This is a genomic window from Marinomonas lutimaris (assembly GCF_019426345.1).
Classification (GTDB): Bacteria; Pseudomonadota; Gammaproteobacteria; order Pseudomonadales; family Marinomonadaceae; genus Marinomonas; species Marinomonas lutimaris.
Genome location: NZ_JAHLLW010000001.1, coordinates 346,029 through 461,371 on the forward strand (window position 1 = coordinate 346,029; position 115,343 = coordinate 461,371).

Genomic DNA, 115,343 nt, shown 5'->3' on the forward strand with positions numbered 1-115,343 from the left:
TGGAAGAAACCATCTTGTTGGAGATATTCCTAACAATAGGGCTTTGTGAGTGAATAAATAGACTGATCAATACGTTACCGCGAAGCTTCCTTGTTGATGACGGGGAAACTGCAGTCTTTACGGATTGTTCTTGCTCGCAAAAAAGTAATGGCCACAAAGAAGGGAGCGAAGAGAAAAAAGAAGAAAAGACGAACGATTAGACTCGCCTTTTCTTCTGATCGGTTAGAAAGTTATTCTTTGACTAACAGTGTCAGTCCTGTGTCGTCGTATAGGACTGATGCTTTAAAGCCTTCGGTGATGACTTTGTCAAAGGTTCCTTCAAATTGATCTGCTGAAATCAGCTTGATGCGATCTCCAGCAACGGGCTTGCTATGTTGCGGTTTAACGACAATATCGCCGCCAGTAATGACTGCTTTGCTGTTTACCTTTAGTTGCTCTTGCTTAGTTTGTGAAAGTGACAAGGTAAGCACACCGTCTTGCTGAGTGTAATTATTCACCGTAAGCCCAGTATTAACGAGCAACGAGCCGCCTTCTACAAGCACATTACCAGAACCAAAAGCTTTGCTTGATTGAGCCTCTAACGTGCCTTCTTTCAGAATTGTGCCACCTTCATAGGAATTATTCCCCGTTAAGGTTAGCCAGCCCGAGCCTTGCTTGGTTAATAAGCCGTTGCCACTAATATCGTTGCGCCACCAATCATGAGCATTGAAGCGGCCTTTTGATGCGTCCATGGTGACAGTCACATCGCCTAGAAACGCGCCATAACCATCGGAAGCTGTCACGTAGTCTAAGCGGCCCCAGCCATTTGATTCATCTAGTACTGGGTAACCAGAATCAATGGATGTGGTATAAAGCACCGCGCGACGTTGTTCTGCAGTCAGATAAGGTTGGCGAGTTTCTAAAATAACTTCAGCACCTTTTGGCACAATAGGCGCTTGACCAACGTTGCTCTTGTCTTGAGTAAAACCATAAGTCATGCGAAAGCGGTATAGCGCTTTGTTGTGATCATGGTCTGCCCAGCGATCATTGTTGTCCGCTTGGTGAGCCAGTTCGTAAAGCGATTGGCTGCCAGAGAGTTTTGAGAAATAGTCTGCTGAGTTCTCATAAGCTGCTTGTTTGAGTTCAGAGTTTTGGCTATTGGCCAGTGCTGCTGCGGCAACGACTTGAGATTGAATACGGCCGCCGATGACATCGAAGGGGGAATGCATGCCTGCCACGATACGACTCTCACCAAGTTCAGAGCCACGAGTGACCATCTCTGCGAATCGTTCTGGGAAAGCGTATGCGTAGGCCCAGGACGCTAGGTATCCTGCGTTGGTGTGACCGCTTGGGAAAGCGCCATCTTTGCGTCGGCCATCTTGGGCTTTGCGTCGTTGATATTTAAGTGAAGGAACAATAGCGACGTTGGTATCGTAAAGCTCGAATGTTTTATCACCCAGAGTTTCTGTATCTGCCACGCCATCTTTATTAGCATCCAAGGGGATGACTTGTCCTTTGTTATTCATGCGCCACGGGCGAGGTGAAGAGAATACATACTTTGATGGTGAGGTTGACGCTGAACTTTCCCGTAGCAAATGTACTAAATCAACGACTTTGCCTAGCTCAGAAGATGATAAGCCTTTTGCCTTGTCATCGTCACCGCCTTCGGAATAATCTAGGGTTGCGTTGGCGTCAAAATAAGCTGGATCGGACGATGCTCTAGTGACATCGCTAATTGTATGAAGAGGTAAATTCGAACTTGCTTGAGCGCCTTTTATATAGGCATTAGCAAGCGGGCCAAAACCATCGATAACACTGAAGTTCTTATCGCGACGATCATCTAAATAAGCATCCAGCGTTTGCTGATAAGTTCGATGATTAGTCACTTTCACCACATAAGCGATGTTTTCTTGCCAAGCCGTTTTATTGAGGATTTTTTCCTGACTAAAATCCGCGGGACCTTTGCTGTTTGCGCCACCTTTTGCCCATTGTTCATCGCCTTGAGTCCATACCTGATTAAATCCAGAAAGCAGTACAAGAATCGGATTATAGGCTGGATTGTATTTATGCTCGTTGCCGTTGTTTGCAATATTGTCTACGGCGGGTAGAGGAAGGGAAACGCTTGGCTCTGGCACGCTTTGCTCATAACCCAGACCTGTTGGCATATTTGTGGGTGAAGCGCTTGTTGATTGCATGCTTTGTTGGCTTGCACAGGCGCTAAGTAGCGCTATGGTGCTCATGGCTAAAGCCATAGGTTTTAGGACCGTGTTAACGTTTAAGTGCCTTGTTTTCATAAGCTAGAGTCTCCATTTTTCTATTTATTAATACATCTCACTTACAGGTTACATTAGGGTTATTAACGTTTTATGAGAGGAGATAACTCATCATGAGTCATCTCCTTCGAAAAGCTTAGATAGTCTCTTTCGGGGTAATCAGTTTTGCAGCTTTGGTTTTGCGAATGCGGCGAATAGAATCCACAATTAGCATGGCAAGCGCTGACCAGATCAGTACAAAGGTGGTGAATTTTTCAGGGCTGAGTGGCTCGTCGTACAGAAATACTGCTAGGAAAAACATGCCAGTTGGCCCTATATACTGGAAGAAGCCAAGCGTCACCATACTCACTCGATTCGCAGCGGCTGCGAAGCACATTAGTGGCACCATGGTAATTGGCCCTGAGGCGAATAACAGCCAATTTACAGTGCTGCTGTTTTCAAACATATTGGCACTTGGTGAGTCGCTGAGCATTAAATAGGCGAGAGCGAAAGGCAATAAAATAGCGGTCTCAATAGCCATCCCTGTGAAACTATCGACGGCTACTTTTTTACGCACAAGACCATAAAAGCCAAAGGTAATAGCCAGAGCCAAAGCGATCCAAGGCAAAGAGCCAAATTGAATCACCTCAAAAACAACCGCGCAGAAGCATAAAATCACCGCGGCCTTACGAACTATATCTAACTTTTCTTTGAAGAAAATCACGCCTAATAAAATACTAATGAGTGGGTTGATGTAATAACCCAAGCTAGCACTGAGCATCTTGTTATTTTGTACTGCCCAAATAAAAGTACCCCAGTTAAAAGCAATAAGCACGGTCGAAACCAGCATAGCTAATAAAGTCTTGGGCGAACTTAGTACGGTTTTTAATGCCTTGGTGTAACGCAGCAGAATAATTAACACAAGAACCAGTAGGCATGACCAAATAACACGATGTGCGAGAATTTCTTGGGCAGGGACAAACGACATTTCTTTAAAATAGATTGGCGCGATGGCCCATAAAATAAACGCCGTTAACGCGTAGAAAATGCCACTTTTGGAAGAAGTTTGCATTGAAGCCGTCCTGTTCAATGATTATTTTTTTAGGAAAGAGAGTGTATATCAATACTGGTTAAATGGTCAGATTTTTGTTTGAGCCTTTGCTCGCAATATACTACAAAGCAATTTAGTACAAAGGCCTCACTAGGTTTTATATTTGACTTTTATTAGTGTGAACGCCGAACTCATTGCCTAAGCAGGATGATGGGTTTAAAGTTAGACAGTAAATTTTTACATTAATCGAACTTCGGGGCGGGGCGAAATTCCCCACCGGCGGTGATTTGATGAGATTGAGAAATCTATCAACAGCCCGCGAGCGCCTTGTTTCTTACTTTAAGAAAAGCATCTTAAGAAATGCCTTTTAAGGAGCAAGGGTCAGCAGATCTGGTGAGACTCCAGAGCCGACGGTCATAGTCCGGATGATAGAAGTCGACCAAGCTTTTGTTACGCCTAATGGTTGGTTAGGTGTATCTGAACTGTGCATTTTCGTGTGCAGATCTTGGTACTATTCGTTCTCATCACCCCTGTGCATCTTATTTTATTTGGAGAAACCAAAGATGGCAGGCACTTTCTTTATCATGATCGCGTGTTTCACGTGGGCACTTGATACCTTAATTCGTTACCCCTTGCTGGGTGCGGGTTATTCCACTCTGCAAATTGTTTTAATCGAACACCTTACCTTAGTGCTGTTTGTCAGTCCTATGCTATGGCGCTACCGCCATGTTTATCGTCATATGTCGATAGGCGGCTTTTCGTGCTTGTTTTTTATTGGCGGCATTGGTTCTGCAATGGGTACCTTGGCGTTTACCGAAGCCTTTCATTACTTGAATCCAACTGTGGTGATCTTGCTGCAAAAATTACAGCCAATCGTGGCAATTTTGTTGGCTTATTGGTTGCTAAAAGAACGCATTGAAGGGCACTTTGTGCAATGGGCAGCGGTCATCTTATTAGGCAGCTTCGTGATGATGTGGCCAGACTTACGTCAACTGGGTGACGCACAATGGCATTATTCAAGCGACACCACGAGCATTTTAAAAGGTTATGGTTACACGCTCATTGCGGTCATCGCATGGGGGGCGGCAACGGTCTGTGGCAAGTATTTGTCTTATCAACACATGCCAGCCAACGCGATCATGTCAGGCCGTTTTGTGGCTGGATTATTGGTGTTATTACCAATGGCGTTAGCACAGTCTGATACCTTGGTCGCGATGAAATCGATTGATCTTAGTCTTGCCGTTGCCATGGCGTTGCTCAGTGGTTTTATCGGCATGTGGTTCTATTACCAAGGGCTGAAAACGGTTCCCGCGCAACTTGCTACCTTGGCTGAACTGTCTTTCCCTGTATTCGCCGCTGCCATCAACTGGCTTTTCCTTGATATGGGCTTAACGGCTTATCAAATCATCGGCGGCTTGATGTTAATTCTTGGCAACATCGGCTTGCGCATGAAAGAACTGAGAAAAGCGGAACTAGCGACAGCGGTTTAGTAGTTTTTATTACTTATTTTTAAATGGTCTGGGAGATTATCTGTCAGACCATTTGTCATGTCCTTTTTGACCCTACGGTCTGTCCTCGTTTAGATTAAGTTGCGATTTTATAATGCTTCTATCAAATTTAATGGTGGAACGTATTATGACGTTTAAAGACAGTATCTTGGCTCTGGTGATTATCCTCGCTTGGGGGTTAAACTTTGTGGTGATTTCTTTTGGCCTTGGTGAAGTGCCGCCATTGTTGTTGGGTGGGTTGCGTTTCTTAGCAGTGGCGGCGATTGGTTGTCTGTTGGTTAAACGGCCAAATATTCCGCTCAGATGGTGGTGTATTTATGCGCTGCCAATGGGGTTTATGCAGTTTGCCTTTTTGTTTATGGCGATGGCGAATGGTATGCCCGCGGGACTGGCGTCTTTGGTATTGCAGTCTCAGGCGTTGTTTACCATGATATTCGCCTTGGTCTTTTTGAAAGAAGGTGTGCGGTTCCATCAAGTGCTGGCGATTGTTTTAGCGGGCAGTGGTTTGCTGATGATTGCGCTAGTGTCTGGCGTGGGCGATATGACGTTGTTTGGCTTTATCCTGACCTTGTTCGCCGCGGCGAGTTGGGCGATGGGCAATATTAGTGCTCGTACAATGAGTCAGAAAGGCTACTCGGTAAATGTGAATTTGGTTATTTGGAGTGCTTGGGTTCCGCCCTTGCCTTTTTTTGTCTGCTCTTGGTTTATGGAAGGGCCTGAGTTGATGCAATCGGCTTTACTTAGTATGAGTTGGGTGTCTATTGGCGCTTTGGTTTATCTTGCTTTGGTAGCGACTATTTTAGGCTACTCTTTATGGGGATATTTAATGAGCCGTTATCCTGCCAGTCAGGTTGCGCCTTTGACCTTGGGTGTGCCTGTCGTGGGTTTGAGTTTTGCGTCGATAATATTGGATGAAAGTCTATTACCACTACAATGGATTGGTGTGTGTTTGGTATTGATCGGTCTGTTGGTGAATACTTTTGGAGCTCGGCTTTTCTTTCAGATAAAAACAATTTTCAAAGAGGCATAAGGTGTCGGCGATAGCTAAGATTCATGTCTATTTTATCATGCTACCAAACAGTGTTTTGTTGGATACGATTGGTCCTGCGGAGGCCTTTCAATATGCGAATCGGTTTGCAGTAGGAGCTGAATGTGAGAGGTTGAAACAATTCGAGCTGCATTTTATTGGCCCTGAAGCAAAGATTGAAAATACCTTGGGTTTGACTATTCAAGTGGCGCCATTACCCGATGTTATAGAGGCTAATAGCTGGGTTGTAAGTACCGGTTTGGCGGGTGAATTCATTGATTTGGATTCGTCTTGCATGGAAGCAACTGTGAACTGGTTAGGTCAGCAGAAACATTGTATTGGCCGCTATATTAGTATTTGTGCGGGGACTTTATTGTTTGCTAAGGCTGGTCTTTTAGACGGACGAGTCTGTACGACTCACCATATGCATATAGACGAACTGCAAGAGGCAGCGCCTAGCGCTAAGGTGCTTGCTAATCGATTGTTTACTGTAGATGGTGATTTTTATAGCAGTGCTGGTGTGACGGCAGGTATTGATTTAGCTCTGTATCTAATACAACAGGAATTTGGCTTTAACTGTGCGAGTCAGGTAGCGCGTCATATGGTGCTGTTTTCTCGTCGTGGCCCCAATGATCCGAGTCAATCTCCGTGGTTAGAAAACCGCAATCATTTTCACCAAAGTGTGCATCGGGTACAAGATGCCATTCAGGTTGATCCTGCTCGGAATTGGTCACTGGAAAGCTTGGCCGACATTGCTCAATGCAGTCCGCGTCATCTCGTGCGCTTGTTTAAAGAAAGTGCTGGCCTGACAACACGTGAATATATTCATAAACTTCGTCTGACTTTAGCGATGCAATTTTTACAAAGTTCTTCTCTGCCTATAGAAGATGTCGCAGAACGTTGCGGCTTCGACGATCCAAGGCAGTTTCGTCGACTTTGGGCGAGACATCACTCACTTCCTCCTTCTCACTATCGAGAAAAGCAATAATCATTTTTCTCTATCTATTAGAAATACCTGCCCATCTTTGGTGCTTTTTGCTTTAGAATAGCGCCCATAAATTGTCCATTAGGTCAGCTTTTTGTATCTCTTCATGTGCATATGGCTTGATTAATATTGTTAAAAGGAAAATCAATGTCCAGCTCTTCCTCTACTTCTAATAACTTCTCAATCACTGAGCCTAAAACCCAGTGGCTGGAAGTCATTTTACTTTGGATCGCGGGTATTTCTGCGGCGATGCAGTTTGCCAAGTTCTCTGTTTCGTTTGATGGTTTGCTTGAGCATTATCAAATGGGTGCGACGTCAACAGGAGCGGCGCTTTCCGCAGTGGGGATTGCTGGTTTGGTGTTCGGCGTGTCGGCGGGCATGATCGCCAGTCGAGTCGGTTATTTGAAGGTATTGGTGGGCGCTTTACTGCTAGGCGGTTGCTTGTCTTTGATTCAATCCACTCTGCCGCCTTTTAATCTGTTATTTGTGACACGCATGTTGGAAGGCTTTTCTCAGTTAGGTGTGGTTGTCGCGGCACCAACTTTGATTGCCAAGTTAAGTGCGCCACAACACAAGTCTTTGACCATGGGGATTTGGGGCACCTTCTTTGGCGTTGCTTTTGCGTTATGTGGCTGGGCTGGGAAGAATATTTTAGATCAATATGGTTTGCAGACTTTATTTTTAAGCCATGGCGTTTTTATCACCACAATCGGTGTGGTGTTGTTCTTCAAGCTAAGAAAAAATCCGGTTTTGGATTTGGTACCAGTGACAGAAATGCAGGATGGCTTCTTGAGACAGATGATAAAAATTTATCGCAATCCTCGCGCTTTATTGCCTAGCTGTGTGTTCTTGTTTTATACCTGCACACTTGTATCTGTGTTGACTTACGTGCCTGGTTTGATTGGCGATTCGACACTACAGAAGTTGATGATGGTTGTGTTGCCACTCATTAGTACTAGCGGTACTTTTTTGGCGGGCGCCATTGCGCAATATCTGATGCGTCCGCAAAGAGTCGCATTGATGGCGTATTTTGGCGTTGCCAGCAGTGCGGTAGTTTTGTCATTAATCAGTGGCTCGGCTGAACTCTTCTGTGTTGTGGTTGGTGTGATGGTGTTGTTTCTAGGAATGGTACCTGGCTCTGCGTTGGCGATGATTCCAACGCTTGCTCGTAACCCAAGTGAACAAGCGCAAGGTTATGGCTTACTCGCTCAGTTTGGTAATATTGGTGCGACGGTTGGGCCACCGACGTTCGCAACGGCAATCGCGGTTTATGGTCTTTCTGGCTTGGTCATATTAATTTTGTGTATTTGCTGTTTTGGTGTGTTATTTAGCCTTTGGGCTGGCCGTATTAAAGCCGTTTTATAAGCCGCGATTTTTCTGTTTGCCGCGTTTGAATCTGTCAGACGCGGCTTCATTTTCTGCTCTTAGTGTATTATTGAAAAAATAATCCTTCTTGCTGTAATAATTCCAGTCTGTATTCTGTCTAACTACCATTAACGAATTGATTAATTGTATTTTCCCCGAGTCGCAAGGCTCTTTCGGAGTTTGACGAATGAAAAAAATTGGATTGCTGGTATTGATTGCCGCATTGTTCACGGGCTTTTTCTATTTCGATTTACACCAGCTATTAACGTTAGAAGGCTTGAAATCGGGCTTGGTGCGATTTGAAGAGTGGCGTGCAGTCAGTCCGTTCTTGGTGGGGGGAGGGTTCTTACTCTTATACGTCATTGTGACGGCGTTGTCTTTGCCTGGTGCGGCGATCATGACATTGGCGGCTGGTGCTTTGTTTGGTTTGGCTTGGGGCACGCTGATCGTGTCTTTTGCCAGTTCCATTGGTGCAACACTGGCGTTTCTGGTTTCTCGCTATCTACTTCAAGACACAGTGCAAAAACGCTTTGGTGATCGTTTAAAAGCCTTTAACGAAGGCATTGCGAGAGACGGCGCCTTTTATTTATTCACCCTTCGTCTTGTGCCTATCTTTCCTTTTTTCTTGATTAACTTGCTGATGGGTTTGACGACCATCCGTGCTTTTACTTTTTACTGGGTCAGCCAAGTGGGTATGTTCGCGGGCACCTTGGTGTACGTCAATGCCGGAACTCAGCTTGGCCAATTGGAGAGTTTGTCGGGCATTTTGTCACCGTCTTTACTGTTGTCTTTTGTCTTGTTGGGTGTGTTTCCGCTTATTGCGAAAAAAATCGTCGATGTGGTGAAAGCGCGCCGTGTGTATGCTGGATTTAGCAAACCAAAATCCTTTGATCGTAATTTGATTGTCATTGGTGCGGGTGCTGGTGGCTTAGTAAGTGCTTACATAGCGGCGACAGTAAAAGCCAAAGTCACCTTGGTCGAAGCCCATAAAATGGGCGGTGATTGCTTAAATTATGGTTGTATTCCGAGTAAGGCATTGATCAAAAGTGCGAAGGTCGCACATCAAATGCGCCATGCTGAAAACTATGGTTTGAACAGCAGCGAGCCGACCTTTTCGTTCAAAAAAGTCATGCAACGAATCCACGATGTGATCGCAAAAATCGAACCTCACGACAGCGTTGAGCGTTACAGCAAAATGGGTGTCGATGTGGTGCAAGGTTATGCCAAGCTGATCGATCCTTGGACAGTAGAAATTCAACGAAATGACGGCGACACGCAACGTTTGACGGCGCGCAGTATTGTGTTAGCAACTGGCGCTCGTCCTTTTGTGCCAGATTTGCCCGGTTTAGAAGAGGTGGGTTATTACACCAGCGATACCATGTGGGAAGCCTTTGCTAAATTCGATGAGCCGCCGAAGCGCCTTGTTATATTAGGCGGCGGCCCGATTGGTTGTGAATTGGCGCAGAGTTTTGCCCGTTTGGGATCGACGGTGACTCAAGTCGAACGTTCGTCTCGCATTATGGGGCGAGAAGACGAAGAAGTTTCTGCTCTGGCACAAGAAAGCTTAATCCAAGATGGCGTGAACATACTGACGTCACACAATGCGCTGCGCTGTGAGAAAGAAGGCGAAGTTAAGCGTCTGATTGTTGAACACGATGGTCAAGAGTCGGTGGTGGAGTTTGATGCGCTGATTTGTGCGGTTGGTCGTGAAGCGCGCCTTGAAGGGTACGGTTTGGAAAATCTGGGGATTGAAACCAAAGGCACCATTGTCACTAACGATTATCTGGAAACCCTTTATCCCAATATTTTTGCCGCAGGTGATGTGGCGGGGCCTTATCAATTTACCCATGTGGCCGCTCATCAAGCTTGGTACGCGGCGGTGAATGCTTTATTTGGTACCTTTAAAAAATTCCGTGTGGATTATCGAGTGATTCCTTGGACCACCTTTGTTGATCCTGAAGTGGCGCGAGTGGGCTTGAGCGAGCAAGACGCGAAAGACAAAGGCATTGCTTATGAAATGGTGCGTTATGAACTGGATGATCTGGATCGTGCCATTGCAGACAGCGCCGCAAAAGGCTTTGTGAAAGTGTTGACGGTACCCGGCAAGGATAAGATCTTGGGCGTGACCATTGTTGGCGAGCACGCTGGGGATTTGTTGGCCGAGTTTGTATTAGCAATGAAACATGGTCTGGGTCTGAATAAAGTCCTCGGCACGATTCACACTTACCCAACATGGGCAGAAGCCAACAAATACGCCGCTGGTGAATGGAAGCGTGCTCATGCTCCTCAGCGTATTTTGAATTGGCTGGAAAAATACCATACTTGGCGTCGAGGTTAAGTTCATGAAAAAGCTTCGAGTACTGGTTGTTACGACGCTGCTTAGTGTCACTTTATCTGCGTTGTTTAGCGCACAGGTGAGCGCACAGGTGAGCGCAAAAGGGTTTGATCATCAAGTATGGGATACCTTGCTAAAACAGCATGTGGTGGAGCTCAAGGGCGGTCAGGCAAGCCAGGTGGATTACCAAGGTTTTGCCGATAATAAGGCCGAACTGGATCGCTACTTAGCGGATTTATCTAAGGTGAAAAGCGGTGAGTTTGATGCTTGGCCGAAAGACGAGCAATTGGCGTTTTTGATTAATGCTTATAATGCGTGGACTGTAGAATTGATCCTGACAGAGTGGCCTGAATTGGATTCGATTAAAGACCTAGGCGGCTTTTTTAGCTCGCCGTGGAGCAAGTCATTTATTCCGTTATTGGGTGAAACGCGCTCTTTGGATGATATCGAACATACCTTGATTCGCGGCTCTGATCGTTATCGAGATCCGCGTATTCATTTCGCGGTGAATTGCGCCAGTATCGGTTGCCCTGCGCTACGAAATGAAGCTTATACGGGCAAGCATTTAGATACTCAGTTAGAAGAACAAACGCGACTTTTCCTGCAAGATCGTAGCCGAAATCGGGCCGAAGCGGACAACTTGTTGCTGTCTTCGATTTTTAAATGGTATCGAGGAGACTTCGAAAAAGGCTGGCAAGGCTATGCGTCGTTGGAGCAGTTTTTAGTCGATCACGCCACCGATTTGTCTTTAACCTCTGAAGAGATTCAGAAGTTGAAAGACAAGGATATGAGCATTCGTTTCTTAGATTACGAGTGGTCGTTGAATCGTACTTTATAAATCGCTTCCCGTGCTGTTAGCGAAGCTCTTCATCATTTCCCAGAATACGTTCGCTTGCGAACTTTGGGTTTGATGGCGTAAGCGAATCATAAAAATAGGCAGCTGATTCTGTGAAGTGAAATTTTCCACTTCAATCGGCACTAGTTGTCCGTTATCCAATTCTGCCTGAATGCAATGCTTCGGCATGCGTGCCCAACCAAGTCCGTGCACCAACAAGGTTTTCTTCGCTTGAAAGTCGTTTACGTACCAGCGTTTGCCTGTCGGTAAAACGTACCTGTGGCCATTTTCTGAGGCATTGGCCGTGGTGTCGTTGACCAAAATTTGGGGAATGGCGTACAGGGATTGTTGCTTGATCTTGGTGTCGCTGGTGTTAAGCGTAGCGAGCAATTCTGGGCTGATCACGGCCATCATGGTGATTTTGTTGAGTTCGATAAAAGCATGTCGGTCATCGAGTCCGTATCTTGGGCCAATGGCGATTTCACATTTGTTCTTGGCGAGCTTTTCTTGCACGCCATAAAGGTGATCTGTGGTGATGTCTAAGGCGATATTAGCGTGCTGGTACTGAAAGGCTTTAATGCGTGACATGCAGTCATCGTCTAACGCCATTTGACTTAAACAGAGTTGCAGTGGCGCTTCTGTGCCTTGGGCTAGGTCATGGCCTAGGTTTTCCAGTTGTAGAACTTGTGACATGAGCTTTTTGCTTTGTTGGAAAAAAGCATGTCCTTCGCTGGTCAGTGTGGGTCGATAACTGTTTCGGTCAAATAGCAAAATGCCATATTGCTCTTCTAAGGCTTTTACGGCCGCGCTAATGCCTGGTTGAGTTTTGTGAATGGCGTCTGCGGCGGATCGAAAACTGCCCGTTTCGACCACGGCAATAAAGGCTCTTAATTGATCCAGTTTCATGATGGTCTCAAGATGATTATTAATTTGGATCGTTTTGATAATAAAACGAGATTATTTATTGTTCATTATTTGCCGTATTATTGCACGCATAAAACGAGTTATGTCGTGAGATATTTGAAGGAGTGGAACGTGGACATTACGGTTATTGTGTTATTTCTAGCGGGTTTAATTACCGGCTTTTCTAAATTTTCTGTTGGCGGCATGGGATTATTGGTCCTGCCTATTGTGATGATTGCTGTCCCAGGGCCCGAGGCGTTAGCTATTTTATTACCTCTGTATATTATTACCGATATTATGGCGGTGTTTAGCTATAGGTCTAAAATCGCTTGGTCTGTTTTAGCGCGCTTTTTGCCTTTGGCTTTTCTCGGGGTGTTTGTCGCCAGCCATTTCCTCGCAAACATTAACGCGGAGCAGTTTGTGAGCTTTCTAGGTGTGATGATTATTGCCATGATTGCGCTGGGCCTTTATCTAGATTACCGCCCAACGTCTTTTATGCAGAAGCCGCTGGCGGCTTATTCCATGGGGTTTATTGGTGGCATTGTGACCATGATGGCCAACGCTGCAGGGCCGATATTTAGCCTGTTCCTATTGGAACAAAAGCTCGATAAAGAAACTTATGTCAGCACCCGCGCGTGGGCATTTTTCATTATTAACGTGGTAAAACTGCCATTTTATATCAGCCTTGGCTTGCTTTCAGTCGAGAGCACAAAAACCAGCTTATACGCGGTGCCTGGATTGGTTATAGGTTCTTTCATCGGCTACTACGTATTAAAAAAAGTGAACCCAATCCAATTCAAATGGTTAATTCGTATTATGTCGACCATTGCCGCCGTGAAATTGTTTCTTTTTTAGCGGCTTAAGGTGCGTACAAAAAAGCAAGCACAAAGTTCTGTTCTGAGATTATTATGCGTTCGTTTGTTCCGTATTTATGGGGTAGTCGGCAAGTTTAGTAGCTTTCGGGTTTAAACTCGTTTTTCCTTATGAATTCTGTCAAAATTACCGACCTTGTAAGCCACTTAGTAACAGAGTATATGAGCCAAAAGAGTCAAGTTAATGACGTGAAAAACTATCTTGGTGCTTACAGTGCTCAGGTTCAGCAACAGGCTCAAGATCTTCTTGAATCCGAAAAATCCGGTCCTTGGTTGTTAAAAAAATACCCTGACGTTCATGGGCTTAACGGAACTCGTGCTTTGTATGAATACGCAATGGATCTCAAAAATGAGTTTATGCGTAGCTCCCCGCCAATCAGCAAAGTCATTTATGACGATAAGATACACATCATCAATAATGCCCTTGGGTTGCATACTTTCGTGTCTAGAATGCAGGGCAATAAGCTAAAGGCGAAAAATGAAATTCGTATCTCGTCTTTATTTCGTCGGATTCCTGAACCTTTATTAAAGATGATTTTGGTGCATGAACTCGCACACCTCAAAGAAAAGGGCCACAACAAAGCCTTTTACAAGCTTTGTTGTTATATGGAGCCCGATTATCATCAGCTAGAATTCGATCTGCGTTTATATTTAAGTCATCGTGACCGATTTGGTGATCTTTGGTCTTAATAGTCTATTTGGTCTTAATAGTTTAAACATACAAGCTTCTTCCTTTTCTGCTATTCAATACTCATTTCTCATACACTGCCCTCGCGATAGAGAGCATTTCTTGACACTAATTTACGCTTTCTTAATTTTTACACTTTTGTTGTAAGGCCCTATTTTTCTGGCTTTTGGGCTGAATAAATCCTCATTTTTAAAACATTGTTTTATTATTTTTACCTTTACATTACAAAAATACTTCCAAAAATAAAAATATAGAGTTAAATTAAAATCTCAACCCTATAAAAATAAAACGGTGTTTTGATATGAAGATGAAAATTGTATCTGCGGCAGTCCTCATTGGACTCACTAGTGTTGCAGCGCATGCAACAACGATTAATATTCGCCATGAATATGTACCTGAATACGATGGGCAAGATGCAAAACATGCTGATCGTATTGAAGTCAGTCATCGATTTGCCAATGGAATCGGTTTTGGCGTGGAAGCAAAATGGAAAAGTCAAAATGAAGATGCGTTTGGTGAGCAGACTGGTAATGGTCAGCAAAGTAACATTAGCTACCGATATAAAGTGTCGGATACGATCACTCTAACGCCACAGTATAAGTGGGAATCTGGTTCTGATAAAACGGGTCACCAGTTCAATTTAAGCCTAGGCTATAAAGTTAATGACGATTGGTCAGTTGGTTTCCGTCACCGCTATCATTACGAGAATGTCGTTGGAAAAGATAACTCTCATTATAACCGTTGGACTTTTTCTGCTGGGTATAAAGGTATTGAAGATTGGGCGTTTGGCGCAGACCTTGATTATACCTTTAATGAAGAAAGTTCTGGCCCAAGATGGAAGGATGATAAGTCCGCTATCTCTGAAGTTAACTTCAAAGGTGAGTATAAAGGCTTAAAAAATGGCTGGAGCCCTTTTGCTGAGCTAGGTTTTGTGCCTTATAAGTCTGGCGATACTTACAACTTCAATGGCGAATCAGTAACAGCTAATGACAAATGGCGCCCACGTTACAGAATAGGCGCTAAGTATACCTATTAAGCGTATCAATATTTAATTAATGCACTGTAAAGGCCTATTTTTTCCTCCCTTTTAGATAGGCCTTTATCTACGCAGTGTTTTTTAACCTTCCTGCTAATCCCCTAAATTAACTTAGTCTTATGCATTTGCCAAAGTAAAGTCTGGTTTAATTGAGGTGATTTTCTTGGTCAGATAATTCAACAGTACGCCGTATATTGGGATAAACAAACCAAGGCTAATGATGAGCTTAAAGCCAAAATCCGCTAATGCAATTGCTTGCCAATGTTGGGCCATAAATGGGTCTGGGCTTTGGTAAAAAGCGATGCCGAAGAACGCCAAAGTATCTAAACCATTCCCAAATAACGTTGATGCTGCTGGAGCAACCCACCATTGTTTAAGCTGACGTAGGCGATTAAAGACTTGAATATCAAGTACTTGACCAAGCAGATATGCCATCAAGCTGGCAATAGCTATTCTTCCGACAAATGTATTTATCGACGATAAAGCCTCAAACCCTTGAAACTCTCCTTGAGCAAATAGAACTGACAATACGTAAGAAACGATTAGCGATGGAATCATCACTAAGAAGATGATTTTTCGTGCCAATGCCGCGCCGAAGATTCTTACGGTGAGATCTGTTGCTAAAAAGATAAAAGGAAAAGTGAACGCACCCCAAGTGGTGTGGAACCCAGAAACCGTGAAGGGAATCTGAACTAGATAATTGCTAGAAGCAATGATTAGCAGGTGAAACATCGCAAGGTAGCACAGTGCCTTGCCTTTTTGTTCTGAGGTAAAAGTACTCATATTTGTGGCCTTTTTCGTTTGATTGGGGTGAGGGAACCCAAATTTAAAATTTTATAACGCTCTTTGCATAGACATTTGACCATAAGGTCAAATGCGGAGCGGAATTATACATGAATCATTTGGTTAAAAAAGCATCAAATGTAAGAAATCGTGCTTGATGAGCTGAAAGTGTGTATAAAAAAGCAGTCATCATGTTTTTTAGTGCATTAATTCTTTTTGTGGCTTCATTTTTTGGATTTTAGCGGGTAGCCAATACGTGAGATCCAGTTGTGGTAACACCAGCCGAATAGAATAATGAGCAAGCATCCAGATAGAACTGGAGAGAGTAAAAATCCCCACGAAACTTGCAATGATAATACCAGAAGAGGGTTTGCTCCTGCCGGAGGATGCAGCGTATTGGTTAACATCATCAAGGAAACGCCGACTCCAACACTTATTGCCATGGTTAATGGGGTTACATCCCAGAATTGTAATGCGATTAATCCTATTGTGGTTGTTAATAAATAACCGCCTAGAATATTTTTGGGTTGAGCTAAAGGGCTTTTAGGTAAGGCAAACAGTATAACCATGGTTGCGCCAAATGGCGCCATGATACCAAGATACTCTGGTGCAAGCTGGGCACCTTGAGCAATCATAAAAATACACAGTGTTGCTCCGATCCCTGCTAAGCAAATAGTAAAAAATTTAGACTGATGAAATGAAGTGAAAAAATTGGATAGCATAAATGGATTCCTCTTGAGTGCTGGCTATCATCGGTAAATAAAGGTAGACCGATCTGTCTCTGCAATGGTAGACAAGTCTGTTCACTCGTGTCAATATTCTTTTTTAATGAGGGAGAAGTAAAGTGACTAAGCCTGACTTATTAATACACGCGGCGTTTAAACTTTTTTATCAACATGGCATTCATGCTGTGGGGATTAATCTCATTTTGTCTGAAACTGGAGTAGCCAAAAAAACGCTTTATCATCACTTTAGTAGTAAAGATGCTTTGGTTGAGGCTGTGTTAATTTATCGGGATCAAATTTTTATGGATTGGCTAACATCAAGAATGATGGCGGCTGGGGAAGGAAAAACCGCTGTTTTGGCCTTGTTTGATGCGCTTGATGATTGGTTTCATGACAATATTGAGGTGTTATCGCCATTTAAAGGCTGCTTTTTCGTGAAAGCCAATGGGGAGTTTTCTGATCATGTGGTTAATGAAATATGTCAGCGCCATAAGCAAAATATTACGTCTTTTATTCAAGCGAACCTTGTAGGTTGTTCTGCTAAATTGGCTCCGGCTGATTTAGCACAAAGTATCAGTGTGCTAAAAGAAGGGGCTATTGCACAAGCCTATGTATCGGGCGATTTAGATGCCGCTAAGAGAGCAAAAGCGATGGCTGTTGCTCTCTTAGGATAACCTGAAAAACTGTACCTAATATTAGTCTTCGTCGTCTGTGCTATTGATGCGAGCTAAGCGTTCTTGTTCTTCTTCGAAGGCTTCTTTAATTTCTTGTAGAACGGAGTCGACATCCGCTTCTTCTGTTGGTTCTTCAAATAAACCGGTCAGTTCGGTATGTGGTGTTAATTTACCAGCTTCAAATAGCGCCCAGATTTCTTTGGCGTATTTGGTCTCAAGAAGTTCTGGCGCGAACATGCCGTAATAATTACGCATGTTGTTTACGTCGCGCTCTAACATCCATTCGGCATTATTGTTTGCAGCTGCATCAACGGCTTGAGGAAGGTCTATAATCACAGGGCCGTGAGAATCAACCAACACGTTAAATTCAGATAAATCACCGTGGATCAAACCAGCACACAACATGCGGACAATATCTTTGATGATAGTATCGTGATCTCGTTTGGCTTGCTCTTCAGTTAATACCACATCATTTAGACGTGGTGCTACTTCACCGCTATCATCAGTAACCAGTTCCATTAACAAAACGCCGTCAAAGCAACCGTAGGGTGTAGGCGCGCGAACGCCAGCGGCTGCTAGTCGATACAGGGCATCGACTTCAGCATTTTGCCAAAGGTTCTCTTGTTCGTCTCTGCCAAACTTAGAGCCTTTTTCCATCGCTCTAGAGCGACGGCTATTACGGACTTTTCTGCCTTCTCGATATTGTACTGCCTGTTTAAAGCTGCGTTTCCCCGCTTCTTTATACACTTTTGCGCAACGGATCTCTGATCCGCAGCGTACTACGTAGACAGTCGCTTCTTTTCCGCTCATTAATTGTCGAAGAACTTCGTCTACTAAGCCATCTTCGATGAGTGGTTGTATTCTTTTAGGGATTTTCATGCGGCTCGTTATACAGTGATTAGATGACAAATGAAACTACCAGAAATAGAAAATAGACTTTATCGCTGGTGCAGCGGAATTATTTCTACCTTGCAATTAACAAGGTTATTCGTTGGAATCACGCTTTTTATATTCATTCCTTACTAAATACTCAACCATCTCGTTGATTTTCATGTTTTTTTCTTCAGCCAGTGCATTTAGCTTTTGCTTGGTGTTTAGCGTCATGCTAATGCTGTAAGGCTTTTTACCACTCGATTTCTCACGAAATTTTTTCTGGCTCCAAGCTTTTTTCATTTTATCAATGATCAAAGCTTTACGGTCTACGTTATCAGATAAATCAATAGTAGCAATAACCACCGCTTTTTTTTCTATCGCATTGGCTGGTATCCAAGCTTGTTCTAAGGGTCTTTGGGTAATGTTTTGCAGATAAGACCAAGCCCAAGTCCATTGTGAAGGATTATTTTCTTCTAGCCAATTTACTATTGTTTCATTAAAGCGGATTTCTTGCCATTTTGCTTTGAGTTCTTCGAGTAGATCTTGCTGTTGCTGTGTATCAGCCTCGCCATTATAAAAAGCATCTAAAATATCTATGTGCCTATCGGCTGCGTTATCCCTGTCAGTACTGAAGGTCTTTTCCGCAAGTAAGAAGAAACTGCTTTCTTTGGACGTTTCTTGTTCTAGACCAGCCTCAGTCTTTTTAGTCTTACTTTTTAAATAGCACCATACCCAGTTACACAAGCGCTCGTTTTTTTTATCAATCCATCGAAAATAATTGGAAGCCAACTGTGTTGCTTTAAACGCGGTGCGCATTTGAGAGGCGAAATTTTGTGGGGCGCGTTTTTTGTTTATTAAATTTTCTAACTCTTCATTTAGCTTTTTCACACGTTCGAATTGTGAGCTTCCGCGTAAATTTTTTAAAGAGGTACTTCGAATAGTTCGTAGCAAATAATCAGTATAAAAAGAGAGTTCCCTTTCAGATGCCGGTTCAAGAAATTCAGCACTGCTTTTAATCATACCTATCATTCCTTTTTTAATATTTATTATTCAAAGAGTCTAAAAATTACTGTGTAGATGTTCCGTAAATCTTACGTGTATTTCCGTAACCTTACAATAATTTTACAGTATATTTATTGATCTAATTAATGTTCTAATTTTATTTTCATGTATTAAAAAGCGTATTTTCAAACTGGTTTATATCTTTTTTGCTTTTAAGGTTGAGAAAAGTCAGATTGTTACTTTTTGACCATTAATTAAGTTGTTGTTTTATCTAGAGATAATTTCTAGCGTTGTTAGGATTGAAGGAGAGGTCTTTTGCTTTTCGAAAGAATGAGAAGAGAGGGTAATAACAGGTTATATAAGTGCTAAAGGCTGCTATTACTCATTTTATTGGGTGAGAGCATTGCATAGAGCAATAAAAAACATTGTGGACTGTGCCGGAGCGAGTCTATGGTTTTTGACAAGATTGAGTGTGATCTGCTGTATTGGAAAACTAGTAGTTAAAAATTGTCTGCACGAATCGTGTTGCGCCCTGAATTCTTGGCTGTATAAAGATGATCATCAGCAATTTTGAAGACGGCCTCTTTTGAGGTTGCTTCATAGGAGTACCCAATACCAATGCTGATAGTAATGTTTGATATATCGTCGACAACAAGGTTGCTAACGGCTGTTCTTAGTTTTTCGGCTAGCGCCATGACTTGCTGCGGTGTCCTATTTAAAGTGAGAATGATAAATTCTTCTCCACCCCAGCGGCCGAGTATGTCATTTGGATGAATGGTCCTACTTAGTTTGCCTGCGATTCTGTTAAGAACTTTGTCTCCGACAAGATGGCCATTTAGGTCATTGACCTGTTTGAAATGATCTATGTCGATGATGAGTATTGCGTAATTCTTCTGTTGTTCCGTTGAATCTAGGTTAAGTTCGTTAAATACTTTTTCAATACCACGTCGGTTTAGCACTCGAGTGAGTAAATCGACGTAGGCGTAATTTTCAAGGGTGTTTGCTCGTGCAGCGATTTGGTCCGATGTCACTCTTAATTTAATAACCGTCCACAATAAGAAAATATAGATAACATGGGCGATGGCCATATTTAATGTGACAGCAAATGCTGCGTTGACTGTGTGGTTTTGTATGAGTGCAATGTAATGACCTACGATAGTTGCCACAAAAACAATCGCGGTTGCGGGAGCGGCCTTTTTGACATCAAGAAAAAGATAGACGATGACGTAATTTAGCCCTAGCCACTGTGCTGAGTTAGAAAATAGACCATTATCCGGTAAATGATGCCAAATGCTGCAGCTTATTAAGTAGCCAGCCACAACGAGGTAGGCAAGATAGTGCAAGCTCTGCTGGTTGAGGCGTGAAAAACTGAGTATGTAAATCAGAATAAATGCGCCAATGCATAATGGATACGAAAAGGCGTCAAATACTGCAATAATCCCGCTGTAAGCATCGATTCCCCAGATCGAGCTAAACCCTAGGATGGCAACAATCAGCAACTGACGGAATAAGGCCGGAGAAATCTGAGCTGCGCTTAAAGGTTTCTCGGTGCTTATGTTAGGTTGAGGTTTCATCATGGGGTTTCTAAAGATAGATGGGTTTTAGGAGATGCCATTCACGCTTAGAATAGGCATACAAAAATTATACCAGAGAACATAAATATATTTTTAACGGCGTCTTCTCTTCGGTTTTTTGTCTTTTGAAGACGGGTTCAGACCAAGCGCTTTTGCGCGTAATTCTTTTTTAGATGGCTCACGTTTTTTTGGGGTATTAATAACCTTGTTAAGGTCGGGTTCAAAACCGGGTAGCCACTGAGGAATGAATTGCTCACCCACTAGTTTTTCTATATCGGTTAATAAATAACGTTCTTTTTCTGACACTAAGGTGACAGCAAGGCCGGCTGTTCCTGCGCGACCAGTTCGGCCAATGCGATGGATGTAATCTTCTGCGTTGTAAGGTAATTCGTGATTCACAACATATTGCAATTGGTCTATGTCGATCCCTCTTGCGGCAACATCGGTCGCGACCAGTGCGCGTACTTTACCTGCTTTAAAGTCTGCCAACACGCGATCACGCGCGCCTTGTGATTTATCACCATGAATAGATTGAGTGGCGATACCATCTTTTTGCATTTCTTTTGCTAAATCATCAGCTCCTTGTTTGGTGCGAGTAAAGATAAGCACTTGTTGCCAATTTTTAGACCCAATTAAAAATGATAACAGCGCACTTTTTCGGTCTTGGTCAACCGCGTAAATCGTTTGTGCGACCTGAGTCGCTGTGGTGTTGCGGCTGTCTACTTCGATTAATTGCGGGTCTTTTAATAAGGTTTTGCTTAGGGCGAAAATGTCATCATTAAAGGTCGCTGAGAAGAATAAGGTCTGTCGTGACTCAGGCAACTTCTTCAATATTCTTTGAATATCAATAATAAAGCCCATATCTAGCATGCGGTCTGCTTCATCTAATACCAGCGTTTTTAGGTTGTTTAAATCAATCAGGTTTTTCATGATTAATTCAAGCAAGCGACCGGGTGTGGCAACCAATACATCGCAACCTTGTTTCAACGCATCGAGCTGAACATTGATGCTTGCACCGCCATAAGCGACAACCGATTGAATTGGCAATGTTGCACTGTATTTAACAAAACTAGCATGAACTTGTTGGGCCAATTCGCGAGTAGGTGTTAGCACCAATACTTGAATGCCTTCGACATTATTTAAGTTTTTAGTGTGTAGAATCTGGTGTAAAAGTGGCAACGCAAAAGCGGCTGTTTTTCCTGTTCCTGTTTGTGCTCCGGCCATAAGGTCTTTTTTCGCTAAGACAGCTGGGATAGCGGCAAGTTGAATGGGCGTTGGTGTTATATATCCCAGCTCTGTTACTTGCTGAATAATGTCTTGATGAAGCCCTAAAGACGCAAAGGTCATGGATGTCTCGCTAATGATGAAGGATGCAATGATAGAGGGCGCTAGTATAGCATTCTAGAGCTGTTTTGGGATTATCGAAAGATCATCTTTAGAAGACAAAAAAGCAGAGTTGCATCAGCACTCTGCTTTTTTATTGACTTGAATATTAGGTGGTTACTTAGCTGTGCTGTAATCCATGACTAACTCGTCGTTTTTCTTCCATCTTGCTTGCTCTTCAGCTGTTGCTTTTGGAGAGAAGAATCCTAGCTGTGCGTAGATTAGACCTAATACAGGAGATACCCAACATGCGAAGGCCAGTGGGATATAAAGTAGGTTTTCGAAATTGCCATCGCCAATGCTTAGGCCTAATGCGCCGATAACGAAAGCGCCGCCAGCATTCCAAGGCACAAGAGGAGAAACCAAGGTGCCGCCTTCTTCGATTGCACGAGAAAGGTTAAGCGTTGAATACTTCATTCCACGATATACTGGCGCATACATACGACCAGGTAGAGCGATCGATAGGTAAGGGTCGCCTGCGACAAGGTTGGTTGCTACTGACGTCAATGTTGCAGATGTCTGAACGCCTTTGAAGGTTGTTACTTTAGTCATGATGGCACTGATAATGGCTTCTAGACAGCCTGTTCTTTCAAGTGCGCCACCAAAACCAAGTGCGATCAAAATCAAGGAGATAGTCCACATCATAGATTGGATGCCGCCACGATTTAGGAGGCTGTTAATCGCATCAGAGCTTGTGGTGATGGAGTAACCGCTGTTCGCATAAGTTAAAATGTCATGGATGCCTGCGCCTTGTGTAAACACTGCAACGATGGCACCAGCAATAACCCCTGCAAATAGAGATGGAATGGGTGGCATGCGTTTAACAGCCAATACGATAACGACTAAAGCTGGAGCTAGCAACCAAGCAGAGATTTCAAAGTTTCTTTGTAGAGAGGATGTGATCGCCGTGATACGTTCAAAAGAACCGTTGTCATTGTCGATCAAAGTAAAACCTGCGATTAAATAGATAACCAAGGCAATCAACATCGCTGGAATAGTAGTTGGCATCATGTTTTTGATGTGAGAGAACACATCTGTGCCAGTTACCGCAGGTGCTAAGTTAGTAGTATCTGAAAGAGGCGATACTTTATCACCGAAGAACGCACCTGATACAACGGCGCCCGCAGTCCAGTACATTGGAATTTCGAAACCAGCACCAATACCCATTAGAGCTAGACCGACGGTACCGACTGTTCCCCAAGATGTTCCCAAAGACAGAGAGACAACAGAACAAAGAATCATCGCCGCGGCTAAGAATATTTGTGGCGACAGTAACGTCAGGCCGTAATAAATCAAAGTAGGAACGGTACCACTGGCAATCCATACCCCGACCAGCATCCCGACCAGAATCAATACCGATACGGAAGGCATGGATACATGGATTACATGAAAAATGCCTTCTTCAATTTGTTTCCATTTTAAGCCCTGCTTAATACCAACTAATGCCGTAAGGGCTAAGCCAATCGCAAGAGGTATGTGTGGAGTGAAATCACCAAAATAGAAGATTTGTACGCCAAGTAAAGCAAGAGTGAGTATGACGGGGACAAGAGCAAGCGTAAGGCTTGGCTTCTGCTCATCTGATAGTTGTGTGCTGACAGCCATAGGTTGTTCCTTTGTTTTCTTTTTTATGGGAGATAAGCGAAATTGGCATAGTGAAATGCCCTATTTCATTTTTCTTAATTAATGTTGTAACAGGAAGAAAGTATTAATTCACAAACAAGTCGTAATACTTTGTATAAACAATGTGAAATAGAAAGTTGCATCAACGCGTCTGTTAATGCGCTATTTGATGGGGAAATATTAAGAGAGAGTACAGTTTTTTAATCAATTGATGACAAAAAATAGAATAGGCGAATCCGATTCGGTAAGAGCATTGAGTAAGATTTTGATATTTTTCGCTCCATTGTTGTGCGTATTCAGTCGATTGATTAAAGCTAAATATGATTAAGAAAATCTCAATGGGGGCTTATTGACCGAGGGGTAAAAGAAAATGCACCAATGTCGAGCGTATCTGAATGTTGAGCTGCGTTTTGTCGCCTTCGCAAGGAAAAGTATGTCAGCGTTTCTTTGCTTTGCGGTCGCTTTCCTTATGATATGATTTTATTTAACAATAGGGGTGAACAAAACAACAACAGGCATTTACATTTATATAATAGGTTTACATTCTGTTGATGTTTTTTTCCTAATATTACTCTCTTATCTTTTCTTAGCTTAATTGTTATAGTTCATTGAGCTGATATGGAATGGCTTCTTCAATATTAAAAATAACGATAATAAAATGATCATTAGACACTTGATTCCACTTTTACCTTTTGTAGTACTTAGCTATGTTAATGTCAGACATTAAAATTCTCGTTGTTGATGACTCTAGCGTAATCAGAGAAACACTCGAAAGCTACTTTGCAGAAGAAGGCTATACCGTTTCAGGTGCAGACACTGCTGAAGCCGCTGAACAATTATTAAGTGAGCAAGAATTCGATCTGATTCTGCTCGACATTCGTTTGCCTGGTAAAGATGGATTAACTCTGACCCGCGAGTTGCGGAGCCGTTCAGAAGTCGGAATTATTTTAGTAACAGGTAAACAGGATGATATAGACCGCATCATAGGGCTAGAGTGTGGAGCGGATGAATACGTTTGCAAACCTTTCAATGCACGAGAAGTATTGGCTCGTGGAAAAAATCTAATTCGCCGAGTGCGGAATCAGAGAGAGCTTGCTAAAAATCCAGTAGAAGAGCCTGTTCTTCGAACGATTGGGACATGGCAATTAGATACTTCGCGCCGTGTTTTGGTTAAGTCTGACCGCAGTGTGAGCCAACTAACTGAAGGTGAGTTTCAGCTTTTGTTAGCGCTTAAAGCAAATGAGGGCATCGCCCTGACACGCGATCAACTTATGGATCGAATCAAAAACCGCACTTGGAACGCTACGGATCGTACGATTGATGTCTTAATCGGCAGAATTCGTCGTAAGTTAGGCGAAGACCCAGATTGTCCACAAATGATAATTACCGTTCATGGTGTTGGCTACCTCCTTAGTAATAATCCTCAAGACGATTTGTAATGTGGGCGGTGATAAGGCGATTGTTTGTGGTGAATGTTAGAAAAGAAGCCGTTCATCACAGCCCTCTCTTTCATAGGTTTACAGTTTACGGTTGGGCATTTCGGTTATGTTCTCTTTGGCTGAGTATCTTGTTTTCTTGGAATGTGTTGGCACAAGACCGCGCTTTTGCAGAAAACGCCCCGTCTCTGGATGACTTATCTGGATTCACAGTAAGAGTTTGCGGGACCAGTGCTTATCCACCTGTTTCGTGGGTTAATGCGGATGAAAAAGTCGATGGTGTCAATGTCGCAGTGATTAGAATGTTACTGGAACCACTTGGTGTGACAGTAGATGTTCGTCAAAATAGCAATTGGCGGCGTTGCCTTAAAGAAGTCGAATTAGGGAATGTTGATATGTTGTCGGGGTTCAAAACCACGAAACGTCAGCAATTTCTGACTTATTTAGACGCTCCAGTCATTCGAGAGACGATCTACCTTTATTACCCTATTAAGCATCCGCTAGTCTTCAAGGATTGGAAAAGTTTAGCTGGCTTGCGAGTTGGTCTATTAATGGGCGACAGCTTTGGTAATGAAGTGGATGCGGCCTTTCATGAATATCCAAATTTAGAGCTTGTCTCAACTCAAGATCAAAATCTATTAAAGCTGGCTGATAATCGTTTAGACGTTGTACCAATGGGGAAATTGTCAGGTCAATTAGATGTTCATCGACTAGGTCTAGAAGGAAAAATAGGCCATACAAAAACGGATGTTAGCGATTTTTGGTACCTTGCCATTTCTCAAAAATCCCCTTTGGTTAATTGGCTACCTTCATTAAATAAGCGCTTAAATACCTTATTGAAAGACCCAGATATGGTGCCCGAATTGGTGGAACGCTATCGCCAAATTTATAATGCTGATCTTGGTTTGAACGGGGAGTTCGACTACTAGTTATGCGTCCACTAATAAAATTTTCTATCATCCCCAACCTATTACGCTATAAGCAAATGCATCCGCTGGCATACCGTATTTTTATCAAACTTTTGTCATTGAGTTTGCTGCTGGCCCTTATTTCGACGAGCGTTCAAGTGTTCAATGAATATCGTCGGGAGCGTGCTTCGATGCAACAGCAAACTGATTACATTACTTCATCGCACATTGAGGGGGTTCGTAAAGGTTTGTGGGATCTGGATAGTGAGCAATTAGAGCTGCAGCTAAAAGGTATTATGAACTTTTCCAATGTGAATGCGGTTACCTTGCATTCTGCGGATTGGCAAGATGACATCATAGTTGGAGACAGAGACTCAATTGCCAGTAATAAGAATGGCACCACTTTACCTATCTATTACATCGACCGAGATGGCAAGCAGACACAGCGCATGCTTGGTGAGTTAACGGTATATCACGATATGGCGGCTATTCAGTCAAAACTGCTACGATCTGCCATCGAAATTGCGCTTTTTCAAAGTCTCTTGGTGTTAATCAATGGCGTGCTGTTACTGCTTATTGTGCATTTTATGGTAACGAGACATCTGGAATATATGGCCAGTTATACTCGTTCTATTGGCGCTGGAAACCTTAAGAAAAAACTGGTTCTTCCTCATAAAACACCGCGCCCAGAAAGTGATGAAATAGATTCTGTGGTGAATGCGATGAATGACATGCGAGAAGCAATTTTAGCGGATATCAAGCAAAAAGATGTGATCGAAGCGGAATTGCGTTATCACCGAGATCAGCTGCAAGAGCAAGTGAGCCGTCGGACCCGACGATTACAAGATGCTAAAGAAACCGCTGAAAAAGCGAACTTAGCCAAGAGCCAGTTTTTGGCGACCATGAGTCATGAAATCAAAACGCCGTTGAATGGTATTCTGGGTATGGTGGAGTTACTACAGAGCCAGCCTCAATCCAATCAAAGTCAGGAAAAATTGTCCGCAATTTATCAGTCAGGCGAGGCCTTATTAGAAATACTGAATGGCTTATTAGATTACGCTCGTCTAGAAGAAGGCATGTATAGTCCGGAGATTCTGCCGTTTTCAATTAGTGAGCTAGTAAATTCCACGAGTTTGTTGTTTTTAGCCCAAGCCCAACAACAAAACACTCTATTGAATGTGCAAATCAGTGATCAGTTGCCAGATCGTTATCAAGGGGCAGCGGGTGCGTTACGGCAAATCTTATCGAATCTTGTGTCTAACGCCATTAAGTTCACTCGTGATGGCTCGGTAACTATTTCCGTGATGCCGGCTAATGAGAACCCTGAGCAATCTAACGGTGTGCTTATTGAAGTGGAAGACACGGGGATGGGCATTCCTGAAAGTTATCTTTCGCATATATTTGAACGCTTTAGCCAAGCGGATGAAAGTGTCACTCGTCGGTTTGGTGGGACAGGATTGGGATTGGCCATTACAGCTCAACTAGTGCGATTGCTTGAAGGTGAAATGGGCGTAGAAAGTGAGGAAGGTCGTGGTAGTGTATTTTGGTTTTATGTACCTTTGATGGCGATAGATGAAACCACGATAGCGCCGCTTAAAGCCATAGAGTCGCCTCGAAAACTAGCGGCTATGTCGATTTTATTGGTTGAAGATACGCCAATTAACCAAGCGGTTACCACGGAGCTATTAGAACAAGATGGGCATCAGGTGACGCTCGCAGTGGATGGTCAAGAAGCGCTTCATAAAGCAAATTATAGGCAGTTTGATTTGATCCTGATGGATATTCATTTGCCTTCATTAAGTGGGTTAGATGTGGCTGATCAAATACGCAATGGTGGTCAAGTAAATGCTCAAACGCCTATTGTAGCGCTCACTGCCAATGTGCTACCAAGCAATGTGAAACAATGCCATGACATTGGTATCCGAGCCGTCATTCCTAAGCCTTTTAAGCGCGAACTTCTGTATCAAATCATGGGAGAGCAGCTTAATCTCAATAGTCAAATAGCATTAGATCAACAGGCGAGTAATGGCTTGTTAAACATCAGCCTTATTTACTCTCATCTAACAGCGTTGGGTCAGCAGCGTTTACAAAAATTGGTGTCGCTGTTTTCGTCGTCGATTGAGCGAGGTTTGGATGAGCTGACAGAAATGAATGCGCAAAAAGATTTGTACGAACTAGCAGATATCGCTCACCGTTTAGCGGGTGATTCAGATGCTGTCGGTGCACAAAACTTAGCAGCGGCTTTCCGCGAATTAGAAAACCACTGTAACGACAGTTCTAAAGCAGATTTTAGTTCTGAAATAAATGCATTGAGACCGCTTTATGAAGAGACCTTAGACTTATTATTAAACGCTGTTCAGGGGCATTAAAATCGGTCGACTCGCAGAGCCTCTATTGGGATTCGCGTTGGACGCATTTCTATTTTTTCTAGTAACAGCTCTGCGCTAATTGCTGCCTGTGTAATCCCCAAATGCTGATGACCAAACGCAAAAGATAAACGAGAATAAAGAGGGTGCTGGTCAATTACTGGTAAGGAGTCTGGTAACGAAGGTCGATGTCCCATCCATTCGCTTGATTGTAGATTAGGATTGTCGAATAGTTTAGGTAACAAGCCTTTAGTGTGTTCGCGTAAAACCTGATAACGCTTTTTGATTGGTGGTAAATCCAACCCTCCTATTTCGCTCATACCTACCGCGCGTAGCCCCGCCCCTAAAGGCGACAAAACTAACTTACGATCCGCCGATAAAATAGTGTGATTAATGCGTGTTTTGTCATTAGGGAAGGTCACGTGATAACCGCGCTCTGCTTCCAGTGGTATATGGATTCCGACCTGTTCCAATAAAGTTTTACTCCAAGCACCAGCGCAAATGGAAACGTGCTCAAAAGTCTCTGTTTGCCGTGTTGTTTCTAGCCTAATGTTGTCTTTATTAGCTTGAATTGAGTTTACTTTAGCATTTATAAATCGTCCGCCACGTTTTATAAATGCATCGAATAATGCTTTGCAAACCTCATAAGGGTCCGATAATCGATGAATTTCTGGGAAGAAAACGGCATGACTGAGCGTTTGGGATAGTTCAGGCTCCAGCAAGGCTAAGTTGTGCCCATCGACTAATTCGCAGGGAATGTCGTAGCGGCGCATTTTTTCAATTAGTTTTGAGGCATCATCACGGTTATTGGGATTTTCCCAAACCACTAAATGCCCACCTTTGATGAGAAGAGCTTCCGCGCCAATGTCGATTAAAGTGCGTTTCCAAGCGTCAACAGATTCTCTGTTTAGCTGGTGTATCGTCTCTGTTCCGCGTTGCGCCTGATCTGGTCGGGCCGCTTTAATGAAACGCCAATACCAAGGTGCAGCTTTTGCTACATAGCGTATTGGCGTGCAGATCGGTCCTTTTGGATTTAGCCAAAGCTTGAGCGCAGACCTAAGCACTTCTGGCGTTCCCAGTGGGTCGATGATCTCCGTAGCTAAGTAACCAGCATTGCCAGAAGAGGTTGATGTCCCTGGTGCCTTATTGTCAATCAGGGTGACTTGATGGCCACGTCTTTGAGCCTCTAGTGCTGCGCACAATCCGACGACACCCGCACCCACGACAGCAAATCTGCTGATGGCTTCTGATTTTTCATTATTCAGCGAAGGCGTTAGGGTGTTGTTTTTCATTAGTTTTCTCTCGAAAAAGCTCGTACTTGAGGTTAGTAAGTTAATTGATGTTCAACAAAGACTGTTATGAACTCTGATAGGCCAAAATTGCCGCAGCTAAATCTTCACGAGAATCGCCGACAGATTTGAATAAGGTGATGGCTTTATCTGGTTGATTAAGAGATGGTCTGCCTTGATGAGTGTTGCCACAAAGCTCGGCTAACTCCGCGTGAACGTCGTTAGCCGAGATAGCTCCTTCTCTAATTGGTATGATCAAATCACCTGTTTCGGATAGGGCGCCAGCTCGAGTATCGACAAATATTTCTGCTTTTTGCATAGCAAGATTATCGACTTCGCGCATGGTTGGAGTGAAGCTACCGACTAAATCCAAATGCACGCCAAGTTTGAGCCATTCACCTGCAATGATTGGCTTGTTGGCGAGTGTGGCACAGCTGATGATATCGACGTTGCCAGCGATTTCTGGAAGTTGCTCGGTTTCACAGACGCGAGCATCAATACCTTGAGTTTGTAGTTCAGCGACAAACTCTGCTGCTGTCGATATAGTTCGGTCCCAAATCCAAACCGTTTCAATAGGACGAACGCTGCAGTGTGCCGGAACAAGGTGATGTCCCATACGACCAGCGCCAACCATCAACATAGAACGAGAATTTGGACGAGACAGAAAGCTAGAAGCCAAGGCGGATGCCGCTGCCGTACGTATGGCTGTGATCACATTGCCATCCATTTGCGCCAAGGTTTGCCCTGTGTTGCCGCAACTTAAGGTGTAAAGGCTGGTTAATCCTGGGAGTCCTTTGGCATTATTGCCTGGAAATACGCTGACTTGTTTTACCCCCAAATATTTGCCTTCAATCCATGCAGGCATCAGTAGCAAGGTAGCTTGGGCTTCATCTGGTACATCTATAAAATGGTGGTGACGAACAGGAGACTGAACGTTATCGACAAAAATAGCTCGCAGGGCGTCGATCATTTTTGGCCATGTTAAGCGTTCGCGTAAGGTTTCGGCTGAAATTTGCATGTTACGACTCCTATCAATTGAGTGATGTGTCATCCTAGCAAGTTGGTTTGTCCTTTAGTTGCCCCAGACTATGGTGATTGATACCAAAGCTATGCAGTGACATAGGGAGCTGCTATAAAGAATAGTCGTTACGATATTTAAGGTAGGCTTTTGTGTTATGAAGAGTGAAATTCGTCACAATTTGATTTCGACACAGCAAGGTGAGCATTTGCATGATTTTTCTCAAATTCTGATCGGATGGAAAGGAAAAATGACATGTGAATTGCCTCAGTCTTCTGGAGCGTTAGGTCGTGGGAATTTTGCCTTGGCACCAAATGATATTCCGCACTTATTTTCGGGACAGACGAAGGACTGCGAACTGCTGGTGGTAGATATTCATCAGCAAGATCCTTTAATGACTTACATTGCAGAAAGTTCAGGTTCTTCTCTGGATATTTTATTGTCTTCAGCGCCATTCTTTTCCCAGTTACCTGTTGAATTAATTGGTTGTCTTGAGTTCGCTGCTAAGCAATTACGGTATGCATCTGAACAAGTAAGGCGTCGTGTTAGCACACAGATGTTGCCAATGGTGCTGCTACAAGTGACTGATATTGTCAGCGAACAAGACAGTGTATGGCGAAGTGTTGCTCATCAACGATTAGACTTAGCAGTTTTCAATGGTTTGATTGATAGTCAGCTTGATCAGACTTTTAGTAATGAATGGCTTGCGCATTATTTCAATATGAGTGAAAGCCATTTTTATGTAGTGTGTCAAAAGCAGTTTGGGATGAGCCCTCAAAAATATATTTTGACGCGTAAGCTGCAGCAAGCACATCAATTTATTGCTACATCGTCGATTTCCATTGCCATGATTGCAGATAAATACGGGTTTTCGAACGCGTCTTCGTTTTCACGAGCCTACCGCAAGGTTATGGGATTTTCTCCCAGGCAAAGCAAATAGCTTGTGTATCAGTCTGTAATGAGGCTATTTCTTTTGTCATCTTCTGTTACAAAAGTGTTCTTAATTTTTGTCGAATAATAGTGTCTCATTTACTGGCTGACTTTAATGTTCTGGCTTATTTTTTGCTGGTGTAGTGAGTGTTTTGTGAGCTTTTGTTTTAATCATATGGAATGTTGTGAAAATGGCTATTAAGTCGCGCTTTTTAATATCGACTGCTCTGATTTTATTACTTACAGGATTTTTTTCCTGGCTTTCGATGAGAGTGTTGGCCGAAGATATTATTGTTAGCTGGGTTGAGCGTTATGCCGAGAAGCAGATTCAATATGATAAGGTGCGAACGCTGTTGCCATTGATTCAAGAGGTAAACCGATCTAAAGAGTTTGCCGAGCTTGAATCATTAAAAGCATGGGCTAAACATCCATTTAATGAGGCTTTAAAACAGCAGGCTCTTGAAGATACAGAAGCATTTCGTCATCGCTTTTCGGATAAATCCTACTTCATCGCCTTAAAAGGGAATGAACACTATTATTATAGTGATGGTAAGGAATCACCTAACTCTGACCTATACCGCTATACGCTCCACGAATCTAACCCTGATAATGCATGGTTTTACCAGATCATGGCGAAAAAACTCGATCTACATTTGAATGTAAATCCAGATGTAGAATTAGGGGTTATTAAGCTTTGGAGCGATGTCTTAATTCGTGATGGTGATGACATATTAGGCGTAGTGGGAACGGGTTTAGACCTTTCTGGGTTCTTGCGTCAAATGGTTGAAAAACAAGATATTTATTCAGCTATTGTATTTACTAATAATGAAGGCTCTATCCAGCTTTATCAGAGAGAAGAATTAATCGATTATTCTTCTTTAACGAAACAATCCCCAAATAAAAGTCAGGTTTTTCAGCTGCTAGACGATGAGCAATCGCGTACGCAGTTAAAGCAAACCTTGGCATTGGCGAAAGAGTCACCTAGTCATGTCAAAACCTCTTCTGTGAACAAAGACGGCGTTCGTCAGCTTGCCAGTATTGTTTACATCCCTGAAATTGATTGGTTTCAGGTGAACTTTATTGATATCAACGGCTTTCTTCCTCTGACTGAGTTTTCTAGCTTGTTAGTCGTGTTTTTCATTAGTCTAGTGTGCGCTTTAATTGTGTTCTATCTATTGCTCACATTGATTGTTACAAAGCCATTAGCTGAGTTGGATCTTTCTATTGGATCATTGGATAAAAAACAATATAGAGCGCCAAAATTAGGCCGTTTTGCCGGTTTAGAAATCAAAAAACTGGTTTCCCATTATCAAAAAATGTCGACATCCCTTTTGGAGTACCAGCTTGAGCTTGAGAACAAGGTTGCTGAACGTACAGAGGCATTGAGTCGTCTTGCTAAGCTTGATCCTTTGACTGAGCTTTATAACCGCCGCGGCTTTGAAGTGCATATGACGGAATATATGCAGCGCTGGCAGAAAAATCATCATTCATTCGGTCTAATTAATGTCGATGTGAATCGTTTTAAATCAGTAAATGACTTATATGGACATGCAGCCGGTGACCGAGTATTGCAGGAAATTGCAAACTACTTACTAGAAACGGTAGGAGATAGGGGGGAAGTCGCTCGTTGGGGTGGTGATGAATTCTTGATTCTAGTTAAGCAGGATAGAGCCCAAGATTTGGCTAGCATATCTGAGAAACTCCAAGACGATCGTGAATCGCTGGTTATCAAAATGGACGAGCAAAGTGTCACCATTCAATTTAGTGTGGGTAGTGCATTGGTGGAAGGCAATGACACATTAGAAAGCTTATTGCACAGAGCGGATAGTGCAATGTATGCGGCTAAGTTTGATAGTCGATAATATTTTTTTGAAATCTGATTAAGTTTAAATGGTAGATCCCAGCTCAGAGCTGGGATTTTTTTGTGAAAAATAATGCGCTAGTAAAAATTTTGCATCTAGAGTTAGGGGGGGGGTTAGCAGTGATTGTGGCCGTTTTGAAAATATCATAATCGTGTAATTAAAATACGTAACATCCTACTATTCAGTATTTTTTGTGTATTTCTTACTTAATTTTGCTGTTTATTGTTTTTTTACATTGCTATTTTTTCATTTTAATTTCTTATATATCAATAGTTTATTTTTATGTTTTAAATCTTTAAAAAATTAAGTAAAAAATAAGAACTATTATCGTTGTTGTTTTGTTGTAATAAAGTTACTGAAATGTATCATTGGTTATGAAAACACACGTTTTTGTCAAAGCTCTATTTATTATAAAAACAACATACATTTAGGTCTGAAAATCATGAAAAAAACTATCCTAACAACTGCGATTTTGAGCAGTATCTTGTCTATTAGTGCTGCTAATGCCGCTCCAGTATTTGATGCAAACTTCGAGTTAAACAATGACGCTACTGATACTGAGACTGGCGACACCACTTATGACCAAAATGGTCGTGTCGAATTGAATGCTTACAGTAAACATACAGCAGGTGATAACTTCTTTGCTGGTAAAGGTACGCTGTTATTGACGACCGATGGTGACGCAAATATTGATGACGCTTTTATCCAATTTGGTAATAGCACGTGGGATTTTCAACTTGGTCGTTTTGAAGCAATCAACTTATTTCCATTAGCGAAAGATACTTTGATAGTTCATGCTAATGAGGATTATGTCTATCAAGCTAATAAAGTTCGCGGACGTATTGGTGACGGTGGTGGTCAAATTGCTTTTCATTACAGTGCTAGTGAAAGACTAAAATTCGAAGTTGATACCTTGTATGGTGATGGTGATTCAGATCAAGGTGATGGCTCACTTTATGGAGATAATACAACCGCTATTTCGGGGGTTCGCCCATCTGTGACCTTTATTACCGACGCGGCAACCATTTCGGTTGGTTATGAAAGTGTTAAATATGATACAACGGATGGCGCAACCTCTCCTACCACGGGTAAAGTGGATCTAACAGGTTATGCTGTGACTGCCAATTTTGATGTTGCAGAGGCTAATATCAACCTTGCTGCGGCTTTCAGTAAAGATGACATTACTGATCGAGAAGTCGCCTCGTTTATTGCTAACATGGTTTATGGCAACTTTGGTTTAGGTGTGATTGGCTCAAATGTAGATAACCAGACGGGTAATGATCCATCTATGTTGACCACTTATATTGCTTACACTGTGCCATTATTGGATATCGAGAATGCAAGCGTAACATTTGCTGGCTCGTACTCTACTATTGATGATGCTGCTGCAAATGAAAATGACAAAACAACCGCAGCTCGAGTTCGATTTAACTATGACTTCTAATGTTTAGTTAAAGGTAAGAGCAATATTGTTGGTTACTCCCTTTTCTGGTGATATTGCTCTTCATCCAACGTTTTTTTCTCCTGTCTTGGTTTCTTCGTGTAGAAGCTCAAATTTCCTACCTTACGCACATTTACCTGTTTGAAAAATTAGAGACTAGCATCACCGTTGGTAGAAAGGGCATGGCATATTGGTGCTGTTTGGTGAAAGGCGTTTGTTTAAGGGGTACTCATTCTAGTCCGTTTGATTATTCTCACTGTATCGCTTGGTGTTAATTATTATTGGCACCATAGTTCAACAAAGTGAACCTATGATGCCAATGAATAAATTCTACTTAAAAATCCGCTTGGAACTCGATTTGTGTTGAGTTTGCACCATTAGATACAAAGACATGGCCTCCCCATACCCGTATTTGAGGAGTAATAAAGTACTGAACTAATGGAATAAACTTATCATTAAATTCATCATGGGAAGCTGTTACACCCGGTGCCCAGCCTGTAAAACCATCAGGGAGATATTGGTAACTAACAGATACTGATAAGCCTAAGCCACCTTCCGTATAGCCTCTTTCTCTGATCACATCTTTAGATACATCGTCTTCACGATCTGAATAAGCAACAACCGCCCCAGCTCTACCTTTGACGCCAAACTGTTTGTAGCCACTTAAGGAGTAAGTTAATAAGTCATCACTGTGTCTGTTGTAGTCAGTATCTGATTTTGTCTTTGAATCAGTATCAACATTACCAATAATAGAGCTGTTAAAACCACTGTTTAAAAAAGGCTGTCCATTATGTACAGAAAAATAAACCCCATAAGAATCTGCTCTAAAAGGATAAATATTATCTGTTTGGTAGCCGAGATCTAAGCCGATGATTTTAGAATTGAGGTCATAGCTTGTATGGATAAATAGATTATTATCAAAATGATTTTTGTAGATTATTTTTCCTGCATTTTTGCCGCCAGCTTCACCTTGAATATTATTAGCGCCGTGCATGCCAATGTCTGTTGCAAATACAGACCAGTTTGCCGTGTGTTTAGCATAAACTAAAGCGCCGTATTTATTAGATTCAACACCAACAATAAAGTTTTCCCAAGTGGCATCTTCGTCTAAGTCATCGTAGTCGTTGACGGTTTCTCCATCCATTTTGTTGTAGTTCTCTTGGGCCTTTATCCAGAAATCCCCTGTAAAGCCAAGATCATCTGTAAACATGGTTTTACCGCGAAGTCGTAGGCTGGCTTCTAGCTGATTTGAATTATCATCCGTAGATGAGCCAACCGCAGAGAGTGCATGAAGTCTTAGGTTATAATACCAGCGACTATTATTTTCATAATCAGTAAATTGAGATAATTCACTACCATTATTTTTATCTAAATAGTTTTCGATCCAATTGCCATCGTTTTTATTTTTGGCCAACGCGTTAATACTCATGCTTGAAGATAGAGCAACAACTAACATTAGATTTTTATTCATTTTACTTCCCTTTTTTATATTTTTTATAAGCACAAATATTTATTTTTTAAATTGTTTTTTTAGATGCCTCGGCCTTCATTCTTTCTAGCATTTGGTCGGTGAGTTTGTAGTTGTACAAGAAAATGACCAAGCCTATCGTAGCGCCAATCGCGTTACCTAAATTTAGAGCGTCCCACATTCCTTGAATGACCTGTGGAGGTTGCTGTACGACAGATCCACCAGTGGATTGAACAAAGCCCACCATAGCGAGATATCCCATAGCAATTGATCCGCCAACGGCTGTTGTGGCTTTATTAGCGAAAGTTTGGGTGGCAAAGGTGACTGCTTCTAAGCGTTGACCTGAACGTATGTGACCATATTCGATACAATCGGCAATAAAGATACTAGGCATCACCAGTGTTACACCAAGGGCAATGGCTTTAATCATGGTTAAAGCAATAAACAGTTCGACATGTTCGTAACCCATTAACCAAGTAATGATCGATAAGACGGTGAGTGCGGCAGAAGCCCAAGCAAAGGTGGCGATTTTGCCAACTTTACGAATGCCAATTGGTACTAAGGGTGAAGCCAGCATGGCTGGGCCAATCATGGCAAACAACAATATACCTGATAGCGATGGATCGTTAAAAACATCGCGGGCGATATAAGGCATTAAGGTAAAGGCAACGTTTGACCCGCCAATAAAGATAAAAGCGAGGAGGAACATCAACAAATACTTATTGCCGGTTACTGTGCCTAATATTTGTTTAAGGGTGGGCACCTCTTGTTCTACTACGTGGCGTTCTTTCACTGTGCGGATGGTTAACATCAGAAGCATGGCTGCGATGCACATAATGACGGCTGCCAGCGTCCATTTTCCACCGAGCTTTTCGACGAGCCAAGGTGCGCTAATCATGGCGATGACCATACCCACAAAGCCGCCAAAACGCACAAAAGAATAGATAACATTTCGCTCATCTTTGTTTTGTGTCATTACTGAGCCTATAGCGTAGGCAGGCGCATCGGAGACGGTATATAACATCCCCCAGCCCACATAAGTGACGAAGGCGTAAGTAATACGCAGCCACATCGGTTGTTCCGCAAGATAATCGCCGAAGGCAAATATCAATACGGTAGCAAGAGGGACAGCCCAAGCAATTGCGTTCACCCAAGGCTTGAATTTACCGCCTTTGAAACGGCTTCGTTCAACTAGAATAGAAAGAATAGGGTCATTAACCGCATCCCATACCCTGGCTAAAAGAAAGATAATCCCCACAGTACCGGCAGATAAGCCCAGTACAGAGGTGTAGTAAATACTGATGAAAATAGTCACAAACATAAAAATAATGTTTTGACCGGTGAAAAACGTGTAATAGCTTAATCGTTCATGACGACTAGTTTCATAGCTTGTATTGGACATGATTGCCTCTTTATTTTTATTGTTTATCAACTATAAGACCGTTATTACGCATCGACGATGAGCGTAATAACGGTGTTGTGACAGAGCCTAAAAGGTGCTTTTTAGAGAGTTGCTTCCTTGTTATTTAACGAGGCAATAAGTTGCAAAATCTGATCTTCAGAATATTGCTGGCTGTTGAATACCGGCAGATTACGTAAAGGCATATCTGCCACCATAGCTTCGGCCATCAGACGGTCCGCTTCGGCTGCTGAGTCGTTTTTATCTCCTCCCATCATTTGGGTGAACATGGATAACATGCTTTCGAAAAGCGGCTTGCCCAGTGGTTCATTAGCAATGTCGCCCAAGGTTGAATTCACTGTGTAAGGTGTGATGGGTGTTGGTGTTGGAATGTCGTAACCTAATAGAGCGCCAAAAGCTGCATCATTAAAGTCGCGTTTAGCTGGAGTAAAGTACGTGGCCAAAGCGGAATTTGGTTGCTCTGCTGTGATTCCTGTATCTAGGGCAATAGACGCAGTGTCTCGAATATCTTCCACAGAAGAACCAATGTGAATCTGATATTCACCGCTTTCTGCAACCCAAGTGGCTTTCTCTTTGTGCCAATAAGCGAACGCTCGATAATCCAGTTCAAAAACGATTTCTTTGCTTTCACCTGGTTCTAAGAAGACTTTCTCGAACGCTTTTAATTCTTTGGCTGGGCGAGGTTGGGAAGGTGATTTTTGGCCCACGTAACACTGTACAACTTCGGCGCCTGCTCTGTTTCCTGTATTGGTGACGGTGATTTGCAGTTTAATGGAAGCGCTTTCATTAAATGGCGTTTTATCACCACTTAGCAATGTTAGATGGTAGTAAGTGAAATCGGTGTAAGACAAGCCATGACCAAATGGGAAAAGCGTTTTCGTATTAGTGGTATCAAAATAGCGATACCCAACCCAAATAGCCTCGCGGTATTGCACTTGCTTAGTGGTACCTGGGAAATAAGGCTGGCTTGGCACATCGTCTAAATTTGCAGGGAAGGTTTCTGCTAATTTTCCGCTTGGGTTTACTTCACCAGAAAGTACTTTGGCAATCGCGGAAGCTCCAGCTTGTCCACCTAGGTAAGCTTCCAAAACAGCGGGAACTTTTTCTACAAACGGAAGAACGACTGGTGCGCCATTTTGTAAAACAACCACGGTCTTAGCTAGCTGATCACCAAGCGCATGAATGAGATCAAGCTGAACTTGTGGCAAGTTTAAGTGCTGACGATCAAAGCCTTCGGATTCATATTTTGGTGTCAGACCAGCAAACAAAAAGACCACGTCAGCTTGTTTTGCTAGCTCAACTGCATTGGCGATTTCTGCACTATCTTCCGTATCATTTAGGTGATAACCCTCAGTGTAAGTAACGTTATCTGCACCAAATTGTTTTTTGATTTCGTCGAGAGGCTGTTCCAATTTGAATGGATTAATTTTAGAACTGCCTGCGCCTTGGTAGCGAGTGTTGTTAGCTAATGCGCCAATAACAGCGATTTTCTTTCCTGCGGCCACTGGCAATAAACCATCATTTTTTAACAGCACACAGGTTTCTTCCGCGACTCGCGCTGCGAGTTCATGGTGAGCATTTAAGTCGGCTTTTACTTTATCGCTTTCTAAGGAAGCTTGTGATTTTAAAATCAGTTCCAATACGCGAGCGACAGATTTGTCTAACGCTTCCATCGTTAGCTGACCGTTTTCCACTGCGGCAATGATTTTTTTGGTATTCATGTCGCCAGAGCTTGGCATTTCTAAATGCTGGCCATTCTTGACGCCTTCAACACGGTCGTTATTGGCGCCCCAATCGGTAACAATAATGCCTTCAAAGCCCCATTCTTTAACAAGAATATCGTCGAGCAATTGTTTGTGCTCTGCCGCGTAGGTGCCGTTTACCTTGTTATAAGAGCACATGACTGTCCAAGGTTGCGTCTGCTTAACAGCTCTTTCAAAGGCAGGTAGATAGATCTCGCGTAGGGTTCTTTGGTCAACAACGGCATCGACCGTCATACGACAATGTTCATGATTGTTCACTGCGTAATGTTTTAAGCTAGTGCCCACGCCTTGGCTTTGTACGCCTTTGATCCAAGCTGCAGACATGTCGCCAGCCAGTAATGGGTCTTCGGAAAAATATTCGAAGTTACGACCACCCAATGGGTTACGTTTAATGTTAGTGCCAGGGCCGAGCAAGACCGACACATCTTCAGCGCGGCATTCTTTGCCAAGCGCGACGCCCATTTCTTCAATTAACTTGGTATTCCAAGATGCGGCAAGTCCTGATGCAGTTGGAAAGCAGGTAGCTTTTACTGCTGCGTTTAAACCAACGTGATCGCCTTCGCCGGCTTGTTTGCGTAAGCCATGAGGGCCATCCGTTACCATGATGGAGGGCAAGTCTAAGCGCTCAATACCATGGAGGTTCCAAAAATCCTTGCCGGTACAGAGCATGGCTTTTTCTTCTAGGGTTAGTTCGGTTAAGAGTTGTTTTATTTTTGTATCACTCATCGCTTTCATCCTTTTTAAGGTTGTCGAGATGGTTTCATACCATCGAGTAGTAATTGAATTAACACAGGGGTGAGTTGCGGAATGGCCTCTTGTTCAATTTCCATTAAGGCATCTTTGCGTAGCAACATTCGGCGGAAAAAAGTTGGGACCGCATTGAATAGGGTTACCGCTAAATAAGCGGCTGGAATATCGGTTCGAATACTGCCTTCGGCTTGTCCTAGGGCAACAATGTCAGAGAGAGATTGGCTGACCGTTTCTGGTAATAATTGTGTCAGTTTTTCACGGAATTCGGTTGGTATACGTGATCCAGCATAGTAGCCATCAAACTCGGCAATAAAACGGTCATCGTCTTCGTATTGAGGATCAGAATAGGCTTGCATTAACACGCCAAGACCCTCGCGAATGTTGGAATAATGGCGAGCTTTGATTTTTTCTATGATGCTTTCATAAATATCGATCTTACGAGTCAGCACCACCACAAGAATGGCGAAGCCCAAATCGTATTTGTCTTGGTAATAGCGATACAAGGTATTACGACTCATGCCAGTGGCCGCCGCAATGTCTTTCATTTGAGTATCAGCAAAGCCATTTTCGATAAAAAGGGTTTCAGCAATGTTGATGATTTTGTCCCGAGTTGCCTCGGTTTGGTGAACCATTCTAGCAATCATAATAATGTTACACGTGTTATATTTTTTGAGGTAATTTAAGAGCTGATGAGTTTATAGTCAATGACTAATTGCACGATCAGAGGTGAAAAATGAGTAAATGGAATTGCAGCGAGAGAATTTAGAATAAAAAAAGCCTTTGCCTCCATTGTGGAGAAAAAGGCTTAAATTTTTATAAATCAATAGTTTAAATCATTATTCAATGACGCGTAGGGTCATCAAATCACTGTCTTTGGTGATGACCAAACTTGGATCAACGCGCAAACAACTGCCAGCGTAATGTCCCGCTACCGAGAAAGTACAGACTTGTGAGCGATATCCTTCAATGTCTGGTAGCTTCCATAGCGCTTGGAAGATTTGATCTTGATGAGCAAAGCGCCCAGTCGTCTCTTCCATTAAGTCGTCTTCACCGTCGTACAAGCTGATGTTAAAGCCACAGCGCCCCGCAATCGGTTTGCTCACATAACCGTTGGTTTTTAACGCATCGCTTAATTCAAAGGACGATTCCAATAAATAGGGATGATCGGGAAAAAGCATCCATAAAACCGGTAAAATCGCTTTATTGCTTGGAATAAGCGTCCAAAGAGGTTCGTATACCATCACGTCTTTACGCAATAATACATCGACTAAACGTGGTGCTTCGCTGCGTGGTACATCGGTTTTATAGTCGCGTAGACGTTGTTCATCGTCATCACATTCGGCACGGATTTGATCCAACGCGGTTTCCCATGCCCATGTCTTCCATACCCAACGGATTTTGACACCGTCAGCATCGACCACATCACCGTCTTCGTCCCAACGTAAGCTACTGACACCCTTGATGACTTTGCAATCGAGCCCCGCTTTTTCCATGGTACGTTTCATGAAAAGAGCGTGATAGTTCTCTTCTAGATCCGTATCTTGCATGATGTGAATTACACCTTTTACATCACTGTTTTTCCACGCTTCGATTAGTTCGTCGACCAATTCAGTTGCTGAACCTTCGCCTTCATTTGCGCCATAATGCTTGGCCCATTTTTCCTGAATGATGCCAGCTTCCATGTAGCAAGAGGCCGAGTCGCAGTTGTATTCGTAGACCTTGATGCCTTGAGCAGAAAGACTGAAATCAAAGCGCCCAGTGATCATCTGGTTGCGACGGTTGTCCCAAGATTGATGAATTTTAGGCCATAAAGCAGATGGAATATTAAAGCTAGATAATAGATCTTCGTTTTGCAGAACGTAGTCTGTGGCGTGCATAAACAAGGCGTGTAATTCATTGGTAGCGCGCTTTAGTTCTCGCTCTGCGGTTTCTGTCATCACCATGTATTTGTAGTCGTCTTCCGGTCGACTGGCGAGTTTGTGTCCGCCCATCATGTCGACAAAAGCTTCTTCCGCTGGATTCGCGACATTTAACCAAGCACGAGAAGCTTGGCCTTTGTTAGGCACATGACGTATTTGCAAATTGAATAATGCGGGATCTTCAGGTTCAATATTCTCGGCATGCAAATCATCGTCTGTTTGTATTACCCAGCCCATAACAGAAGCATCACCATAAGAACAACGCAGCCAGTAGCCGCCGTCTTCACTAATGCGCGCATCAAGCACGCGAGAGTAATCTTGGCCTTCTTCCCACACTTGATGGCCGACATTTTGCTCGACCAAGTACAAACGATCTGGCAAGACTTTGGTGACAATCGCCACATGGCCGGTGACTTCAAATTCACCACCTTCGTTCCAAATCAACAGCGCACCTACTTCAGGATGACGTAACGAGCCATTGCGAAAGGATTTCAGTGGCAAGCGGCTCTCATCGGCAATGAGCCGAGCTGACGTCAGGCGAAAAATATCATAGGCCATGGCGACGTCATCAAAGATGTAGCCTTTGTTGAGATACAGCCAGCGACGAGCAAATTCAACACATTGCCACTTATAACCCATGAAAATTCCATCCACATAACTGCGATAAGCATGGCGGTTAGGCAGCTCATTATCATCAGCAGAATCATAATCGGAAGAGTAAACGGGCACATTGCCCGGCGCTACGCCTAACAAGGTGCCAAAAGGAGCCATTGGCCTGCTGGAATCGGATGTCATTAGCTTGAATTCCCTCACACGGAACGTGTTTAAACGGGTAAAAGAAAGGCGACACAACTGCCGTCTGATGCTCGCAATATAGACCTTGAAAAGATGACCTGCAAGCACTCACACCGCTTATTTTTTGAACTATTATTTAGTGAAATTGGATCGACTATTCAGGAAAGAAAGTGCACGAGATTGTTTTTTAAAATAACTGCCATATGTAGTGTCTATCCTTTCTATAAAGATTGAAATTTACTCTGGAGTTCATAATGACAAGCACCGCAAAGAATCTTTTCAGCCCAGTAAAAATCGGCGATCTAGAATTACCTAATCGTTTTATCATGGCGCCTTTAACTCGTACACGTGCTCCGGGCCATCTGCCAAATGCCTTGATGGCAGAATATTACTCTCAACGTGCTAGTACTGGTTTGTTGATTACAGAATGTACTATGGTGACGGAAGGTACGTCATCTTTTGGTGATGACCCAGGTATTTATTCACAAGAACAAATTGAAGGTTGGAAACTAACAACCGACGCAGTGCATAAAGCTGGCGGCCGTATTTTTATACAAATTTGGCATGGAGGGCGTGCTGCACACCCATTGTTGAATGGTGGTAAAGAGGCTGTTTCTGCTAGTGCCATTGCTATTGAGGGTGAAACCCACACGCCAGAAGGCAAAAAACCATACACAGTGCCTCGAGCATTAACCGTTGCTGAAATCAAAGAGATTGTAGGTGATTTCCGTCAAGCCGCGATCAATGCCAAAGAAGCAGGTTTTGATGGCGTAGAGATTCACGGTGCGAATGGTTACTTAATTGATCAGTTCTTACGTGAAAGTTCTAACCAGCGCACAGATGAATACGGTGGTTCATTAGAAAACCGTGCACGTTTTTTAACCGAAGTCATTGAAGCGGTAACGGAAGTTATGGGCAGTGGTCGAGTGGGCTTACGTCTTTCACCTCTTAACAGCTTCCAAAGCATGAAAGAAAATGATCCTATTGCTTGGACACGCTTCTTGAGCGAACACCTTAATCGCTTTAACTTAGCTTATGTACATTTAATGCGCGCAGATTTCTTTGGTTTACAGCAAGCAGATGTTGTCAGCGTAGCGCGTGACGCTTACAAGGGGCATTTGATGGTCAATATGGGCTACTCGCCAGAAGAAGCCAATCAAGTGCTAGCAGATAATCAAGCGGACAGTGTTGCGTTTGGTAAAGGTATTCTTGCCAACCCTGACTTTGTTGAACGTGTTCAGGCGGGCGCTGAACTAAACGAGCCCAATCCAAATACTTTCTACACACCAGGTGCGGAAGGCTACACAGATTACCCGTTCATGACGGCGTAATATGTAAACTTGATGTAACCAACAAAAACGCCAAGGCTTATGCCTTGGCGTTTTTGTTTCTTAGCTATTCTTGTATTGTGTTTTTGTCACCGATACGATTACTGATTAAAGATGATTGACGTCTTATGGCGAAGTCTTTTAACTTAGCTGAATTTCTTTTCTTCTAAGGCCTGATCATCGTGACCATCGCTTCAACACTTATTTCCAAACTGCCGTCAGTCGGCACCACTATTTTTACCAAGATGTCGGCGTTGGCCGTTGAAAAAGGTGCGATTAATTTATCGCAAGGTTTTCCTGATTTTTCACCTGATGCGGGATTATTAGAACGCGCGTCACAGGCGATTTTAACCGGTAATAATCAATATTCGCCTATGACTGGCTTGCCAATATTACGAGACGCAATTGCCAGCTTAATCGAGCGTCATTATGACCGAAAAGTTAGCGCACTGGATGAGATTACGGTGACGAGTGGTGCGTCCGAAGCCATTTTTGATGCGATAGCAGCCTTAGTGCATAACGGTGATGAAGTTATCTTGTTTGATCCCGCTTATGACTTGTATGAACCAGCGGTGACCTTAGCGGGTGGTATTTGTAAGCGAGTAACGTTAACGGCACCGGATTTTCGTCCTAACTGGCAGGCATTTTCTGAATTGCTTACTGACAAGACGCGTTTGGTCTTAATCAACACGCCACACAATCCAACGGGAAGTTGCTGGTTGGCTGAAGATTTAGAATCCTTATGGCAAGCTATTGCGAGTCGTGACATTTATGTATTGTCCGATGAAGTGTATGAGTTTATTCATTTTGGTGAATCCGCAGTGAGTGTTCACCAACATGCCGAGCTAGCGAAGCGTAGCTTAGTGGTTTCTTCTTTTGGCAAAAGCTTTCATTTAACAGGTTGGAAAGTTGGCTACATTGTGGCACCAGCGGAATTAACCGTGGAACTGCGCAAGGTGCATCAGTTTGTTTCTTTTTGTACTGCAACGCCTTTGCAGCAAGCTTTGGCTGAGCATTTAATTGCGTTACCTGAAGCCAGTGCTAGCTTGGCGGCATTTTATCAGCAAAAACGCGATGTACTGAGAAATGCACTGGCTGACAGCCGTTTTGCGTTACTGCCATGCGAAGGCACATATTTTCAACTATTGGATTACAGCGCGATCAGTGATTTAGATGACGTGGCGTTTTGTGAATGGATAATTGACAAAGTCGGTGTAGCCGCGATTCCGGTTAGCGTGTTTTATCAGCAACCGCCCAAAGATCAGCGCATTATCCGTCTGTGTTTTGCCAAGGAAGAAAGTACCTTGCTTGAGGCTGCTCGTCGTTTAAGTGAGCTTTAATCAATAGGGTAAGTAGCGCAAAGAAAAGTCATAAAAAAGCCAACGTTGGTGTTTTCTTATCCGTTGGCTTTTTTGCAATGGCTTATTTTAATCATTAGTTATTTAACTTGGCATCGCTTCGAACGCTGGAACATCACCTAAGTGATCGTCCCAATTGCCTTTGCTGTCCATAAAGATATGCGCTTGTGGTGTTATATCGACATCTGTATCTAAACAACCGGCAGGAACGACAACTAAGCCGCGTGCTTTCGCATCGGTAGGCACATTGGAGCCACACACAGAGCAAAAAGTACGGGCAAAGTTTGTGTCTTCTAATCGATAAAAGCTGAGTTTACCTTCGCCGCTCAACCAAGTAAGCGTAGCACCCGGCGCAAATAAATTGGCACAATGGGCGGTGCCAGAGGTTTTTCTGCATCGGCTGCAATGACAAAGGAAGAACTTTTTAAACTCGCCTTCCAATTCGAATTTAACCGCACCACATAGACAAGATCCAGTGTGAAGATGACTCATAACTGCTCTCTCCAAAAAAAGAGTTTTAAAATTAAACACCAACCGAAAACATGCCTTCCAAATCATGTTTCGAATACGCTTGAAACGCCAGCATGGTTTCTGTTTTCAAAATGTAATCGATTTGAGCAAGGTGTTTTGTCACCAATTCAGATAGTTGGTCATTAGTCTGCACACGGGCGATAGCGGCGATATCGTATGAACCACTGACGGAATAAACTTCAGATAACCCTTCAATGGAAGCCAATTTTTCAGCGACTTGGTTGATGTGCTTTTTCTCAACAGAAAGCATGATGATAGCGGTAACCATGGGTGTTTCCTCTTTGCATTATTAGTGTGTGCTGATGTTCGAATAAAACAGATTTCGAATAGTAAGTGTCAGCGAATAGTGGAGGGAATTAAAGCACCTTAAGCGGTGATTTACAAAGGAACAAAGAGACCACTATATGGATGGATTGGAAAAAATGAGTCGTTGGGAGGATTGCTAAGAAGCATCGAAAAACGGCATGGAAAGCCATGCCGTTTGAAAAGCCAAAATAGTGCTTAATTAATTGAAGCGGCTTACGATGTGCGCAACGCGTTCGCCGTAAATGCGTGCTGTTTCCAAGTCGCCTTCAGGAATAGCATCGTCGCCAGCATCTGATGGAGACTGGACCAAAACACCCACAGAACCACCTAGGTTATTTACGTCGTCACGTGTCGCTGCAAGCGCATTGGCAGGTGGTAACCCTAAACTTACCCAAATACCACCATGCTGAGATGCTAATGTTTGTAGGTAAATAAGAGTGACTTGTTTGTCACCGTTTAAACTTGCGCTGTTGGTAAAACCACCAAACACTTTGTCTTTCCAAGCTTGAGTAAACCACGCTTTAGAGGTGGCATCAGCGAACTTTTTAAATTGCCAAGGTGCGCCGCCCATGTAAGTTGGAGCACCAAAAATGATGGCGTCAGCTGCGTTCAATGTATCCCAATCCGCGTCTGTAATGTCACCATTATCATCAATTTGAATGCTTTCTGCATTAGCGCCTTTTGCAACATACTCTGCAACGCGTTTGGTATGTCCGTATCCAGAGAAGAAAACCACTACTGTTTTTTTCATTGCTCACTCCAATAAATTTAGATTGATTAATGCGAGGCAAGATCTCACGAGGTAAAGCCCCGTTTTTTCGAACAATATTGATAGTATGTTTTAGAAACTCGCTATACAAGGAATAACTTTGAAGCAATTAAGTTACATAAAAGCGACTATCACAAGCCAGCATACAAGCCTTCTTTATTTTGAGATTGAGGCTAGAGTTGTTCCTTGTATTGTTTACTTAAAGATTCATTTTTTTACGCAATGACATTAATAAAAAACGTTAGACTCATATGGTTACGTAATGACGTCGAAAAAATACGGTAAGAGGTTTAGCGCCTTTGATATGCTTTATCTACGTCTTGAGGCGAGTGTCGTTATGCTTCATATATTAATAAGCTTGTCAGAGGTCGAGAATGCACGGAGCAACTATGTTGAAAACAAATAATAGCGTCGATTTAATGACTGCTATTTTGGGAGCGCAGAATCAAGGTAGGATAGATGAGGAGCTTTTAGCTAGCTCACTGAACCATGATTTAGAGCACCTAGTGCAAACTATTCGACAGCATTTAGGAATGGATGTCGCGTTTTTGTCGCGTTTTCATGATGGTAATCGTGAAATGTTGCATGTAGATAAAAGTGACAGTTGTGGTGTCTTTCTTAATGAAGGCCATAAGGACAGAAGTGAAGTCACTTATTGCCAGTTAATTGCAGAAGAAAAGCTGCCTCAAATTATTCCCGATACATCGAAAAACGACATTACGAAAGCATTAGCAGTAACAAAAGTTTTAAATATAGGCAGTTATATTGGTGTGCCTATTTATCTCTCGGACGACTCTATTTATGGCACGCTATGTTGTTTCAGCGAGAAAGCTGATGAGTCACTGTCGGCTAAAGACTTATCTATTTTAACACTCTTCGCGAAATTTGCCGCTCGCAATATAGAGAAAGAACTTACTGCATCAAGATTGCACAAGCTCGCTCGCAACGATATTTTCGATATCATTAATAACAAACAACTTTCCATCGTATTTCAGCCAATTTATAATTTTAAAACAAACTCGATTAAAGGTTTTGAGTGTTTGTCGCGCTTTCAAACCAAGCCCTATCATTCCCCTGATTATTGGTTCAATAAAGCCAATGCGTCAGGTGTTGGCGAAGTACTAGAGCTATTTGCTATTGAAGAAGCGCTCAATTTATTGCCAGCTATCCCTGAGCAATATTACATAACGTTAAATGTTTCTCCCAAACACCTTACATCGTCTTGTCTGCAAGCCATGTTAGACAAAGCTCCTTTGCATCGTGTTGTGTTGGAGGTGACTGAGCGTGAATCTATCCCAGACTACAAAATATTTCGGAATTCCATTCAGTCTTTTCGGGAACGAGGTATGCGTCTTGCTGTAGATGACGCAGGAGCAGGTTTTGCAAGCTTCCAACACATATTGGAGTTACAAGCGGACATTATAAAATTAGATAGAAGCTTGATCGCTAATATCAATTCAGATCATCGAAAAAGAGCTTTGGTCGCAGCTTTGATCGGCTTTGCAAAAGAAACCAAAAGCAAGGTGCTTGGTGAGGGTGTGGAAACCTTGGCGGAGTTGGAAGTGTTGCAAGAGTTGGGTGCTCAAAAAATACAGGGATATTTTTTCTGCCATCCATTACCACTTAAAGATGCGTTAGCTTTTTGTGAGGCAAAAAATTCAAATATTTAATCTGTTTTCCTCCGTACTTTTATTAGGATATAAAAGTGCGGCAGTAGACATCTTTTTATTTAAATCATTTTAATAACAATGATTTAAGAATTATTCTAGACATCCCTTATTGTGTTTTTATTTTTCTGAAAACATTAAAAACGGCACATTCTTTACCTTTCCTATTCTTGAAAATGACACTGTCTTTTCCCTTCATCGCGAAGAAAATAGTTTTTATGCACTATAATGGCATGTAATATGCGTGACTTTTATTTTAGGGTCGTCATCATTTAGCGGCCTAAACCATTAGAACTAATGGCATGAGAGAGACTGTTATGAATACAACATTTAAAGTGTTACTTGGAATGCTGCTCGGCATCGTGGTTGGTTTGGTCCTAAACTTAACAGGGTTAAACGCAGACGGAACATGGGCGAACAGTTATTTAACGGATGGCTTGTTTAAAGTCGTTGGTACAATGTTCGTTAACGCACTGAAAATGCTTGTTGTTCCGCTGGTTTTCTTCTCTTTAGTGTGTGGTGTATGTGGTATAGGTGACATAAAGCTGCTGGGAAGGATTGGGTCTAAATCTTTCATTCTATATTTAGTGACCACCGCCATTGCCATTGCCGCAGCACTGACTATTGCCACTGCTTTTGGTATTGGTGAAGGTATGAATGCTGAGTCTTCTGTGACCTTTACAGGGAAAGACTCTCCGCCATTATCGACTGTTTTGATTAATATTGTTCCTTCAAATCCTATTAGCGCTATGGCGCAAGGTGACATGCTACCAGTGATTTTTTTCTCGATCATGTTTGGTGTAAGCATCTTAATGGTAGGGCAAAAAGCTAAGGTTGTTAGCGATTTTATTGAGTCATTGAATGACATAATGATGAAGATGGTCACCATTATTATGGAAGTGGCGCCTTATGCCGTGTTCTGTCTTATCGCCAGAGCCATTGCGGATTTGGGGATGGATTTGCTCGCTCAGTTGTTGGGTTATGTATTGGTGCTGATTGGCGTCTTGTTCTTCCACTTATTTGTGACTTTGCAAGTGATCCTGAAAGTCTTGTCTGGTTTGAACCCTGTGACTTTCATGAAAAAAATGCGTAACACGCAAGTGTTTGCTTTTAGTACATCCAGCTCAAACGCGACGATTCCTGTCACTTTACGTGCGGTGACAAAACGTCTTGGCGTGAAAAACTCGGTAGCGTCTTTTACTGTGCCGTTTGGTGCGACCATCAACATGGATGGCACGGCCATCATGCAAGGTGTAGCGACTGTCTTTATCGCCAATATCTACAATGTTGAACTTGGCATGATGGGTTATTTAACCGTTATCTTGATGTCTGTGTTGGCATCTATCGGTACCGCAGGCGTACCAGGTGTTGGTTTGATCATGCTGTCTATGGTGTTCGCACAAGTTGGCTTACCGATTGAAGGCATTGGCTTGATTCTCGGCGTTGACCGTTTGTTAGACATGATTCGTACTGCGGTTAACGTCTCTGGTGATGCAGTGGTTTCCATCGTCGTTGCCAAAAGCGAAGGTCAGCTAGATGAGAGTGTCTACAATGATCCAAATGCGGGTAACCAGTCTGAAATGCATTTAGAGAAAAAACAGGCCTAGTTAGGTTTATCAAATAGTTAGCTCGTGAAAATGAGCTGGGGAAAAGAGCGCTACCTTTTTGAGGTAAGCGCTCTTTTTGTGTGTAAAGTGGCAACTAGAAATGTGTAACGACGGTCACACCCGGTGGGTTTGCTTTGTCCATATTCATCAGTGCAGCAATGGATTCTTCTAGGCTGATGGTTCGGCCGAGTAGCTTTTCTGGGCTGAGTTTTCCTGACTTAATCATCGACAACATGGCATCGTAACGGAACGCCTGCATGCCGTGACTGCCAATAATTTCTAATTCATGAGCGATAACCAGATTCATCGGAATCGGCGGTGTGGCTTGATCCGCTAACAGCAAGCCGACCTGAACGTGCTTGCCTAGTTTTTTCAAACTTTTAATGGAGTTTATGCAAGTTGTTGGGTGACCAAGCGCATCGATCGATACATGGGCACCACCGCGGGTGATTTCTTTAATCGCTTCAGCCACATCTGCCACGCTGGTGGCATTAATAGTCGCATAAGCGCCTAGGGCTTTTGCCAGTTCAAGTTTATCGTCTGTCACGTCCACGGCAATAACATTGGCACCAATGCTGTTGGCAATCATGATGGCAGACAGTCCAACACCGCCACAACCATGCACCGCGACCCACTGGCCTGCGCTTACTTTACCTTGATCGACAACCGCTCTAAACGAGGTTACAAAGCGACAGCCAAGGCTAGCCGCTGTGGTGAAGTCTATGGTTTCTGGCAAAGTCACCAAATTCACATCCGCATGATGAATGGAGACGTATTCCGCGAAAGATCCCCAATGGGTAAAGCCTGGCTGAGTTTGATTGCCGCAGACTTGATGATTCCCGCCGTGGCATTCTGGACAAGAACCGCATCCGCTGACAAAAGGCACAGTCACTCGGTCGCCTACTTTAAAACGCTGAACATCTTTGCCAACGGCTTCAATAACACCGGCAAACTCATGACCGGGAACGTGTGGCAACACAATGTCTGGATCATGTCCCATCCAACCGTGCCAATCGCTGCGGCATACACCGGTCGCTTCCACCTTGATCACCACACCATGATTTTCTGGTGTTGGATCTTCGACATTCATAATTTTAGGTGTGGCTGAAAAGCTTTCGTAGACAACGGCTTTCATTGTTTGCTCCTTTGGTTATCAATACGTCAGCCTAATAGACTACTGAATATAGAAGAAATTACCTTGCTCTTTTCCTTGTATATTAGCGACCTTAAGAAATATTATTTCAGATATGAGGTTAATAAGAGGGGGATATTTCAATGGTGGCTTTGGATAAGGTAGACACTGATATTGTTCGACGTATGCAGCAAGATGGTAAGCTGACTAACGCAAAATTAGCCAGTGAGCTTTCGTTGAGTGAAACGCCCTGTTGGAGACGATTAAAGCGGCTGGAGGAAGAGGGCATTATAACTGACTATCAGGCAAATCTTGATCGACGTAAATTAGGTTTTGGCGTGATGGCGTTTGTGCAGTTGACCTGTAATCAGCACGATGCAGAAATCACTCAAACTTTCGAACAAATGATTCAAGGTTGTGACAATGTTTTGTCCTGTCATAACACCACAGGTGCAGCAGATTTCTTGTTGCAAGTCGTTGCCAAAGACTTAGATGACTACAGTCGCTTTGTGGATCAAGTTCTGAGAAAGCTACCTGGAGTGTCTGCTATCGCTTCGAACATCTCCTTGCGAGAGCTGAAAGCCTCAACACGGTTGCCAGTGTAATTGTGAATACTCGCAATAAGCCGCCATACATTATGTATGGCGGCTTATTTGGCCTAGAAAATGTGTATATTATCGACATCGAAATGTAGGCTTATTTCTTCGTCGACTTCAAATACCTTGTCTTCATTGATAGACGCAATTACCTTATTGCCATCAGCTAATGTAATGTCTAGCACGGTTTCGGTACCAAGACGTTCTGATAATGATACACGGCCATGCATTGAACCTTTTATTTCACCGTGATGAGGCTCTAAATACTGAGGACGAATCCCTAGCTCAAGAGAGTCTCCAATGGCAAGATCACGATCGTGTCTAGGTAAGACCACCTCATCTATAACGTCTGAACTGACGGTGATGCTGTCGTTATCATGAGCCACCACTTTTACTTTCACAAAGTTCATTGATGGAGAGCCAAGAAACCCCGCGACAAAGCGATTTGCTGGCTTATGGAAAAGCTCCATTGGTGAGCCAATTTGTTGCACTTCTCCATCTTTGAGCACGACGATTTTGTCCGCTAAAGTCATCGCTTCAACTTGGTCGTGAGTCACATAAATCATGGTGGCATCGAGTTTTTTATGCAGCTTTGAAATCTCCATTCTCATATCCATCCGCAAGGCGGCGTCTAAATTTGAGAGCGGTTCATCAAATAAAAACACTTTAGGATTACGAACAATGGCGCGACCTATCGCAACACGTTGTCTTTGACCTCCAGACAGTTGGCTAGGGCGACGATCCAGCAAATGTTCCATTTGCAGAATCTGTGCAGCTTCGTTTACCCGTTGCACTTTTTCATCTTTAGGAACGCCAGATACGGTTAATCCAAAGCCAACGTTCTCTCGTACCGTCATGTGAGGAAAAATGGCATAAGATTGGAAAACCATGGCGATCCCTCGGTCCTTTGGTTGTAAGTCATTGACGACTTTTCCATCTATGGTTAACTCTCCCCCAGAAATATCTTCAAGCCCTGCTATCATGCGTAAAAGAGTGGATTTACCACAACCAGAAGGGCCAACAAAAACAACGAACTCGCCGTCTTTGATATCGATATCGACGCCCTTAATAATACGAGTAGAGCCGTAGTTTTTTTCAATGGATTTTAGCTGTAAATCCGCCATGACTACTGTCCTTTTTTATTGTTAGCGTCTGTACTTAACAATCCTTCATCATTCACATGTACTGCGACAGGATCTAAAATTTCACCAACAAAGCCATTTGGGCCTTGATCATGAAAACCTATGATAACGGGACCAGTATCGGTTTGTAGGATTCGTGCAGCATATCGGTAGCATGGTTCATCGCCGTCTAGGAACTCACTTTCTGGGAGGCTCCATGGCCCTTCAGGGTTGTCCGCAACCAAATAGTGATTACCAGTGACTGGTTTACCAGCACGAGCTTTTATAAAAGCATCGGCCCAATGAGAAGACGATGTGCAGAATAAGCAGTACCAACGGCCTTCAAGTTCAAACACTTGTGGTACTTCTAATTGGCCAAAGCCGCCAACAAAAACCGGTTTTTGTAGCTCCCAGTGATATAAGTCGTTAGAGGTGGCAAAGCCAATTGCGCCGCCAGCATTGGGTTCTTCAATGCCTGGTGCACGAGCGGTAAAATACATTAACCAGCCTTTGCCATTTGGGTTTTTCATCACCCATGGGTCTCGCATCGCTCGATCATGCCAATGACCTACTTGATGCTGGTCTTCATAGTATTGGGCATTTTCGCCGATTATGTCTAAGCACAAGCCGTCTCCCACACGTTTCCAATTATGCAGATCATCGCTTATTGCGTGACCGACACGTTGATATAAACTTTTCTCGGCTAAACAGGTGCCAGTATAAAAGAGGTGATATAAGCCATCATCGTCTTTTACCACGCTGCCTGTCCAAGTTGTGGAGTCGTCCCAGGCTGTTGATGTCGAAGGCTCAAAACAGGTGCCTAAATGCTCCCAATGGATCAAATCTTTTGATATCGCATGGGCCTGGGTGACATTGAAATGGCGTAAATCTGGATTAATAAGAGATTTATCTGCTTGCAGGAAATAGCCATGCCAAACATCACCTTCTTTGTGATACCAGCTATCCCATATCCATTTTTTTTCTAATGCTATTGTCATTTTTATTACTCCAAAAAAAGCCTATCCTTTGACACCTGTCGATGCGATAGAGGCGATAAATGCACGTTGTAAAGCGAGATAAAAAGCTAAGACAGGCACAGTGATGATGGTGAGATAAGCCATGACTTCTCCCCATGCCGTGTTCAATTGAAAAAAGTATTGTAAGCCAACTAATACCGGGCGATATTGCTCTTGCTGCGTCACCATGATTGGCCATAAATATTGGTTATACATGGCTAGGAACTTCAAAATTGCGGCTGTGGCAATGATCGGACCAGACAAAGGCATAACCACTCTCCAGTAAACCTGCCACCAACTGCAGCCTTCTATTCGGGACGCTTCAATAAGCTCCTTAGGCAAATCTTTAAAGTATTGAGCGAACAAGAAAATGGTTAGACCATCGGCGATAAAGGGGATAATTTGCACTCGATAACTGTTTAACCAGCCCCAGCTGAAGCCATCTAATCCAAGCCAAGGCAATTTTGAAACCATCAACAACATTGGAATTGCAATGGTTTCAAAAGGCACAATTAGGGTGGCCAAAATAATGGAAAAAGCGATGCTTTTTCCTCGCCAATTGAGGAATACAAACGAGAACCCAGCCATCGAACAAACTAGCAGACCAAGCACAACCGTCACGCCTGTTACAAGGAGTGAGTTCAGCATAAACATACCAATGGGAGCGCGTTCAAAGGCTGCTTTATAGTTGTCAAAACTAATATCCCCAATGGGTAGAAACGCTCTAATAGAGGATGTATCTGCTAACAACTGTTGATCAGGTTTAAGCGACGACATCATCATAAAAAGAATCGGTGTGACAAAAATGAGCGCGATGAGAGTCAATACCATATAACGCACGATTAAGCGCAATGTTGGGTTGTCCTTATCTAGTCGAAACATCAGTTTTTCTCCCGTGTTAAGTAGCGCTGTAGTAGAGAAATACTCAAAACGAGTAGGAATAACACGACAGACATCGCTGAGCCTCCAGAAATATCCTGCTTTCCATAACCGCGCTCTACTGCCTGATAAACAATAGTTTGAGTGCTATCCAGAGGGCCGCCACTTGTCATCACATCGATCTGCGCAAATAGCGAGAAGGCTTGCATGGTAATGACGATGACGACTAATACGGCCGTGTTACGTAAACCCGGCCATGTGACGTAGCGGAATGTCTGCCAAGGACTTGCACCCTCAATTTTCGCTGCTTCATAGAGTGTTGGAGAGATGGTTTGTAAGCCTGACAGCCAGATAATCATGTGAAAACCTACCGCCTGCCAAATAGACATAGCCATGATTGAACCGAGTGCCGTATCTTGATTGCCCAGCCAGTCCACCGCTTTGAAATGACCAAATGTGAGCGTATTCAGCACACTATTTAATAGTCCGTTTTGGCCGTCATAGATAAAACGCCATAACAAAGAAACGACCACGATTGATACAACGACAGGCATAAAATATATCGACCTGAAAATCTGTATACCGCGTAATGGTTGGTTAATTAGCAATGCCAATATGAGTGCCAAAGCACCTTGAATAGGGGCAACAAACGCCACAAAGGTAAGGGTATTAACCAGAGCTTTCATAAACACAAGATCACTGGCCATAATCGCGATTTTTTGCACCCCCCAAGAGAATGAGAACCACTCTTTCATCCCTTGTACATTGGGATAATCAGGGTTATTTCGGGTGAATTTTCTGAGTCTTGGGTATTTATTGTCTCCGTTCTTATCCACTAAAATGTTGCCACTAGCATCGATTTCAGGATCAACAACCAAAATGCCTACATCTAGCATATTGGTGTAGTTTTCTAACCCCACGAACTCTGCTGCGTTAGGTGACATCAAACGCTGATTCGTCAAAGAAAATGCAATTGCTAAAATAAATGGAATGACAATAAATAGAAGCATCAAGCCGAAACCGGGCGACGCAAACAGCCATCCTGTGGTGTTATGCCGCGTTAATATCGAGTTTTTTTTCATAAAAATACCAGTATCGCTAGCTCTAAAATATTTTGCTAAAAGTAGGCAGGTAGAGAAGTCCTATACCTGCCAAGGACCTATCAAAACGTATTAACGGCTGTAGCCGCGGTTTTTCTCGATATCGGCATTAATTTCATCAGCTGCGCTATCTAACGTGTCCGCAACATCTGCACCATCAGCGATATCTGCTAAGGCTTTTTCAAAGACTTTAGCTTCAACAATATAACCAGGAGTGACGGGGCGAACTAAGGCTTGTGCTTTGGATAGGACGTAAAAAACGGACAAAGCTCCACCTTGTCGGTAATTGGTCGTTAACGTAGCAGCGGATTGTGTTGGTGGTATTACGCCAAGGCTGTCTGAAAATGCAGCTAAGTATTTGTCCTGAAGAGCAAACTCAATAAAGTCCGATGCGCCTTGTGGATGTTTAGAGGCAGCAGAGACACCGAATTGCCAGCTTGCAGCACCTATTTTAGGTCCATGTCCAAAATCAGGTGCAGGCAAAAACAGCGCGTCATCACCAAATTTATTTAAGGTTTTTAAAGCCGCCCAGTTGCCGTACCATTGCATCGCGTATTTTCCCTCTAATAATCCTGTTTCATGGTCTGCTGGATCTTGAGAGTTGCCAGGCGCATAGCCATTGACGAATAAGCTCTGCCACCACTCACCAAAGGCTATGGCTTCGGGGCCATTTAATGTACCTTCAGCTGTTTTATAGGTGGAACGATCAATCAGGTCGCCACCGAAACTTTGTAAAAATGGACTAAAAGCATAGGGAAACCATTCGCCACTTTCAGCCATACCTAAATCAAGCGGATAATCATATTTTCCTGTCGCTTTAAGCTTTTTAAGAACGCCGTTGAATTCTTCTTCAGTCCATGGCGAGTCAATTGTTGGTATACGAGCTCCTACTTCATTTAAGGTTGAACGACGAGTCACCATAGCGACGGCCGAATCCCATAAGCCGATGGAGTAGAGCTTCCCGTCCCAATAGCCCTTAACTCCGGGTAAAAAGTCCGCAATTTTGTTTTTGTCGATTAATAAAGGTCGCAAATATCCAGCCCATGCCCAATTAGGCATCACTGGACCATCCACATCTAAAATATCCGGTAAATTGTTCGCTAATGCGGCTGCAACAACGGAGTCGTTGTATGAACCTTGGGGAAATGACTCTAAAACCACATTCCAATCGCTTTGGCTACGATTGAAGTCATTGACAATTTGATTGATGACTTTCGCTTCCACTTTATTACCCGCACCGTGATACCAAAGCGATAGATCCGTTTTTGCAAAGGCACAAGTCGAAACAAAAGCGCTCCCTAACGCTCCTGCAGATAAAAGAGTTAATGCCAAATTTTTTGTTATTTTCATTTTTTTTCTCCCATAGAGATGAGCTATTTCTTCAAAAATGACATCGATGTCATTTTTTATTAAAAGAAACGCATCGTAGCTCTGATGCGTTACTCGATAAATTTATTGGTGATTAAATCTTAAGAATTGATTGCCGCCAAATAACAGGACTATCAACGATGGTTATTGCTGAGTTTGGTGCTTTTTGGTCTTTACCATCAATCAACTTTAAAAGTTGTCGTGCCGCTTCTTGCCCAATTTCTTGATAAGGCAGATGTACCGTGGTTAATGCAGGGTATAAACCTTCTGTAATTGCAAGATAGTTATCATAACCCGCGATAGATATTTGCTCAGGTATACGAATACCTTTGACCCTTAAAATACCATAAAGCTTGAGCGCCATTTTGTCGTTACCACAACAAATAGCAGTAGGCGGAGAAGCTAGCGAAAGTAGGTGATCGATTGCGTCGATGATCAATTTTTCGTTGTCTATTAGGTCTAATTTATCGGCGCATAAAACTAATTCAGGGTCGTATGCAACACCGTTTTCATGTAATGCTTGCTGGTATCCCTCAAGTCGCTGATGTGTTGCAACCATAGAAGGGTCTAAGGTTAAGTAAGCGACTCTGGAATGACCTTCTTTTATGACTTTATCCACTAAAGATTTTTGGCCCATTTGGTCATTTGGAACCACGGATGTTGTGTGGTTTGTATCAAAGCAGTTTGCTAGTACAGTGTGGATACTTTTACTGGCGATAGGTAAATCTATTTGTTTATGATAATTCGCCACATAAATAAGCCCTTCAACACGATGTTCTTGAAATGTCCGAATTAAATGCGATACGGACGTTGCAGAGTCGCCTGTATCCGCAATTAATAACGTTTTTCCAGAGGCTTGCATGACTTTTTGGATACCCTGAACAATAAATAAATCGGGTAAACCTGTGGGGGCATTAGATGCGTCAGAAAAGTGAGAAATAGCGCCTGTGACCAATCCAATAAGACCAGACTTGTTCGAGCGCATAGACCGTGCCGCGGTGCTTGGTACATAGCCTAAAGCAGTAATAGCGGCGTCCACTTTCTTGCGGGTTTTTTCGCCAACAGGAACATCGTTATTTAATACGCGAGAAACTGTCTTTGGAGAGACTCCAGCGGCTTCTGCAACATTGTAAATGGTCGTCATTGTTATTCTTTTCTCGTTATGACATCGGTGTCATTTTTATTTAAAAATAAACGCCTGTCAACCTAATTCAAAAAAGCCAACCGTTATGGGTTGGCTTTGGTACTTTAAAAACAGGTGTAAAACGAGAAATTACAAGCTCATTACGATACGGCCTGTAATGTCGCCTTTTTCCATATCGGCGAAGATCTCATTAATATCGTCCAGTGTTTTTTCGGCGATAATCGCTTTGACCTTACCGCGTGCGGCAAATTCCAAGCACTCTTCCAGATCTTTACGAGTACCGACGATGGAGCCAACGACACTGACGCCATTGAGGACGGTGTTGAAAATAGGCAATGGCATGTCTTCTGGCGGCAAACCAACCAAGACACATTTACCGCCACGACGAATCACGTCATAGCTCTGTCTGAAGCCCGCTTTGCTGACAGCAGTACAAACGGTGGCATGAACACCTGAGGTTGTGTCTAGAATTTCTTTTACGACATCGTCGGTTTTGAAATCGAAGAAATATTCTGCACCTAATGACATCGCCAAGTCACGTTTGGCTGCGCCCGTATCGACAGCAACCACTCGAAACCCCATGGCAACGGCGTATTGCACGGCTAAATGGCCTAAGCCGCCAATACCAAACAGAGCGACCCAATCACCAGGTTTTGCACCGGAGACTTTGAGTGCTTTATAAGTCGTCACACCAGCACAGAATAACGGCGCCGCTTCAACATAACCCAAGCCTTCAGGAACTTTAACCACATATTCCGCATGAGCCGCGCAATATTCCGCGTAACCACCATCGACTGAATAACCTGCGTTTTGCTGTGAAAGACATAAGTTTTCGTTGCCTGTTAAGCAATATTCACAATGTCCGCAGGCGCTGTACAACCAAGGAATGCCGACTCGATCTCCCAAGACCAAATGCTTTACTGCGCTGCCGACTTCAACAATCTCGCCAACGCCTTCGTGACCTGGAATAAAGGGTAGAGTCGGTTTAACAGGCCAATCTCCATGACAAGCATGTAAATCCGTATGACAAACGCCACAAGCATGAATCTTAACGAGTACCTGATGTGGTTCGATCTTAGGTTTAGCCACATCCTCAATTTTTAGAATGGCACCAAATTTACTGGCTACAGCTGCTTTCATAACAAACTCCATCTTTTTTTTTGTACTGTTTAGTACTGCGTTATATTTAAGAGCACTTTTGTTTGCTCTTTTACTTTAAAAGTAACCAAATAAAAAACTTATCCATCAGTCCAATATGCTTGCACCACAGTACAATTTATATTTCGAGCTGAATTTCTTTAGCTTTTATCCTTGCTTGATAAACTTTCTCGAAGTGAGCTAATCCAACCGCCGAACTTATGCATCATTGTGCTGCTTTTACCGAGTAGCTCATGCATCTCTTCTTCAAATCGAGATTGTTTGCTTTCCTCTGGTTCCGGTAGTGGAGGCAAAATATGCGCAAAGTAGGTTTTGTCGAGTAAGCGATGTAGTAAGCGCTCTCCCATAAATGGCTTGCCGCTGTTGAGTGCTCTAGCGCCTTTAATCAGATTACGAATATCGTACTGAGTCGGGCTAATATCAGGCACTTGTTTAGGAATGTTCAGTAGTTTATAAACCCCAATACGAGCCGTACGAATGGACGCTTCCATGGTGAAGATAATGTCGTTGCGTGTTTCTACAAACTGTCCAATCAAACCTAAATTAGTGCAGCCTTGTGGCACGGCATGAGGACGATCTCCCGCGGCGCGTGTCATGAATTGAGCGGTAATATAAGGCATAAGCGCGAGGCGAATTTTTGTATTGGCAACAATCTTATCAAGCTGATCTTCAATGTTTAGGTGATAACAAAGTTCGGTAAGGATTTCTTTGCCGGTGCATTGCGCCATAGTTTTGTGGATGCGATTGCCTGATTTATCCATCAATAAGCCATAGACCCAAAGAACCAATGTATCCTCTGGTTGGTCTGGGAAATGAGGCTGGCGATTACAGGTGACACTCAACAGCCAGTTGGAATCGGTAATAGTGATGATCCCGCCCGTGACAGAACGACCAGAATAGGGATCGTTCACGGACAAAGTTTTTATTTTGTCGATAAGAGGAGAAGGTTTACAAGTGAGTGTGGCCGATTCCCAAATGGATTTATCCACGTTACCGTAGAATTTTTCTGGCTTACCGAATACTGGCGATTTTTTCGCAAGATTTTTCCATAAAGTCCAACCACTGTTTTCGCCCGGATCATGCTTGTTGCAAGTGAGCTCTGGCACGTTTTCCATATCGCCATAAGCCGTGTGTTCTGTCATTGATCCGGTTAGCGTAAAGACCAAATCGCCAAGTCCGACATTAATATGTTTGGCTTCTTCTTTACCTTCCTTTATGACAATAGCTCTAATACCGGTGACGGTTTTTTTATCCCCAGAAAAGGAGATATCAAGATCTTCCACCCGAGTGCCGAACTGAAAGCACACTCCTTTCTCGCGCAGCATATCTGCTAGCGGTTTAATAAAGGTATCGTATTGATTGTACTTAGGAAAAACCAACGCAGACATGTCAGCAAAGCCATCGATAGAGTCGAGGAAGCGATGCAAATACAGTTTGGTTTCCAACAGACTGTGGCAATTTTTGAAAGCAAACATGGAGCGGAAAAGGAACCAAAAGTTTGTTTTTAAGAAACCTTCACTGAAATAATTTTCGATGCTGATGTCGTCTAATTCTTCCTTACGTTTTAGCATCAAACGTATCAGTTCCCATTGCTGGGATTTACTCAGACCAAAGTCCTTCGCGTCCAAAAATTCGCCGCATTTGTGCATTAAGCGCGCCTCTGAATAGTTGGGATCGTTGTCATTAATAAGGCGGTATTCATCAAGAATGGAATAGCCTTCTGGCAACTCGACTGCAGGTACATCTTGAAATAAATCCCACAGAGTGTCGTAGTTCCAATTCATCTCACGACCGCCGCGGATGATATAACCTTCTTCAGGATTACCCGTACCATCCATAGAGCCGCCTTCAATGTCCATCTCTTCTAAAATGGTGATGTTTTCAGCCGGCATGTGCGCATCACGAAGCAGATAAAAAGCCGCCGCAAGGCCACCGATGCCACTGCCAACAATCCATGCTTTACGGTTTTCAATGCCGGGTGTCGGCAAGGTTTTATGACGAGCATAAGGCGCAATAAAATCGCCAGGTGGTAAGGTGTTTAATGCTTGGTGGTGCCAGTAATCGCGGGTGCTATCAGGTTCATGTTCGAATCCCTCTGGGGCCGTGGTAGAAATAGTAAACGTCGAAATGTCTTTATGACTCATCACATGTTTCCCTTCTTTAGGCGCATTAGTCGAAATGCTATGTGATCATAGTGGCACAGAAGAAGGTCGTGGAAACTGCGTTAGATCAAGGGTTAGGTCTTAATTTTTATAAGAAAAAATGCTTTGTAAGAGAATCTCTATTTATTGCAGTAAATATGCAGTCTAAGTGCATCTCCTGAAATGCGGTTGTTTTTGATCCTGCCATCGCCAACTATGTATGCAGGAACACGAAATAAAAGAAACGTTAACTAGAACAATTTAGCTTAGGAGGAAGATATGCAAAATCAAACTGCACATGCCCACCACATTACAGATATTATTAAAGTGATGAACGGAGGTATTGAATTCTACCAAGAAGCGAAAACCAAACTAGATGACAGTACTTATAACGCTTTTTTTGATCGCATGATCGGTGCTAAATCTGAGGCCGTTGCAGAGCTGCAGCCATTCGCTGTCGATCAGCAAGGTGAAGTAGAAACAGACACGAATAATTTGGTGAAAGCGCGCCAGTCTTACACCAAATTGATATCTAAACTTTCCAGCGAATCTACCGCTTTTACTTATGTTGATCAGCTAGAAGAAGTGGAAGACAAGGTGCTCGAGGAGCTTGACCTTGCGTTAGAGAGAAATCAAACGCAAGACTGTGAAGTTACTCTACGCCGTGTGAAAGTTAGAATGAAAGAGTGCCACGACGAGATGAAAGCATTGCAAGTAGCGGCTCAGCATTAATCATCCGTACTTGAAGTAGGTTTAATCTTAATTTGTTGATTGGTGACATTCTCGTCCATCGAGATCAAGATAAAAGTGTATCGAGATCAAGGTAAAAGAGGAGAAAGATAGCCGTGAAACAGTGTTAATTCAAAAGCCAGTGTTGCCAGATTAGGGGGTAACACTGGCTTTTTTGTGTCTATTTAGCGGGTTCATTTATGCTTGTTAATGTTTAGACATCTAATCATTTATTGCAATTGTTGTCAGCTTTTGTCAGAGTATACATAGAGGAGGAGCCTTTATGACCAATTCACAAAAGACGGCAACGGGTGCAATTTTGCTACCTGTATTTATTCCAACCGTTATCGTTACCCTATTTCTTATCGTTGGAACTCTAAGTAATCCAGAGCTTGCAGGGGAAGTATTTCAAAGCGCATTGGCTTGGGTGACTAAGACCTTTGGCTGGTTCTATATGCTGGCTACCGCGATTTTTCTCGTATTTCTTGTTTGTATCGGATTCAGTCGTTGGGGCAATATTCGCTTAGGCCCAGACCACGGAGATCCTGAATACAGTTTTCCGGCTTGGTTTGCGATGTTATTTTCCGCTGGTTACGGTATTGCTTTATTGTTCTTTGGTGTGGCTGAACCTGTCTTACATTTCTCCCAACCGCCTAACGCTACCGCCGAGACAATCGGTGCTGCTCGCGAAGCGATGCAAATTGCCTACTTCCATTGGGGCTTACATATTTGGGGTATTTACGGCCTGATGGGTCTGGTTCTTGCCTATTTTGCTTTCCGTCATGGTTTGCCATTGTCTGTGCGTTCCGCACTTTACCCTCTGATTGGTGATCGTATTTATGGGCCTATTGGTCATATTGTCGATGTGTTTGCCATCCTCGGTACCTTGTTTGGTTTGGCGACTACGCTTGGGTTATCGGTTACGCAGATCAATGCCGGTTTGCATTACCTTTGGGAAGACGTTCCAATTAATACCACGGTTCAGATCACTGCCATTGGTTTAATCACGCTCGCCGCAATTGGTTCTGTGGTTGCAGGGATGGATAAGGGGGTGAAAAACCTTTCGATTTTGAATATGGGACTGGCTGTATTCATTATGGTGATTGTGTTTTTCGTTGGCCCAAGTATTCACATTCTTGATGCCTTCGTACAAAACACCGGCTCGTATCTCAGTAATATTGTCGAGCGTACCTTTAATCTACAGGCTTATACGCAAAGTGATTGGATTGGTAACTGGACGCTATTCATCTTCGCGTGGACGATTGCTTGGGCACCGTTCGTCGGTTTGTTTATTGCCAAGATCAGCCGCGGACGTACAATTCGTCAGTTTATCTTCGGTGTGCTTGCGGTTCCGACTCTATTTACTTTCCTATGGTTTGCCATCTTTGGTGATACCGCACTGTATTTGATTATGGAGCAGGGTAAAGATGTATTGATTGGCGAAGTGCAAGCTGATCATTCAGTGGCATTGTTTCAGTTCTATGACCTATTGCCTTGGTCTACATTTCTATCTGTGGTTACTGTCTTTTTGATCATTACCTTCTTTGTTACCTCTTCGGATTCCGGGTCCTTAGTCGTTGATTCATTGGCTTCTGGTGGCGCATTAGAAACACCGGTTTGGCAGCGCGTCTTTTGGGCGTCTCTTGAGGGTATCATTGCCGCAACTTTATTGCTGGCTGGTGGATTAAGTGCCTTGCAGACTATGAGTATTCTGGCGGCACTACCTTTTGCCATTGTCATGTTGATTGCAGCACTTGGTTTATGGCGGGCCTTGGTGATCGAAGGGCACCGTGGCGCTGCTGTAGAAGCGGCTGCGACGCCGGGTCGAGCCTTTAGCAATGAAGGTAGCTGGCGCAAACGATTAAGTACTTTATTTAAATTTCCTGGTGAAGCCAAGGTGACACACTTTATTAAAGATGTAGTGGAACCGGCGATGGAAGAAGTGCAAAAAGAGCTGGCAATTCATGGTTGGAAAGCCAATATCACTCGAGAGGAAAACGGTGTGACCTTCCAGCTAGAGCGTGACGAAAAATTGGATTTCTACTACCAAGTGGTGGCCACAGAGCATGAAATACCAGAAGCGCACAGTGAGAACTCGAAATACAATACTCATTGGCAGGCCGATGTGTATATTCGCAATGGTGCTCTGGGTTATGAACTTTATGGCTGCAGCCAAGATGAAGTAATACGAGACTTGATTGACCAGCTAGAGCAGTACTTCAACTTCGTTGATGCAGCGCCTGGGCAATTACCTTGGAATACGGTCTCTTAGTTTTGATCTAAAAAAGTACTAAGCAAAAAGCCAGCATTGACTCAATAGGAGTGAATGCTGGCTTTTTTAGTTGGCTGAGTGTCGTCCTGTCATACGTGCCAAAACCTTATCTTTGAACCAAAAACGATGAATCAGTGCCATGGAAATATGGCCGATGACTAAGGCAAAAAGTAGCCATGACATAGGGCTGTGTAACAGATTGGCAGGTGCCACCATCCAAGTGATGTTACGCTCCATTTCGGGAAGTATTATCATGCCGTATAAGCGTATTTCATAGCCTTCACCATACTCACGTAGTAGTGCAAAAACGGGCAAAAAAAGCAGTAACGCATAAAAAGAGGCATGCACGAGGCGCGCTAATTTCCCTCCAATACCTTGTGCCTGAGGCGGACGTTGCTTTCTATTTACCCATGTCCATCCTAGACGAATCAAGGTGACTATTAAAATCAATAATCCTAATGATCCGTGTGGACCTATGCTGTCTAGGAATAGGGTAAAAGTGTTTTTCCCTGTGCCACGCCATGCTAACACGATTGAGAATTGTAATATGACGAGTGCCGCCGTAACCCAATGCAGTGTACGGCTGACTCTTCCGTAGTAATTTTGACTGTCTCGCCAGTTTGTATGTCTTTGATTAACGATGTCTGTGTTTTCTATATGTAACGTCATTGAATCTAGAGTTCCCTATCTTTTAACCTTGTCCTGAAGTCAGTAACTCGTGTGAGTGGTTAAAAAGGCTTCGCATAAAAGAGCTTGATTATAACGATAATTGTTATTATTTGTAGGGGGGATGGCACCAAAAAACAGAGCCTAATGAAAGTTAGGCTCTGTTTTAAATCTTGGTGAAAGGATGAATCTGGGGTTCAGGTTATTAAAGAATGAACAACGAAGTATTGTGTCTATCTTTGGCGGCTGAGGTGTTAGCTAACCACCGACTCCGGCACGATAACGCTCAATGATTTAGGCCTGACAACGACTTCTAGCTTCTCTGCTTCGCGTTCTTCACCATCCACCACATAATGACCAACTTGGCTAATATCCACTGTGACACGCTGTGCTGAACGATGAAAGATGCCGTTGTTGCCTTCTGGTAAGTCGTTGTCTTCGTTCCTGTCGCCCATACCAAGCATGGCTAATTCCGCCAAGTTCAATATTTGCATTCGCTCTGGGTCCAACCAAGTTAAATCCAATTCGCCATCCATAATATTAGGCACACCTTTGCCTTGTGCTAACAAAGTGGTGATAGGCGCGGCATTAGCAATAGTTAAACTCGGAGTTTTGATGGTAAACGGCTCATCGTCATTTAGCTGAATAGTAAATTCATGAACCTCATTTTGGCCGATGGCTTCCCACAAACCTTTCAAATAGGCGAGCTGACCACTTGTATTCTTTTTGCTGCGATCAGCTTTTTCGATCATTTGCTGCTCAAAGCCAACCCCCGCAAGTAATAGCATTAATTCGCCGTTACAGGTTGCTGTGTCGATACGTTGCTCGCAGCCATCAATTAAATTCAAGCAAATGGTTTCCAACGGGGCAATTTTCGACATAGTGCCGCAGAGCACATGACTTAACGCATTGGCGGTACCAAATGGAATAATGCCCAGCTTAATGTTTGTACCAACCATTGCGGCAGCAACCTCGGTGACTGTGCCGTCGCCACCACAGGCAATGATCATATCTGGCGAGGCTTTAACGGCTTCTTGGGCTAGATCAGTACCATTCACTTCTGGTGTTGTGGTTTTCACTGTGACATCAAAATAGGCGGATAAATAACGAAGTATGACGTCTTGCTGCTCTTCCCATTGACGGGTGCCAGACACAGGATTAGCGATTAGCCAAGCGGAGTTCTGTACTATCAAAAGCTTGTTATCCAAGGCGCGTTTCAAATACTTAAACTGGCGTTTATTTAAACGCGCTGTTTGGCGTATTTCACGAATTTTATCCATGATGTCACTGGGTGATGATTTGGGATTCTGGCTTAGCAAATACGCCGCCATCATAAACACCGAGCGGCCACGGCCCAAAGCACAATGCACAACAACTGAACGCCCTGTTTTACGGTGCGTATGTATCCAGTTTAGCGCACGATGTATTTGCGTATCGGAAGGAACTGAATGATCAAGAATAGGCACGTTTAAATAATCGACATCGGCTTGATAAGACATCCAATTTAAAGAGCTGAACTCGGCTGTCACATCTAATACAGCACTGATGTTCTCGCTTTTAATTTGGTGAATATCGGAAGGAAACAAACGCCTCGCAAGATATAAACCTTCGTCTATTTTTTGTAATGCAGGAACAGAATCAGTACTTCTCGCCCAGCTATTATAAAGTTGTGTACTCCACAAAAACGGCATAAATACCCAGCGAATATAAACGGGTACAGTGCCATCGGAGCGTTTACGAAAAATAGTGGGTTTATTTAGAAGGTAGGCAAGACTGACAGTGAAAAATGACAGGGCAAACCATGCCCAAGCAAGCTGAAAATAGACATTACTGGTCATAATAACCAACAAAACTAAAGCAGCAGTGATCAATAAATAATAGTTTGGTTTAAACAATACAACTCTCCTAGAGTCCAGCCATAGTCTAAACAGGGTAACACACTGGCATCCAATTGATAGATTATCAGACTGTGAGCCGTTCCGATCTATGTAAATGGCAACCTATGATTTGTCAAAAAGCTGAAAAATAAAGACGTCGATATCTCTTATGGATGCCATTTTTTAGTTGATATGACAGTTAATAATTTCTTAAATATTTTTAACTCGAAAAAAGTGTTATTTCATTCTTTTTTCACTATTTTACTGCATATTTTGAAATAAAAGCGTAATGAAACGTGAGACTTTTGTTCATCTCTATTTCATAAAACTGACGTTTGTTAGGGTAGCTATCTAAATGGCGACTAGTACAGGTGTTGTTGATGAAAGAGCAGGTTTTGGTTTCGCAGTTAAGCGAATGCTTTCCCGAACATTCGTTCCATAGCAATAAAGTTAGTGTGCTTCATAAAGGCCGCTTTGCTAATGCAATTGTATACCGTTATAAAGACGATTCTTTTGATTTTGTCATTAAGGACTTTCAACACAGCCCATGGTTTGTGAGAAGAACGTTTGCCCGCTTATTTATTGGTCAAGAATACAAAGCTTTAGAGCGCCTCAATGGAATGAGTGGCGTGAGTGATCAATTTCATCGTCTGTCTAACATCAGCATAGCGTACTCTTTCATCGAAGGGACTCCTTTGCGATCGCTCAAAAAACAGAATAAAAAACTGCCTAAATCATTTTTTCATCAATTAGAGCATAGAGTGTCTGAAATGCACCGTCGTGGTTTAGTGCATTTGGATCTGCGGAACCTTGGGAACATTCTTGTAGGGGAAGATGGTCAGCCTTATATTATTGATTTTCAATCGGCCATCACCTTTTCCCGTTTTCCCAATTGGTTAAAACGCATTATGCGGGGAGCGGATTTATCTGGTGTTTACAAAGCTTGGTTAACTGGGTGTGAGCAACCAATGACAGCGTATAAAAAGGAGTTTTTAATGAACTATAACCAACTCAGAAAGCGTTGGATTTTTCGCGGTTACCCAATGCATCGAGCCTACCTTTGGTTATGCGGTATTGCCAGTCAGCTACCTGGTGCGGATTTATTTCGTAATATGATAGATAAACTTTGAGTGGCAACGAGAACTCTAGATTTTTTTATTAAATGACTGATGTCACTGCTAACACTCGATCTAACGACCAGCATTAACTATGAACAATCAGATCGTTTTTTCAAAAGTACGCTTCATTGGTTTATCAAACCAAAAGTCCATAGGTTGATCAAAACCGATGCCGTGCATTCGTTATATCGCGCTTATTACCTTAGTATCTGGCTCCTATCATTAGTGGATTAAATATTGAGTTTTCGACAATGATTTTTTCTAAACGTCGAGTTGCCTCATTGGCTTTTGGCGATGTGAAAAGCGTCACTTCCATGTCTGGAAGAGAGGGCAAATCCTGATAAATAGCCAAATCCTCTTCTAAAGTATGGTAGGGAACAATACCAATTCCCACGCCAGCACGAACCGCAGCTAGGACACCTGAGCGGCTTTGGCTGGTAAAGGCGATGCGATAAGGAATCTTGGCATTGTCGAGTGCTTCACAGGCAAATTGACGGTGTTTACAACCCTCTGCAAATACCACCAAGGGCAGTACGCTTTGGGTATGAACAAAATGATTCTTTGGCCCAATCCAAACCAATTCGTCACGGCGTAATCGAACGCCGCCTTCGGTGTCAGCCAGCATTTCAACTAAAGCAATATCCAGCTTGCCTTTGTCCAAAAGATCGAGCAAATAATCTGGACGGTAATCACAAACCGCTTCTAGTTCTGCTTCCGGGTAGCTCAAAATGAAGTCCTGCAAAAGTGGAGCAAGCGTGCGGCTGGCGTATTGATCATGAGTTCCCAGCCGAACCACACCACTGATGTCCATATTCTGAAACGAGCCCATAATTTGATCATGCAGGTTTAAAAGCTGTTGAGCATGCGCTTTTAATTGCTCTCCGACAGCCGTTAATCGCACACCATGTTGACCACGTTCCATAAGTGGGTTGGCGATTAAATCCTCCAAACGATTGAGCTGCATACTAATTGTCGATGGCGCTTTGTGCAGCTGTTTGGCTGCTTCAGTCAAGTTTAGCGTCTCAGCCACCACCATAAAAGTGCGAAGTAAATTTATCGGTAAATCACGCATTGTTTAGTTTTCAATATAGTTGAACATAGAGTTGAATATTTATCGATTTACCGAATAAAAGCAAGCCCCTAATATGGCGCCATTGATTGTTTTTTATACATGCCTTTCAAAGGTATTGAAGCAAGGGGTTTGTGATGCGTATTCCAATAACATTCGGCTTTAATCAGGTTATCAGTCATGGTTTTGGTATTTTCTTGTTTGCGGCATTAGTCCCCACCATGCAAAACTCACTTGATATTACTAGCTGGCATCTCGCTTTAGCGGGGGCGCTAACACAGGTGTCCTATCTTGTTGGTGCCATGCTATTGGGAGTGATTGGCCCACGTTTGGATTCGGGGCGCTTGTTACTGATCACAGGTACTTTAACCACGTCTTTGCTGTTTACCATGGCGTGGCTAGATAATACGACCATTATGATTTTTGTCCTCACCGTTATGGCGGCGAGTGCGGCGATTAGTTGGGGGTCGATTGTGGAATTGGTTACTCGCTATGGTCGTCCAGATCGAACCGCAACCAACCTGTCTATCGCTTCAAGCGGTACTGCTTGGGGTTACAGTGTTAACGGTCTGATTATTTTATTGGTCGTTCCACTATTGGGATGGCGTAGCGGTTGGATGGCTGCATCCGTACTTGGGTTGGTGACGTTATTCGCGACGTTTAGTTTGCTTAAAAGTGTCCGCTCTGAAGTACAAGATCAAGATATTGATGTTACTTTCGCCATGGGAACACGGCAGTTGTTTAGAACCGTATTGCGTGAACGCACCGCTTTTCTTGCTTGCTTCATATTGTTACTGGTTGGCGCGTCAACCATGACATTTACCACCTGGCTGAATACCTATCTGGCGGAGTTATCACTACCGCCAGCATTAGGTGGTTACACCTGGGGCATCATCGGGATAACGGGCATGATTGCGGGCTTCTTTGTTGGCAAGCTGGCGGATAAGAAAGGCCCTAGTGTCACGTTTTTGGTTATTTTCGGTGTTTTTGCTTTAGGATTATTGGCTTTTATTTATCGTCCTGAGCAGTTCGTTATGCTTGCAGGCTTTGGCTACGGCATGATGTATTTCCCTATTTGGGGCATTATTGCAGGCTGGATAAGTAAACAATATTCTTCCAAAGCAACCATGCAGATCAACGGTATTGGCATGGTAACGTTCGGACTTGGTGGTGCTCTAGGCAATGTCTTGGCGGGGATGATTTATGATGCGACTGGCAGTTTATCAAATGTATATTTATTGATCTGCGGGCTGGCTGTCGTGTTGTTTGTATTGGCAATGTATATATTCTTGCACGAGCGTCAATCCAATAAACCTCGCTCTGACAGCTTCTTACAGCCAGAAATCTGAAAGTAGGAGGAGCTGTCTACGAATTTAATGCCAATCGGACTGTGCGCCGTGGCGAATGGAAAGACCTAAAAGTTGTATGGCGCTTCTTGCCTGAAACGCCATTATTCAGGGACGACCATTCAATGGCCGTTTTTATTTAATATGACTATTTTTCTGGTTCTTCTTCTTTTTGCAGGACCCCAGCGGCTTGTTCGTCCATGGTTAAAGCTGTTTGCGGAGCATCAGAGTATGCTCGAGTTTGCTGATTAAGCTGGTGAATTTGGGATGCATTACCTAAATCTCGTGCACTGGTTATAGAGGCTATTGATTCTCGATCTTTTAAGAACCCGATGACATCCGCTCTAATAGAAGCTAGTTCTGCATCATCTTTATGCATTTCTTGTATGTATCTTGGGTGCTCTAAGTTACGCATACCCGTTGCGGCAAACGTGGTGGATACAATACGAGAGACAATAACCCAGGGTGTAATGCTGCTCCTAACTAACGTATTTTCAGAGCGAGTACTGTCATGAATCCCTGTTCCTGTGGATATTTTTGACTCAGTGAAAGTACCTTCACATTTGAAGTAAATGAGTAAGGATTCAAATTGTAATTCTGCGAAAAAAATATGTGCGGCGGTAGTGAGTAATCGGGCAAATGACTTAGCAATCATTGCTATAAGTACAAGATGTATCGCACTATAAAGCGTATCGATAAACAGGTTAAATCCAGCTGCTCTCGTCACCTTTTCTAAACTAGATGCAGAGATTAGCTGGCTTGCTTGGTAAAGATCAAATGTGGCATAAGCGAGTAAAAAACTGAATAAGCTGGCGATGATAAAGAGTACATTTCCTGATATCAATGCAACCATACGGGAAATATTGAAGCTGCCACCTAGGTTCATTGGTTTATAGCGAGGTTGTATTTCCTGAATCAATTTTCCACTGAAGTCTCCTTTACCTTCAACTTGCTCGTTAAGTTTAGGGTCAAGCTCTTGGTAAACGCGGTTAGGAACTTCTTTATAACGGCGGTTTGCCATGACAAGATTATCTAGATTGATAAATATTTCGTTTGGGTGAACAGACTCCTGCCAGTTTTCACGAAGCTCAGAAACTTCGGTTGTGGGGGTAGTATTTTTTAATCGCTTAGTGAGCATTACAGCGATTAATCCGGTACCTAATGTTGATATAGTAAAAACACCGATTAAGTATAGATAAGTATGTAATGCTGGTAGAGCGGCAATAAAAGTATTTAACTTTGACTGTGAAGTATTCGAACTGCCTAGCGACCACTCTAAACCAATAGAAATCGCCACTGGTAATAGCAGTGACCAGATAATCACTTTAACAATAGTACCTGTGCCAAGAGACTCAATATTTAATTCTGCTCGACGATTTAATGGTTTAGACGCTTTACGCCATACTGAAATAATATAAAACAGTAAGGCAACAGAATAGACTGGAAATACTGTATTGCCTGATTCGCCAATTAGTCCAGACAGAGAAACAAATGCGACAAAAGCATAAGCAACTATGGCAATAAGTGTTTTGACCCAGGCACCAAATAGGCGTTGCATAAGGTTTCGTATAGGGTAAGGCATGAATAATAGCTTAGGCATAAAGCTATGAAGCAAGCGAGCCAAAAAGCCAATTGGTTCAACAAAAGAACTATTTTTACGACCGATGAGCATTTCTTCAATCGATTGACGAGAGTATGCGACAGTATTAGCTTCTTCTTGAGCAGTACTAGATTCAGATTTACTGAAGTTATAAGCAAGAGAAGTAGGATGATTTCGGCCGACAAAGTAACGCAACATTGCGTATATACCTTTGCCAAGAGCATTAAGGCCACCAGCTAAAAGAAACGCACCAAAGAAAACAAAAATCCACCCCGCAATTTTGCTTGTCTGAACATAACTCACTGAGTCAATAAGTAAGTATATTCCTAAGGCTAATTGAACAATGCCTCGTAGCGCAGTAACTGCGCCTTCTTTTTTAAAAGGGTTCTTTAAACCAAGATCAATCGATCCATAATCGAAAGCCATAAAAATTCCTATTAGGTGCACTCATAAAGAGTAGGGTGACGTTTAAATATGTAATCAGGGGCGTTGGCTAAGTTGGGGGGGATTTAGCCACATCGACTTCCTGACATCAGCGCACATATTACAATATGAATGTTGCTACTTCTAGCGAAGGATAAGGATGTATTACAGTAACTATGAGCTAAACAAATATTCGTATTTTCGTTCAGCTCAATTACTTTAATAATAAGGTTTAACTACTAACAATCAGGTCGTTCAAGGCTTTAGATATCAAATTCGGTTTTACTAAAGTTGGTTTCACTGGTTTATCGAACCAGAAGTCCATTGGTTGATCAAAACCGATGCCGTGCATGTAGTTGTAGAGTGCTTTTCGCAGTCCGTCGCCAAGCATGTCGTGATCGGTTCCCGTTGGATCGGTGAAATCCACATCGTTTTCTGCGAACAAAATATCGGGACGTTCAGCAAGCGTGATGCCGTACTCTTCGGGATTAATACCAATTGGGCTGTGCGCCGTAGCAGCGAATCTGTGCCAGAAGGCTGATTGGAAACATTCTTGCGCCATCATCTGACGCACCATTTCTAGAGCATCAATGGTTTCTTGCTCGGTTTGGGTTGGGAAGCCATACATCAGGTAAGAATGAACCAGAATACCCGCATCACTGAAGGCTTTGGTGACTCTTGCCACTTGCTCGACGCTGACACCTTTTTTCATTAGTTTTAGTAATCGATCAGATGCTACTTCAAGCCCGCCACTTACCGCGATACAACCAGAATCCGCCAATAACTGACAGCGCTCCGGCGTGAAGGTTTTTTCAAAACGAATATTGCCCCACCAACTGATCACCACACCGCGTTCGATTAAACGTCGTGCTAAGGCAAACAAGGCTTTTGGCGGAGCGGCTTCGTCGACAAAATGGAAACCTGTTTGTCCAGTTTCTTCGATCAATTCTTCTATTCGATCCACCAATATATCGGCACCTGCCGCATCGTAACGGTCGATATAATCCAGTGTCACATCGCAAAAACTGCATTTGCGCCAGTAACAACCGTGGGCAATGGTTAACTTGTTCCAGCGGCCATCGCTCCAGATGCGGTGCATCGGGTTGAGCATTTCACATAGGGACAAATATTCGGTTAACGGCAAGCCGTCGTAAATCGGTGTGCCTACATCGGTTTGGGGAATATCGTGCAGCTCGGCGTTTTCATTGTAGTGAACGAATGGTTCGCCATCTTCGTCTTCAGCGAGGAAGTAAGTACGCACTAACTCATCGATTTCACGCTTGCCGTCAAAGAATTCCAATAGTGTCATAAATGGGCGTTCGCCATCGTCCAGACAAATAAAGTCCACAAACTCGAACACGCGAGGATCACGTAAGGCGCGCAGTTCTGTGTTCACAAACCCTCCACCCAGCACTACTGGCAGATCAGGATTAATGGCTTTACAGGTTTGCGCAATACGTAACGCACCTAGCATATTGCCGGGGAAAGGCACGGTTAACGCCACGACACTGGGTTGAGTTTCTTCCATATATTGCTCTACCAATTGCTCGAGGATTTCTGAACTGAAGCTCGGCTCACCCATCAGCGTATTGTAGAGATCATCAAAGCTTGGGTTGGCCGCGGCGAGGCGTTCGCCATAGCGACTGACTTCAAAATACGGATCGACGCCTTGAGTAATCACCGCAGACAAATCGTTGATAAACAGGGTCGCGAGATACTTGGCTTTGTCTTGCACGCCAAGCTGACCAAAAGCAGTTTTTAGTATATCGCCTGACACAGCTTCCATCTGTTCGATGGCGTCGAACGCAGGCCCTTCAGGCAAGAAACGGCGAGAAGTGATACGCAGGGCAAGGCTGGAATCTTTGCCCTGCAAAAAGCGAATAACCGGTTCGACACAAAGGCGATAGCGGTCAAATTCTGCTAAGAAACAAAACACCGCATCGGGTAGTTCATCGTCTTCAAATGACTCGAAGTTGTCTTCCACATGCTGACGGATAATATCCAGAGCGGGGGCCGTCATCATCTCAAGAAACAGCTCAATGGCAGGGTCTCGCTGCACCGCCTCATAGCCCCGAGAGCGCAAAAAGCCCGTCAAATACGCCGTCGCTGGATACGGCGTATTTAATTGCGTCATGGGTGGAGTCATCAGAAGAACGGTCATAGCCTGCCTTTAAAGTAAAACCTAATCGGAATAGGCGGATTCTAGCACTTAAAGAAGAGTAGAACCCTTAAAAAATAGTGTGCTACTGGTGCTTTCTATTCCAGAATCGGCTTTAAATGGTCTGGGCCAAGCTGCTGCATTTGGCGTTCAATCCAGTCGACTCGTTGGCGAAGGTAAGGGGTTAAATGATTAGGGTCTCGTTTGCGTGGACTTGGTAATAACACAGCCAATCGTGCGGCTTGCTCTAAAGTCAGTTTGCTAGCGGATCGACCAAAGTAATGCTGGCTTGCGGCTTCTACACCGTAAATACCTTTGCCGAATTCTGCGATATTTAAATACACTTCGAGAATACGTTTTTTACCCCAAAGCGTTTCAAGACTCATCGCTAAGCCCGCTTCTAGACCTTTACGAACAAAGCTACGGCCCGACCAGAGAAAGAGATTCTTCGCAGTTTGCTGCGTAATCGTACTAGCACCACGAAGATCGTCGCCATCATCGTATTGGCTTAGCGCCTTGCTGATGGCAGCAAAATCGACACCGAAGTGCTCAGGAAAGCGCTGATCTTCGGAACCAACCACTGCCAACGGCATGTAAGAAGGCAGCTTATCAATGCTGATCCAATCTTGAGTCACTGGATAAGGGCTTTGCAACATAAACGCCGTTGTTGGTGGCGGCACAAACCGAAACAACAATATGACGAGAACGAGAAATAGCAAAAAACGCCATACAACAAACCAAATCCTGCCGAATATACCTTGTTTACGTTTTGCCATTTATTGTCTCTTAATCAATTAAATCAGGCGCTCTCGCCCACAGTGGGCTAAGTATAAACAAAAACGGCTGGAAGTTTATGATTCCTTTACATTCGACAGCCTTTAATCCTGTTACTCAATTCCTGTAGTATGCGCCAAATAACCTTTAATTATATATAAAACAACATCTTACTTTAGATTATCGCAATAAGGGCAACATCAAATGGCCGACTTTAAAACTCACGTTACTGTGGCTGCCATACTGAGCGCACCATTGGCAGCAAGCACTTTTATTATGGGGGTTGCCAACATGAATGAAGCCATTCTTTACGCCTTGGCTGGAACGCTGGGTGGTTTGCTGCCTGATATTGACGCTGATGACTCCGCCGCGATTCGATTGGTGTTTCGACTGTTTGGCGCATTGGTCGCAGGTCTCGCCATTGCATTTGGGATGGACAAACTACTTCATTGGCAAATACTCGTCTTAGCGATAGTCAGCTACCTAGTCGTGCGCTTTCCAGTACAACAAATATTTGAAAAATTCACCGTACATCGAGGCACGCTGCACAGTCTGCTTGCTAACCTCATGTTTACCGCTCTTTCAGTGCCTATCGCTTACCACTTATTCGCACTTGAAGCGAAAACCGCTTGGGGCATTGGTGGCTTCATATTCCTAGGCGCGACAATCCATCTTACATTAGACGAGTTATACAGTATTGAACTCTCAGGAATGCGTATCAAGCGCTCGTTTGGTACTGCGCTGAAGCTCACCGACTGGGGCGAGCCGCTGACGTCGCTTCTGTTAGTATTCGGTTGTGCTGTGGGCTATTGGATAAGCCCAAGTGCTGATGCTTGGCTTACCGCCTTTTCTTGGTGGCCTAACCCTGCACATTTACCTGACTGGTTGGCACAAGAATGGAGCAACCTACACAGGTTGTAGGGGAGTGCTTAGGTTAGCTCTAAGAATATACTTGCTCGTCCATTTCAATTCCTACTAGAGCTAGCTACTTAAAAATTAGTTTTTTGTCTGATATCATTTACCATCACTTTAACTCTAATAAAATATCAAGGAAGGTTTTATCAATGACAAAAACAGAGCAAGAAAGACTTACAAATCAAATTCGAGCTAATAAGCATGAGATACATGTTTTATCTATAGAAGAAATGGAAGCTTTTTTTGTCAGGAAATATACAGAAACTAGAAAAAATATTTATGACGGATGGAGTTTGATTAGAGATAAAATGGCATTATATTCTGGAGCAAAATCTTCGATTGATGATGCTTACAGCATTGCAAGACTCTTGGACGAACTTGGTGCTTGGAAGGTGAAAGTTTATATCAATATTTATAACGGAATTCCTCATGTTCTTTTAAAGGGAAACCCCGCATTTAGAAGAGCAATAGCAAACCCAGAAACTATTAGAAACCCTAAAGTAATTACAATAGGCGTCGGTAGAAGTGGAGCACTTAGTGCTGCTAAAAGTGGAGGTGTTGTCTCTATTTTGTTAATGACTTCGTATAGAATCGCAGATTATGTGTTAAGAGATGAAGCTACTCTGACAGGATTTATTGGTAACTTAGCTACAGATATTGTAAAAATTGGAATCACTGTTGGAGCTTCTATGCTTGCAGCTGAAGGGGCTGCTATGTTTTTGGGTGCAACTATAGCAATAGGTCCTTTAGTAGGAGTGTTTGTTGTAGGTGTTGCTATGAGCTTTGTTTTAGACACTATTGACACTAAGTATAAAATTTCTGAAAGAGTTGTAGCTGGTTTGGATGAGTTGACGGAGCGGTCTACTAAATTGATTAATCAGAAATTAGATGACGTTCAAGAAACTATATTTGATTATGTTGTTGCTTCTGCCAGAAGAATAGCTATTAATGCAGCAAACCATGTAATTAGGGACACATTTAATCAAGGATTTAGAATCAGATGATAAATGAAGCTTCGGAATCAAGGTCCTTAATCTATAAAGTGCTAGTTATTATGGCATTTTTTAGTTTTAGCGCAGGGATCATCTTCTACTCAATGTCCCAGATGTATATGCTGATAAGTCAGATATGGAGCCACAGCCCCGTTATGACTTACGACAGAGGAAGTATCTTTGGTTTTGGGGCTGGTTTAGGGCTACTGTTTTTAACCCTCTTGATGTTTACGAAAGGTTTTTTAGGAGACTCAATTGCAAACAGGTTCTTTCCTATCTTCAAGTATGGACTCATTTTTTCTTTTTTTTGTATTATTTTCATGCCATTTATTACGGACCATATGATAAGTAACCATGTGAATAAACTAGGCTATGTAAATTGCCAGAGTGCCAAAGTGAAGGGCACTTGGTCTATCTACGACACTAGCTATTACACTGAGACCAGTGATAGATGCCTTAGCTTTACCAAGGAGATCAATGAAGAGCGTGATCAGGCTTGGGATGATTTGTTTAACTAAGTGACTTTCTGGGAAATCAAAGGGATTTGAGGACATGAAATTTATTCTCGCAGTGGCGATGTTAGCCCTAATAGTAGGCTGTGGCGACCCCGATACGTTTGAGGGCAGTGGTTTGGAGCTTGAGCCACACACTATTGAGATAGATGGTGAAACCTTTGTCATTAATACGAGCAAAGACTCAGAATTAACGGATGAAGACTTAAAAGAAATGTTCTCAAGTGAAGACATGAAGGATTTTTTGAAAGATGAGCCAACAGAGTAGAAGTTTAATGGGCTTACAGCACCTTAACCTTCGGTGCCTATCTGTGTTGCTCTGCCAGCTATTTCCGAATCGCCCAAAACTGGCTTATGAAGACATAACCCAGTCGGTGGCTTCTTTCTTACGCTTGAACACCTTAATGTCTGCAGAGATAAACCAGCTAATCACACGAATGAACCGATTCTGCCAACGGCTTTTTCCATAGATGGCAATACGGTCAAACTCACCCCCCAGCTTTTGGCTTAATAAAAACTCTGACCATGCGCTTTTCATACTCCAACCTTCGAATTCGCTAATATCCACCAGCAAAGCGGCATAGGGCGAATGAATAGAATAAATCGCAGCTTCTAACTGAGGTGTGATGTTTTCGAAATCCATGTCACTTGGGTGACCTGATGTCTTCATATTAAGTAACAGTTTGTCGTTATAACGCTTTGCTTTTAGCGAAACACCATTTGTGTAAGTAGACATAATTAGCTCCTGAGAAGCGCTTGTTGATAGTGTTACTGTAAAACAAAATTACCCGTAGGAAAGTTGATTAACTCAGCATAGAGAGTCAGTAAACACTGTGAAATTTGCGTTTTTTACTAGAAGTGTCAGTAAAGACAATAGAAAAAGGGAGAGTCGGTAAAGCTAAATACTTAGTGTGGAAAGGTCTGTATGTCTCAAGTAGCTATCTCAAAATTGAAATTGGTTATCGAATAAACAATTATTGATTTAATCTGTTTTGTGGTCTGATTAAATTCATTAAAAGCATTGTTCACAAAAATAAAAATAGGAACTCATCATGGATGCTAGACAGAAAGTGCAATTTATTGGGTTGCTGATTGCCGAAACACTGATTGCCATCGCTTTTACGGTACAGCTCACGCTGACAGATTTTATGACAACGGGTATTAGTTTAATTCTGATCTGGTCACTCACAGCATTAGCAATATTTTTCGCTTTTCGTTATCTAAAGATGTACCGCTATCAACACCAGATGCATCAGTCTATTGTCGCTGGGGTGGCTAAGTACGCAATCAATCATATATCCTTGACTATGCCAGCGAAGGAGGATGATTTAGCGATTTGGATCGATAATGTCCTTCATCAATTAACACTTCCTAAACATGAATATCTGCCACTAACTGAACCGCACGCAGCATCATTGCAGAGTAAAATTGACGCGCTGAGTCAGATTGCCAATAAGCAGGAAAAAGATCTGTCGGAAATTCTAGAACATCGCCAACATAGTGCTCCGCTCATTCAAGGTGTCGCTGCCAATACCAAAATCATCACCCAAAAAGTAGGAACCTTGGTGGATGATGCCAATCAAGGTCTGCAAAATTTGCAATTGGCTGAAGGTGTCTTACAAGAGCTCACTCACCAAGTTACCTCTACTTCGGAAGTGATTAATCGGCTTTCTAATAATTCGACGCAAATCTCATCCGTATTGGATGTGATTCGAAGTATTGCGGACCAAACAAATCTGTTGGCGCTTAATGCCGCCATTGAAGCGGCTCGTGCAGGTGAGCAAGGCCGAGGCTTCGCTGTCGTCGCCGATGAGGTTCGCAATCTTGCTAGCAAAACCAAACAATCCACTCAAGATATTCAAGCCATGATTGAAAGCCTTCAAAAGGGCGTGACAGAAGCGGTTAACAACATAGATGGCAGTGTTCAGTCGGTACAAAACACCTTTGAGCTAACCAATAAAGCGGGCGAATCTCTGGCTGAAATCTGTAGCGAAGTGAATGAAATTAACCAACTCGTTAACGAAAACTCCGTCAAACAAATCAATATCGGTAAATTGGCGGTGGAAGTAAATGAGCGACTAAAGCGCCTTAATGAACGAACACTAGAAACAAAAGCGCTTTCAATGCAGCTTCAGGAAACCATCTCTTAGAAAGTTAGCTCTTTAAGTGAATTCAGCAAACCTAATATAGAAAGAGGTGGATTACTCCGCTTCTTTTTTTGCTTGGCGTTTGCAGCGTTCAGAGCAGTATTTTACCTGCGGCCAATCCCTTTCCCATTTTTTACGCCAGGCAAATGGACGCTGGCAGACGGGACAAATTTTTTCGGGTAAATGGAGCTTTTTATGAGTCATAGCCGTGTATACGTAAACAGCTATGACTTAGGTTCAGTGCATTTTCACTACTTAAATTACGCTGCTTGATGCGACAACACACTGCGACGGAATTGCAAAATCATTAGTAAGATCAAGAAGCCCACCGCCAAGCAGAATGGAAATAATACCGTGGTAACAGAGTAGGCTTCTAACGCCACCACAGAGCAGACATTGCGTAGAATCATAATAATGAAGAACACGCGACTGTCTTCAAAAGGGCGAAGATAGGCTTTTCGGAAGGTTGGCCCAAAACCTATCATATCGATCGTGGTCAGAATCAACACAGCCCACAATGGATCATTGGTAACGTACCAAAGTGGCAAAGATGCCAAAGCCAGTGCTAAAAAGCCCCAATCCAGCTTTGTAATAGTGGCATCCCCGCGCTTTATATACGCTAAGAAAGCAATGAAAATTGTAATAAAGCCTGATAGCCCGATGGGCCATGCGCCCATGCCTCCCTCGGCTTCCAGCTGAGCAAAGAATACAATGGTGGTGGTAATGCCCCAAATTACCCATGAAAACACATGAGGCTTCACCTTGCCTCGTAGGATCAGCGCAATATATGGGATAAAACCTGCAAGCGCCAACGCAATTGCGATGCCACTAAAGATAAGCTTGATATTGAAATCCATCTACCGCCTTGCTCCATCTCATGCCGTAAAACACGATTCTACCGACTTCATGATGAATTAGACGAACAAAACACGTCAAATTCGCACCAAGATAGGTCGTTTAAAGTGAATTATGGGTTATCTATTAGGCGATAGCTAAATGGTTTCTAGCGCCCAATTTTTAAACACATCTAAATTGTCCAATTGTTCTTTGAGATGTTTTACAATCCAGAGACCATCCAAGAATCAGCACACCATAGAAGGGCAATGGCCAAATGAATCCATCGAACAGGGAAGTGGGCTCCAACTTAGTGGGAAAAGGCGTATTGTTATGCCTAGCCGCGATGTTGGTATTCGCGTCACAAGATGCCGTGACGAAAATCCTCGTGCAGGATATGTCTGTAGCGCAAGTGGTATTAGTGCGCTATTGGGTATTTGCCCTGTTTGCCATCGTTTGGGTGTCACGCACCAGCACTATTCGCCATGCATTACGTTCAGTTCGTCCTAAGTTACAAGTATTGCGCTCCGTATTATCTATTGCTGAAATTGCGATTTTTAATCTGGCTCTGCGTCATCTTGGCTTGGCAGAATCCCATTCGCTGATGGCGGCATTCCCATTGATGGCGATTGCCTTGGCGGCCCCCATCCTAGGGGAGCGGGTAAGCATGAAATCGTGGTTAGCGGTTTGTGTAGGCTTTGCCGGAACGCTTATTATCCTTCGGCCTGGGTTGGACGTCTTTAAACCTGAGTCATTGATACCATTAACAGCAGCCCTGTGCTTTGCCTGTTACCACGTCGTGACTCGTCAGGTGAGTTCAGCGGGTGATGGTTTTCATACCAACATATTGTATATGGCGTTGATCGGCTTCGTGTGTGCAACCCTCTTTGGCATGACGGCATGGCGAGCACCAAGCATGCAGGAATGGGTTTTATTGGCCGTGATCTCGATTATGAGTGTCGCCGCGCAGCTATTGCTAGTGAAAGCACTAGAGTATGCACCAGCCTCAGTATTACAACCGTTCAACTACAGCTTATTGGTGTTTGCCACCATTATCGGCTTTTTAGTATTTAGCGAACTACCGGACAGATGGACCATTGTAGGAGCGGGCATTGTCATTGCCAGTGGACTGTACGTGATCTACTTACAGCGTGCTCGCGAATAGTTTTGATCTTCCCCGAATTCTGGAGATATATGCGTGGAACTTCATAGTGGTCAGTTATATACGTTGTAGCAACACGGCTCCTTTCAAAGAGGCTACTTGATGTAGCTGATTTGCTTAGGAGTTTTTTTGTACTCAAAGAAAGTTATAAGCCACTAGGGGCGCGGGTAAAAAAAGCTTTCGATCAGACTATCTTGGTTATTTTACATCCTACCTGAAGGTTCTTTATCATTGACTGATTGTTGTCGGTTGCAATACGTCGGAGTCAGTACTAAAGTTGATCCTGTAGAAGGGCTTAACATATGACTCATTACTGGATTGTCCATATGTTCTCACGCTACCAATGATTCGCCAGTGACATCATTGTTGATGGTTAGACTAAACATTGTTTAGTCACCCTGACCCCAAAGAGCTAAAGGGCTGCCACGAACTATCATTTTTTATTTTAAAAAAGAGCATTTGTCATGCTCTTTTTTTATGCCTGTTTTATATCATTGCTATGACTGTCCCTGGGTGGAATTTTCTATCGAAAGGATTTTATGAAAGGCCTAATTTTCATATTGAGTCCAATAGTTCACTTTTATTTATCCGAGAAAAGTAATAAAAGCAGGTATTTTGCCTTTCATCAATATCGAAATGTAAGCAAGTGAAGCAATGATAAGCGGTGCTTTAAGGTCAAGTGTTTCAGGGTACCTAAAATATGCTTCAATACGATAGATGTATTCTATTGTTAAGAGTTTAAATAATTTGATTAGGCCGATGTTTTTACGAATATTGAAACTTTCTCCTAATTCATCACCATATTGTTTGTTATACCAATATTGGGAATAGGTTTTACTAAATGGAAGCCAATGCGAAATATATTCCTTATAGCTGTTTGAGATGGTACCTGATTGGTATTCGTCATAATTATCATCATAAATTTTCTGAGCAAGCGGAGACAAAATTCCATAATAGTTATCACTGTCGCTATGGAAGCCAAGTACTCTAGGGTCACTAAGAAAACGTTCTTTCCAAAAACCTGAAAGCTTGATCGTATGTTTATATGAATAATTTAAGTAGCGAACGATGCAGCCAAACAAAGTTAATGCAAGTAGTATATTAAGCCCTTCAGGCTGAATGAACTCTATCTTGAAAAGAAAGGTGTTAGCTTCTTTGATCGTTGCACCAGATAGATTGATTGCAAGGATGACAAGAGAAACATAGGTTACGAGTTGTCTTTTTGATTTGAGTCCCTTGTCATTATTAAGTTCTTTATGAAATGCTTCTAATCGTTCCTGTTCGGTCATCAAGAATACCCTTCTTGCTAGTAATATCGTTTTTGAATTTGTAGATAGTAATTTTTATCTACTCTCAATTGTTAAACGTTTCTATGTTGAACTAGAATTTTGATATATATTGAAATTTTTTAGGGGTTTATCAGAGTCTGACTCCAAATCTTTATAACTTTATAACTTTATAACTTTATATGTTGTTTAGAGCCTCAATAAATAATGATACCGCGTTAAAGTATACCATCGCTATCGTTAGAGCATAGATTGATATAAATGATGTCGTATAAATTGAACATAATAAAATATCCCTTTTTCTAAAGAGTTCTTTTTTAATGTTTTTCCCCTCTAAATATCTAATAAAAAATTGACTGAATAGGATTAATAATATAATTGTGGCAAATAATGCCATAACCATTGGTGGCAAAACTAAATGTATTGATAAACCTGATAATATTTCAAAATCAGGAGTGTCAAATTCTTTTGTTTTTAGTATTGGAGTTAGGTACTGTGGTATTGGAAAACATAAAAATAAAGCTAATAGAGTTGGAAAGTATAGGGTAATACTATCTGTGCAATATTTTCTCGATGGACCAAAAAATCCATAGACTATAGATCGGTTCTTTTTCAAGTGTTTACTGGTTACATTTTTTTGCATTTTTCTTTTATAACTCATTTAAGTCTATGGAAACCCCAGAGTCTTTCATTTCCTTTGCTAGTTTATATTTCCAATCCAGTGAGTAGTTTATGTAAACAACTCCTCCAATATCTCCTTGAATTTCTATATCACCTTTAATTAAAGAGGCAACCTTCGTTCTACCGAGTTTTCCAATAAAATACCCATGCTCAAAAATAACATTTTGTCTTGCGCGCTTTCGTATTTCTATAGTTCCTACCCTCCGACCTTCATCGCATTCGGTATACAAAATAATCGCATAATGAGCATTACTATAATTTTCGAGTTTTTCTATTATTGTGGCTCCATTACTAGATTGATCTTTTAAAACAATTGGCTCTAAATTCAGTTTGCGACATAAGTTTTCTACTTCTACAAGAAGGTGTTCATCATGTCCGTGAACAATAAAAACTTTCTGCTTTTCTATAGCTTGAAATGAGGGGAATGTAGATGTCATCGGTTGATAATTAGTACTTGGTTGAGGCTGATCCTGCGGGAATATAGGCTGTTTGTCATTTGATGATACGTTTGGATGTGTTACGGAGTGCGCCGTGGGTTGGCTGGTTTTATCTAAATTATTTATAGATAGTAGACACAACTCCTTTTGTTTAACGCGTTTTTCTCTTTCATCATTAGTTAAAAAATTAGGTGCTGAAGAATCGTAATCATCGTTTTCTTGTAGCATTTTCAAAAGAACAGTCTTTACCAAGTCTGGTTGGCTCTTTTTGATAAATAGCCTCAGACGATTTGCTTTTGAATTACCCATTTCCGAATAACAATCGCTATAGATATCTATGCCAAAGTCATGAAAAAGCTCTTCAAAAGTTCGATTTGAGTAATGTAAAACATACCCAGTAGGCATATTGAAATAACGCTCAATATTAGTCTTTTCAGTTCTACCTAATTCCATTTCTACTCCTAGGTTGTAGTAAAAAAAGGCGCTTAATGCGCCTCGTCCCAGTTGTCTCCAACTCCCGCTTCCACAAGTAATGGCACGTCGATTGTGCTGCTGTTTTGCATGATGTCGACGATTTTTTCTTTCGCGGCGTCGAGGTCTTTTTCGGCGACTTCGAAGATGAGTTCATCGTGTACTTGCATGATCATTTTCACGTCTAGGTCGGTTCCAGCGAGCCAGTCGTGCATCTTGATCATGGCGCGTTTGATGATGTCGGCGGCGGAGCCTTGCATGGGTGCGTTGATCGCGGTGCGTTCGGCAGCTTGGCGCATCATGGCGTTTTTCGCTTTGATGTCTGGCAAGTATAAACGACGGCCGTAGATGGTTTCCACGTAGCCTTTTTCTTTCGCGCCTTCGCGAGTGTTTTCCATGTATTGCTGTACGCCTGGGTAACGTTCGAAGTAGCGTTTGATGTATTTACCTGCTTCTGGGCGACCAATGCCAAGCTGTTTCGCTAGACCAAAGGCAGACATGCCGTAGATCAAACCGAAGTTGATGGCTTTGGCGCGGCGGCGTTGTTCTGTGGTGACTTCTTCTAAGCTGACCTCAAAGACTTCCGCTGCAGTGGCTTTGTGCACGTCGGCGTCTTTAGTAAACGCGTCTAATAAGCCCGGATCTTGGGACAGGTGCGCCATGATGCGTAATTCGACTTGTGAGTAGTCGGCCGCCACTAACTTGTAGCCTTTAGGCGCGATAAAGGCTTGGCGAATACGGCGACCTTCAGCAGAACGAATCGGGATGTTTTGCAAGTTCGGATCAGTCGACGACAAACGACCTGTGGCGGTAATGGCTTGGTGGTAAGAGGTATGAATGCGGCCGGTTTTCTGGATCATTTCTGGCAGTTTGTCTGTGTAAGTGGATTTCAACTTAGACAGGCTGCGGTGTTCCATGATCAAACGTGGCAGTTCGTAGTCTTGCGCCAGTTCTTGCAAGATAGGTTCAGCGGTGGATGGCTGGCCTTTTGGTGTTTTCTTGATAACCGGCAAGCCTTGTTTTTCGAACAAGATAACTTGCAGTTGTTTTGGCGAGCTTAGGTTGAAGCTTTCGCCCGCTTCTTCGTGGGCTTTGATTTCTAGCTCTTGTAGCTTGCCTGCGATTTCGCTGCTTTGGATATGCAGAAGTTCTGGGTCGATCAAGGCACCGGTTTGTTCCATTTTTGCCAATACTGGAATCAGTGGGCATTCTATGTCTTTAAAGATGCTGACCAATTCTGGTGTGGTTTCGATTTTCGGCCAAATGGCTTGATGCAAACGCAAGGTGATGTCGGCGTCTTCCGCTGCGTAAAATGCGGCGACTTCTAAGTCGATTTGGTTGAAGGTTTTTTGCTTGGCACCTTTGCCAGCAATGTCTTCAAAGCTCACGTTGGTGTGGCCGAGAAATTTGCTCGCCAAGGTGTCCATGTCGTGACGTGAACTCACGGAGTTGTAAACGTAAGATTCCAGCATGGTGTCGTAAGCGATACCGCGCAAGGTGATGTCGTAGTTGTTGAGCACGTTGGCGTCGTATTTGAGATGCTGGCCGACTTTGGCTTGGCTGTCGTCTTCTAGCCAAGGTTTAAGCTGCTCTAGCACCCAATCGCGGTCAAGCTGCTCTGGTGCGCCTTCGTAGTCATGGGCAACAGGTACATAGGCAGCTTCGCCTGCTTTGATGGAGAAGGACAGGCCTACCAGTTCCGCTGCCATGTAATTGAGGGACGTGGTTTCCGTATCAAAAGCAACCAGTTCGGCGGCTTGGATTTTTTCTAGCCATTTGTTGAAACTTGCTTTGTCTAAGACGGTGTCGTAATTGGCTTCGATGTTGGATTTAACTGGCGTTTCCACCTGACCGTCGTTGCCGACCGTATCGCTGGCGGTTTCTACGCTTGGTGCTTTGTCTAGGTCAGATAACCAAGTTTTAAACTCCAGCTTGGTGAACCATTCGCGTAGGGTTTCTTTGTCGGCTTCGCCGTTTTTCAGATCTTGGGGTTCGAAAGGCAGTTCTACGTCGCATTTGATGGTCGCTAAGGTGTAAGACAGCTCGGCCATCTCTTTGTTGTCTTCCATTTTTTGCTTCATGGTTTTGGAACCACGAAAACCCAAGTCAGCGATCTCGTCTAAGCGGGTGTAGATGTCTTTGATACTGCCCAATCCTTGTAGCAAGGCAAGAGCGGTTTTTTCGCCCACGCCAGGTACGCCTGGGATGTTATCGACTTTGTCGCCCATCAGCGCAAGGTAATCGATGATCAGTTCTGGCGGAATACCGAACTTATCTTTCACACCTTGGATGTCCATGACGGTATTGTTCATGGTGTTCACTAGTGTGACTTTTTCGGTAACCAGCTGCGCCATGTCTTTATCGCCGGTGGAAACCACTACTTCGCGGCCAGCTTCGCCTACTTGTTTGGCGATGGTACCGATTACGTCGTCGGCTTCTACGCCATCGATGATCACCAGTGGTAAGCCCATGGCTTCCACCATGCGGTGGATCGGTTCGATTTGCGGACGTAAGTCGTCCGGCATCGGTGGACGGTGCGCTTTGTATTCGCTGTAGATCTCGTCACGGAAGGTTTTACCCTTGGCGTCAAAAATGATCACCATAGGGGAATCTGGGTAGGTTTTGATTAGGCTGCGGATCATGCTGATCACCCCACGCGTGGCGTTGGTCGGTTGGCCATCGCTGGTGTGCATAGGAGGAATCGCGTGGAATGCTCGGTAAAGGTAAGACGAACCGTCTACCAAAACCATAGGTGGAGTGCGTGTTGTTGAATCCGTAGCCAAAATAGAACCTCTTTGTGAATCGGCAAATATGAGGTCTATTCTATGTGTTTGAGCGTGTTTTTACAGCCAAAATGCCTGATAAGTTTTGAAAGCTTAATGTGAGAGGGGTTTAACTAGCTCGTGAATAGGGTTGTTTTAGGCTTTCACTGTATATAATCGATTGATTGCGGCCATTGTTTTTTGCGATATAAAGCGCTTTGTCAGCTTGGTCGATGAGTTCTAAAAAACTGTCGTGAGGTGCAATCTTCGACACACCTACGCTAACGGTGACTTTTCCGACAGATTTGTAAGGCAAGGACCCTAGTGTGTGCTGAAACATAGAGCCAATAAAAGGCAATGTATTCGCTTTTGGATTGACCAATATGACGGCAAATTCTTCTCCTCCCCAGCGCGCAATAGTGTGTTTTTCGAAATAAATAGAACGGAGACGAGAGGCGACTTCGACCAAAACTCGGTCGCCAATCGAGTGACCGTGGCGATCATTGATGTTTTTAAAGTGATCTACGTCGATAAGCAAAATGGCGATTTGATCATCAGATTTGAGTTGCCCTAGCCAAAGGGTTAATCCTCTACGGTTATAAATATCAGTTAAATAATCTCGGCCCGCTTCTAATTCGAAACGGCGCAAGTCGTCAGTGACCTTGTTGATGTGTCGACGAATGCTTTTTTGATAAGGAAACACAATGTAGAGCAATAAGCTTGCAGGACCAAATGTCCCGATAAGTTCATAGCCACGAGGGGTTTGTAACTCCTCAGGATGGTTGAGTAGATAGTAGATAATAGGCAGAGCAATCGATGCCCACATTAGAACCATGTAACGTTTATATTTCTTTGGCAGCATAATAACACTAAGCGTGATAATCGCCATAATGAGCCCAGTAATCGGGGGGTATTCATCAATAAAGCGCCATTCGTTCCCCCATGCCATCCATACATAATAAATAGTGGTTGGTGAAAAGGTCAGAATGAAAAAGATGATAAAAAAAACAATGATTTTATTCATCACTGTATGGGGGCTGTAGTGATAGTAGATCAGTACAGTAAGCAGAACTATAGCGTCGATGCTTGGAATGATGGAGTCTATGATGTGCGCAGTAGGGTAGATGTTAAAAAAAACAGCGAAGGCTACACTGGTGAAGAACGAAGCAATGAGTAGCCGATAAACGGCTGATACAGTGATTTTTTTTTCATCGTCATGGATCATTATAGAGTGCTTTCGGTTGAGTCTGTTTTTTAATCATAGATGCATTGTTATCAACTTGCTGTTGTTCCTTGGTTAATATATGTCTCTTTAATTAACTGGGTTGTAACAGGTAAATGAATTGCTCGACAAAATGCGAACAGAAAAAGACCTATTTACGCTAGTTAGAATTGACCTTTTGGGGTTAATTGTAGAGCATAGGCAATTATTTTTTATTCCATCTCTTTATAGACAACAATAGGTAGAAACTTGGCTGTTTACACTTCCCTTTCGGACTCTGACATGCGCGCCTTAGTGGCCGATTATTATTTAGGTGAACTGGTTTCGTTCCAAGGCATTTCCGGAGGGGTAGAAAACACCAACTACTTTCTGACGACAACTACTGGAAAGTATGTGGTGACCTTGTTTGAAGAGTTTGATTTAGACGAAGTACCGTACTTTTTAGACGTTGTAGCCCATTTAAAACACAAAGGTTTTAATGTTCCAGCTGCTTTGATTGACATTCATGGTGAGCGACTACGTGAAGTAAATGGCCGACCCACTATTATTGTCGACTGCTTCCCAGGTGGGGAGCTAAAAGGCACAGATGAAACTTCTTGCCGATTAATGGGCGAAGCCTTAGCTAAGTTACATATTGCTGGTGAAGATTTCCCCGTACATCGTGATAGCCACCGTGGTGTTGCTTGGTGGCATAAAACCAGTCAAGCCATTGCTGGTGAATTAGAGCCAGAACAAGCGCAATTATTGTTGTCACAGATTACTGAATTTGATGACTTCATTGCACAATATCCAGACCTGCCCAAGACCACGATTCACGGGGATTTGTTCTACAACAACACCTTGTTTGAAGGCAATAAGCTGTCTGCCATTATCGATTTCTACAACGCTTGTCATTCTTGGGTTATGTACGATTTGGCAATAGTGGTGAATGATTGGTGTTCAGATATGAAGACAGGCGAATTGGATAAAGCCAAATATAAGGCGTTGATAAAAGCCTATTTGCATGAGCGTGAAGCCAGCCCAGAAGAAGTGCTGGCTTGGCCTTATATGCTAAAAATTGCTGCTTTACGTTTTTGGTTGTCTCGCTTGGAAGCATGGCATGGTGCGAAGCATGATCCAGAGCGTTTGGCGCAACAGCATGACCCGTTAGAGTTTCAGCGTATTTTGGAAGCAAGAGTGCACTTCACACCGAGCCTAGTTGAATTTCAATAAAGCACGGTTTTTAAAAGGTCACAGTATGATGCGTTTTCTGTTGTGTTTATGCGTTACCGCTCTGTTTGCTGGGTCGGCCATGGCGCATCCTCATGTTTGGGTGGATTCTCAGTATCGAGTCAAGGTAGACCAAGCGAGTATTAACACGCTTGAAGCAACGTGGAGCTTGGATCTTTTTACATCTACCAGTTTGATTGCCGAATACGATGTGGACGGCGACGGAGAGTTAAAAGGTCAAGAAAAGCTCGACATGATCGAGGTGTTAAAGAGTTTTGATAAGTACGGTTTTTTTATCAAAATGAAGCAAGATGGTGTTGATTTAGTGCCAAAAGGCGTACGTATTATCGATGTTCGCATTCGCGATCAGATGTTGTGGATTCGCTTGGGTATCGATTTACCCACTCCGGTAAATCTTGAAACATCGACCTTGAGTTTGGCCTTTGGTGATGACGAATTGTATTTTGCCATGGAACCTTTAGAAGAAGGCTTGGTAAGTTTGTCTGGCGCGTTATCTGAAATTTGTACGCCAATTGAACGTGAAGCAACGGAAACCTCTGTTGCGGTTTGGGTGGATGTGACTTGCAAACCCTAAGTTGAGACTTTTACTCGACTACTGCGCTTGCCAATACTTTGTTAAAAATAGACTCAAAATGCTCACTTATAACCTATAAATAAAGGCTGAAGTACATGTTAGAACATTTCCAATGGTTGCCTTTTTTAGCTGCCATCACTGTGCTTACGATGAGTCCAGGTGTGGATACTATTTTGGTTATGCGTAACGCGGCGTCTGGTGGCTGGCGTTTGGGCTTTTTGACCAGCTTAGGTATTTGCATGGGATTGTTCGCTCATGCGACGGTGTCGGCGTTAGGTTTGTCGGTGATTTTGCTTGGTTCTGCTGGTTTGTTCACTGCGTTTAAGCTGGTAGGTGCTGCTTATCTAGTGTACTTAGGTGTGCAAGCCATTCGCAGTGCAGTGAACCCCGTTGGTATGACCTTTAAAGACGCCAAAAATCCTAAACTATTGACGGCGTGGGGCAGTTTTCGCCAAGGCGTTTTGTCTAACGTACTGAATCCAAAGCCAATTATCTTCTATATGGCGTTTCTGCCGCAGTTTATTGATCCTAGCCATTCAGCATTGGCTCAATCACTTTTTATGGCCTCATTGCATTTTATCATAGCGATGCTGTGGCAAACGTTTCTTGCGCTTATGGTTCATAAGGCGCGAGTTTGGTTGGCTCGACCAAAAGTGGCGTTCATTTTAGATGGCTTAACTGGCATATTGCTGTTGGGCTTTGGCGTGAAACTCGCTCTTAGCCAACGTTAACTATCTATTGTTACACTTCGATTTTAGGTTGTGCTTGAAGGTACACTGACGCCTTCTAAGAGTACTAGCTCTATAATTGTTAGTACTCTTGTTCTGGGCACTCGTCCTAATCGTTCTGCTTCTATCATAGTAAATAATAAACCATGGAAGCACTCGGTAATGGCAGCGGCACTAATGTCTACTCGAAAGTGGCCGCTTTGCTGCCCTTTTAAGAAAAATGCATCGAGTTTTTCTTGTGCCTGTATGCACTTACTGTTTTCTATTTGTTCAGGCTGCCAATGCTGGATGGTAAAGAGGGTTAACTCTTTATTTTTATAGCAATTTTCTAGTAGTTTACGAACCCCTTCTCGTGGCTCTGCTGTTTCTAGGTTTGCTTCTTGGATCGCCTGCGCATATGCATTTACGCTGCTGTTTTGTAATCTATCAAGCAAACTTTCTCTAGTAGGGCAGAAACGATATAAGGTCGCTTTACTGACCCCTACAGCACAGGCGAGTTCTTGCAATGACGCTCGTGGGTGCTCAACTAATGCAAGTGCTAGAGCGTTCTGAAATGCATTGTTTGTTTCGTGTTCTGTCATATCAATATCCAGTTTGTCTTTAAATGACCATATTTCAGGTTTATCAGTGGTTATGTTCAGAATCCCGCTTTTTATGCAAGGGATTTTACGCGGAATATCTAGTATGTGAACTCTTATATTAGGGTAAAAAGCAGAAAAAAAGTGAATTTAAAACAGATCATATGAATCACTATAGATTCATATGATCTGTTTTAATACTATTTGAGGATGTTTTATCTCTGGCAAAAAATTTAAGGTATGAACTAATGATGCGAATTCTAAAAAATGGGCGAGCGTTGCTACCAGTATTAGCAGTGTTAATTGTTGTGTCTGGCTGCACCCAAAGTGAGCCAGAGGCTCAAGCCAGTCCTCCTCCAAGTGCACGACCAGCCACAGTAAGCACTGTGCAACCTGTTGAATATGAAGAAAATGCTATTTTGCCCGGACGAGTTGAACCTATTCGTGAGGCAGAGGTACGAGCTCGTGTACCAGGCATTGTTTTGCATAGAACCTTTGTTGAGGGTTCTGATGTTAAAGCGGGAGATGTGTTGTTTGAAATCGATCCTGCGTCATTAAAAATTGCTCTTGCTCGTTCCAAGGGCGATTTAGCAATGGCGGAAGCCACTTTGTTTGATGCAAAAGCATTGGTTGATCGTTACGCGCCTCTTGTGAAATCTCAAGCGGTCAGCAAGCAAATTTTTGATGCAGCACAAGCTGCATATTTGAGTGCAAAAGCTTCGGTGGCTTCAGCGAAAGCCGATGTGGCGAATGCTGAGCTTAACCTTGAATACGCAACGGTGAGAGCGCCGATTTCTGGTCGCATCGGCCGCGCGAATGTAAGTGAAGGTATGTTGGTAGGGCAGAGTGATACCACTCTGTTAGCCACCATTCAGCAGCTTGATCCTGTTTATATCGATTTCACTCAATCCGTTACTGATACGCTGAAATATCGTCAATCTGTAGAAGAAAGTGCGTCTGCCAATAGTGCTAAATTGATGGCTAAATTAGATGGCTACGGTAAGGCTTTTGAAGGAAAGTTGTTATTTTCTGACAGTCAGGTTGATGAAAAAACGGGTAATGTTGTACTACGTGGCCTGTTTTCAAATGCCGATAAAGTGTTACTCCCAGGGATGTATGTTCGTGTTGAAGCCGTGCAGTCCCATTCTGCTCAAGCTATCTTGATCCCTCAACGTGCTGTTATGCGTGGTAATAATGGTGCGTTTGTTTATATCGTCAATGATCAAAACACAGTGGAGTCTCGTTCAGTTGTGACAGGTTCAATGTCGAAAGATTTATGGCGTATTACGGAAGGATTAAATGCTGGTGATAAAGTGATTATTGATAATGCAGGTATGTATCAAGCGGGAGAGAAGGTAACGGCTTCCGCTAAAGTAGCCTCTAATACTTAGTTCATTGCTCATTTTACCTTAACTATTAAGACGTTTTTAGAGGCTTAATACATGTCTAATTTCTTTATTGCACGACCCAATTTTGCTTGGGTAATGGCTATCTTTATTTTGCTGGCGGGGCTTCTTGCTTTACCAACTTTGCCTGTGTCGCAATTTCCGGTGGTTGCTCCTCCTCAGGTTGAAATCACAGCGACGTATCCAGGTGCATCTGCACAAGTTTTAGTAGACTCGGTAACCAGTGTTATCGAAGAAGAGTTAAATGGTGCGAAAGGTTTGCTCTATTTTGATTCTTCTAGTAATGCAAATGGTATTGCACAAATTACGGCGTCTTTTGAACCAGGCACTGATCCTGATTTGGCTCAGGTTGACATACAAAATCGCCTCAAAAAAGCAGAAGCGCGCTTACCGAGCAGTGTTATTGCTCAGGGTGTGCAAGTTGACCAAGCCAGTTCTGGCTTTTTGATGATCTATGCTTTGACTTTTAAAGGTGATGATTCGTCCAAAAGTATTGTGACTTTGGCAGATTATGCTGCACGAAATATCAACAATAATATTCGTCGTGTAGAGGGTGTGGGTAAACTGCAATACTTTGGTACTGAAGCCTCTATGCGTGTTTGGGTATCGCCTGAAAAACTGTTGAGTTACGGTTTATCAATTGGTGATGTTAATACAGCTATTAGAAACCAAAACGCCCAGGTTCCTGCTGGTAGTTTTGGTGGTAGACCAGCGGATGACACGCAAGAGCTAACGGCTAGTATAGTGGTGAAAGGCTTTTTGGAGGACCCTGAAGAGTTTGGCAATATTGTGCTTCAGAGTAATCCTGATGGTTCTGCTGTGTATTTGAAAGACGTTGCTCGTGTTGAGTTGGGTAAGCAGGACTATAATTTTGAAACCCGCCTTAATGGACGAAAGGCTATCATGGGTGCGGTTCAGTTATCACCTGGTGCAAACGCTATTGAAACAGTGAAGGCAGTAAAAGCCCGCGTAGCTGAATTAGAAGCGAACTTTCCAGATGATATTCAAATTAGTTTCCCTTATGACACGTCTAAATTCGTTAGTGCAGCAATTGAAAAAGTAATTAGTACTTTAGTTGAGGCTATTGTCTTAGTTTTCCTTGTAATGCTGCTGTTCTTGCAGAATTTACGTTATACCTTAATTCCGACTATCGTTGTTCCTGTTTGTATTTTGGGAACCTTTGCTGTGATGTCTTTGATGGGTTTCTCGGTGAACATGATGACTATGTTCGGTATGGTGCTCGCTATCGGTATTTTGGTGGATGACGCCATTGTAGTGGTCGAGAACGTCGAACGTATCATGGTGGAAGAAGGGCTTTCTCCGAAAGAGGCAACGATCAAAGCCATGGGTCAAGTGTCTGGTGCCATTGTGGGTATCACCTTGGTGCTATCGGCGGTATTTGTGCCGCTTGCCTTTATGAGCGGATCCGTAGGTATTATTTATCAGCAGTTCTCTATGTCGCTTGCTGTTTCTATCATGTTGTCCGGTATCTTGGCGTTAACCTTTACGCCTGCGTTGTGTGCAACCTTATTGAAACCAATTAACAAAGAAGAGCATCATGAGAAGGGTGGCTTTTTTGGTTGGTTTAACCGCAAGTTTGCAGGTTTAACTCGTCGCTACTCTACATTAAATGGCAAGCTAGTGAATCGTTCTGGACGTTTCATGTTGGTTTATCTGGTGCTTATTATTGGTCTTGGTTATGCCTATGTGCGTTTGCCAGAATCTTTTGTACCAACGGAAGACCAAGGTTACATGATCGTCGATTTGCAGCTTCCAGCAGGGGCAACGTTCTCTCGAACTGACGATACAATGAAAGACGTAGAGCAGTTCTTAGGGCAGCGCGATGCAGTCGAGAATGTGGTTGCTGTAATGGGCTTTAGTTTCTCTGGAATGGGGGCGAATGCCGGTTTGCTATTCCCGACCTTTACTGATTGGTCTGAACGAGAAGAATCTTTGTTCGATGAAATTGGGGCTTATAGCCAGTTCGCTGGCAGCATTTCCGATGGTCGTTCTATGGCAGTTCCACCGCCACCGATCGAAGGTATGGGTAACTCAGGTGGTTTTTCATTGCGATTGCAAGACCGAAGTAATCTGGGTCGAGAAGCGCTTACCAATGCTCGTAATGTTGTTCTAGGTCAAGCGAACGCGTCTCCAATTATTGCTTATGCCATGATGGAAGGCTTAGAAGATGCTCCGCAGCTTAGAATTGATATAGACCGTAAAAAAGCGACAGCGCTTGGTGTGGGTTTTGAATCCATCAATAACGCGGTTTCTACGGCCTATGGTTCTGCAACGGTGAATGACTTTACCAATGCTGGTCGTTTACAACGTGTTGTTGTTCAAGCTGATGTCGAAGACCGTATGACACCAGAGCGTGTTCTAGAGCTACAGGTATTGAATGACGAAGGCAATCTTGTTCCTATGCGTTCTTTTGCGAATAGTTCATGGGAAATGGGGCCGGTTCAGGTATCTCGTTACAATGGTTATCCAGCATTTAAAATTTCAGGTAGCCCAGCACCTGGACACAGTTCTGGTGAAGCGATGGCTGAGATTGAGCGTATCATTAGCACGTTGCCAAAAGGTATTGGCTATGAGTGGACTGGCTTGTCGTATCAGGAAAAAGCCGCGGGTTCACAAGCACCAATGCTACTAACTATTTCTATTTTGGTGGTTTTCTTGCTGTTGGTTGCCTTGTACGAAAGTTGGTCTATTCCATTGTCGGTTATTTTAATTATTCCGATTGGTGCATTGGGAGCGGTTCTTGCTGTATTCCTGACTGGTATGTCAAATGATGTGTACTTTAAAGTGGGTCTGATTACGATTATTGGTTTGTCGGCGAAGAATGCGATATTGATTGTTGAGTTTGCCAAAGACCTTTATCAACAGGGCTATTCGTTAAAAGATGCCGCAATTCAAGCCGCTAAGTTGCGCTTTAGACCAATCATTATGACGTCTATGGCCTTTATTTTAGGGGTAGTGCCGTTAACGCTAGCTTCAGGAGCAGGTGCCGCAAGTCAGCATTCCTTAGGTGTGAGTGTTATCGGTGGCATGATCTCTGCCACACTGTTAGGCGTATTGTTTGTGCCAGTATTCTTTACTTGGGTGCTTGGACGTTTCAAAACGCCAAATAAAACAGACCAATAAGATATTCTAAATCTTTGTTCGAAAAGCCGACTTTATGTCGGCTTTTCTTTGTTATGCAATGTGATTTGCTCCTCATTATTTATGATTCTTTGCTAGAATACCTTCGTCTGAGTTCTTCTGGTTCACTTGTGTTCTTTTAGAAAGACGGTCCTTAAATAGAGACTGTTTTCAGATAAATATTTGCTGTGCCACAAGCTCGGTAAATTGGGTGAGTCCTAGCAATATAAGATAGGGCTTTAGATAATAAGAGACCTTTGATCTGTCTTGGCTTTGCTTGTGACGCTATACAAAGGCCTCAATAAGTATGCGGTTTTGCTGCCTGCTTTTCTGGTGATTCTTCTAAATGAGTTTATTGATTTCAACTTGGATTAAGTTTTTCTTTCTTTTCGCACCGTTTTTTGTGTTGTCTATGTTTCTTGCGTTAACCCGTGGAGAATCGTCTGCATCGCGTCGAAAAGTGGCGAATAAAGCGATTATTGCCTCTGTGGTGATTTCAATTGTGTTGTTGTTTTTTGGCGGCAGTTTGTTTGCTGTATTAGGCATCACTCTGGATTCTTTCCGTATTGGCTCTGGTATCTTGCTGTTTATGTCTGCCTTGAGTTTGGTGCGTGATGGTACGCGTAATCATGCGGTTGGCATGCCAAGCGAAGAACGTGATGATGTGTCTGTTGTACCATTAGCGGTCCCGACAATTATTGGACCTGCGACCATTGGTACCATTCTGGTTTACGGCGCTGAATTGCAAGGCTGGGATTTGTTCATCGGCTTGTGTGGTTTGTTGTTGGCGTTGGGTACTCTGGCGATTATTTTGTATTCCGGTTCTTTGATTGAAAAAATGCTTGGTCGAACAGGCTTAAACGTTTTGTCTAAGATTACCGGTTTGATTTTGGCGGCCATGGCTGCGCAGATATTTATGAGTGGTGTCATGGGCTTTTTACAGCCAGTGACTTCAGCCGCTAGCTAAGTGGTTATGAATTAAACTTTGTACAAAATGCGGCGTTTCTTGGCTTTGGCTTCTCCTTGGGTTTTACTTGTTATATCATAACAAAATTCTATCCAATCTCGGTGAGAGCCAATTATGGCAAAGAACGTCGTTTTTTTATTGTTATCTTTTTTATGTCTTAGCTCGCCTCTTTATGCTGCGATGGACTTTGCGGTTTATCAAGATTTTATTCAGTGGATTATTTCTCAACAAGCCACTTTTCATCGTGAATTAGTGTCTTTAGTTCGCTCTATCAGCAAGGGCGGCAGTCCGGTTTTATTGTGGGGGTTAATCTCTACAAGCTTCTTCTATGGCGTTTTTCACGCGGCAGGTCCTGGTCATGGCAAGGCGGTTATTTCTGCTTATATGCTGGCGAGCAAAGCACCGTTGCGTCGTGGTATTAGCCTAGCGTTTTTGTGTGCGGGTGTTCAGGCTGTGATGGCTGTATTGGTTATTGTGGTACTTAGCCAAGTATTTTCTTTGGCGGGAAAGGCCATGCAAATCAGTCGTTTCTTTGAAGTGGCGAGCTTTGCAGCGGTTGGCTTGATTGGTGTGTGGATTCTTGTACGTTTATTACGCGGCCAGTCTGGTTGTGGACATGATCACTCGCAAGATCACCTAGAAGAGCATCACAGCCACGATCACGCACATTATGGGCATAGCCATGACGGTCATGGTCACTCACACGGTCATTCTGATGATCACGCTTGTTGTTCGCATCACGCGAATGAAGCGAAAACCGCCCGTCGCAGTATTTGGGCTATGGTGGCTGCGGTGGGGATTCGTCCTTGCACTGGAGCTATTTTGGTTTTGTTGTTTTCTTTGAGCACGGGCATTTTTGTTTGGGGCTTGGTGGCAACCTTTGCCATGGCCTTAGGTACTGCTATTACTGTCGCTGCTTTGGCGGGTGTCAGTGTTTTTGTTCGTGATACCGGTTTTGCGTTAAGTAGTGAGCATCGTGTTTGGCGACAGCGAGTGTCGCGCACCTTTGGTTTTCTTGCCGCTTTCGCTTTGATAATAATCAGTACCTCCATGATTTGGAGTTACATCAGCAATGCAGGAAGGGCTTTCTAATGAAACATGAAGACTTTCATCAACACAGCCACCATAACCATAATGACTGTATTGATACCGCACTAGAAACCGCAGAAACTCTGTGTGCAGAGCAAGGCCAGCGATTAACGAAAGTACGTCGCCGCGCATTAGAATTGATCTGGGAAAGTCATCGTCCACTTGGTGCTTATCAGCTATTGGCGAAGTTAGCCGAAGAAGGTTTTAATTCGGCGCCACCAACGGTTTATCGAGCATTGGATTTTCTATTAGGCGCAGGACTTATTCACAAAGTGGAATCGATGAATGCCTACCTTGGTTGTGCCCATGCAGACAAAGCTCACAAAGGCTACTTCTTGATTTGCGACGAATGCCACAATGTCATGGAGTTTGATTACCAAGATATTCATGCTGCGCTAATCGAAAAAGCCGCACATCAAGGTTTTGAATTACGCGCTGAAACCATTGAATTAACGGGTTTGTGCGCGAAATGTAAGGAAAAATCAGTAGGAGCAAGCGCGTGAGCAAACGATTGGTCGCTTTTGACAAAATTGGTATCTCGTTTGATGGCCGAGTCTTGCTCGAAAACATAGATATGACCATCAGTGAAGGCGAGATTGTTACCTTGATTGGCCCAAATGGTAGCGGTAAAAGTACGCTGATTCGTACCTTACTCGGTCTACAAGAGGCCACATCAGGTGAAGTGGTAAGACACAAAACCTTGCGAATCGGATATATGCCGCAAAAGTTGCATATCGATCCGACCTTGCCATTAACGGTAAAGCATTTTTTAGCTTTGGTACGGGGTGTTGATAAACAGCAAATTTTGCCTACCTTGGAAAAATTGGGCATTGGTCATTTGCTTCAGTCTCAGGTTCATGTGTTGTCAGGTGGCGAAACGCAGCGCGTATTATTGGCTCGCGCTTTGTTGAACCGACCGAATTTATTGGTACTTGATGAACCAGTGCAAGGCGTGGATGTGAATGGGCAAGTGGAACTTTATAATCTGATTGAAGGCATTCGTAATGAGCTAAATTGCGGTGTGCTGATGGTTTCCCATGATTTACATTTGGTGATGGCGAAAACCGATACCGTGGTGTGTATCAATCAGCATGTGTGCTGTTCGGGTAGCCCACAACACGTGACTGGTCACCCAGCTTATCAAGCTTTGTTTGGTGTGCCAGGGGCAGACGAATCCATCGCAATTTATGCCCATCAGCATGATCATGTGCATGATGAACACGGCAGTATTTTGTCAGACGGTGGTGATGCTCATAGCCACGATCATTCTCAGTGTAATCATCACTAATCACACCTAAGTTAGCAGATTTTGGAGTTCGTAATAGCATGTTAGATCTTTTGCTCAGAGCCTTGTTAGGTGGATTGGGTGTGGCTGCAGTAGCAGGGCCGTTAGGCGCGTTTGTCGTTTGGCGACGCATGGCCTATTTCGGTGATACCTTGGCGCATTCGGCCTTGTTGGGTGTGGCGTTAGGTTTTTTATTAGACATCAATTTGAATCTTGCCATTATCGTTTTGTGTGTTGGTTTGGCCTTGGTGTTGGTGACTTTGCAGAAGAAACACATTATTGCGACGGACACCTTGTTAGGGATTCTAGCGCATTCGGCATTGTCACTTGGTTTGGTTGCAGTAAGTTTTCTCGACAATATCCGCATCGATTTGATGGCCTATTTGTTTGGTGATTTGCTGGCGATTAACCAAGCCGATGTTTACTGGATTTACGGTGGTGGTTTGGCGGTTATCACGTTATTGGTGACATTTTGGAAGCCGCTACTAGCTGTAACCGTTAATGAAGAATTGGCAAAAGTAGAAGGTTATCCGGTAGAAGCGATTCGTCTATTGCTGATGTTGCTGGTGGCTTTGGTGATTGCCGTGGCGATGAAAATTGTCGGTGTGTTGCTGATTACCTCTTTGATGATCATTCCCGCAGCAACCGCACGGAAGTTGTCGAAGACGCCGGTACAGATGGCGTCGTTCGCTAGTTTGATTGGTTGTCTGTCTGTGTGTGGCGGCTTGTGGGCATCTTATCGCTGGGATACACCAACTGGGCCAAGTGTCGTTGTCTGTGCCGCTTTGTTGTTCCTAGTGGCTTACACTCTGCCGTTTAAGCGTCTCAGCTAGATATCTTACTATTCAAGTGAAGGCCATTTTGGGAAACCAAAGTGGCCTTTTTTTTGGGTTTTGTTCTCTGTTTCATTTTTCAAACATTAATGATTATTAATAAACCCGATCGTGCATTTTGTTGCGAATAGTTATCATCTACATTAACCTCATGCCAACTTTTTTACCGCTTTGAGCTGGAACAAGAAATGAAAGTGGCAATAGTAAAAAATTGGTTTGCTAGGTTTGTAGCGGCGCTGCGACCTTCTAGAGAATTCACTGCTTTTTATCGGGATGAGGCTGGTGCGGTATTGCCTTTTGCTGTGTTGATTATTGTTGGCGGCGTCATTGCCGTGTCCTTTGCTGTAGATACTACAAGGATGGTGAATAGTTCTGCTCAAGTGAAGCGAGCGACGGATGTCGCAGCATTGGCGATTGGTAATATTCAATTGGCGAATGGTAATGATGAGGACGTGGATCTACAAAAGATAGCGAGTGGTTATGTGTTGAGTAATTTGGGCATGGACTCTGGGCTCATTAATCAAATTGAAGCCGAGCAAGTGACTGTCACGAAAGGCGAAGTGGATGGTAGCCCAACTTATAAGGTGAGTGTCACGCTAACGGCGCAATCAGACCTCTTGAAAGCAGGTGGCCAAGAACAAGTTATTTTTTCCACAGTAGAGGTGGTGTCTCGTCCAACAGAAGTTGCTTTGATTTTGCCTAATTCTGGTGCGGAAGACAGTGGAGAATTAGCAGCGCTACGTAAGGTTAGCAAGGAATTCGCTCGTAATCTTTTAGGTGATGAATCGGCAGGTACAGCGAATAATCAGAAAGTGTGGTTATCTTTAGTGCCCTTTAGTCAATCTGTCAATGTATATGACCCTGATGATCCAGATCGCATAAACCGCTGGGCGGAGTTTGGGGCATTAAATCCGCCAGAGCTTCGTAGCTTATTTAGAACGGGTAAAGTTAGAAGCTTGGCAGACCCTCGCTTCCCTGATCGAGAGGCTGATTTGCTATGTATGTATCGTGGTTTAAGTGCGGGCGAGAATTTCTTTTGGGATCAGCCACCTTCTGGGCAATTTGAAATTTATTATCGTCATGACCTTCCCGAAAACGGTAGTCCTGGAGCATCTCCTGTTTCTTGGGTCGGGCCGAATCCTGATTTCCCCGATACTCAAGCTGAGGATACACGTTGGATTGTTGCCGACAAAGGTTGCCCCGATGCTCCTCTACTTCCACTCACTGACGATTTGACAAAAATTGATTCACGCTTAGATCAGATGTCTACCCGTTTTAATGTGAACTATGCCATCGCTATGAGTTGGGCTGGTGCTGCGTTATCTCCCAATATGCGGGGGGCAGTAGGCTGGGGAGATAATGAACTTCCTCTCGATTTCAGCCCAGATAATAACAATGTGAAAGTGATTGTGATGTTGGTTAATACCATTGGTGATTGGTTTGATACCGATTCATACAACTTTTACTTCGGAGAAGAAACGAGTGATTCGACTGGATTTGCACGTCGGCGCTTTTCAGATCTTTGTCGAGATTTTAATAGTAAAAATATCAAATTTTTCTTTATTGGCGTTCGTCCTGGAGATCCGGAAGATTTTGGTCGTACCTTGTTTGCCGATGTGGCAGGGCCTGGTTTGCGGGAGTGTGCAAGTGGCGATGGCAACTTTCACTTTGCTGATGCCTCTAATTTTACCGAAGGGCAAAGCCAAATTGCATCGTCTCTGGAAGAGATTGCAGACGATATACGCCGTAACTATTACGCGCGTTTAATTGAATAATTCAGGCTGCCGGAATCAGCTAGATAGAGCAGGAGTGTATTAATCATGTTATTTCCTAAAAAATCACGGTCTTCACAGGTGCTCGCGTTGGAACCTCGGATGATGTTTGACGCTGAGGGTGCGGTTGAAGCAGCAGATACTTTGTCAGCGGTGTCGGCAGCTGAAACTGATTTAAGTGCTTCTAATGCTGTCGATGCAAGAGGGGAGGTGCCCACAATAGAAGGCGATATTAATATTTACTATGACAGCAAAGCTGATCTTCAGGGTTCTGAGTATTCATTGAATGGTGTCGAAAGTATGGCTCTTAGCTCTGATGGTAAATACGCTTATTCTGTATACAGTGGCGGTGGCGATTCTGCTGCGATAGGCGTTTTTAGTGTCGATGAATCTGGACAGCTTACATTAGTTCATACTTATTATAACTATAGCGAAGAGTATACAGAATCATCTGGTCTTATTAGGACGATGGATATAGAGGGGATAGCGGGTGCGACTCATGTGCTGCTATCTGATGATCAGCAGAGTGTGTATGTGTATGGGGAAACTGATAACAGCATAGTGACATTTACTCGAAATGCTGACACTGGCGCTTTGGGGTTTCAATCAAAAGCTGATTTATCAAATTTTGGTATTGATAATGACAGTGTGTATGTTGAAGACATCATTATGTCAAACGGACATTTTTATATCGCAGCTGGTGACAGCATTGTTGTTTTGGATGCTGGTGAGGATGGAAACTTTACTGAAGTTGGGGCCTATACGAATGGGCAGGATGGAGTTTCAGGGTTGGAAGGTGTGCGTCGATTAGCCCTCAGTGACGATGGCGAATACCTGATTGCAGGAGAAAATAGTGCCCTCACTTTGTTTAACGTTAATGATGACGGTACTTTGCAGTTTGTTTCATCAGTTGATAGTGGCATAGAAGAAAGCTTTACCATTCAGTCTATTGTCGTTGCTAAAGATGGTAAAGCTGTCTATGCCTTGAATAGCTACTCAGAAAGTGAATCTGAAATATTAGTCATGACATTAAGTGATGATGGCATCTTAGCATTTAACAATCGCTATGCATTGTCAGCTGGTGCGCAAAGTATTGTGGTGTCGGACAATGGGGCTGGTGTGTTTGTTTTAGGCAGTAATGCCGATGTTTTTTCTTATGATGAAACGAATCAAAGCTTAACAAAGGTTGATACTTTATCGGGAGGATTCGGTGGTGATTTAGGTGGCGAGTTTGGTGAGAGTAGCAAGTCCTATTTAAGTGCCGATGGTCGTAAAGTTTTTGTGTTAAATACCCAGTTTTCTCGAGAGTCTATACTTACTTATGATCTGGCTGTGAATAAACCTTCTCATGTAGAGGGCGATGGCAGTGTGTTATTACTACCAAGTGGACGTATTGGAGATTCTGAATTAGATGAGTTAGATGATTATCAAGGTGCAAGCTTCAATGTTGTGCGGGAATCTGGCGGTTTAGAGGAAGATTCTTATGGTTTTATAAACGGTAATGGTTTGACGCTGGAAGACGGGAAAATTCTTCAAAATGGCGTTGAAATAGCGACCTTTGTTGTTTTTGATAATTCATTGATGGTGAATTTTACGAGTGCAACTAACCATGAAACTGCTCAAAATGTGCTGCGTCAGATTTCTTACGCTAACACCAGTAATGATCCTCTGGCGAATGGAGCATCACCTACGTTTGTCATCATGGTTGATGACGGTGACGGTAATCAAACTTCTTTAGATGTCATAGTAAATCTCATTGATGTCAATGATCCCTCTATTCTTACCACGACACCTGCACAGATAATCTATCCAACAGGTAGTGATTACACTCCATTATTTTCAGGTACTAGCATAGATACGGTAGAAAAGGGCCAATTGATTGGGCAAGTGGTTTTAAATATTACGGGTGCTTCTTCTTTTGATGTGTTGAAAATTGGCGACAGTAAATTGATTTTGTCCACAACGTCAGGGCCATCGACAATCAGCAGCGGTTTATCTTATATGGTAACTAAATCGGGTGATACCACTACCGTGACCTTGTATTTACAACAGTCCGCGACAGAAGCCGCTTCTTTGATTGATAGTATTAGCTATAAATATGAAGGTAAAGAAATTGTCGATCAGCGTACTGTAGCTTTGTCTGTTGTGGAGCCATGGGATGGAAGCAGTAGCCTTACAACTACCTATGAAGATGAAGCGGTTATTACTTTTGAACAAGGGCAAAACTCGGCCCCCGTTTTAAGTGGTGACACAGGAAATATATCGTACATAGAAGGAAGTCCTGCTTTTAGTGTTTTTCCTGACGCAAATTTACCCGTAGATGAGCAAATGGATGCTTACAATAATGGCTTAGGAAGCTACCACCGCGCTGTAATGACGGTTTCGATTGACGATGCTTCGCCAGGCGATGTGTTGTCATTTTCGGATGGTAATAATCTGACCTTGAGTAAAGGAACAGAAATACTAAAGGACGGTGTCATCATAGGAACTGTATCCGTGAGTGATGGTGAGTTGACAGTGACTTTTACTGAAAATAACGGAGCGACACCTACAACGGAAGATGTCAAAAATATTTTGAACCAGATTCAATATAAAAGCACCAGTGATTCGCCTGTAGCTACGCTAACGATAACGGCAACAATGACTAATCATTTAGGGCTTACATCAGCAGGGTTAAGCACACAGGTCGATATTATCGCTGTAAATGATGCGCCTTTAGTTAGAGATGCCCTTGAGGTGTCGGCGGATGATATAGGGCTTATTGCTAATTTGGACAGTATAGAAGGCTTAGAAAATGTTGCTGCGTCAACGGTATCGGGCGACGGGACCATTTTTTATGTGGCAGACAGCAAGGGGAATATTGCCGTATTTAATCGCGATGCTGACACCGGAGAGTGGGTTTATCAAATAACGCTTCCTTCGATTGAAGGGTTAGAGTCCGTTGATAAATTGGTAACTACAGCAGATGGCAAATCTTTGTATGCACTTGGTCATTACGAAGCTATTAGTTGGAATGTTCCTGTAGACAGAGGAGTTATTGCTGTTTTTTCGTTAAATGGGAGTAGTGAGCTGACAGAGACGCAAAGAGTGATTGAGGGGGATGATTTTTCAATCAATAGCATAACGGATTTAGTGTTGTCAGATGATGGTGAAAATGCCTATTACCTTTATGACAATGGGTTAGGTGTGATGTCTCGCGATACATCAACCGGAATATTGACGTCTGAGGTAATTATAGCAAATTCTACAACGCCGCTTTGGCAGCCAACTGCATTAACGGTATCAGACCATTATGTGTTTGTAACGAGTAACTATAATGACGCTAGTGTGATAGTGGTTGATCGAGCCAACAATGAACTAGCTTGGATTAGTAATGGTTACATCGATTCCTTTGCTCAAACGGCAAAGCTGGATTCATTGAGTCACATAGCAGTGACTGATGATGGTACTTATATCTATGTGGTGAATGGTTCGAGTATTTATACCTATGCTTACAATACGGCTGATAAATCTCTTAGCGTGGTTAATACGGAAGACAACTTGATTGTTGAAAATTTGACAGACATGGTTGTCTCAAATAATGGCAGAGAACTATTGGTCTCTACATCAGAGGGTACCTTAAACCGTTATGTGATTGGGTATGACGGTCAATTAACCTTGATCAGTACGGTAACGCAAGCTGTTTCGGATGGTAAAGAAATCAATGTAAGCAAGGATGGATATATCTATTTACAAGGTAATAGTGTCGCCATTTTTGAGCCGCTAAGTCGCCAAGTCACTGCTTATGAAATAGGCTTCGAAGCAGTGGCATTAGCACCTACCACGGCTATTTACGATGCTGAATTTGCTGCGTTAGATAATTACAAGGGATTGACTTTGTCGATCCAATCTACGTCACCAAGTGCCGATGATATTTTCGATATATTATCCGGTTCAGGGTTCAGTATTCAGGGTGAAAACCTGTTCTTTAATGACGCACTTGTCGGTACATTCACGGCGGAAAATGGTGTACTGACAGTCGCGATTACTGGTGACCTTACACAGATTCAAGTGAATACCTTGGTACAAAATGTATCCTATGAAAACCCTAATTTAACCGAAGCAATCACCCAGATCTTTACCATTTCAGCTAATGATGGAGAGATTAATAGCGTTGAATTCCAGTCAGAGTTAAACGTTGTCCGCAACAGCATTCCAGAAGCCACTGGTGGTTATGTTATTCCATCGGTAATGGAAACTGCTCCTACTTCTATCGTGTTGCCTGAGGGCTTGTTTGTTGATGCTGGGGGCGAACCCCTCACTTGGAGTGTTACTGGTTTACCAACGGGATTAACTTTTGACCCGCTGACCCGAACGATTTTGGGGCGAGCTTCTGAATCTGGTGCTTTTTCTTTAACGTTTACGGCCACAGACCCTAGACTGCAATCAGCCAGTTTAGAGCTTGATTTGGTGGTTGAGCGGCTGCCATTGACGGATCAGTCTTCGAATGAGAATGATGCGCTCATTTCATCCTTGGCCAATAGAGAACCTTCTTTTGGTCCTGATATAGGTGATACTTTGCTGCAGGGAGACATAGGGCGTTTTCCTTCGACAGCTTTTCCTTCAGCTCCTGATTTTGGCTTATCTGAGGCGAATAACCAAAGAATAACGACACTATCTTCTGAAAACGGTGATGTAAGCCGTCTATCCGAAATTTCGTCTCCCTTGCCAATAGAAGCTTATCGTTTTGTTTCACTTACGTGGCTGGGAGGGGATCGTCAAGTAGCATTTTCGTTACTGGATAACGTGCTGTCAGTAGAAGAAAAAACCATTCTTGCAGTGACGTTGGCGGATGGTGTTTCGTTACCTGACGGAGTGGAATTTGATGCGGACACTGGTGAATTGACGATCAATAAAACGGTGCTTGAAGCAACCGATCAGATAGAGCTTCAGATATTGGTGGTAGATGAGCAGGGTAATGCTTCGATAGTGCCTGTCGAGGTGACATTACAGGCGGCTCAACAAGCCTCAGCAGTACCTTTTGCTCAGCAAGTAAAAAATGCGGGATTAATGAGCTTGTCGGACGACAGCCAGGCGTTGCTTGCAGAATTGTCTGTTAATTGACTCTTTATGGATATGAACGGAATCAACATTTTCGATAGTAAGGTTTTGATGTGAATATAAAAAATACGGTACTAACAACAAAAGGTTTTCAGAGAACTGCATTGAGTGGTGCTTTAATGCTGGCTTTAACGGCGTGCTCTGTTACGCCAACACCTATGACATTTGATCAAAAACTGGCGCTGGTGGAATCTGATCGCGCGGCCATGTTTAAAAATCAAGAACCCGTGGTAAAGCCAATTACACTAGAAGAAGCGATGGCGAGAGCAGTGAAATATAACCTGCAAGAGCGCTTAGCATTGATGGAAAAGCTTGCCGAAGACAATATCTTAGGGCTAAAAAGCTTTGACATGTTGCCCCAAGTGGCAGCCAGTGCAGGCTGGAAAACACGCAATAACGAAGCGGCGTCATCGAGTAAGTCCATTGCCACAGGGCAAGAGTCTTTGGTGTCTTCTACGAGCCAAGATAAGACGACAAACTCGGCAGATTTAAGTGTGTCATGGAATATCTTGGACTTTGGTATCGGCTATTTTGGATCTAAAGCACAAGCGAATAATGTGTTAGCTGCAGAAGAGCGCCGTCGTAGCGTGGTCGCTGACATTATTCAGAATGTGCGCGGTGCTTATTGGGATGCCGTGACGGCGCAGCAGCTGCAGCCTGTGGTTAAAAGAACCTTGAAAGACGCTTATGCGGCTTTGGAGACGTCTAAAAAAACGGGCGCAGAGCGTTTAATTTCGCCATTGGAATCCCTTCAATACCAGAAAAGCTTATTGGAAATGATTAGTCGCTTAGAGACTCTAGAAGGTGATTTGGCTACGTCGAAGTCGCGTTTGGCGAGCTTAATGAATTTACCGCCTGCAACGCGTTATGAGCTAGCTGAGCAAGACGTTTCGCCGATGGATATACGTTACAGCTTGGAAGATTTGGAAGCCTTGGCGATGGTTAATCGACCAGAGATTAACGAAGAAGCCTATCAGGCTCGTAACGTCGCATTAGAAACTCGTTCTGCGTTAACACGTCTGTTACCTGGTGCGTCATTATTTGTTGGTGCGCATTACAACAGCAATAGTTACTCTGTGAACAAGGATTGGGCTGATGCTGGAGTTCAAGTGAGTTGGAACTTGCTCGGTGCGTTTTCATACTCTGATATTAAACGAGTAGGAGAAGTGAAACAGTCCGTTGCTGACCTTCGCAGACAAGCGTTAAGAATGGCTGTGCTAACTCAGGTAAACATTGCTTGGCAGCAATATAAACAAGCTAATAACCAGTACCAGCGAGCTTTAGAATTATCACGTATTCAGAATGCGATTTTAACGCAAAGTACAGGCGCTTATCAGAATAACACTCAATCTTTAGTGGAGCGTGTGCGCATCGCTACAGAAAGTGTCTTGGCGACCCGTAGCCGTGACCGCAGCTTCTCGGCGATGCAAAGTTCTTATGGTGCCATCTATCAAGCGGCGGGCTTAGACCCATTGCCAAAAGAAATTGCAGGAACCAGTGTTGCGGCATTGTCCGGTTCTATTGCTCAGCAAGATAACTTGTTAAAACAAGGAAAAATCACACAGGCAACATTGTTTTCTAAGGATGTGTTGGTGGAGCAATATCCCAGCATGGTAGAGGAGTATAAGAAAGCTCATTCAAGCCAAAGTGATTCTATGCAGCGTGTTGTATTAGAAAATCGAGGATCATTACAAGAAGTGTCTGTTACTGATTATACTGATTACTCGCAATGATTATGACCTTGGTGGCACGGTGCCGTGCTAAGAAGTTTGCTTGTTTATTGGGATTGGGCTGTGTACTTGCATTGCCTTGCGCCTTTGCAAGTGAAGTGTATACAGAAAGCGCCATGGCGGATAATCACGCGATTCGGGTGCAATTAAAAGCACAGGATAAGATGGTGTTGTCGAGTCAGTTGTCGGGGCGTATTGAAACTTTGGTATGGAAAGAAGGACAGAGTTTCAAGAAAGGCCAGCAATTGGTCGCCTTTGATTGTGGCATTTACAAAGCTAAGTTGGATTATGCGATTGCAGCGGAAACAACGGCGCAAAAAAAGCATGCCATAGCGCAGCGTTTGGATAATTTACAGTCCATTAGTGTGTTGGATGTCAGTCAAGCCGAATCAGATTTTATTATGGCTGAAGCCGAGCGCAAGATCGGTGAGGTGATGGTAAAACGCTGTGCGATTGCCGCGCCTTTCTCTGGCCGAGTGTCGAAACGTTTGGTTGAGCAAGGCGAGTTTGTTTCTGAAGGGGAGCCGCTCCTAGAAATTTATAATACCAGTGCTTATGAAGTGGAGTTGATTGTGCCTTCTCGTTGGATTAGTCGAGTGAATATCGGGGATACTTTTACTGTTCAGCTGGATGAAACCAATCAAGAGTATGAAGCCCGCGTGACTCGCTTAGGATCGGTGATTGATCCTTTGAGCCAGTCTTTCTCTGTGTTTGGACAAATTTCCTCGAAAAGCAAAGCACTATTGTTACCGGGGATGAGTGGAAGCGCGTTGTTTTCTTACTCTAAAGCACTCGGGGGAAATACTGCGCCATGACGACTCTTCGTTCTGCTCCCTTGGCGACGGAAGTGACCACAGAGCATGCCTTGTTAAATTTGCTGCAATTAGAAGCAAAGGCTCGTTCTACACAAAGCTTAGATGAGCTGCAATTCATTTGTCTTAATGAGACTCGACTTCTGCTCACCTACGAACAAAGTTTATTGTGGGATGCCCAGAGTGGAAAGTTAGTTGGGGCATCTGGATTGGTCGATATTGACGCGAATGCGCCTTTTTGTACTTGGGCAAATGGCGTATTGAAAGGCATTTCTCAAACAGATAAAGCGCAGCGAATTCATTCTATTGATCCCACTCAACTGGCATTTGATGATGCGGCTCGTTTTGCCGATTACTTTTCTGCGCGCCTTATTTGGTTGCCCATACAAAATGCTAATGGCGATTTGATTGCTAGTTTATTACTGTCGAAAGAACAAGAACTAAATTTGCGTGAGAAAAAATTATTATCTTTTCTATTAAGCGCTTATGGTCATGCTTGGCAGTCATTTATTCGACAGCGCCGCCATTTTTTCAAGAATAAATCATGGCGTTGGTGGGCGGTGGGCGGTTCTCTGCTTGCAGGCTTGCTATGTATTCCTATTCAACAATCTGTCATAGCCCCTGCTGAAATTGTACCTCAGCAACCAAATATTTTACGTGCGCCGATTAAAGGGATTGTCAGGGAGTTGACGGTTAGGCCAAACGACACCGTAGTAGCTGGTCAAGTGGTTGCCCGTTTAGATGCAAAAGAGTTGCAGCAACAGCTTGAAACAGCGCGCCAAACCTATGCCATTAGTCGAGCTGAATTGCGCATGGCGCAGCAGCAGTCTTTTATTGATGAACAACGCAAGGCCGCTTTGGCGGTATTAGAAGGCAAGCAAGCGCAGGCACAATTAGATATGACGTACCTCCAGCAGCAATTAACGAGAACCGAGATTGTTGCGCCTTACGATGGCGTGGTGATTTTTGATAATCAAGGGGATTGGTTAGGGAAACCATTGGCGTTAGGTGATCCTATTATGACCATTGCTGATCCGAATAAGACAGAATTACAGATTCGTTTGCCTTTGCAAGATGCGATCGAGCTGGAAATCGGTTCGTCGTTGAAGCTGTTTTTAAACAGTGACCCAGCCAACCCTGTTGCGGCGGAACTGGTTAAAATTGCCTATAAAGCCAGTCCCACAGAAGATGGACAATATGCTTTGCAGCTAAAGGGACGTTTTACGGATTCAGGTCATTCTTTGCGTCTTGGTAAAAAGGGCGTCGCCAAGTTATACGGTGAATACACCACCCTGTTTTATTACTTATTTAGAAAACCTCTTTCTGAATTGCGTATATGGTTAGCGTGGTAGATGTGGCAGCAGTATCAGGGCACGAGAGTGTGAAAGAAGAGTCGTTAGGGGAGTTAAGAAACGAGTTGCGTCTTTTTGAAGGACCAACAGATCGAGATGGTGCCCCAACTTGGACGTTAGAAGATCCTTTGAGCGGTCAATTTTATCGCTTAGGTTGGCCCGAGATGGAGATGCTGGCGCGTTGGTCTTTAGCTTCGTCTGCTGCGATTGTAGAGGATATTCGACGTCATTTAACGTTGGATATTGATCTTCAGGATGTTAAAACATTTTATGCCTTTTTAAGTCGTCATCATCTTTTAAAAAACCATTCCAATGATGCCGTTCAGCAGTTGGCTGATGCCAAAAAGCAGCGTCAACTGAGCCCTCTGCGTTGGCTTTTGAAACATTATTTGTTTTTCCGTGTGCCACTGTGCCGACCGGATGCGTTTCTTGAAAAGACCTTGCCTATTGCGCGTTTTTTTGTCAGTCCCATTTTTTGGTTTTTGAGTTTGTTAGCTCTGTTGGCTGGAGGCTTTCTCGTGAGTCGCCAATGGGGAACTTTTACTCATACTTTTTTGCATTTCTTTTCTTTTGAAGGCGCTGTAATGATGGCGCTGGCATTGTCTTTAACCAAGACGCTGCATGAACTGGGGCATGCTTACACTTGCAAATACTTTGGTGGCCGAGTAGCGACCATGGGCGTGGCCTTATTGGTTCTTTGGCCGGTTTTATACACGGATACTACAAGCTCTTGGCGACTTAAAAATCGTCGTCAGCGCATGCTGATTGGTGCAGCCGGGGTTATGGTGGAAATGGTTGTGGCGGCGTGGGCGATTTTGTTATGGAGTTTTTTGCCTGATGGCGTATGGCGCAGCTTAGCTTTTATGTTGGGAACCAGTACTTGGCTATTGTCTTTATTGGTGAATTTAAGTCCTTTTATGCGCTTTGATGGCTATTTTTTATTGTCGGATTTATTGGGGATTGCGAATTTACAGCAGCGCGCTTTTGCCTTTACTCGTTGGCAATTAAGGGAGTGGTTGTTTGGTTTCAAGGATGCGGCACCAGAAGTGTTTTCGTCAGCCATGCAGCGCATGTTGCTTTTGTACTCCTTTGTGACTTGGGTGTATCGGTTATTCTTATTTATTGGTATCGCATTGATGGTGTATCACTTTGCTTTTAAGTTATTGGGGATTTTTTTGTTTATCGTGGAAATGGCGGTGTTTGTTGTGTCACCTATTATGCGCGAAGTGAAAGAGTGGTATTTAAGACGATCCCGTTTGTCTTGGAATAAACATACATTGTTAAGTGCGGGATTATTGATACTTATTGTTGGGCTGTTATTTATCCCATGGCGAGGTGAGGTAATCGCTTATGGTGTTTTAAGGGCTAAGCAAGAGTCTCGAATTTATGTTCCAGAAGGTGCGCGTTTGCAGACGGTTTTTGTGTCCGCAGGGGAAAACGTTAAACAAGGGCAAGTACTGTATTTATTTTCTTCTCCAGAATTAGAGAAAGAGCAAGACGATCTCGAAATACGTGTAGCAACATTGAAAAAACAGATTGCAGTAAACCAATTTGATCGCCATGCATCGGCAAACTTGCAAATGATCCGCGAAGAGCTGTTCGCCTCGTCTAAGCGCTTAGCAACGCTTTCTCAGCAAATTGAATCATTGTCTATTCGTGCGCCTTTTGATGGTGTGATGGCAGAGGTCTCAGATCAATTTCAGGAGGGCAGCTGGCTATCATCTGGTGCTTGGTTAGGGACATTGATTGGTGCGCAAGGAAATTGGTTGGAGGCGTTTGTTGACGAGGTGGATGTTGGTCGTATTCAGCAAGGTAACGACGCGCATTTTATTCCCGAGAATATCTCTTATAGCGTATTGCCAGCACGTCTTATGTCAATTGAAGATACTGGGCTAAGTTATTTGTCGTCCGCTCCTGAACTGGCGTCGGTTTATGGCGGCCCAATCGCATCATTAAAAGGCAAAGGGAGTAATGGTGTGCCTCGCTCTGAAAATGTTTTGTATCGTATTTTTATGAGCTTGGAAGATAAGTCTATTGAACAAGCCGGTTTTGTTATAAGAGGAAAGGTGGTGATGGAAGCGACTTCGCAGAGCATTGCTAGCAGACTATGGACTAGAGTTGTGTCTGTGTTCGTTAGAGAATCATCGTTCTAGTTAATTTCATTTGAATTGAGTTTCAGGCAAGCGCATAACCCAGGCTGTGCGTTGCTGAGAATTAATTCACCATTATGTAAGGACGCAATGGCACGGATTAATGTGAGCCCTAAACCGTGTCCAAAGACATCATTTTTGGATGAGAGACGTTTGAAGCGTTGAGTGACAAATTCTAGACTTTCATCTGGAATGCCTTTGCCTTGGTCTGTCACCTTTATAAAGGTGTTCCCCAATGAAGAATCGATACTCAAGGTGATCACTTTGCTTTCTGGTGCGTATTTGATGGCATTGTCTAAAAGGTTAGCAATTGCTTGAAAAATAAGAATTTTATCAGCGTAGAAGAAGTGTTTTTTAGAGGCTTCTATAGCAAGCTGAATATCATAGTTTTCTGCTAATGGCTGATAGTATTCATAGACTTCGTGTAGTATTTCATAAGCATTGATTTTGTTTTTTTGGTGGCTTACTTGTCCTGTTTCTACTTCAGAAAGGCGCATGATAGAGCGGAAGAGCACTTGGATTTGCTCGGTTTCTTTGATTGCTTGTTCTAGTTCTTTAAGCTCTTCTCCTTCCACTCGTTCCGATATATTGATTAGTTTGTGTTGTAACCGTGTTAGAGGGGTTCTTAGCTCATGGGCCACGTGACTGGTAATGTCTCTCACTTCTCCCATGAGCCGTTGGGTGCGACCCAGTACAAGGTTGATTTCTTGGCCTAGCTGCCCGAACTCGTCGCCATTGTTTTTATAATCGACCCTAACGCTGTGTTTGCCTTTAGCGTAGTGCTCTAAGGCTTCTATTATGTGGTTCACCCGATAAAGGTTATGCAAGCTAAAAGGTAAGCTGATCAATAGAATCATCAATTGTATTGCCAATAATCCAGCGCCTGTCATGAGAGGAATAATTCTGGTCTGTTGGATCATGGGTTGAATATTGTAAGCGTTAAAATACATGCCACCATCGGCTAACGGTACTAATAGTCCCAGTAGCTCCATGTCGTTATTTTCGAGTGAGATAATGCTAGGTGGGTTGATATTGTTTTGTTGTAAGGTGGCGATATGTTGATTGGATATGTATTGGCTATTGTCGG

Annotated in this window: 91 protein-coding genes, 1 pseudogene and 1 riboswitch (1 of these 93 only partly in view); of the genes and pseudogenes, 48 read left to right on the forward strand and 44 right to left on the reverse strand. The window is 43.2% G+C overall.

The window, feature by feature from the left end; translation table 11 throughout:
- Nucleotides 1-230: 230 nt before the first annotated feature.
- Both KPL72_RS01530 and rarD read right to left on the reverse strand, forming a co-directional pair.
- A complete protein-coding gene (locus tag KPL72_RS01530) occupies nucleotides 231-2,219 on the reverse strand; it encodes a phosphatase PAP2 family protein (protein WP_219701470.1) in 1,989 nt (662 codons plus the stop codon).
- Between the two features lie 169 nt (nucleotides 2,220-2,388).
- Entirely contained in the window at nucleotides 2,389-3,303 is a 915-nt protein-coding gene (rarD, locus tag KPL72_RS01535) for an EamA family transporter RarD (RefSeq protein WP_219701471.1), read from the reverse strand.
- 223 nt (nucleotides 3,304-3,526) lie between these two features.
- A riboswitch (FMN riboswitch) is annotated at nucleotides 3,527-3,723 on the forward strand.
- 122 nt (nucleotides 3,724-3,845) lie between these two features.
- On the opposite strand from rarD, the gene KPL72_RS01540 reads away from it, so the two are divergent.
- From KPL72_RS01540 to KPL72_RS01565, 6 genes are all read left to right on the forward strand, one after another.
- Nucleotides 3,846-4,772, forward strand: coding sequence for a DMT family transporter (locus KPL72_RS01540; RefSeq protein WP_219701473.1), 927 nt, complete (start codon nucleotides 3,846-3,848; stop codon nucleotides 4,770-4,772).
- 145 nt (nucleotides 4,773-4,917) lie between these two features.
- Complete coding sequence (locus tag KPL72_RS01545) at nucleotides 4,918-5,820, forward strand: EamA family transporter (RefSeq protein ID WP_219701475.1); 903 nt, start codon at nucleotides 4,918-4,920, stop codon at nucleotides 5,818-5,820.
- A gap of 1 nt (nucleotide 5,821) precedes the next feature.
- On the forward strand, nucleotides 5,822-6,805 hold the full coding sequence (locus tag KPL72_RS01550) for a GlxA family transcriptional regulator (RefSeq protein ID WP_219701478.1): 984 nt from the start codon (nucleotides 5,822-5,824) through the stop codon (nucleotides 6,803-6,805).
- A 144-nt stretch (nucleotides 6,806-6,949) separates the two neighbouring features.
- Nucleotides 6,950-8,167 (forward strand): MFS transporter, encoded by a 1,218-nt coding sequence (locus tag KPL72_RS01555; protein ID WP_219701479.1) that lies wholly within the window; start codon nucleotides 6,950-6,952, stop codon nucleotides 8,165-8,167.
- A 187-nt stretch (nucleotides 8,168-8,354) separates the two neighbouring features.
- Nucleotides 8,355-10,505: a dihydrolipoyl dehydrogenase family protein gene (locus KPL72_RS01560; RefSeq protein WP_219701481.1), complete on the forward strand. Its 2,151-nt coding sequence runs from the start codon at nucleotides 8,355-8,357 to the stop codon at nucleotides 10,503-10,505.
- Nucleotides 10,506-10,509: 4 nt separating this feature from the next.
- Nucleotides 10,510-11,340: a DUF547 domain-containing protein gene (locus KPL72_RS01565; RefSeq protein WP_219701483.1), complete on the forward strand. Its 831-nt coding sequence runs from the start codon at nucleotides 10,510-10,512 to the stop codon at nucleotides 11,338-11,340.
- On the opposite strand, the gene KPL72_RS01570 is transcribed toward KPL72_RS01565, so the two are convergent.
- Nucleotides 11,335-12,243 (reverse strand): LysR family transcriptional regulator, encoded by a 909-nt coding sequence (locus KPL72_RS01570; protein WP_219701485.1) that lies wholly within the window; start codon nucleotides 12,241-12,243, stop codon nucleotides 11,335-11,337. The genes KPL72_RS01565 and KPL72_RS01570 overlap by 6 nt on opposite strands.
- 129 nt (nucleotides 12,244-12,372) lie before the next feature.
- Between KPL72_RS01570 and KPL72_RS01575 the strand changes: the two genes are divergently transcribed.
- From KPL72_RS01575 to KPL72_RS01585, 3 genes are all read left to right on the forward strand, one after another.
- Nucleotides 12,373-13,095, forward strand: coding sequence for a sulfite exporter TauE/SafE family protein (locus KPL72_RS01575; RefSeq protein WP_219701487.1), 723 nt, complete (start codon nucleotides 12,373-12,375; stop codon nucleotides 13,093-13,095).
- A gap of 179 nt (nucleotides 13,096-13,274) precedes the next feature.
- Nucleotides 13,275-13,802, forward strand: coding sequence for a YgjP-like metallopeptidase domain-containing protein (locus KPL72_RS01580; protein WP_219701489.1), 528 nt, complete (start codon nucleotides 13,275-13,277; stop codon nucleotides 13,800-13,802).
- 299 nt (nucleotides 13,803-14,101) lie between these two features.
- Nucleotides 14,102-14,836: an oligogalacturonate-specific porin KdgM family protein gene (locus tag KPL72_RS01585; RefSeq protein ID WP_219701491.1), complete on the forward strand. Its 735-nt coding sequence runs from the start codon at nucleotides 14,102-14,104 to the stop codon at nucleotides 14,834-14,836.
- A 117-nt stretch (nucleotides 14,837-14,953) separates the two neighbouring features.
- On the opposite strand, the gene KPL72_RS01590 is transcribed toward KPL72_RS01585, so the two are convergent.
- Together KPL72_RS01590 and KPL72_RS01595 are read right to left on the reverse strand one after the other, a co-directional pair.
- Nucleotides 14,954-15,619, reverse strand: a complete 666-nt coding sequence (locus KPL72_RS01590; protein ID WP_212917250.1) for a 7-cyano-7-deazaguanine/7-aminomethyl-7-deazaguanine transporter — start codon at nucleotides 15,617-15,619, stop codon at nucleotides 14,954-14,956.
- Between the two features lie 224 nt (nucleotides 15,620-15,843).
- Nucleotides 15,844-16,341 (reverse strand): HPP family protein, encoded by a 498-nt coding sequence (locus tag KPL72_RS01595; protein WP_219701493.1) that lies wholly within the window; start codon nucleotides 16,339-16,341, stop codon nucleotides 15,844-15,846.
- Between the two features lie 122 nt (nucleotides 16,342-16,463).
- Here KPL72_RS01595 and KPL72_RS01600 point away from each other — a divergent pair, with 122 nt between their 5' ends.
- Entirely contained in the window at nucleotides 16,464-17,018 is a 555-nt protein-coding gene (locus KPL72_RS01600) for a TetR/AcrR family transcriptional regulator (RefSeq protein ID WP_219701495.1), read from the forward strand.
- Nucleotides 17,019-17,039: 21 nt separating this feature from the next.
- On the opposite strand, the gene KPL72_RS01605 is transcribed toward KPL72_RS01600, so the two are convergent.
- The 5 genes from KPL72_RS01605 to nhaC form a co-directional block, all read right to left on the reverse strand.
- A complete protein-coding gene (locus KPL72_RS01605) occupies nucleotides 17,040-17,897 on the reverse strand; it encodes a PA4780 family RIO1-like protein kinase (protein WP_219701497.1) in 858 nt (285 codons plus the stop codon).
- 105 nt (nucleotides 17,898-18,002) lie between these two features.
- Nucleotides 18,003-18,911, reverse strand: coding sequence for a hypothetical protein (locus KPL72_RS01610; RefSeq protein WP_219701499.1), 909 nt, complete (start codon nucleotides 18,909-18,911; stop codon nucleotides 18,003-18,005).
- Between the two features lie 482 nt (nucleotides 18,912-19,393).
- Nucleotides 19,394-20,470, reverse strand: coding sequence for a GGDEF domain-containing protein (locus KPL72_RS01615; RefSeq protein ID WP_249422039.1), 1,077 nt, complete (start codon nucleotides 20,468-20,470; stop codon nucleotides 19,394-19,396).
- Between the two features lie 90 nt (nucleotides 20,471-20,560).
- Entirely contained in the window at nucleotides 20,561-21,814 is a 1,254-nt protein-coding gene (locus KPL72_RS01620) for a DEAD/DEAH box helicase (RefSeq protein WP_219701501.1), read from the reverse strand.
- A gap of 153 nt (nucleotides 21,815-21,967) precedes the next feature.
- Complete coding sequence (gene nhaC, locus KPL72_RS01625; RefSeq protein ID WP_212917255.1) at nucleotides 21,968-23,452, reverse strand: Na+/H+ antiporter NhaC; 1,485 nt, start codon at nucleotides 23,450-23,452, stop codon at nucleotides 21,968-21,970.
- A gap of 731 nt (nucleotides 23,453-24,183) precedes the next feature.
- Here nhaC and KPL72_RS01630 point away from each other — a divergent pair.
- Genes KPL72_RS01630 through KPL72_RS01640 form a run of 3 tightly spaced genes read left to right on the forward strand, consistent with a single transcriptional unit; the run spans nucleotide 24,184 to nucleotide 28,183 of the window.
- A complete protein-coding gene (locus KPL72_RS01630; protein ID WP_283247968.1) occupies nucleotides 24,184-24,909 on the forward strand; it encodes a response regulator in 726 nt (241 codons plus the stop codon).
- A gap of 26 nt (nucleotides 24,910-24,935) precedes the next feature.
- Nucleotides 24,936-25,835 (forward strand): substrate-binding periplasmic protein, encoded by a 900-nt coding sequence (locus KPL72_RS01635; RefSeq protein ID WP_219701502.1) that lies wholly within the window; start codon nucleotides 24,936-24,938, stop codon nucleotides 25,833-25,835.
- Between the two features lie 2 nt (nucleotides 25,836-25,837).
- Complete coding sequence (locus KPL72_RS01640) at nucleotides 25,838-28,183, forward strand: ATP-binding protein (protein ID WP_219701504.1); 2,346 nt, start codon at nucleotides 25,838-25,840, stop codon at nucleotides 28,181-28,183.
- Here KPL72_RS01640 and KPL72_RS01645 read toward each other — a convergent pair.
- Together KPL72_RS01645 and lhpI are read right to left on the reverse strand one after the other, a co-directional pair.
- Nucleotides 28,180-29,472, reverse strand: a complete 1,293-nt coding sequence (locus KPL72_RS01645; protein ID WP_219701506.1) for an NAD(P)/FAD-dependent oxidoreductase — start codon at nucleotides 29,470-29,472, stop codon at nucleotides 28,180-28,182. The genes KPL72_RS01640 and KPL72_RS01645 overlap by 4 nt on opposite strands.
- A 64-nt stretch (nucleotides 29,473-29,536) precedes the next feature.
- On the reverse strand, nucleotides 29,537-30,487 hold the full coding sequence (gene lhpI / locus KPL72_RS01650) for a bifunctional Delta(1)-pyrroline-2-carboxylate/Delta(1)-piperideine-2-carboxylate reductase (protein WP_219701507.1): 951 nt from the start codon (nucleotides 30,485-30,487) through the stop codon (nucleotides 29,537-29,539).
- Nucleotides 30,488-30,644: 157 nt separating this feature from the next.
- Between lhpI and KPL72_RS01655 the strand changes: the two genes are divergently transcribed.
- From KPL72_RS01655 to KPL72_RS01665, 3 genes are all read left to right on the forward strand, one after another.
- Nucleotides 30,645-31,427: an AraC family transcriptional regulator gene (locus tag KPL72_RS01655; RefSeq protein WP_212917261.1), complete on the forward strand. Its 783-nt coding sequence runs from the start codon at nucleotides 30,645-30,647 to the stop codon at nucleotides 31,425-31,427.
- Between the two features lie 181 nt (nucleotides 31,428-31,608).
- Entirely contained in the window at nucleotides 31,609-33,279 is a 1,671-nt protein-coding gene (locus KPL72_RS01660) for a GGDEF domain-containing protein (RefSeq protein WP_219701509.1), read from the forward strand.
- A 442-nt stretch (nucleotides 33,280-33,721) separates the two neighbouring features.
- Nucleotides 33,722-34,723, forward strand: a complete 1,002-nt coding sequence (locus KPL72_RS01665; protein WP_212917263.1) for a carbohydrate porin — start codon at nucleotides 33,722-33,724, stop codon at nucleotides 34,721-34,723.
- 331 nt (nucleotides 34,724-35,054) lie between these two features.
- On the opposite strand, the gene KPL72_RS01670 is transcribed toward KPL72_RS01665, so the two are convergent.
- The 5 genes from KPL72_RS01670 to gss all read right to left on the reverse strand — a co-directional run bounded on the left by KPL72_RS01670 (nucleotide 35,055) and on the right by gss (nucleotide 42,835).
- Nucleotides 35,055-36,191: a hypothetical protein gene (locus tag KPL72_RS01670; protein ID WP_219701511.1), complete on the reverse strand. Its 1,137-nt coding sequence runs from the start codon at nucleotides 36,189-36,191 to the stop codon at nucleotides 35,055-35,057.
- Nucleotides 36,192-36,237: 46 nt separating this feature from the next.
- The gene (locus KPL72_RS01675) at nucleotides 36,238-37,590 is read right to left on the reverse strand and encodes an MFS transporter (protein WP_219701513.1); all 1,353 of its coding nucleotides are present in this window, start codon (nucleotides 37,588-37,590) and stop codon (nucleotides 36,238-36,240) included.
- Between the two features lie 101 nt (nucleotides 37,591-37,691).
- Entirely contained in the window at nucleotides 37,692-40,097 is a 2,406-nt protein-coding gene (locus tag KPL72_RS01680; protein ID WP_219701515.1) for a glycoside hydrolase family 3 C-terminal domain-containing protein, read from the reverse strand.
- A gap of 14 nt (nucleotides 40,098-40,111) precedes the next feature.
- Nucleotides 40,112-40,753: a TetR/AcrR family transcriptional regulator gene (locus tag KPL72_RS01685; protein WP_249411659.1), complete on the reverse strand. Its 642-nt coding sequence runs from the start codon at nucleotides 40,751-40,753 to the stop codon at nucleotides 40,112-40,114.
- Between the two features lie 204 nt (nucleotides 40,754-40,957).
- The gene (gene gss, locus KPL72_RS01690) at nucleotides 40,958-42,835 is read right to left on the reverse strand and encodes a bifunctional glutathionylspermidine amidase/synthase (protein ID WP_212917268.1); all 1,878 of its coding nucleotides are present in this window, start codon (nucleotides 42,833-42,835) and stop codon (nucleotides 40,958-40,960) included.
- 254 nt (nucleotides 42,836-43,089) lie between these two features.
- Here gss and KPL72_RS01695 point away from each other — a divergent pair, with 254 nt between their 5' ends.
- Nucleotides 43,090-44,166, forward strand: a complete 1,077-nt coding sequence (locus tag KPL72_RS01695; RefSeq protein WP_212917269.1) for an alkene reductase — start codon at nucleotides 43,090-43,092, stop codon at nucleotides 44,164-44,166.
- Nucleotides 44,167-44,345: 179 nt separating this feature from the next.
- A complete protein-coding gene (locus KPL72_RS01700; RefSeq protein ID WP_219701518.1) occupies nucleotides 44,346-45,503 on the forward strand; it encodes a methionine aminotransferase in 1,158 nt (385 codons plus the stop codon).
- A 102-nt stretch (nucleotides 45,504-45,605) separates the two neighbouring features.
- Here the strand turns inward: KPL72_RS01700 and KPL72_RS01705 are convergent, their stop codons facing one another.
- From KPL72_RS01705 to KPL72_RS01715, 3 genes are all read right to left on the reverse strand, one after another.
- Complete coding sequence (locus KPL72_RS01705) at nucleotides 45,606-46,013, reverse strand: GFA family protein (RefSeq protein WP_219701520.1); 408 nt, start codon at nucleotides 46,011-46,013, stop codon at nucleotides 45,606-45,608.
- Nucleotides 46,014-46,044: 31 nt separating this feature from the next.
- On the reverse strand, nucleotides 46,045-46,320 hold the full coding sequence (locus tag KPL72_RS01710; RefSeq protein WP_212917281.1) for an Lrp/AsnC family transcriptional regulator: 276 nt from the start codon (nucleotides 46,318-46,320) through the stop codon (nucleotides 46,045-46,047).
- A 237-nt stretch (nucleotides 46,321-46,557) separates the two neighbouring features.
- Nucleotides 46,558-47,109 (reverse strand): flavodoxin family protein, encoded by a 552-nt coding sequence (locus KPL72_RS01715; protein ID WP_219701522.1) that lies wholly within the window; start codon nucleotides 47,107-47,109, stop codon nucleotides 46,558-46,560.
- Between the two features lie 407 nt (nucleotides 47,110-47,516).
- On the opposite strand from KPL72_RS01715, the gene KPL72_RS01720 reads away from it, so the two are divergent.
- Together KPL72_RS01720 and KPL72_RS01725 are read left to right on the forward strand one after the other, a co-directional pair.
- Entirely contained in the window at nucleotides 47,517-48,797 is a 1,281-nt protein-coding gene (locus tag KPL72_RS01720; protein WP_219701523.1) for an EAL domain-containing protein, read from the forward strand.
- A gap of 314 nt (nucleotides 48,798-49,111) precedes the next feature.
- The gene (locus KPL72_RS01725; RefSeq protein WP_219701525.1) at nucleotides 49,112-50,401 is read left to right on the forward strand and encodes a dicarboxylate/amino acid:cation symporter; all 1,290 of its coding nucleotides are present in this window, start codon (nucleotides 49,112-49,114) and stop codon (nucleotides 50,399-50,401) included.
- 94 nt (nucleotides 50,402-50,495) lie between these two features.
- Here the strand turns inward: KPL72_RS01725 and KPL72_RS01730 are convergent, their stop codons facing one another.
- Nucleotides 50,496-51,536, reverse strand: coding sequence for a zinc-dependent alcohol dehydrogenase family protein (locus KPL72_RS01730; RefSeq protein ID WP_219701526.1), 1,041 nt, complete (start codon nucleotides 51,534-51,536; stop codon nucleotides 50,496-50,498).
- Between the two features lie 140 nt (nucleotides 51,537-51,676).
- Here KPL72_RS01730 and KPL72_RS01735 point away from each other — a divergent pair, with 140 nt between their 5' ends.
- On the forward strand, nucleotides 51,677-52,138 hold the full coding sequence (locus tag KPL72_RS01735; protein WP_219701528.1) for an Lrp/AsnC family transcriptional regulator: 462 nt from the start codon (nucleotides 51,677-51,679) through the stop codon (nucleotides 52,136-52,138).
- 53 nt (nucleotides 52,139-52,191) lie between these two features.
- Here the strand turns inward: KPL72_RS01735 and KPL72_RS01740 are convergent, their stop codons facing one another.
- From KPL72_RS01740 to KPL72_RS01775, 8 genes are all read right to left on the reverse strand, one after another.
- The gene (locus KPL72_RS01740) at nucleotides 52,192-53,253 is read right to left on the reverse strand and encodes an ABC transporter ATP-binding protein (protein WP_219701530.1); all 1,062 of its coding nucleotides are present in this window, start codon (nucleotides 53,251-53,253) and stop codon (nucleotides 52,192-52,194) included.
- A gap of 2 nt (nucleotides 53,254-53,255) precedes the next feature.
- Nucleotides 53,256-54,248, reverse strand: coding sequence for a glycoside hydrolase family protein (locus tag KPL72_RS01745; protein WP_219701532.1), 993 nt, complete (start codon nucleotides 54,246-54,248; stop codon nucleotides 53,256-53,258).
- Between the two features lie 21 nt (nucleotides 54,249-54,269).
- Nucleotides 54,270-55,148 carry a carbohydrate ABC transporter permease gene (locus tag KPL72_RS01750; protein WP_219701533.1) on the reverse strand — a complete coding sequence of 293 codons (879 nt, stop codon included), beginning with the start codon at nucleotides 55,146-55,148 and terminating at the stop codon, nucleotides 54,270-54,272.
- Complete coding sequence (locus KPL72_RS01755) at nucleotides 55,148-56,227, reverse strand: carbohydrate ABC transporter permease (RefSeq protein ID WP_219701534.1); 1,080 nt, start codon at nucleotides 56,225-56,227, stop codon at nucleotides 55,148-55,150. The genes KPL72_RS01750 and KPL72_RS01755 overlap by 1 nt, the downstream gene beginning before the upstream one ends.
- A gap of 90 nt (nucleotides 56,228-56,317) precedes the next feature.
- Entirely contained in the window at nucleotides 56,318-57,595 is a 1,278-nt protein-coding gene (locus tag KPL72_RS01760) for an ABC transporter substrate-binding protein (RefSeq protein WP_219701537.1), read from the reverse strand.
- A gap of 112 nt (nucleotides 57,596-57,707) precedes the next feature.
- Nucleotides 57,708-58,757 (reverse strand): LacI family DNA-binding transcriptional regulator, encoded by a 1,050-nt coding sequence (locus tag KPL72_RS01765; protein ID WP_219701539.1) that lies wholly within the window; start codon nucleotides 58,755-58,757, stop codon nucleotides 57,708-57,710.
- Nucleotides 58,758-58,886: 129 nt separating this feature from the next.
- Nucleotides 58,887-59,897, reverse strand: a complete 1,011-nt coding sequence (adhP, locus tag KPL72_RS01770) for an alcohol dehydrogenase AdhP (RefSeq protein ID WP_219701541.1) — start codon at nucleotides 59,895-59,897, stop codon at nucleotides 58,887-58,889.
- Between the two features lie 158 nt (nucleotides 59,898-60,055).
- On the reverse strand, nucleotides 60,056-62,059 hold the full coding sequence (locus KPL72_RS01775) for an oleate hydratase (RefSeq protein WP_219701543.1): 2,004 nt from the start codon (nucleotides 62,057-62,059) through the stop codon (nucleotides 60,056-60,058).
- Nucleotides 62,060-62,335: 276 nt separating this feature from the next.
- Here KPL72_RS01775 and KPL72_RS01780 point away from each other — a divergent pair, with 276 nt between their 5' ends.
- Together KPL72_RS01780 and KPL72_RS01785 are read left to right on the forward strand one after the other, a co-directional pair.
- The gene (locus tag KPL72_RS01780; protein ID WP_212917287.1) at nucleotides 62,336-62,788 is read left to right on the forward strand and encodes a PA2169 family four-helix-bundle protein; all 453 of its coding nucleotides are present in this window, start codon (nucleotides 62,336-62,338) and stop codon (nucleotides 62,786-62,788) included.
- 280 nt (nucleotides 62,789-63,068) lie between these two features.
- A complete protein-coding gene (locus tag KPL72_RS01785) occupies nucleotides 63,069-65,057 on the forward strand; it encodes a BCCT family transporter (protein WP_219701545.1) in 1,989 nt (662 codons plus the stop codon).
- 66 nt (nucleotides 65,058-65,123) lie between these two features.
- Here the strand turns inward: KPL72_RS01785 and KPL72_RS01790 are convergent, their stop codons facing one another.
- Both KPL72_RS01790 and KPL72_RS01795 read right to left on the reverse strand, forming a co-directional pair.
- Nucleotides 65,124-65,726 carry a cytochrome b gene (locus KPL72_RS01790; RefSeq protein ID WP_212917289.1) on the reverse strand — a complete coding sequence of 201 codons (603 nt, stop codon included), beginning with the start codon at nucleotides 65,724-65,726 and terminating at the stop codon, nucleotides 65,124-65,126.
- 251 nt (nucleotides 65,727-65,977) lie between these two features.
- Nucleotides 65,978-67,618, reverse strand: a complete 1,641-nt coding sequence (locus KPL72_RS01795; protein WP_219701547.1) for a diacylglycerol kinase family protein — start codon at nucleotides 67,616-67,618, stop codon at nucleotides 65,978-65,980.
- Between the two features lie 362 nt (nucleotides 67,619-67,980).
- Between KPL72_RS01795 and KPL72_RS01800 the strand changes: the two genes are divergently transcribed.
- Nucleotides 67,981-68,730 (forward strand): RIO1 family regulatory kinase/ATPase domain-containing protein, encoded by a 750-nt coding sequence (locus KPL72_RS01800; RefSeq protein WP_219701549.1) that lies wholly within the window; start codon nucleotides 67,981-67,983, stop codon nucleotides 68,728-68,730.
- 190 nt (nucleotides 68,731-68,920) lie between these two features.
- Here KPL72_RS01800 and KPL72_RS01805 read toward each other — a convergent pair whose 3' ends face one another.
- The gene (locus KPL72_RS01805; protein WP_219701551.1) at nucleotides 68,921-69,790 is read right to left on the reverse strand and encodes a LysR family transcriptional regulator; all 870 of its coding nucleotides are present in this window, start codon (nucleotides 69,788-69,790) and stop codon (nucleotides 68,921-68,923) included.
- Between the two features lie 134 nt (nucleotides 69,791-69,924).
- Between KPL72_RS01805 and KPL72_RS01810 the strand changes: the two genes are divergently transcribed.
- Nucleotides 69,925-71,136, forward strand: a complete 1,212-nt coding sequence (locus KPL72_RS01810) for an MFS transporter (RefSeq protein ID WP_219701553.1) — start codon at nucleotides 69,925-69,927, stop codon at nucleotides 71,134-71,136.
- 145 nt (nucleotides 71,137-71,281) lie between these two features.
- Here KPL72_RS01810 and KPL72_RS01815 read toward each other — a convergent pair whose 3' ends face one another.
- The 3 genes from KPL72_RS01815 to mtgA form a co-directional block, all read right to left on the reverse strand.
- Nucleotides 71,282-73,159 carry a hypothetical protein gene (locus KPL72_RS01815; RefSeq protein ID WP_219701554.1) on the reverse strand — a complete coding sequence of 626 codons (1,878 nt, stop codon included), beginning with the start codon at nucleotides 73,157-73,159 and terminating at the stop codon, nucleotides 71,282-71,284.
- A 229-nt stretch (nucleotides 73,160-73,388) separates the two neighbouring features.
- Nucleotides 73,389-75,317, reverse strand: coding sequence for a B12-binding domain-containing radical SAM protein (locus KPL72_RS01820; RefSeq protein WP_219701555.1), 1,929 nt, complete (start codon nucleotides 75,315-75,317; stop codon nucleotides 73,389-73,391).
- Between the two features lie 95 nt (nucleotides 75,318-75,412).
- On the reverse strand, nucleotides 75,413-76,090 hold the full coding sequence (gene mtgA / locus KPL72_RS01825) for a monofunctional biosynthetic peptidoglycan transglycosylase (RefSeq protein WP_219701557.1): 678 nt from the start codon (nucleotides 76,088-76,090) through the stop codon (nucleotides 75,413-75,415).
- A 202-nt stretch (nucleotides 76,091-76,292) separates the two neighbouring features.
- Between mtgA and KPL72_RS01830 the strand changes: the two genes are divergently transcribed.
- The 4 genes from KPL72_RS01830 to KPL72_RS01845 all read left to right on the forward strand — a co-directional run bounded on the left by KPL72_RS01830 (nucleotide 76,293) and on the right by KPL72_RS01845 (nucleotide 78,775).
- Nucleotides 76,293-77,009, forward strand: a complete 717-nt coding sequence (locus tag KPL72_RS01830) for a metal-dependent hydrolase (RefSeq protein WP_219701559.1) — start codon at nucleotides 76,293-76,295, stop codon at nucleotides 77,007-77,009.
- Nucleotides 77,010-77,152: 143 nt separating this feature from the next.
- Nucleotides 77,153-78,007: a hypothetical protein gene (locus KPL72_RS01835; protein ID WP_219701561.1), complete on the forward strand. Its 855-nt coding sequence runs from the start codon at nucleotides 77,153-77,155 to the stop codon at nucleotides 78,005-78,007.
- Nucleotides 78,004-78,513: a DUF1240 domain-containing protein gene (locus KPL72_RS01840; RefSeq protein ID WP_219701563.1), complete on the forward strand. Its 510-nt coding sequence runs from the start codon at nucleotides 78,004-78,006 to the stop codon at nucleotides 78,511-78,513. Before KPL72_RS01835 ends, KPL72_RS01840 begins: the two co-directional genes overlap by 4 nt.
- A gap of 34 nt (nucleotides 78,514-78,547) precedes the next feature.
- Nucleotides 78,548-78,775: a hypothetical protein gene (locus KPL72_RS01845; protein ID WP_219701565.1), complete on the forward strand. Its 228-nt coding sequence runs from the start codon at nucleotides 78,548-78,550 to the stop codon at nucleotides 78,773-78,775.
- Nucleotides 78,776-78,859: 84 nt separating this feature from the next.
- On the opposite strand, the gene KPL72_RS01850 is transcribed toward KPL72_RS01845, so the two are convergent.
- Nucleotides 78,860-79,243, reverse strand: a complete 384-nt coding sequence (locus tag KPL72_RS01850; protein WP_219701566.1) for a SpoIIAA family protein — start codon at nucleotides 79,241-79,243, stop codon at nucleotides 78,860-78,862.
- Nucleotides 79,244-80,183: 940 nt separating this feature from the next.
- Between KPL72_RS01850 and KPL72_RS21475 the strand changes: the two are divergent.
- Nucleotides 80,184-80,657: pseudogene (locus tag KPL72_RS21475) on the forward strand (methyl-accepting chemotaxis protein); the annotation flags it as partial.
- A 51-nt stretch (nucleotides 80,658-80,708) separates the two neighbouring features.
- Here KPL72_RS21475 and KPL72_RS01860 read toward each other — a convergent pair.
- Nucleotides 80,709-80,858: a DUF2256 domain-containing protein gene (locus KPL72_RS01860; protein WP_219701568.1), complete on the reverse strand. Its 150-nt coding sequence runs from the start codon at nucleotides 80,856-80,858 to the stop codon at nucleotides 80,709-80,711.
- A 56-nt stretch (nucleotides 80,859-80,914) separates the two neighbouring features.
- Nucleotides 80,915-81,511: a hypothetical protein gene (locus KPL72_RS01865; RefSeq protein WP_219701570.1), complete on the reverse strand. Its 597-nt coding sequence runs from the start codon at nucleotides 81,509-81,511 to the stop codon at nucleotides 80,915-80,917.
- Between the two features lie 254 nt (nucleotides 81,512-81,765).
- On the opposite strand from KPL72_RS01865, the gene KPL72_RS01870 reads away from it, so the two are divergent.
- Entirely contained in the window at nucleotides 81,766-82,653 is an 888-nt protein-coding gene (locus tag KPL72_RS01870; RefSeq protein WP_219701572.1) for a DMT family transporter, read from the forward strand.
- A gap of 581 nt (nucleotides 82,654-83,234) precedes the next feature.
- On the opposite strand, the gene KPL72_RS01875 is transcribed toward KPL72_RS01870, so the two are convergent.
- The gene (locus KPL72_RS01875; RefSeq protein ID WP_219701574.1) at nucleotides 83,235-83,939 is read right to left on the reverse strand and encodes a hypothetical protein; all 705 of its coding nucleotides are present in this window, start codon (nucleotides 83,937-83,939) and stop codon (nucleotides 83,235-83,237) included.
- A gap of 377 nt (nucleotides 83,940-84,316) precedes the next feature.
- On the opposite strand from KPL72_RS01875, the gene KPL72_RS01880 reads away from it, so the two are divergent.
- Nucleotides 84,317-84,529 carry a hypothetical protein gene (locus tag KPL72_RS01880; protein WP_219701576.1) on the forward strand — a complete coding sequence of 71 codons (213 nt, stop codon included), beginning with the start codon at nucleotides 84,317-84,319 and terminating at the stop codon, nucleotides 84,527-84,529.
- A 57-nt stretch (nucleotides 84,530-84,586) separates the two neighbouring features.
- On the opposite strand, the gene KPL72_RS01885 is transcribed toward KPL72_RS01880, so the two are convergent.
- The 3 genes from KPL72_RS01885 to KPL72_RS01895 form a co-directional block, all read right to left on the reverse strand.
- A complete protein-coding gene (locus KPL72_RS01885) occupies nucleotides 84,587-85,507 on the reverse strand; it encodes a TIR domain-containing protein (protein WP_219701577.1) in 921 nt (306 codons plus the stop codon).
- Nucleotides 85,508-85,539: 32 nt separating this feature from the next.
- Nucleotides 85,540-88,275 (reverse strand): DNA polymerase I, encoded by a 2,736-nt coding sequence (gene polA / locus KPL72_RS01890; RefSeq protein ID WP_219701805.1) that lies wholly within the window; start codon nucleotides 88,273-88,275, stop codon nucleotides 85,540-85,542.
- 142 nt (nucleotides 88,276-88,417) lie between these two features.
- The gene (locus KPL72_RS01895) at nucleotides 88,418-89,512 is read right to left on the reverse strand and encodes a GGDEF domain-containing protein (protein WP_249422041.1); all 1,095 of its coding nucleotides are present in this window, start codon (nucleotides 89,510-89,512) and stop codon (nucleotides 88,418-88,420) included.
- Between the two features lie 246 nt (nucleotides 89,513-89,758).
- Here KPL72_RS01895 and KPL72_RS01900 point away from each other — a divergent pair, with 246 nt between their 5' ends.
- From KPL72_RS01900 to KPL72_RS01910, 3 genes are all read left to right on the forward strand, one after another.
- Complete coding sequence (locus KPL72_RS01900; RefSeq protein ID WP_219701578.1) at nucleotides 89,759-90,721, forward strand: homoserine kinase; 963 nt, start codon at nucleotides 89,759-89,761, stop codon at nucleotides 90,719-90,721.
- Nucleotides 90,722-90,746: 25 nt separating this feature from the next.
- Nucleotides 90,747-91,313, forward strand: coding sequence for a DUF1007 family protein (locus tag KPL72_RS01905; protein ID WP_249422042.1), 567 nt, complete (start codon nucleotides 90,747-90,749; stop codon nucleotides 91,311-91,313).
- Nucleotides 91,314-91,408: 95 nt separating this feature from the next.
- Nucleotides 91,409-92,044: a LysE family translocator gene (locus KPL72_RS01910; protein WP_219701579.1), complete on the forward strand. Its 636-nt coding sequence runs from the start codon at nucleotides 91,409-91,411 to the stop codon at nucleotides 92,042-92,044.
- 23 nt (nucleotides 92,045-92,067) lie between these two features.
- Here KPL72_RS01910 and KPL72_RS01915 read toward each other — a convergent pair whose 3' ends face one another.
- The gene (locus tag KPL72_RS01915) at nucleotides 92,068-92,622 is read right to left on the reverse strand and encodes a TetR/AcrR family transcriptional regulator (protein ID WP_219701580.1); all 555 of its coding nucleotides are present in this window, start codon (nucleotides 92,620-92,622) and stop codon (nucleotides 92,068-92,070) included.
- A gap of 245 nt (nucleotides 92,623-92,867) precedes the next feature.
- On the opposite strand from KPL72_RS01915, the gene KPL72_RS01920 reads away from it, so the two are divergent.
- The 13 genes from KPL72_RS01920 (at nucleotide 92,868) to KPL72_RS01980 (ending at nucleotide 114,259) form a co-directional block, all read left to right on the forward strand.
- The gene (locus KPL72_RS01920; protein ID WP_212917312.1) at nucleotides 92,868-94,010 is read left to right on the forward strand and encodes an efflux RND transporter periplasmic adaptor subunit; all 1,143 of its coding nucleotides are present in this window, start codon (nucleotides 92,868-92,870) and stop codon (nucleotides 94,008-94,010) included.
- Nucleotides 94,011-94,061: 51 nt separating this feature from the next.
- Nucleotides 94,062-97,169: an efflux RND transporter permease subunit gene (locus KPL72_RS01925; RefSeq protein WP_219701581.1), complete on the forward strand. Its 3,108-nt coding sequence runs from the start codon at nucleotides 94,062-94,064 to the stop codon at nucleotides 97,167-97,169.
- A gap of 343 nt (nucleotides 97,170-97,512) precedes the next feature.
- Nucleotides 97,513-98,133, forward strand: a complete 621-nt coding sequence (locus tag KPL72_RS01930; protein ID WP_212917314.1) for a MarC family protein — start codon at nucleotides 97,513-97,515, stop codon at nucleotides 98,131-98,133.
- 114 nt (nucleotides 98,134-98,247) lie between these two features.
- The gene (locus KPL72_RS01935; protein WP_219701582.1) at nucleotides 98,248-99,225 is read left to right on the forward strand and encodes a nickel/cobalt transporter; all 978 of its coding nucleotides are present in this window, start codon (nucleotides 98,248-98,250) and stop codon (nucleotides 99,223-99,225) included.
- Nucleotides 99,225-99,725 (forward strand): Fur family transcriptional regulator, encoded by a 501-nt coding sequence (locus KPL72_RS01940; protein WP_219701584.1) that lies wholly within the window; start codon nucleotides 99,225-99,227, stop codon nucleotides 99,723-99,725. The genes KPL72_RS01935 and KPL72_RS01940 overlap by 1 nt, the downstream gene beginning before the upstream one ends.
- The gene (gene znuC, locus KPL72_RS01945; protein WP_212917317.1) at nucleotides 99,722-100,510 is read left to right on the forward strand and encodes a zinc ABC transporter ATP-binding protein ZnuC; all 789 of its coding nucleotides are present in this window, start codon (nucleotides 99,722-99,724) and stop codon (nucleotides 100,508-100,510) included. The genes KPL72_RS01940 and znuC overlap by 4 nt, the downstream gene beginning before the upstream one ends.
- A 38-nt stretch (nucleotides 100,511-100,548) precedes the next feature.
- Nucleotides 100,549-101,340 carry a zinc ABC transporter permease subunit ZnuB gene (gene znuB / locus KPL72_RS01950; protein ID WP_219701586.1) on the forward strand — a complete coding sequence of 264 codons (792 nt, stop codon included), beginning with the start codon at nucleotides 100,549-100,551 and terminating at the stop codon, nucleotides 101,338-101,340.
- A gap of 188 nt (nucleotides 101,341-101,528) precedes the next feature.
- Entirely contained in the window at nucleotides 101,529-103,115 is a 1,587-nt protein-coding gene (locus KPL72_RS01955; protein WP_219701587.1) for a TadE/TadG family type IV pilus assembly protein, read from the forward strand.
- A gap of 99 nt (nucleotides 103,116-103,214) precedes the next feature.
- A complete protein-coding gene (locus tag KPL72_RS01960) occupies nucleotides 103,215-108,215 on the forward strand; it encodes a beta-propeller fold lactonase family protein (RefSeq protein ID WP_219701589.1) in 5,001 nt (1,666 codons plus the stop codon).
- A 50-nt stretch (nucleotides 108,216-108,265) separates the two neighbouring features.
- Nucleotides 108,266-109,945, forward strand: a complete 1,680-nt coding sequence (locus KPL72_RS01965; RefSeq protein WP_219701590.1) for a TolC family protein — start codon at nucleotides 108,266-108,268, stop codon at nucleotides 109,943-109,945.
- Nucleotides 109,942-110,757, forward strand: a complete 816-nt coding sequence (locus KPL72_RS01970; protein ID WP_219701592.1) for an efflux RND transporter periplasmic adaptor subunit — start codon at nucleotides 109,942-109,944, stop codon at nucleotides 110,755-110,757. The genes KPL72_RS01965 and KPL72_RS01970 overlap by 4 nt, the downstream gene beginning before the upstream one ends.
- On the forward strand, nucleotides 110,754-112,106 hold the full coding sequence (locus KPL72_RS01975) for an efflux RND transporter periplasmic adaptor subunit (RefSeq protein WP_219701594.1): 1,353 nt from the start codon (nucleotides 110,754-110,756) through the stop codon (nucleotides 112,104-112,106). The genes KPL72_RS01970 and KPL72_RS01975 overlap by 4 nt, the downstream gene beginning before the upstream one ends.
- Nucleotides 112,091-114,259, forward strand: coding sequence for an efflux RND transporter periplasmic adaptor subunit (locus tag KPL72_RS01980; protein ID WP_249422043.1), 2,169 nt, complete (start codon nucleotides 112,091-112,093; stop codon nucleotides 114,257-114,259). The genes KPL72_RS01975 and KPL72_RS01980 overlap by 16 nt, the downstream gene beginning before the upstream one ends.
- Here KPL72_RS01980 and KPL72_RS01985 read toward each other — a convergent pair.
- Nucleotides 114,256-115,343, reverse strand: partial view of a HAMP domain-containing sensor histidine kinase gene (locus tag KPL72_RS01985; RefSeq protein ID WP_249422044.1) — the 3' portion only. 169 nt of this gene lie beyond the right edge of the window; only the last 1,088 of its 1,257 coding nucleotides appear in the window; its start codon lies beyond the right edge, outside the window — the gene reads right to left on this strand; its stop codon occupies nucleotides 114,256-114,258. The genes KPL72_RS01980 and KPL72_RS01985 overlap by 4 nt on opposite strands.

Excerpts from the sequence above, each read along its gene's own strand:
- KPL72_RS01705 (WP_219701520.1), bottom strand. The coding sequence starts at position 46,013 with ATGAGTCATCTTCACACTGGATCTTGTCTATGTGGTGCGGTTAAATTC.
- KPL72_RS01595 (WP_219701493.1), bottom strand. The coding sequence starts at position 16,341 with ATGCTATCCAATTTTTTCACTTCATTTCATCAGTCTAAATTTTTTACT.
- KPL72_RS01560 (WP_219701481.1), top strand. The coding sequence starts at position 8,355 with ATGAAAAAAATTGGATTGCTGGTATTGATTGCCGCATTGTTCACGGGC.
- KPL72_RS01645 (WP_219701506.1), bottom strand. The coding sequence starts at position 29,472 with ATGAAAAACAACACCCTAACGCCTTCGCTGAATAATGAAAAATCAGAA.
- KPL72_RS01750 (WP_219701533.1), bottom strand. The coding sequence starts at position 55,148 with ATGTTTCGACTAGATAAGGACAACCCAACATTGCGCTTAATCGTGCGT.
- KPL72_RS01800 (WP_219701549.1), top strand. The coding sequence starts at position 67,981 with ATGAAAGAGCAGGTTTTGGTTTCGCAGTTAAGCGAATGCTTTCCCGAA.
- KPL72_RS01615 (WP_249422039.1), bottom strand. The coding sequence starts at position 20,470 with ATGATGAAACCTCAACCTAACATAAGCACCGAGAAACCTTTAAGCGCA.
- KPL72_RS01755 (WP_219701534.1), bottom strand. The coding sequence starts at position 56,227 with ATGAAAAAAAACTCGATATTAACGCGGCATAACACCACAGGATGGCTG.
- KPL72_RS01895 (WP_249422041.1), bottom strand. The coding sequence starts at position 89,512 with ATGATCCATGACGATGAAAAAAAAATCACTGTATCAGCCGTTTATCGG.
- KPL72_RS01935 (WP_219701582.1), top strand. The coding sequence starts at position 98,248 with ATGGCAAAGAACGTCGTTTTTTTATTGTTATCTTTTTTATGTCTTAGC.
- KPL72_RS01815 (WP_219701554.1), bottom strand. The coding sequence starts at position 73,159 with ATGGCTTTCGATTATGGATCGATTGATCTTGGTTTAAAGAACCCTTTT.
- mtgA (WP_219701557.1), bottom strand. The coding sequence starts at position 76,090 with ATGGCAAAACGTAAACAAGGTATATTCGGCAGGATTTGGTTTGTTGTA.
- KPL72_RS01790 (WP_212917289.1), bottom strand. The coding sequence starts at position 65,726 with ATGACGTTACATATAGAAAACACAGACATCGTTAATCAAAGACATACA.
- KPL72_RS01810 (WP_219701553.1), top strand. The coding sequence starts at position 69,925 with ATGCGTATTCCAATAACATTCGGCTTTAATCAGGTTATCAGTCATGGT.
- KPL72_RS01875 (WP_219701574.1), bottom strand. The coding sequence starts at position 83,939 with ATGACCGAACAGGAACGATTAGAAGCATTTCATAAAGAACTTAATAAT.
- KPL72_RS01775 (WP_219701543.1), bottom strand. The coding sequence starts at position 62,059 with ATGAGTCATAAAGACATTTCGACGTTTACTATTTCTACCACGGCCCCA.
- KPL72_RS01970 (WP_219701592.1), top strand. The coding sequence starts at position 109,942 with ATGATTATGACCTTGGTGGCACGGTGCCGTGCTAAGAAGTTTGCTTGT.
- KPL72_RS01865 (WP_219701570.1), bottom strand. The coding sequence starts at position 81,511 with ATGGATTTCAATATCAAGCTTATCTTTAGTGGCATCGCAATTGCGTTG.
- KPL72_RS01565 (WP_219701483.1), top strand. The coding sequence starts at position 10,510 with ATGAAAAAGCTTCGAGTACTGGTTGTTACGACGCTGCTTAGTGTCACT.
- KPL72_RS01860 (WP_219701568.1), bottom strand. The coding sequence starts at position 80,858 with ATGACTCATAAAAAGCTCCATTTACCCGAAAAAATTTGTCCCGTCTGC.
- KPL72_RS01830 (WP_219701559.1), top strand. The coding sequence starts at position 76,293 with ATGGCCGACTTTAAAACTCACGTTACTGTGGCTGCCATACTGAGCGCA.
- KPL72_RS01910 (WP_219701579.1), top strand. The coding sequence starts at position 91,409 with ATGTTAGAACATTTCCAATGGTTGCCTTTTTTAGCTGCCATCACTGTG.
- KPL72_RS01925 (WP_219701581.1), top strand. The coding sequence starts at position 94,062 with ATGTCTAATTTCTTTATTGCACGACCCAATTTTGCTTGGGTAATGGCT.
- KPL72_RS01835 (WP_219701561.1), top strand. The coding sequence starts at position 77,153 with ATGACAAAAACAGAGCAAGAAAGACTTACAAATCAAATTCGAGCTAAT.
- KPL72_RS01640 (WP_219701504.1), top strand. The coding sequence starts at position 25,838 with ATGCGTCCACTAATAAAATTTTCTATCATCCCCAACCTATTACGCTAT.
- KPL72_RS01885 (WP_219701577.1), bottom strand. The coding sequence starts at position 85,507 with ATGGAATTAGGTAGAACTGAAAAGACTAATATTGAGCGTTATTTCAAT.
- KPL72_RS01630 (WP_283247968.1), top strand. The coding sequence starts at position 24,184 with ATGTCAGACATTAAAATTCTCGTTGTTGATGACTCTAGCGTAATCAGA.
- KPL72_RS01580 (WP_219701489.1), top strand. The coding sequence starts at position 13,275 with ATGAGCCAAAAGAGTCAAGTTAATGACGTGAAAAACTATCTTGGTGCT.
- KPL72_RS01905 (WP_249422042.1), top strand. The coding sequence starts at position 90,747 with ATGATGCGTTTTCTGTTGTGTTTATGCGTTACCGCTCTGTTTGCTGGG.
- rarD (WP_219701471.1), bottom strand. The coding sequence starts at position 3,303 with ATGCAAACTTCTTCCAAAAGTGGCATTTTCTACGCGTTAACGGCGTTT.
- KPL72_RS01695 (WP_212917269.1), top strand. The coding sequence starts at position 43,090 with ATGACAAGCACCGCAAAGAATCTTTTCAGCCCAGTAAAAATCGGCGAT.
- KPL72_RS01715 (WP_219701522.1), bottom strand. The coding sequence starts at position 47,109 with ATGAAAAAAACAGTAGTGGTTTTCTTCTCTGGATACGGACATACCAAA.
- adhP (WP_219701541.1), bottom strand. The coding sequence starts at position 59,897 with ATGAAAGCAGCTGTAGCCAGTAAATTTGGTGCCATTCTAAAAATTGAG.
- KPL72_RS01940 (WP_219701584.1), top strand. The coding sequence starts at position 99,225 with ATGAAACATGAAGACTTTCATCAACACAGCCACCATAACCATAATGAC.
- KPL72_RS01870 (WP_219701572.1), top strand. The coding sequence starts at position 81,766 with ATGAATCCATCGAACAGGGAAGTGGGCTCCAACTTAGTGGGAAAAGGC.
- KPL72_RS01555 (WP_219701479.1), top strand. The coding sequence starts at position 6,950 with ATGTCCAGCTCTTCCTCTACTTCTAATAACTTCTCAATCACTGAGCCT.
- KPL72_RS01740 (WP_219701530.1), bottom strand. The coding sequence starts at position 53,253 with ATGGCGGATTTACAGCTAAAATCCATTGAAAAAAACTACGGCTCTACT.
- nhaC (WP_212917255.1), bottom strand. The coding sequence starts at position 23,452 with ATGGCTGTCAGCACACAACTATCAGATGAGCAGAAGCCAAGCCTTACG.
- KPL72_RS01620 (WP_219701501.1), bottom strand. The coding sequence starts at position 21,814 with ATGACCTTTGCGTCTTTAGGGCTTCATCAAGACATTATTCAGCAAGTA.
- KPL72_RS01605 (WP_219701497.1), bottom strand. The coding sequence starts at position 17,897 with ATGAAAATCCCTAAAAGAATACAACCACTCATCGAAGATGGCTTAGTA.
- KPL72_RS01735 (WP_219701528.1), top strand. The coding sequence starts at position 51,677 with ATGGTGGCTTTGGATAAGGTAGACACTGATATTGTTCGACGTATGCAG.
- KPL72_RS01975 (WP_219701594.1), top strand. The coding sequence starts at position 110,754 with ATGACGACTCTTCGTTCTGCTCCCTTGGCGACGGAAGTGACCACAGAG.
- KPL72_RS01660 (WP_219701509.1), top strand. The coding sequence starts at position 31,609 with ATGGCTATTAAGTCGCGCTTTTTAATATCGACTGCTCTGATTTTATTA.
- KPL72_RS01670 (WP_219701511.1), bottom strand. The coding sequence starts at position 36,191 with ATGAATAAAAATCTAATGTTAGTTGTTGCTCTATCTTCAAGCATGAGT.
- KPL72_RS01920 (WP_212917312.1), top strand. The coding sequence starts at position 92,868 with ATGATGCGAATTCTAAAAAATGGGCGAGCGTTGCTACCAGTATTAGCA.
- KPL72_RS01720 (WP_219701523.1), top strand. The coding sequence starts at position 47,517 with ATGTTGAAAACAAATAATAGCGTCGATTTAATGACTGCTATTTTGGGA.
- KPL72_RS01530 (WP_219701470.1), bottom strand. The coding sequence starts at position 2,219 with ATGAGCACCATAGCGCTACTTAGCGCCTGTGCAAGCCAACAAAGCATG.
- KPL72_RS01585 (WP_219701491.1), top strand. The coding sequence starts at position 14,102 with ATGAAGATGAAAATTGTATCTGCGGCAGTCCTCATTGGACTCACTAGT.
- KPL72_RS01680 (WP_219701515.1), bottom strand. The coding sequence starts at position 40,097 with ATGAGTGATACAAAAATAAAACAACTCTTAACCGAACTAACCCTAGAA.
- KPL72_RS01785 (WP_219701545.1), top strand. The coding sequence starts at position 63,069 with ATGACCAATTCACAAAAGACGGCAACGGGTGCAATTTTGCTACCTGTA.
- KPL72_RS01745 (WP_219701532.1), bottom strand. The coding sequence starts at position 54,248 with ATGACAATAGCATTAGAAAAAAAATGGATATGGGATAGCTGGTATCAC.
- lhpI (WP_219701507.1), bottom strand. The coding sequence starts at position 30,487 with ATGCAAATTTCAGCCGAAACCTTACGCGAACGCTTAACATGGCCAAAA.
- KPL72_RS01805 (WP_219701551.1), bottom strand. The coding sequence starts at position 69,790 with ATGCGTGATTTACCGATAAATTTACTTCGCACTTTTATGGTGGTGGCT.
- KPL72_RS01840 (WP_219701563.1), top strand. The coding sequence starts at position 78,004 with ATGATAAATGAAGCTTCGGAATCAAGGTCCTTAATCTATAAAGTGCTA.
- KPL72_RS01915 (WP_219701580.1), bottom strand. The coding sequence starts at position 92,622 with ATGACAGAACACGAAACAAACAATGCATTTCAGAACGCTCTAGCACTT.
- KPL72_RS01545 (WP_219701475.1), top strand. The coding sequence starts at position 4,918 with ATGACGTTTAAAGACAGTATCTTGGCTCTGGTGATTATCCTCGCTTGG.
- polA (WP_219701805.1), bottom strand. The coding sequence starts at position 88,275 with ATGGTTTTGGTAGACGGTTCGTCTTACCTTTACCGAGCATTCCACGCG.
- KPL72_RS01655 (WP_212917261.1), top strand. The coding sequence starts at position 30,645 with ATGAAGAGTGAAATTCGTCACAATTTGATTTCGACACAGCAAGGTGAG.
- KPL72_RS01730 (WP_219701526.1), bottom strand. The coding sequence starts at position 51,536 with ATGAAAGCCGTTGTCTACGAAAGCTTTTCAGCCACACCTAAAATTATG.
- KPL72_RS01850 (WP_219701566.1), bottom strand. The coding sequence starts at position 79,243 with ATGTCTACTTACACAAATGGTGTTTCGCTAAAAGCAAAGCGTTATAAC.
- KPL72_RS01570 (WP_219701485.1), bottom strand. The coding sequence starts at position 12,243 with ATGAAACTGGATCAATTAAGAGCCTTTATTGCCGTGGTCGAAACGGGC.
- KPL72_RS01960 (WP_219701589.1), top strand. The coding sequence starts at position 103,215 with ATGATGTTTGACGCTGAGGGTGCGGTTGAAGCAGCAGATACTTTGTCA.
- KPL72_RS01675 (WP_219701513.1), bottom strand. The coding sequence starts at position 37,590 with ATGTCCAATACAAGCTATGAAACTAGTCGTCATGAACGATTAAGCTAT.
- KPL72_RS01955 (WP_219701587.1), top strand. The coding sequence starts at position 101,529 with ATGAAAGTGGCAATAGTAAAAAATTGGTTTGCTAGGTTTGTAGCGGCG.
- KPL72_RS01665 (WP_212917263.1), top strand. The coding sequence starts at position 33,722 with ATGAAAAAAACTATCCTAACAACTGCGATTTTGAGCAGTATCTTGTCT.
- KPL72_RS01590 (WP_212917250.1), bottom strand. The coding sequence starts at position 15,619 with ATGAGTACTTTTACCTCAGAACAAAAAGGCAAGGCACTGTGCTACCTT.
- KPL72_RS01760 (WP_219701537.1), bottom strand. The coding sequence starts at position 57,595 with ATGAAAATAACAAAAAATTTGGCATTAACTCTTTTATCTGCAGGAGCG.
- KPL72_RS01780 (WP_212917287.1), top strand. The coding sequence starts at position 62,336 with ATGCAAAATCAAACTGCACATGCCCACCACATTACAGATATTATTAAA.
- KPL72_RS01685 (WP_249411659.1), bottom strand. The coding sequence starts at position 40,753 with ATGGTTCACCAAACCGAGGCAACTCGGGACAAAATCATCAACATTGCT.
- KPL72_RS01710 (WP_212917281.1), bottom strand. The coding sequence starts at position 46,320 with ATGGTTACCGCTATCATCATGCTTTCTGTTGAGAAAAAGCACATCAAC.
- KPL72_RS01845 (WP_219701565.1), top strand. The coding sequence starts at position 78,548 with ATGAAATTTATTCTCGCAGTGGCGATGTTAGCCCTAATAGTAGGCTGT.
- KPL72_RS01610 (WP_219701499.1), bottom strand. The coding sequence starts at position 18,911 with ATGATTAAAAGCAGTGCTGAATTTCTTGAACCGGCATCTGAAAGGGAA.
- znuB (WP_219701586.1), top strand. The coding sequence starts at position 100,549 with ATGTTAGATCTTTTGCTCAGAGCCTTGTTAGGTGGATTGGGTGTGGCT.
- KPL72_RS01765 (WP_219701539.1), bottom strand. The coding sequence starts at position 58,757 with ATGACGACCATTTACAATGTTGCAGAAGCCGCTGGAGTCTCTCCAAAG.
- gss (WP_212917268.1), bottom strand. The coding sequence starts at position 42,835 with ATGACATCCGATTCCAGCAGGCCAATGGCTCCTTTTGGCACCTTGTTA.
- KPL72_RS01540 (WP_219701473.1), top strand. The coding sequence starts at position 3,846 with ATGGCAGGCACTTTCTTTATCATGATCGCGTGTTTCACGTGGGCACTT.
- KPL72_RS01820 (WP_219701555.1), bottom strand. The coding sequence starts at position 75,317 with ATGACCGTTCTTCTGATGACTCCACCCATGACGCAATTAAATACGCCG.
- KPL72_RS01980 (WP_249422043.1), top strand. The coding sequence starts at position 112,091 with ATGGTTAGCGTGGTAGATGTGGCAGCAGTATCAGGGCACGAGAGTGTG.
- KPL72_RS01930 (WP_212917314.1), top strand. The coding sequence starts at position 97,513 with ATGAGTTTATTGATTTCAACTTGGATTAAGTTTTTCTTTCTTTTCGCA.
- KPL72_RS01725 (WP_219701525.1), top strand. The coding sequence starts at position 49,112 with ATGAATACAACATTTAAAGTGTTACTTGGAATGCTGCTCGGCATCGTG.